71 protein-coding genes and 1 pseudogene (2 of these 72 only partly in view) are annotated in these 115,343 nt (G+C 66.1%); 24 read left to right on the top strand and 48 right to left on the bottom strand.

The annotated features are described in order from the left end of the window. A protein-coding gene (locus tag F9C12_RS34895; protein ID WP_409463271.1) for a hypothetical protein crosses the window boundary here: on the bottom strand, nt 1–813 show its 5' portion. 72 nt of this gene lie to the left of the window's left edge; only the first 813 of its 885 coding nucleotides appear in the window; it begins with the start codon at nt 811–813; the stop codon falls past the left edge of the window. A gap of 448 nt (nt 814–1,261) precedes the next feature. On the opposite strand from F9C12_RS34895, the gene F9C12_RS34890 reads away from it, so the two are divergent. After that, nucleotides 1,262–4,384, top strand: coding sequence for an RICIN domain-containing protein (locus tag F9C12_RS34890; protein WP_409463270.1), 3,123 nt, complete (start codon nt 1,262–1,264; stop codon nt 4,382–4,384). 825 nt (nt 4,385–5,209) lie between these two features. After that, entirely contained in the window at nt 5,210–8,392 is a 3,183-nt protein-coding gene (locus F9C12_RS34885) for an RICIN domain-containing protein (RefSeq protein WP_409463269.1), read from the top strand. Between the two features lie 1,728 nt (nt 8,393–10,120). Here F9C12_RS34885 and F9C12_RS34880 read toward each other — a convergent pair. The 3 genes from F9C12_RS34880 to F9C12_RS34870 all read right to left on the bottom strand — a co-directional run bounded on the left by F9C12_RS34880 (nt 10,121) and on the right by F9C12_RS34870 (nt 17,624). Further along, nucleotides 10,121–10,621 carry an NB-ARC domain-containing protein gene (locus tag F9C12_RS34880; RefSeq protein WP_409463268.1) on the bottom strand — a complete coding sequence of 167 codons (501 nt, stop codon included), beginning with the start codon at nt 10,619–10,621 and terminating at the stop codon, nt 10,121–10,123. A gap of 461 nt (nt 10,622–11,082) precedes the next feature. Further along, the gene (locus F9C12_RS34875) at nt 11,083–11,358 is read right to left on the bottom strand and encodes a hypothetical protein (RefSeq protein ID WP_409463267.1); all 276 of its coding nucleotides are present in this window, start codon (nt 11,356–11,358) and stop codon (nt 11,083–11,085) included. Next, a complete protein-coding gene (locus F9C12_RS34870) occupies nt 11,355–17,624 on the bottom strand; it encodes a PA14 domain-containing protein (protein WP_409463266.1) in 6,270 nt (2,089 codons plus the stop codon). Before F9C12_RS34870 ends, F9C12_RS34875 begins: the two co-directional genes overlap by 4 nt. 358 nt (nt 17,625–17,982) lie before the next feature. Between F9C12_RS34870 and F9C12_RS34865 the strand changes: the two genes are divergently transcribed. Both F9C12_RS34865 and F9C12_RS34860 read left to right on the top strand, forming a co-directional pair. Continuing rightward, a complete protein-coding gene (locus tag F9C12_RS34865) occupies nt 17,983–19,596 on the top strand; it encodes a DUF2079 domain-containing protein (protein WP_409463265.1) in 1,614 nt (537 codons plus the stop codon). A gap of 372 nt (nt 19,597–19,968) precedes the next feature. Then, nucleotides 19,969–21,429 (top strand): GH25 family lysozyme, encoded by a 1,461-nt coding sequence (locus tag F9C12_RS34860; protein WP_409463264.1) that lies wholly within the window; start codon nt 19,969–19,971, stop codon nt 21,427–21,429. A gap of 683 nt (nt 21,430–22,112) precedes the next feature. Here F9C12_RS34860 and F9C12_RS34855 read toward each other — a convergent pair. The 4 genes from F9C12_RS34855 to F9C12_RS34840 all read right to left on the bottom strand — a co-directional run bounded on the left by F9C12_RS34855 (nt 22,113) and on the right by F9C12_RS34840 (nt 30,899). After that, on the bottom strand, nt 22,113–22,391 hold the full coding sequence (locus tag F9C12_RS34855) for a hypothetical protein (protein WP_409463263.1): 279 nt from the start codon (nt 22,389–22,391) through the stop codon (nt 22,113–22,115). A 37-nt stretch (nt 22,392–22,428) separates the two neighbouring features. Further along, nucleotides 22,429–28,581 (bottom strand): PA14 domain-containing protein, encoded by a 6,153-nt coding sequence (locus F9C12_RS34850; RefSeq protein ID WP_409467124.1) that lies wholly within the window; start codon nt 28,579–28,581, stop codon nt 22,429–22,431. Nucleotides 28,582–29,288: 707 nt separating this feature from the next. After that, on the bottom strand, nt 29,289–30,485 hold the full coding sequence (locus F9C12_RS34845) for a tyrosine-type recombinase/integrase (protein WP_409463262.1): 1,197 nt from the start codon (nt 30,483–30,485) through the stop codon (nt 29,289–29,291). A 159-nt stretch (nt 30,486–30,644) separates the two neighbouring features. Beyond that, nucleotides 30,645–30,899, bottom strand: a complete 255-nt coding sequence (locus tag F9C12_RS34840) for a helix-turn-helix domain-containing protein (protein ID WP_409463261.1) — start codon at nt 30,897–30,899, stop codon at nt 30,645–30,647. 461 nt (nt 30,900–31,360) lie between these two features. Here F9C12_RS34840 and F9C12_RS34835 point away from each other — a divergent pair, with 461 nt between their 5' ends. Further along, nucleotides 31,361–31,894 carry an SAVMC3_10250 family protein gene (locus tag F9C12_RS34835; protein ID WP_409467123.1) on the top strand — a complete coding sequence of 178 codons (534 nt, stop codon included), beginning with the start codon at nt 31,361–31,363 and terminating at the stop codon, nt 31,892–31,894. 324 nt (nt 31,895–32,218) lie between these two features. On the opposite strand, the gene F9C12_RS34830 is transcribed toward F9C12_RS34835, so the two are convergent. From F9C12_RS34830 to F9C12_RS34785, 10 genes are all read right to left on the bottom strand, one after another. Then, a complete protein-coding gene (locus F9C12_RS34830) occupies nt 32,219–32,797 on the bottom strand; it encodes a hypothetical protein (protein ID WP_409463260.1) in 579 nt (192 codons plus the stop codon). Between the two features lie 60 nt (nt 32,798–32,857). Next, on the bottom strand, nt 32,858–33,487 hold the full coding sequence (locus F9C12_RS34825; RefSeq protein WP_409463259.1) for a hypothetical protein: 630 nt from the start codon (nt 33,485–33,487) through the stop codon (nt 32,858–32,860). 170 nt (nt 33,488–33,657) lie between these two features. After that, nucleotides 33,658–34,830 carry a tyrosine-type recombinase/integrase gene (locus tag F9C12_RS34820; protein ID WP_409463258.1) on the bottom strand — a complete coding sequence of 391 codons (1,173 nt, stop codon included), beginning with the start codon at nt 34,828–34,830 and terminating at the stop codon, nt 33,658–33,660. Beyond that, complete coding sequence (locus F9C12_RS34815) at nt 34,830–35,027, bottom strand: helix-turn-helix transcriptional regulator (protein ID WP_409463257.1); 198 nt, start codon at nt 35,025–35,027, stop codon at nt 34,830–34,832. The genes F9C12_RS34820 and F9C12_RS34815 overlap by 1 nt, the downstream gene beginning before the upstream one ends. Nucleotides 35,028–35,045: 18 nt before the next feature. Beyond that, complete coding sequence (locus F9C12_RS34810; RefSeq protein ID WP_409463256.1) at nt 35,046–36,638, bottom strand: replication initiator; 1,593 nt, start codon at nt 36,636–36,638, stop codon at nt 35,046–35,048. Then, nucleotides 36,638–37,024 (bottom strand): hypothetical protein, encoded by a 387-nt coding sequence (locus F9C12_RS34805; protein ID WP_409463255.1) that lies wholly within the window; start codon nt 37,022–37,024, stop codon nt 36,638–36,640. The genes F9C12_RS34810 and F9C12_RS34805 overlap by 1 nt, the downstream gene beginning before the upstream one ends. Next, entirely contained in the window at nt 37,021–38,583 is a 1,563-nt protein-coding gene (locus F9C12_RS34800; RefSeq protein WP_409463254.1) for an FtsK/SpoIIIE domain-containing protein, read from the bottom strand. The genes F9C12_RS34805 and F9C12_RS34800 overlap by 4 nt, the downstream gene beginning before the upstream one ends. 321 nt (nt 38,584–38,904) lie before the next feature. After that, the gene (locus F9C12_RS34795) at nt 38,905–39,813 is read right to left on the bottom strand and encodes a helix-turn-helix domain-containing protein (RefSeq protein ID WP_409463253.1); all 909 of its coding nucleotides are present in this window, start codon (nt 39,811–39,813) and stop codon (nt 38,905–38,907) included. 53 nt (nt 39,814–39,866) lie between these two features. Then, nucleotides 39,867–40,325 carry a hypothetical protein gene (locus tag F9C12_RS34790; RefSeq protein WP_409463252.1) on the bottom strand — a complete coding sequence of 153 codons (459 nt, stop codon included), beginning with the start codon at nt 40,323–40,325 and terminating at the stop codon, nt 39,867–39,869. A gap of 36 nt (nt 40,326–40,361) precedes the next feature. Further along, nucleotides 40,362–40,634, bottom strand: coding sequence for a hypothetical protein (locus F9C12_RS34785; protein WP_240690748.1), 273 nt, complete (start codon nt 40,632–40,634; stop codon nt 40,362–40,364). Between the two features lie 156 nt (nt 40,635–40,790). On the opposite strand from F9C12_RS34785, the gene F9C12_RS34780 reads away from it, so the two are divergent. Next, complete coding sequence (locus tag F9C12_RS34780; RefSeq protein WP_409463251.1) at nt 40,791–41,090, top strand: MafI family immunity protein; 300 nt, start codon at nt 40,791–40,793, stop codon at nt 41,088–41,090. Nucleotides 41,091–41,096: 6 nt separating this feature from the next. Here the strand turns inward: F9C12_RS34780 and F9C12_RS34775 are convergent, their stop codons facing one another. From F9C12_RS34775 to F9C12_RS34765, 3 genes are read right to left on the bottom strand one after another with little or no spacing between them, the layout of a single operon-like run. Continuing rightward, nucleotides 41,097–41,657: a flavoprotein gene (locus F9C12_RS34775; protein WP_409463250.1), complete on the bottom strand. Its 561-nt coding sequence runs from the start codon at nt 41,655–41,657 to the stop codon at nt 41,097–41,099. Nucleotides 41,658–41,661: 4 nt separating this feature from the next. Continuing rightward, nucleotides 41,662–42,900 (bottom strand): helix-turn-helix domain-containing protein, encoded by a 1,239-nt coding sequence (locus tag F9C12_RS34770; protein WP_409463249.1) that lies wholly within the window; start codon nt 42,898–42,900, stop codon nt 41,662–41,664. A 15-nt stretch (nt 42,901–42,915) separates the two neighbouring features. Continuing rightward, entirely contained in the window at nt 42,916–44,514 is a 1,599-nt protein-coding gene (locus F9C12_RS34765; protein ID WP_409463248.1) for a hypothetical protein, read from the bottom strand. A gap of 1,676 nt (nt 44,515–46,190) precedes the next feature. Here F9C12_RS34765 and F9C12_RS34760 point away from each other — a divergent pair. The 5 genes from F9C12_RS34760 (at nt 46,191) to F9C12_RS34740 (ending at nt 54,738) form a co-directional block, all read left to right on the top strand. Beyond that, on the top strand, nt 46,191–46,574 hold the full coding sequence (locus F9C12_RS34760; protein ID WP_409463247.1) for a hypothetical protein: 384 nt from the start codon (nt 46,191–46,193) through the stop codon (nt 46,572–46,574). Nucleotides 46,575–47,393: 819 nt separating this feature from the next. Further along, the gene (locus F9C12_RS34755) at nt 47,394–48,428 is read left to right on the top strand and encodes a helix-turn-helix transcriptional regulator (protein WP_409463246.1); all 1,035 of its coding nucleotides are present in this window, start codon (nt 47,394–47,396) and stop codon (nt 48,426–48,428) included. 411 nt (nt 48,429–48,839) lie between these two features. Continuing rightward, a complete protein-coding gene (locus F9C12_RS34750) occupies nt 48,840–49,400 on the top strand; it encodes an RICIN domain-containing protein (RefSeq protein ID WP_409463245.1) in 561 nt (186 codons plus the stop codon). A gap of 699 nt (nt 49,401–50,099) precedes the next feature. Next, the gene (locus F9C12_RS34745) at nt 50,100–53,558 is read left to right on the top strand and encodes a hypothetical protein (protein WP_409463244.1); all 3,459 of its coding nucleotides are present in this window, start codon (nt 50,100–50,102) and stop codon (nt 53,556–53,558) included. A gap of 193 nt (nt 53,559–53,751) precedes the next feature. Continuing rightward, complete coding sequence (locus tag F9C12_RS34740) at nt 53,752–54,738, top strand: hypothetical protein (protein WP_409463243.1); 987 nt, start codon at nt 53,752–53,754, stop codon at nt 54,736–54,738. A 503-nt stretch (nt 54,739–55,241) separates the two neighbouring features. Here the strand turns inward: F9C12_RS34740 and F9C12_RS34735 are convergent. Continuing rightward, nucleotides 55,242–59,111: a hypothetical protein gene (locus F9C12_RS34735; protein ID WP_409463242.1), complete on the bottom strand. Its 3,870-nt coding sequence runs from the start codon at nt 59,109–59,111 to the stop codon at nt 55,242–55,244. Between the two features lie 188 nt (nt 59,112–59,299). On the opposite strand from F9C12_RS34735, the gene F9C12_RS34730 reads away from it, so the two are divergent. Both F9C12_RS34730 and F9C12_RS34725 read left to right on the top strand, forming a co-directional pair. After that, nucleotides 59,300–59,629 carry a hypothetical protein gene (locus tag F9C12_RS34730; RefSeq protein ID WP_409463241.1) on the top strand — a complete coding sequence of 110 codons (330 nt, stop codon included), beginning with the start codon at nt 59,300–59,302 and terminating at the stop codon, nt 59,627–59,629. 235 nt (nt 59,630–59,864) lie between these two features. Beyond that, on the top strand, nt 59,865–61,196 hold the full coding sequence (locus tag F9C12_RS34725) for a NucA/NucB deoxyribonuclease domain-containing protein (protein ID WP_409463240.1): 1,332 nt from the start codon (nt 59,865–59,867) through the stop codon (nt 61,194–61,196). 659 nt (nt 61,197–61,855) lie between these two features. Here the strand turns inward: F9C12_RS34725 and F9C12_RS34720 are convergent. The 3 genes from F9C12_RS34720 to F9C12_RS34710 form a co-directional block, all read right to left on the bottom strand. After that, complete coding sequence (locus tag F9C12_RS34720; protein ID WP_409463239.1) at nt 61,856–62,551, bottom strand: hypothetical protein; 696 nt, start codon at nt 62,549–62,551, stop codon at nt 61,856–61,858. 166 nt (nt 62,552–62,717) lie between these two features. Beyond that, nucleotides 62,718–63,458 carry a tyrosine recombinase XerC gene (gene xerC, locus F9C12_RS34715; RefSeq protein ID WP_409463238.1) on the bottom strand — a complete coding sequence of 247 codons (741 nt, stop codon included), beginning with the start codon at nt 63,456–63,458 and terminating at the stop codon, nt 62,718–62,720. Nucleotides 63,459–63,532: 74 nt separating this feature from the next. Next, nucleotides 63,533–63,898: a hypothetical protein gene (locus F9C12_RS34710; protein WP_409463237.1), complete on the bottom strand. Its 366-nt coding sequence runs from the start codon at nt 63,896–63,898 to the stop codon at nt 63,533–63,535. Between the two features lie 68 nt (nt 63,899–63,966). On the opposite strand from F9C12_RS34710, the gene F9C12_RS34705 reads away from it, so the two are divergent. After that, entirely contained in the window at nt 63,967–64,542 is a 576-nt protein-coding gene (locus F9C12_RS34705; protein WP_409463236.1) for an ESX secretion-associated protein EspG, read from the top strand. An 813-nt stretch (nt 64,543–65,355) separates the two neighbouring features. Here the strand turns inward: F9C12_RS34705 and F9C12_RS34700 are convergent. The 5 genes from F9C12_RS34700 to F9C12_RS34680 all read right to left on the bottom strand — a co-directional run bounded on the left by F9C12_RS34700 (nt 65,356) and on the right by F9C12_RS34680 (nt 71,971). Then, a complete protein-coding gene (locus tag F9C12_RS34700; protein ID WP_409463235.1) occupies nt 65,356–65,664 on the bottom strand; it encodes a hypothetical protein in 309 nt (102 codons plus the stop codon). Nucleotides 65,665–65,666: 2 nt separating this feature from the next. Further along, on the bottom strand, nt 65,667–67,634 hold the full coding sequence (locus F9C12_RS34695) for a polymorphic toxin-type HINT domain-containing protein (RefSeq protein ID WP_409463234.1): 1,968 nt from the start codon (nt 67,632–67,634) through the stop codon (nt 65,667–65,669). Nucleotides 67,635–68,339: 705 nt separating this feature from the next. Next, complete coding sequence (locus tag F9C12_RS34690) at nt 68,340–68,834, bottom strand: aldehyde dehydrogenase family protein (RefSeq protein ID WP_409463233.1); 495 nt, start codon at nt 68,832–68,834, stop codon at nt 68,340–68,342. Nucleotides 68,835–69,208: 374 nt separating this feature from the next. Then, on the bottom strand, nt 69,209–70,054 hold the full coding sequence (locus tag F9C12_RS34685; RefSeq protein WP_409463232.1) for an enoyl-CoA hydratase/isomerase family protein: 846 nt from the start codon (nt 70,052–70,054) through the stop codon (nt 69,209–69,211). Nucleotides 70,055–70,282: 228 nt separating this feature from the next. Further along, on the bottom strand, nt 70,283–71,971 hold the full coding sequence (locus F9C12_RS34680; RefSeq protein WP_409463231.1) for a hypothetical protein: 1,689 nt from the start codon (nt 71,969–71,971) through the stop codon (nt 70,283–70,285). A gap of 471 nt (nt 71,972–72,442) precedes the next feature. Between F9C12_RS34680 and F9C12_RS34675 the strand changes: the two genes are divergently transcribed. Continuing rightward, complete coding sequence (locus F9C12_RS34675; RefSeq protein WP_409463230.1) at nt 72,443–73,348, top strand: hypothetical protein; 906 nt, start codon at nt 72,443–72,445, stop codon at nt 73,346–73,348. A 581-nt stretch (nt 73,349–73,929) separates the two neighbouring features. After that, nucleotides 73,930–74,334: pseudogene (locus F9C12_RS34670) on the top strand (LysR substrate-binding domain-containing protein); the annotation flags it as partial. A 140-nt stretch (nt 74,335–74,474) separates the two neighbouring features. On the opposite strand, the gene F9C12_RS34665 reads toward F9C12_RS34670, so the two are convergent. From F9C12_RS34665 to F9C12_RS34655, 3 genes are all read right to left on the bottom strand, one after another. After that, on the bottom strand, nt 74,475–74,597 hold the full coding sequence (locus F9C12_RS34665) for a hypothetical protein (protein ID WP_409467171.1): 123 nt from the start codon (nt 74,595–74,597) through the stop codon (nt 74,475–74,477). A gap of 79 nt (nt 74,598–74,676) precedes the next feature. Beyond that, the gene (locus F9C12_RS34660) at nt 74,677–74,970 is read right to left on the bottom strand and encodes a hypothetical protein (protein WP_409463229.1); all 294 of its coding nucleotides are present in this window, start codon (nt 74,968–74,970) and stop codon (nt 74,677–74,679) included. A gap of 527 nt (nt 74,971–75,497) precedes the next feature. Continuing rightward, nucleotides 75,498–76,097, bottom strand: coding sequence for a restriction endonuclease (locus tag F9C12_RS34655; RefSeq protein WP_409463228.1), 600 nt, complete (start codon nt 76,095–76,097; stop codon nt 75,498–75,500). 269 nt (nt 76,098–76,366) lie between these two features. On the opposite strand from F9C12_RS34655, the gene F9C12_RS34650 reads away from it, so the two are divergent. Continuing rightward, nucleotides 76,367–76,756, top strand: coding sequence for a hypothetical protein (locus F9C12_RS34650; protein WP_409463227.1), 390 nt, complete (start codon nt 76,367–76,369; stop codon nt 76,754–76,756). A 268-nt stretch (nt 76,757–77,024) separates the two neighbouring features. Here F9C12_RS34650 and F9C12_RS34645 read toward each other — a convergent pair whose 3' ends face one another. The 9 genes from F9C12_RS34645 to F9C12_RS34605 all read right to left on the bottom strand — a co-directional run bounded on the left by F9C12_RS34645 (nt 77,025) and on the right by F9C12_RS34605 (nt 95,406). Beyond that, a complete protein-coding gene (locus F9C12_RS34645) occupies nt 77,025–78,062 on the bottom strand; it encodes an exonuclease domain-containing protein (protein ID WP_409463226.1) in 1,038 nt (345 codons plus the stop codon). A gap of 282 nt (nt 78,063–78,344) precedes the next feature. Continuing rightward, on the bottom strand, nt 78,345–80,279 hold the full coding sequence (locus F9C12_RS34640) for a hypothetical protein (protein ID WP_409463225.1): 1,935 nt from the start codon (nt 80,277–80,279) through the stop codon (nt 78,345–78,347). Beyond that, nucleotides 80,279–80,941, bottom strand: a complete 663-nt coding sequence (locus tag F9C12_RS34635; RefSeq protein WP_409463224.1) for an SAVMC3_10250 family protein — start codon at nt 80,939–80,941, stop codon at nt 80,279–80,281. Before F9C12_RS34635 ends, F9C12_RS34640 begins: the two co-directional genes overlap by 1 nt. A 169-nt stretch (nt 80,942–81,110) precedes the next feature. Further along, nucleotides 81,111–81,458 carry a hypothetical protein gene (locus F9C12_RS34630; protein WP_409463223.1) on the bottom strand — a complete coding sequence of 116 codons (348 nt, stop codon included), beginning with the start codon at nt 81,456–81,458 and terminating at the stop codon, nt 81,111–81,113. Nucleotides 81,459–81,801: 343 nt separating this feature from the next. Further along, complete coding sequence (locus F9C12_RS34625) at nt 81,802–82,383, bottom strand: hypothetical protein (protein WP_409463222.1); 582 nt, start codon at nt 82,381–82,383, stop codon at nt 81,802–81,804. Further along, on the bottom strand, nt 82,332–82,769 hold the full coding sequence (locus F9C12_RS34620) for a helix-turn-helix domain-containing protein (RefSeq protein ID WP_409463221.1): 438 nt from the start codon (nt 82,767–82,769) through the stop codon (nt 82,332–82,334). The genes F9C12_RS34625 and F9C12_RS34620 overlap by 52 nt, the downstream gene beginning before the upstream one ends. 976 nt (nt 82,770–83,745) lie before the next feature. Then, nucleotides 83,746–84,228 carry a hypothetical protein gene (locus tag F9C12_RS34615; protein WP_409463220.1) on the bottom strand — a complete coding sequence of 161 codons (483 nt, stop codon included), beginning with the start codon at nt 84,226–84,228 and terminating at the stop codon, nt 83,746–83,748. 9 nt (nt 84,229–84,237) lie between these two features. Continuing rightward, a complete protein-coding gene (locus tag F9C12_RS34610) occupies nt 84,238–90,636 on the bottom strand; it encodes an RHS repeat-associated core domain-containing protein (RefSeq protein ID WP_409463219.1) in 6,399 nt (2,132 codons plus the stop codon). Between the two features lie 474 nt (nt 90,637–91,110). Then, nucleotides 91,111–95,406: a LamG-like jellyroll fold domain-containing protein gene (locus tag F9C12_RS34605; RefSeq protein WP_409463218.1), complete on the bottom strand. Its 4,296-nt coding sequence runs from the start codon at nt 95,404–95,406 to the stop codon at nt 91,111–91,113. 973 nt (nt 95,407–96,379) lie between these two features. Here F9C12_RS34605 and F9C12_RS34600 point away from each other — a divergent pair. Further along, a complete protein-coding gene (locus tag F9C12_RS34600) occupies nt 96,380–98,635 on the top strand; it encodes a hypothetical protein (RefSeq protein ID WP_409463217.1) in 2,256 nt (751 codons plus the stop codon). Nucleotides 98,636–99,016: 381 nt separating this feature from the next. Here the strand turns inward: F9C12_RS34600 and F9C12_RS34595 are convergent, their stop codons facing one another. The 4 genes from F9C12_RS34595 to F9C12_RS34580 all read right to left on the bottom strand — a co-directional run bounded on the left by F9C12_RS34595 (nt 99,017) and on the right by F9C12_RS34580 (nt 103,387). Beyond that, on the bottom strand, nt 99,017–101,437 hold the full coding sequence (locus F9C12_RS34595; protein WP_409463216.1) for a hypothetical protein: 2,421 nt from the start codon (nt 101,435–101,437) through the stop codon (nt 99,017–99,019). 404 nt (nt 101,438–101,841) lie between these two features. Beyond that, nucleotides 101,842–102,531: a hypothetical protein gene (locus tag F9C12_RS34590; RefSeq protein ID WP_409463215.1), complete on the bottom strand. Its 690-nt coding sequence runs from the start codon at nt 102,529–102,531 to the stop codon at nt 101,842–101,844. 266 nt (nt 102,532–102,797) lie between these two features. Then, nucleotides 102,798–103,100, bottom strand: coding sequence for a hypothetical protein (locus F9C12_RS34585; protein WP_409467170.1), 303 nt, complete (start codon nt 103,098–103,100; stop codon nt 102,798–102,800). Continuing rightward, entirely contained in the window at nt 103,013–103,387 is a 375-nt protein-coding gene (locus tag F9C12_RS34580) for a hypothetical protein (protein WP_409467122.1), read from the bottom strand. Before F9C12_RS34580 ends, F9C12_RS34585 begins: the two co-directional genes overlap by 88 nt. Here F9C12_RS34580 and F9C12_RS34575 point away from each other — a divergent pair. Together F9C12_RS34575 and F9C12_RS34570 are read left to right on the top strand one after the other, a co-directional pair. Beyond that, nucleotides 103,314–104,687, top strand: a complete 1,374-nt coding sequence (locus F9C12_RS34575) for a hypothetical protein (protein ID WP_409463214.1) — start codon at nt 103,314–103,316, stop codon at nt 104,685–104,687. The genes F9C12_RS34580 and F9C12_RS34575 overlap by 74 nt on opposite strands. Beyond that, nucleotides 104,684–106,234: an acyl--CoA ligase family protein gene (locus F9C12_RS34570; protein ID WP_409463213.1), complete on the top strand. Its 1,551-nt coding sequence runs from the start codon at nt 104,684–104,686 to the stop codon at nt 106,232–106,234. Before F9C12_RS34575 ends, F9C12_RS34570 begins: the two co-directional genes overlap by 4 nt. A gap of 140 nt (nt 106,235–106,374) precedes the next feature. On the opposite strand, the gene F9C12_RS34565 is transcribed toward F9C12_RS34570, so the two are convergent. Together F9C12_RS34565 and F9C12_RS34560 are read right to left on the bottom strand one after the other, a co-directional pair. Then, on the bottom strand, nt 106,375–107,739 hold the full coding sequence (locus tag F9C12_RS34565) for an NAD(P)/FAD-dependent oxidoreductase (protein WP_409463212.1): 1,365 nt from the start codon (nt 107,737–107,739) through the stop codon (nt 106,375–106,377). Between the two features lie 273 nt (nt 107,740–108,012). Next, a complete protein-coding gene (locus F9C12_RS34560) occupies nt 108,013–109,113 on the bottom strand; it encodes a helix-turn-helix domain-containing protein (protein ID WP_409463211.1) in 1,101 nt (366 codons plus the stop codon). 291 nt (nt 109,114–109,404) lie between these two features. On the opposite strand from F9C12_RS34560, the gene F9C12_RS34555 reads away from it, so the two are divergent. The 4 genes from F9C12_RS34555 to F9C12_RS34540 all read left to right on the top strand — a co-directional run. Beyond that, nucleotides 109,405–111,285 (top strand): ATP-binding protein, encoded by a 1,881-nt coding sequence (locus F9C12_RS34555; protein ID WP_409463210.1) that lies wholly within the window; start codon nt 109,405–109,407, stop codon nt 111,283–111,285. Next, nucleotides 111,282–111,920, top strand: a complete 639-nt coding sequence (locus F9C12_RS34550; protein WP_409185950.1) for a response regulator — start codon at nt 111,282–111,284, stop codon at nt 111,918–111,920. The genes F9C12_RS34555 and F9C12_RS34550 overlap by 4 nt, the downstream gene beginning before the upstream one ends. A gap of 272 nt (nt 111,921–112,192) precedes the next feature. After that, entirely contained in the window at nt 112,193–113,800 is a 1,608-nt protein-coding gene (locus tag F9C12_RS34545) for a purine-cytosine permease family protein (protein ID WP_409463209.1), read from the top strand. A 37-nt stretch (nt 113,801–113,837) separates the two neighbouring features. Then, nucleotides 113,838–115,343, top strand: the 5' portion of a protein-coding gene (locus F9C12_RS34540; protein ID WP_409463208.1) for a hydantoinase/oxoprolinase family protein. 570 nt of this gene lie beyond the right edge of the window; the window shows 1,506 of its 2,076 coding nt (coding positions 1–1,506); its start codon is at nt 113,838–113,840; its stop codon lies beyond the right edge, outside the window.

The raw sequence follows: 115,343 nt of genomic DNA, 5'->3' as shown, positions 1-115,343 counted from the left end.
GCCGGTCGCGAACGAGTCCTCGCCGGTCCAGGCAGAGTGGTTCTTCTTCGCCGATGCGGCGACCGCTACCCAGATCGGGTCGGTCTCTCCCGAGTATCGGTCCACAATGGACTGCCAGTAGCGGGCCTGCTCGGCGCACTGCCGCTGCTCGGCGTCCCAGACCGAGCGCGCGGCGTCGGCCTTCTCCTTGGTCGTCGCCCACGACCGGGCGGCGACCGCGCGCGCCTGCTCAGCGGCCGCACCGCTGGCGGCGAGCGCTTCCTTCTCGGCTTCCTGGGCGTCGGCCAGCAGCCCCGGGATGAGCGCGTAGTAGCGCGCTCCTGCTTCCTGGCTGCGCTGCCGGAAGAACTCGATATCCAGTTCCGCCGCAGCCGCCCAGTCGGTCGCGTAGAACTCCCGGATATCGGCGTCCGTGCTGCCCTCGCGCAGCGCGTGCTGCGCCGCGAGCCGCACCTGCTCGCCCGGATCGTGCTGCGCCAACGACGCTACGAAATCCCGCTCGGCCTGCGCGATGACCTGCCGATGCGCCTCGTCTGCCTCGCGGTCCTGCGTGTCCCGGGCCCTGGCCGCGGCGAATCCCGTGCGTGCGAACGCTTCCCGGTCCGCGTCCGTGCCGCGCAGCGCCCGGTCAGCGGCCTCGTGCACCCGCGGCGAGTACGCCGCACTGTAGGAGACCAGCACCCGCTGCGCGAAATCCCGGTTGCGGGCCGCGTTCTGCTGAGACCGCTGCCGGGCCTCCGCGAAACCGGTCAGCACGAACGCCTTCAGCGCGGCCTCCCCGTCGGGCGACCGAATCGCATTCCATGCCGCCACTCGGACTAATATCTCCGAATTGTACAGAGCAATCTGCCGGACCATCGGATACCAAGCCGAATCCTCGATTGCGGAAAGCCGTAAAACCGGAATTCCTCTGCCCGCGAGCGGATCCGCCGCGGAATCCGCGACACCAGCGGTTGTCAGCAATGCCGCGACCGCGACACCGGCAGCAAGAGCGCGTGAAAACACCGAGTCCCCCCCTGCTTCCCCTCCACTCGGGATCACCCGAACGTGGAAACAATGGCAGGAAAAACGCACCTCGAACGGGTGTATGTGACGATCATCACATGCCGTAACACCAGCATGGTCTAGACCGATCACACTCTCAGTAAAGGTGTGATTACACGCCTCGATGCTCGTTAATTCACGCGCATCGAATCATTTCTTGTCGCGCGTTCATGCGCGTATTCCTGGTGTGCGATTTCATTTCGGCAGGGGGAGTCTCGTGACACGATCCGACCCGTTATCCGCTCCGCGCCCAAGACCGCGGCACCGGCGCCTTGCCCGCGCGGCTGCCATCGCTATCGCGGTTGGCGTCGTCGCCGCGGCGGCTCCGAGCATCGCGGCCGCCGACACGCACCGTCCCGGCACCTCCGCTGAAATCCCGGCGGCTGCGGCGAACCCGCCCGGGTCCAAGCCCGGGAACGGCAACCGGGACACTCGGCTCGCCGTCGGTGGCGACCTGACCCCGGCACCGGCCAAAGGCCCGGCACCGGCCGGACAATCCTCAGAGTCGGAGAAAGGCACCGCGGCCGCGTTGCTGGGCATCGTCGCCGGACCCGAACTGCTGATCCTGTCCGACCGAGACTTCGTCGCGGCGATGTACCGGGCCGCAGACGACCTGGACAAGCCGCGCCCGCTCGAACCCTTGCACCAGACCGTGCGCGAACGCGCCATCGACGCGCTCACCTCCGGCGGCGACGCGGCCACCGCCTACATCAAGACCGGCATGGCCGCCGCCAACGCCGCCGACCAGAAACTCGTCGCAGAACGCCTCCAACAGCAAAACAAGGAACGCGAAGCGAAAGCCAGAGCCGCCAAGGTGATCAGCGTCGCCGTCACCGACACCGACCTGGACAAGACCGTCTACGACTTCATCGTCCTGCTCGACCTCAAAGCCGACGACCACAAGGACACGGCCGTCAAAGCCGCCGCCCGAGCCGCGCTGAAAGGCAACGCCCAGGACCAATGGCGATTCCTCACCGACGGCATCATCGCCGAGCACGACAAAGACACCAAGCGCCTGACCGACGAGGACACCACCCGCGACGAAGCGCAGAAGGCCGAAGCCAAAGCCCGCCAAGCACGGGTCACCGCAGCCTACTATGCACTGCAGTTGAGCATCACCGTCGACGATGACCTGGCGAAGCTGCCCGATCAGAACTTCCTGCGCGAAGTCCTCAAACGCGCGCCCAAGGACACCCAGGTCTACGTCGCCGCCTACGAAGCCTTCCTCAGCACCAACCCGGCCGACTGGAAAGCCTACGTCGACACCGGTGCGCAAGCCGCCTGGCAACGCGACACCGACAAAGAAATGAAGAAGACGGACGACGCGAACATCACCGCCATCACCGTGATCCGCACTCGCGCGTACAAGAGCCTGGTCCACCAGGACCTCGTCGCCGCAGCCGACGCCGCACTGCAGGGAAACCCGGTCGATCGGGTCCGGTTCGTCGCCACCGGCCAGCATCAACACGACTACCAGTCTTTCCGGACCTACGAGTCGCCTGACTACGACTCCTACATCACAGACTCGGGCGGCACCGCCGCGCTGAACTCGTGGACGCCGGGCGAGCATCCTGAGATGAAGTGGAAAGTGGTCGGCGGTCTCAGCGACCCGAGCTGCTTCTCGTTCGAATCCGCCGTCCGGCCGAACTCCTACCTCCACTGGCGCCAGCCGCTAGACGGCAACAACGCGAACGTCCAGGTCGACCCGACCGACGACACCGACAAGTTCCGCCAAGAATCCACCTGGTGCGTCAGAAACCCCCCGGTCAGCAGCCGGCGAGTCGTCATCAGCCCGGTCAGCGCTCCCGGCGGCTGGCTCTACCTCCCCGGCGCCACACCCGGCTGGGGCACCGACGACGCTGTAGCCTGGTACCCGGAGCAGCCTCAGGTGCCCAATCCGTTCGACCGGCTCTACAACCAGATCCCTGAACTGCACGTCGGCATCGGCAAACCAGTCGGCGACCCCGTCATCAACGACGACGTCACCGGCTACCGGGACTACGAGACAGGCCGTATCTACCTGACCCACGAAAAGGGACATCTGGTGGCCTCCGCCATCAGCAAGGGGCCCGCGCTCGACAAGCTCGTCAAGCTCTTCGGATCGTCGTTGCTCCAGCAGACCATCTATGCCAATTACAACCCCGACTTGCCCGGTTCCACCTTGGGCCAGCTCATTCCGGTATTGCGGCAAGGAGACGACCTCCTCATGTACGTCGTCTGGAGCCCGCCCAGCGGTGCGCATGAAGTCCACGGCCAAATCGGCAAGACGTGGAATGACAACCACGGCACCTTGGGCTACCCCACCACGGATGAAACGCCATCGCCTACCGGCGGAGCTCGCTACAACCGGTTCACCGGCGGATCCGTCTACTGGAAAGCCACGACCGGCACGCGCATCGTGTCCGGGGAGATCCACAAGAAATACGCCGCGCTGAACTACGAAAGCGGACCACTGGGCAACCCGGTCACCGAAGCCACCCCGTTCGGCTCCAACGGCGGACTCGTCCAGCGCTTCGACGGCGGATCCATCTACTACACCCCCGCAGGCGGTGCCATGGCCGTCTACGGTGCCATCGGAGCCAAATACGCCGAATTCGGCAAGGAAACCGGAATCCTCGGCTACCCCGTCGCCGACACCGCCAAGACCGCCGACGGCAAGGGCGAATTCCTCACCCTCAGCAACGGAGCCTCGATCTACTGGTCCCCCGCCACCGGAGCACACGCCGTCTACGGCGCGATTCGGGACAAGTGGCTCTCCCTCGGCGCGGAGAAGTCCTTCCTCGGCTTCCCGACCAGCGACGAACTGCCCCTGCCCAAGGGCCGCCGCAGCACCTTCGCCGACGGGCGGATCGACTACAGCAGCGAAAGCGGCCTCACGATCGCCTACTCCCTCGTCCCCGTCACCGCCAAAGCCGTCGAATTCAAGGGCGTCCAGTCCGGACGCTGCATCCAGATCGCCGGAGTCGGCAACGACGCCAAAGCCGACTTCGCCGGAGCCGAACTCTGGGACTGCTCCCCCACCGCACCCAAACAGATCTGGGACGTCGTCGACCTCGGCGGCAACAAATACGCCCTGAAAAACCGCAACTCCGGCAAGTGCCTCGACCTCTACGCCGCAGGCGCGGACAACGGCGCGAACATCGCCCAGTACACCTGCCACAACGGCGCACCCCAGCAATGGGAAATCACCACCGCCCCCGGCAGCGCCATCGCACTCCGCAACGTCGCCTCCGGCAAAGTCATCGAAGCCGCCGGGAACCAAACCGGCAACGCCACGCTCATCCAGCAATGGATGGACCTCGTCCACCCCAACCAGCAATGGACCATCATCCCCGTCTGACCGCGCAACACCTTGACGAGCCGGTCGCCGACACTCTGCTCGGCGGCCGGCCCTCGTCGCTTCGTGGCGCGGGAGATGACGCCGCGCTTCATGTCGTTCGAGTGCGTTCGGGTCGCCGCTCGCGATCCCCGGCAGGTCCCGCTCGTCAGCTTCGCGACCGCAGTGTCGCGACCTTTCGTCTCGGCGAACCCGACTATCGCGAACCACGCGTGGTCCGCGACGCTGCCCAACAGCACGCGTGCGCTGCCACGTCATCTCGGCTGAATACGTCGCGTTGTAGGTGCTGAAGGTCCACTGGACTAAGGTCCTATTACGCGCGGCGCTCGCTTGAGCGTTCCCGCGCCCCACAGAGCCCGGTCAGCACAAATTGCCACAGAACGGCTTCCGCACCCGAACGAAGTACATTCCACGCGGCGACACGCACCAGAATTTCCGCGTAATCCGGCGCTACATAGCACGCCATCGAATACCACAGCGATTCCCCAATGCCGCAACGCGTGCCACTGAAACCGCACTCGTCAGTTCTTGCGAAGCAGCTTCGACAGCCGTGGACACAGCGACGTTCAGCGGAGTTGCCACACCGAGGCCAGCGATCATCAATTACGACGGCACGACTCGCTCAGTCACCGGGTGCACACGACTACGCGACATCAGAAATTTGTCAGACTTTACCCACCTTGATCCAAGATGCGATTTATATCACATATAATCCCGATGCTTGTAACACTCGGACCGCTGACAGGTATTTAAAGCCTTGCTTGCTTACGTGATCCTAGCTCCTTGTGAAAACCATCGCGCTCATGCATCTCGTGCGCGTGTGCGCATTTGCTTCTTTCGTTCGAATTTAGCCAGGCTGGAGCATCCGTGACCAGACAAAACCTCCATCCCATGCCGCATCCGCAGCGTTCACGACCATTGCTCACGAATCTCGTGGCCATCAGCCTCGCCGCCGCCGTGATCGGATGTCCCGCGCCGTCCGCTGTCGCGGCCACGCAGCCAGCGCCGAGTTCGGCCGGGACGCCGCACGGAAGACCCGCGCCCCCTGCTGGAACCGACGCCAGCCCGCCGCCGAAACCCGCCTCGGCGCTGCCCACCGGGCAGCTGCCGCCGCTCCCCCGCGCCCCGGTGCCGTCCGCGCGTCCGCTGGCGCCGGCAGCGGAACACGCTTCCGATGTGGAAAAGGCCGACGCGGCGGCGATCCTGGGGATCGTCGCCGGGCCCGAACTGCTGGTCCTGTCCGACCGCGACTTCGTCTCCGCGATGTACCGGGTCGCCGACGACCTCGACAAGCCCCGTCCCCTCGATCCCCTGCACCAGCGAGTGCGCGAAGAGGCAGTCGCCTCGGTCATCAGCGGGGACACGGCCTGCACCGCCTTCATCAAGACCGGGATGGCCGCGGCGAACAACGAGGACCAGAAGATCGACCGCGACCGCCGCGAACAGCGGCGCCTCGAGCGCGAGACCAAAGTCAAAGCTGCCGCGATGCTCGGAATCCCCGTCGGCGAACTCGAACTGGCGAAGCCGGTGTACGACTTCATCGTGTACCTGGACCTCAAGGCCGACGACCACAACGACACCGCCGTCAAAGCCGCCGCGCGCGCCGCCCTGGCCGGCACCGCCGAGCAGCAGTGGGCCTTCCTGGCCTCCACCCTGGCCACCGAGCACCAGAAAGACCTCGACCGCCTCACCGACGAAGACAAGTCGAAGACCGAGGCGCAGAAGACCGAAGCCAAGGCGCGTCAAGCACGGGTCACCGCGGCCTACTACGCCCTCGGCATCAACATCACCACCGACGACCCCATCGCCGCGCTGCCCGACCAGAACTTCCTGCGCGAGGTCCTCAAACGCGCCCCCCGGGATACCGACGTCTACACCGCCGCCTATCAGGCGCTGCTCAGCACTGACCCCGCGGACTGGAAACGCTACGTCGACACCGGAACCAAGGCCGCCTGGCAAAGCGACCACGACCGCGAGATGAAAAAGCGCGACGACGAGAACATCACCGCGATCACCGAGATACGCACCCGCGCGTTCAAGGCCAGAGTCCACCCCGCACTCGTCACCGCCGCCGACACCGCGCTCGCCGGCACCCCGGTGGACCGGGCGATCTTCCTCAGCACGGGGCAGCACCAGCACCTCGCCCAGACGCTGCGCACCCCGATCCTGCCCGACCCCGACCACTACATCGCCGACTCCGGCGGCTCCGCCGCCTTGACCACCTGGTCGCCCGGCCCCCATCCGGAACTCACCTGGAAGATCGAGCCCGGGCTCGGCGACCCGGGCTGCTATTCCTTCGAGTCAAACACCCGCCCCAACAACTACCTCGTGTGGACCGGCAACGGCGAGGGCGTCACCGCCCTGACCGGCATCGCCACCCGCGACGGCAGCGCCGCGTACAAGTCCAAGGCCACCTGGTGCGTCCAGGAATGGGGCGACTACGAAGGCGCACTAGTCCTGCTCGCCCCCGCGGGGGACCGCACCCGCTACCTCTGGCTTCCCGGCGCCACCAACGGCGTGAACAACTACCCGCCCCTGTGGCGCATCGAAGACCCGCAGGCCCCGCATCCCATCGACCGCTTCTACAATGAAAGCCCCGTGCTGCGCAAAGCCATCGGGAAACCCATGCACGACGCCGTTCTCGACCCGGACAACACCGGCTACCGCGAATACGAGAAGGGCCGGATCTACCTGTCCTACCGGGGCGCGAACACCTGGGTCGGCTTCGTCTACAACGGACCGCTACTGGACAAACTCCTCTCGTTGGGCGGCCCGAAAGCCTTGCAGGGCTCCCTGGAGAACCAGTGGGCGGCACCGGACAACATCGGACAGGGACTGTTCCTGCGTCGCCCGGACAACACCTACCTCTACATCATGTGGAGCCCCGACTCCGGCGCGCACCTGCTCTTCGGCGGCATCGGCGGCTACTGGGCCAACCACGGCAACATCGACACCTTCGGCTATCCCACCACCGACGAAATGATCCACAGTCCCGACAACATCTCCTATTTCCACTTCACGCGAGGCGCGATCTACTGGCTGGCCAACTCCACGCCCGTAGCGGTCACCGGCGAAATCCACAAGAAGTTCGCCGCGCTCGGCTACGAAGCCGGCGCGCTCGGGCACCCGCTGTCCGGCGAGCAGAACCTCGGCGCCGACGGACGCCGCGTCCAGCGGTTCTCCGGCGGCGCCATCTACTACACCCCCGGCACCGGAGCCGTCGCCGTCCACGGCCAGGTATACGACGCGTACGCCCGCCTCGGCTACGAAACCGGGATCCTCGGCTACCCCGCCACCGACACCACCGCCACAACCGACGGGGCCGGCCGCTTCAGCAACTTCACCAGCTCCGGCGGAGCGATCTACTTCCACCCCACCACCGGCGCCCACGCCGTCTACGGCGACATCCGCGCCAAATGGACCGGGCTCGGCGCCGAGAAGTCGTTCCTGGGCTACCCCACCAGCGACGAGTTCGCCCTCCCGAACGGACGGCGCAACACCTTCCGCAACGGACGGATCGACTGGAGCAGCGAAGGCGGCGGCACCGTCGCCTACAGCACCACCACCGTCACCGCGAAAACCATCCAGCTCAAAGGCGTCCAATCAGGACGATGCCTCCAAGTCTCCGGCGTAGGCAGCGACGCCCGCGCCGACTCCCGCGCAACCGAACTCTGGGACTGCTCAACCACCGCACCCAAACAACTCTGGGACCTCAGCAGCCTCGGAGACAACAAATACACGCTCACGAACCGCAACTCCGGCAAATGCCTCAACCTCAGCCGCGGCGACATCGCCAACGGCACACCCATCACCCAGTTCTCCTGCCACAACGGCATCGAGCAGCAATGGGAATTCACCACCGCACCCAACGGATCCCTCGCACTGCGCAACGTCAAGACAGGCAAGGTCATCGACGCCTACAACAGCGGAACCGCCAACGGCACTCTCGTCAACCAATGGATGGACCTCGTCGGCCTCAACCAACGCTGGACCCTCACCGTCGTCCAATAGAGACACCAGACAGAGCGGTGGAGGCCATCGCCCACGAATCGGCGACGGCCTCCATCGCGACGACCTTGCCTCAACCAGGGGACAGTGCGCAAAACACGGTCAGAGCCTCGTCAGACTCCCGATTGCGGACACGGGTTCGGAAGTCCCCGGTTCGGCCCGGACCCGTCCGAGTCTCGCCAACGTCACGCGATAACCCTTGTCACCCGGTCTGCAACAACCGCCCCTCTCAACCAGACGCGAACAACAGGAGCGCCGACGCAAAGCCCTGCACCGCACGACATCAGCTAACGGACCAGACCTCGCCAACGAGCACGGCCAATGCCAGCGACCAACTACTTGACCCCAGCAGTCCACGCTTCTCGACACAAGTGAATGAAAACCAGCGACTCCAGGTAAAATCTCAGGTCAAGAAGTGGTCCCCGCGCGAGCGGGGGTGGTGGTCCCCCGGATCCGCATGCCACCGCCTGTCCGCCATCGTTCTCCCCGCGCGAGCGGGGGTGGTCCGGGTCGCCGTCCGTTCCACTCCCGGTTGCTGTGGTTCTCCCCGTGCCAGCGGGGGTGGTCCGGAGGGCTGGCCCAACCGCGACACCGGCAACGCGTTCTCCCCGCGCCAGCGGGGATGGTCCGCTAGCGGCGATCTCGCATTCGAACGGCCGCGGATTCTCCCTGCGCCAGCGAGGGGCGATCCCCGGGATGAGTCCGAGGTCAGGACCTCGTCGGCGTTCTCCCCAGCAGGCAGGGATCCGTCGAGGACCTCGGTGATCTCCGTCAGCCTGCAGTTCTCCCCGTGCAAGCAGGAGCGGTCCCAGCAAACCCGGTCAGCCGGGCAGGCTGAGGCCGTTCTCCCCCAGCGAGCGGGGGTGTCCGCATAAACCCGGCCAGCCCCCGGCAGCGCGGGTCTTCCCCGCGCGTGCGGGTGTCCCAACACGACGAACACGACGGCCGAACCTCGGGTCTTCACCGCGTTGCGAGGGTTCCGGCTCGGTCACGATGACGATGCCGCCCGACGCGTCTGCCCCGCGTGCGGGCGATACCATCGGCTGGACCACGCGGCAGAGCTCGTCATCGACGTGCTCCGAGCTCGAACTTGGGCTGACATCCTCGATCTCTTCGACCGACGACCGAACACCAATCTTCCTCGTCGCCCAGGCTCTGGACAACACGTCCGCACCGCGAGACAACGCGGGTGGCCATGAACGCGCAATGCGCATTCATGCAAATTTTCGTGGAGCAGATCTGGAGCAGGACCGTGGCTCCAACACCGCCGAACAACGTTGAACCGCGCTCAGACGCGGTCAACTGCGGCGTCCGTCCAGCAGTTTCTCGATAACCGCAGGTCAGGGACGTGCCCGGCCCACTCTGGCAGTGAGGGGGTCAGGGGTTCGAGTCCCCTTAGCTCCACCGTGACGAAACGCCGCCCACCGGATATAAAGGTCCAGGTAGGGCGGCTTTTTCGCCATACCTCATCATGAGTTTTGTGTCCCCTGACTCCAGCTACCTTCCAGTAGCTGGAGCAAGCCCTGACCCCATTTCACATCGGTGCACAACAGCGCTCCAGAACTTGTCCCCGGCCCGGGTGATCTGCTGAAGGTTCTTCAGCGTGCTGCGAGCCGTGTTCGCTGCGTTATTGCGCACAGGCAACCGAGATAGTCACAAGCCGACATTTCCTGCATCACCGACTTCGGCTCCGGTCATTCGTCACCGCCTACGGCAGCCACGACATCGCCGTCAGCGCGAGCAGCAGAAACCCCGGGTCCCGGGACAGGTCGTCGCATTCTGGTCGAGCCTGCGGCTGGTCGTCGAGGACCGCCTCCAAGTAGGTGTGGGCTCGGCTTCACCGGAAACTCCGACCTCCACCCGATGCCTGCCGCGGCCCCGCAACGCGTCGTCCTTCCGCCGAGTGGTCACCAGCAACTGCCCAGCCGCAACTGCCGGAGGCCACAGGCCCTGCAAGTCGGACGGGCGTTGCACGTCGTCAAGGACTACCGGCCATCTGCGGTCATTGGCGGCCAGCCACTGCAGCAACCGCGCCACGCCCTGTTCCGGTGCCGAGTCTTCCATTCCGGTCACATCGGCAACCAGCCGCGCGTACGCGGACACGATCGCATCACCGGAACTGGCGGCAACCCGCACCAGCAGGTCCACTTCGCCGGAAGCCCAGGCTCGCTTGGAGAACTCCGCGGCCAGCTGGGTTTTGCCCACGCCGCCGAGCCCGGTCAGCACGCACACGGCTGGCCTGTCAGACGTCGAGAGCCGCGCAGCGCCCCGATTCGGATGCCGGTCGATCGCCCGGGACTGCTGCCGCCGCTGAAATGAGACCGCCAGCGGCGGCACTCCGAACCGGTACGACCCCGACGAAGTCACGCACGCTGCGGGTTATCGGGCCGACATGCCAAGTAGCACTGCGGAACCTCCGGCCTGTGACCGATAGCCGGGATGCAGCCCCGGTTCAGGGCCTGCCTCACGGAGTTGCCGAAACGTGCCTGCCCAGGACTTCTTTCCGCAGCCCTGCCGCGAGAGATGCCTGACGTGTCGAATGTGGCCAAGAGCCTGGATCAAAAGTCGTACTCGACGGTAGCCGCGTCCCCTGCGGCCATCGCACGACTGCCAAACTTGTTCAGGAGCTTCGAGTCCACAACACTGAAGGCAAGCAAGTCCAGAACCCTTCACCTCATTTCGTCCGCAACGACTCAAGAGCAGTCGAGGTCATTAACAAGGCCGTCTACATCGAAATCCTCAAGGGATTTCTCACCCAATCCGTCTTCAGCAATTTTCATCGCAAGAAATCTACGAACTGCATCGCGATTCGGTTGAATGATCAGCACCTTGACCAATTCCTCAGCCCAATCGTCGTATTCAGTAGGAGCGAGTTCCCGATGATCACCGACTCCGTATATATCCCATCTCCACAAGTATTCTAGCGCCAAAGATCGAAGTTTTTTCCATTGTTCCATCCGCCCTGTCATCGCTTCTTCGGAATCCTTCTTCCCTTCGACCCCTTCGGGATAGCCGACACGACCTGACCCCATTCGTTCACTACCACGATGGCATGCTTACCGTGGTAGGCCGACGTTCTCTTTTTAACATTGGTGACAGCTTTTCTCGGGTGTTTGACAGCGTCGATCATTGCCCGATGATTCACCCCACCGTCGCCGCGGCTGCCCATCACACGTTCAAGCCCATGCCTTCTGTAGCCAGTGATAACTCCGCCGATGCGCACTTTACGTGCCTGTGCGACATGACTCGCTCCCCGGATCGAGCGAGTGATTTTCACTGCGGCCCGTATGTACCGGGACGCACCTCCGGTGATCGCACCGACAACGGACTGTGCGGCCGCCGCCCAGTTTCCCTGCGCGGCGTATCCGGCAGCGGCTACACCACTCGCGATGGCTCCGATAGGCCCGGGGATCCACGAAGCAGCCTCGGCAACACGTGTCACCACGTTGATAGCTGCGCTGAGCCAACCCCACATATTTCCGTCAAGGTCGACGGCGTTGATCGGGTCGCCTGCGACGTAGTCGTAGTCGTTGGCGGACCCGCCCTCTACGGGATCGACCGACAGGAACCGGCCGAGCAGGGGGCTGTACGGGCGGGCACCCATCTGCACCAGCGACAGTGCTCCGGCATGCTCGTAGGGTCGCTGATGCTGGCCGAGCCAGCCGTAGTCCATCGAGCCGGGCAAGTTGTCCGGCACGTTCTGGGTGTCCACCGCGCCTGACGAAGCCAGAGGCTGACCGTAGGGATCGTAGGAGCGCAGTTCGCCGACCTGGTGTCCGGCGGTGTCGGTGGAGAGGACGAGGTCGCCGCGGACGGAAGGGTGGTCGTAGCTGGGCGTGAAGGTTCCGTCGTTGCCGAGTTTGCTGGTGTAGAGCACCCCGCCGGGCAGCGTGAGCGACAGCGAGGTGAGGCGGTTGTCGGTGTTCAGGGTGAGGTCGGGGGTGTCGCCGTCGCCGGTGAAGCCATAGCGGGTGACGGTGTTGTTGTCGCAGTCGCGGGGGTCGCGGCGGACGATGCGGTTAGTGGCGTCTCGGGTGTAGGCGATGTCGGCGTTGAGCGCTGGGGTCGGGCCGGTGGTGCGGGCTCCGGTGTTGCGGTCGGAGCCGTCCCAGGTGAGCGTGGTGGTGCTGCCGTCGGCGGCTTTCCAGCTGGTGGTGTTGCCGTCGGCGTCGTAGGTGAATCCGGTCAGAGCGGTGGAGCCTTCGGTGGCGAGGAGCCGGTCGGCGGCGTCGTAGCAGTAGCGGGTTTCCGCGGTGCCCGAGGCGGTTTGGTCGAGCAGGCGCATCCGGTTGGTGTTGAGGCCGGCGTTGGCCTGGGTGCCGACCGGGCAGGTCGTGGACGCGGTAGCGGTGTAGTCGTAGGTGTAGTGGTGACCAGTGACGTAGGCCTCGATCAGGCGTCCCGCACCGTCGTACACGTAGTTGGGCGCGTTGGGCCGGGCATCGGTGCCGCCGAGGGACTCGTCGACGATCGTGCCCGCCGCGGTGCGTCTGACTTGGGAGACTACGTGCTTGTTGTCACTGGTTTTCCAGTCCAATGACAGCAGTCGGGCGGCGTTGTCTTTGCCTAACGCGCTGAGACCCGTACCGTTGGCGTAGGTGACTGAGGCAAGTTCGCCGGCGTTGTCGTACGCCACGCTGGCCAGCACGGTGCCGTCCAGCTTCTGAATTTGGAGGCGCCCGGCATCGTCGTAAGTCGAGGTCAGCGTGCGCGGTGCGTCGGCGTTGCTGGGCGGCGTGATGGTGCTCGACGTGGCCCTGCCGACCTGGTCGTAGCTGGTAGTGGTACGGACCCCGTTGGCATCGGTATAGGCAACGACACGGCCGAGCAAATCAGACCCGGTCGTTATCGTGCCCTGTTCGTCGGAAACCGCGCTGATGAGCGGGTCGCCGCCGACGGCGTAGTCGTGCTTGACGGTGCGTGCAGGTGAGGTCGCCGACGCGGGAACCCGTTCCTCGACGGGCCGGTCGCGGTTGTCGTAAGCGGTGCACGTCCACTCGCCGCCAGTTGCTTCGGCGACGACTCGGCCGGTGGCGTCGTAGACCTGTTCGTCCACGCGGGCCGGTCCAGCTGCGGGGGCGGCCGAGGTGACCAGTTTCGCCAGGCCGCCCTGATTCACGGGTGCACTGTCTGCGACGCAAGGGTTTGCGCGGGTTTCGGCGTCGCCGTAATAGGCGTAGGCGGTCTTGGCGCCAGTCGCCATGGTCTTGCCTGTCTTGCGCAGGTAACCGGTGCCAGGAGTTTCGTAGGAAACCGAGCCGTTGATCTTCAGCCCCGACGGGTTCCCCTGGCCGGAGGTGGCCAGGCCGTAGACGGGGTCGAGGCCGTTTTCGTCGAACCGGGTGGTGGCGGTCTTGTCCGGCACGCCATCCGACTCCGACGCTGTCGTGGAGGTCTTCAGACCGTAGCGCGGGCGCAACGCGCTGCCTGGAACGATTTCCTCGGCTTTGCCGGGGGCGATCCAGTTGAGGTCGAGCTTGGCGTAGCCGCCGTTGTCGTAGTAGTCGATGCGGATCTTCTTCGCCTGGCCCGCGGTGTCGCTGTGTACGGTCGCTTCGCGCCAAGCCGGGTTGCTGACCTGCCAGTAGTCCATGACCAGCTGGTCGTCGATCCACATGCGGATGCCGTCGTCGACGTTGGCCCGCAGCTTGTAATCGCCCGCGGCGGGAAACACGATATCGCCCGTCATGCGGAGGGAGAACGAATCCGCGCTCATCCCGGGAACGACGTCGTTGCTGTACTCCCACGGGCTCTTGATGCTGCCGTCGACCGGGCCGATCCCCGTGCGCTGCACCTTCGGCGCTCCCGACAGGGTCGAGTTGTCGTAGTAGGCGGCGGCCAGGCCGTTGATGCCTTCGTCGTAGCCGTTGTGACCGTGCGGCATCCCGCAGGTGCCATTGGGCTGCTGCCCGGCGAAGCACGAAGTCGGTGCCGGACCGTAAGAGTCGGTAGGCCGGTCTGCGTAGTCGTAGACCGTGGTCGACTTCCGCCCGGCGGCGTCAGTGGTCGACAGCGGCAGGTCTTTCGGATTCCACTCCTGCGCCGAGGTTTTGCCTGCCGCGTCTGTGACGGACAGGGTCCGGTCGGCGTCGTCGTAGGTAACCTTGCTCGCGAACCCAGTGGCCGGGCTCAATCCTGCGGTGTCGGTGTAGCTGGTGCGGTTGGCAGGGTCGTAGCGGTAGGTGGTCTTCGGCCGCGGCTGCCCTGGGCCGGGCGCGGATTCGGTGACGTTGGTGACCTGGGTTTTGCCGTTCTGGTCGGCATATCCGATGGTCGTGTAGTAGTCGATCAGGTTGCGGCTCGCGGGGTCGGCGGCGACCCAGTCCGCGGCGAGCGGGCTGCGGACGGCGGTGACGCGGCCGCCTTCGTCGTAGAGGTAGTCGTTGTTCTCCGCACCCGGGTCTTCGATCCGGGCGAGGCGGCCCTGGACGTACCAGAGTGCGGTGTCGGTGCCGTCCCAGTAGCTGACCCGGCACAGCATCTGCGACGGCGGCAGCGCGTCCGCACCGGCTGGAACCTTGATGCTGCCGTAGCAGTCGTCGCCGGCGCGGTTGTAGTGCAGCGTGTGCGCACGGCCGGAGACAGGGTCCTTGATCTGGGTCAGCCGTGCCGGGGTACCGGTGTAGATGTTCTGCAGCGCGGCGGGTTTGCGCGAGTCGACGGCCGAGGATTGAGTGTCGAGCTTGCCGTCTGCACGGAAGGTGAACACGTCCCCGCCGTCGTGCAGGGTGACGCGGCCGCCGGTGTCCAGCGCGAGGACGCCGTCTTCGCTCTCGGGCGCTGTGTAGCCGCCGGTGCTCTTCTTGGTCCAGGTGTGCTTGGCACCGGTGGCGTCGGTGAGCACGATGTTCTGGTCGGTGACTTTGGCTTCGGTATAGCTGGTGCCGTCGCCGTCCAAATCGGCCGACAGCGTCCAGCCCTGCGGTAGCGCGGGCAGGTCGTTGGTGAACAGCCAGTCCGCCGGGACGATCTGCGGCGCGACGGTGGTGTTGTCGGTGGTGCGGACGAACAGGCGCATCTTCGCCGCGCCGGTGGCTTCGGCGTTCTCGACCTTGATCGGCACCCGCTGGCCCGCGGTCAGGGTGACGTTGGTCGACTGGGTCCAGTTGACGTCGCTGGGGACGCCGACGTCGTAGACCTTCGCGCCGTTGATCCACACGACCGCGCCGTCGTCGTGCACCCCGGCGAACTGGTAGGTCCCGGCGACCGGGGCTTGGAAGAAGCCTTCCCAGCGGGTGACGAACCAGTCCGCGGGCAGCGCGGGCGGGAACGGCGAGTCGGTGCCCCAGTCGACGTTGACCTGCGGTTCCGTGCGCACTAGCACCGGTTGCTGGGCGTCGCTGATCAGGCCGTTGTGCGAGAGGTCGACGAAGTAGGAAGCCTTGAGGCCCTTGGTTTCCCGCTGCTGGGAGTTGAACGTGAAGCTCAGCCCGGCGTTGCCGCCGACGGTGGTGAACGTCGGGGTCTGCTGCGACAGCGACGCGTTGCCGTTGGCCAGGTTCACCGTCACCGGGCCGGCGTCGTCGGTCGGGGACGGGCCGTGGTCGCCGATTCGCTGGTCGGCTTTCAGGTGTCCGACCCAGGTCGGGGTGATCGTGGTGGAGCCGCTGAAGGTCATCGCCTGCCAGGTGTAGGCGACGCCGTCCTGCAGCACTCCGGGCGGGATCGTCCAGGTCGGAGTCGGCAAGCAGCCGGACTCGACGACCACGCCGGACTTCGCGTCCGAACCGGTCGCGACGCGGAAGCAGTACTTGACCGCGTCCCCGTCCGGGTCGGTGACCGGCTTGACCGACAGCGTCGGCGTCAGCGTGGTGACCACCGAGTTGTCCGCCGGAGCGACCAACGTCGTCGCGGGAGCGGGGCTGCCGGTGTCGACGGTGAGAGTGGCGTTGAGGTTCTTGTACGTCCAAACGCCCGGATTCTCCGCGCCGAGCATCATGAAGAACACCGAGCCGTCGCGGGCGTTGACGCGGTCGCGGATGAAGCTCGTGAGGCCTTCGCCGACGAAGCTGCCGACGTCGCCGACGAGCGCGCTGGTCATGTAGCCGCCGACGCCGTTGAAGTTGAATCCCGACGCGTGGTAGAGGTTCGCGTTCCAGGTCTTGAGCGAGCCGACCACGCTGGTGTTGCGGGTCAGGTCCATCCGCGCGCCGACGACGGTCTTGCCGAACAGCGGCGCGTAGTCCATGTGGAACACGCTGCGGTTATAGGTGTCGCCGTTGGCCTGGCTGTTGCCGATCCGCAGCCCGCACGCGTCGCAGTTCGTCCCGTCGGAACGGTAGGAGTGCGATTCGGTCACGCCGTAGGTGAACGTCGGGTCGATCGACACCGGGTAGACGCGCTTGGGATCCTTCAGCCAGTTCGCGTCGACCGAGACAGTCAGCCACCACTCGTTGCCGGTCTGCTCAAGGCCGTAGGCACCGCCGGTCATCGCGGGTGCGGTGTCGCCGTTGCCCGCCGAGTCCCAGGTTTCCACCGGCGGCAGCACGATCTTCGCCTTGCCGTCCTTGTCCAGCAGCGAGACCGAGCCGGCCTTGGCGTCGAGTTTCGGCGTCAGGCCGCCGGTGTTGAGCTTGAACCGCCAGCTCGACCGGCCGTCCGCGGGCGGGCGCTTGAGCTTGATGGTCTCCTTCACCGCGCCCGGCGTGACCTCGTACTCCAGGTCCGTGCCCGCGGCGACCTCGGGATAGGTCACCGAGTCGCCCTTCACCGCGGCCTGCGCGGGAGCGGCCTGATCCAGCGCGAGACTCGCCGTGTGCCCGGCCGACTCGACCTGCAGCACCGCCGGGTCGTTCGCCTTCCCGGCCAGCGACGGGCTCAGCGGATGCTGGTCCGCGTCGGACCGCTTCGTCGCCGGGTCGGCCTTCAGGGTCGTGTCGACCGGCTGCCAGGTGCCCTTGGCGTCCTGGAAGTTCTGCGGCTGGTTGGACTGCCGCACCGAACGGGTGCCGTCCGGGTTCTCGTACTCGGTCGCGAACATCGTCCGCGACACCGGCTTCGACTTCTGCGGGTCGAAATGCGTGCCAGCGCCGCCGTCCAGCCGCGACAGCCCGGAAAAGTCCGCGTTCGACGGTTTCGCAAGCTGGGGCGTGCTCGGCGGCGGCGAGGACAGGAACGGGACGTCGTGCGGATCGACCCTCGCCGGAGCTTCCGCCGGTCGCGCCGGAGCGGCGACTGCTTCCGTGGTGCCGGCCAGCAGCACCGCGATCAGCAGCACCAGCACGGCTCTGAGCACCTGGCTCTTTTCGGCAGCATGCGACAACCGGCGCACGACGAATGTCCCTCCCCGCGGCACAAGCTCCAGCTCGCGCCAACCCGAAAGCACGGCGCCGACAGCGCCGCACAACACCGGCCGGAAGCGCTCATACCCGCTGGCCGGGACACCCGGAAGATCTCGTTCCTCCGGTCTGCGAATCAGTCATCGCTTCATCCGTATCCTGTCGTTACATCCCGGGCAGAGAGCAACAACACTCTTGTCCAAACCTCCCTGGACGCGGTAGAAGCAGCAGGTCACGCCGCAAAACTCCGCCGCATACGGCGGACATCTCCGGCAAGCCGCCGACCGGGTGACAATCACTTCTCCAGGAGAGACCTTGACCGCGCTCGCTTCCCCCGCCGCCGCGCTGCCCGCTGTCCGAAGACTCCGCGCCGGGGTCGTCGCGCTGGCCGCGTTCGCCGCCGTCCCCGCCGCGCTGGCGTTGTGGACCGCCCTGCGCGCCCCCCGCGCGCACGTCCTGCTCGACTACTGGCACGTCCTGGCGAAAATCACCGACGACCGCGGGCACCTCGTGCTGGACCAAGTGTTCACCTACCACCTCGACCAGCCCTTCGTCATCCCCTCGCTGCTGTTCTACGCCGACGCCGCATGGTTCGGCGGCGACAACCGCGTCCTCACCGTCCTCACCGTCGCCCTCGTCGCCGGGATCCTCGCCTGCCTGTACTCGATGCTGCCGAGTTCTCTTTCCCCGCAACGGAAAGCAGCTCTGGCCGCCGGGATGTCGTGGCTGCTGTTCACCTCGCACCTGGCCGAGATCTGGCTGCAAGGCACCAACGGCATCAGCTGGATCCCCGCAGTCTTCTTCACCGTCCTCGCCGCCTCCCAAGCCCACCGCGGTCACCTGTGGACCGCCGCGGCAGCCGCGCTGCTCGCCAGCCTCAGCTTCGGCGCCGGACTCCCCGCGTTCTTCGTCGTCGCCGCGATCTTCCTGCTCCGCCACGAAAGCCGCGCCAAAACCATCGCCATGGCCGCCGCCGGAGCCATCGTCCTGGCAGGCTGGCTGCTCACCAAACCCAGCGGCGCCCAATCGCTGGCCACCACCGCGCTCGACCCCGACGGCCGCCTCTCCGTCGCCGCAGCCGCGCTCGGCAGCCTCTGGTCCGGCGACCACGCCGTCACCGCCGTCCTCGCCGGAGCCCTCACCGTCGCGCTCCTCACCGCCTGCACTGTGACTGTGAAACACGACCCGCGCGCCGCCGGGTGGATCGGCATCGCCGGATACTCCGCCGCTCTCGCCGTGCTCGTCGCCCTCGGCCGCACCAGCAGCCTCGCCCCCGGCGGGAACATTGGCCTGATCAGCCGCTACGCCATCGTCAGCACCCTCGCGCTCACCGCACTCCTGGTCCTGGCGACACTGGTCCGTCCACAGTGGTCTCTCACCGCCGTCGTCGTCGGGATCTGCGCGATCTCCCTGACCACCCACGCCATCGGCGGCGCCAAGGCCGGCCTCACCCGCCGCGGCTACGCCCCGCTCGCCCTCGCCCCCATCGCCCTGCGCACCGAAGCCACCAGCGTCCTCGACCAACTCCACATCCAACCCCACGTCATCCCCGCCGCGAAAGCCCTCGGCACCTACCCCTTCAACCCCCGCTTCACCCTCGGCTGCCACGGCCCCGAACTCGGCACCACCATCAACCCCGCCACCGCCACCGACCTCCCCGCCGCCCGCGGGGTCATCACCTCCCGGAAGCCCGTCGGCGGTGCGCTCATCACCGGATGGACCGACCTGCACCCCGACTGCGTCCTCGTCACCGACTCCGCCAGCATCGTCACCGGCGGAGGCATCACCGGCCTGCCCTCCCCCGCCCCCGGCATCCCCGACGGCAACGCCTGGCAAGCCGCCGCGCGCCCCGGTTCCGGACCGGTCACCGTCTACGCGGTACTCGGCGGCCGCTTCTACCGTCTGCACGAATCCGCCGCTCCCCAGTGACCGCCGCTGAGGCTCCTGGACCGCCGCAGACCGAGCCGACGAAGCGAAAGATGACCGCTTGTCGGTTTTCCCCGTGGCGCGGGTGATTTCCGGGTTCTCTCCGGTAACGCTTCCGGGATTCCGGCGATAGCGGTGTGAACGAAATACCGGGTGGAGGTTGCGGTGGGATGGATTCGTGGTGCGGTGAGCGCAGGTGCGGTCGCTGTCTTGCTCACCTGTGCACTGGCCGGGACACCAGCCGCGGCGTCCGGCAACTCGACGGCTCCGAGCCCCAGCACCGCGAGCGCACCGGCGCATCCGGGCTCTGACTACCTGGGGTCCACGATCGGCAGGGAGGCTGCCGCAACGCCGAAAGCAACCCCGCGCACTGCCATGGCCGCGGGCGTGACGACGCCGGGCATGGACGTGTCCCACTACCAGGGCACAGTGGACTGGGGCACGGCGGCGGCCAAGGGCGCGAAGTTCGCGTACATGAAAGCCACCGAGAGCACCACCTACACCGACCCGCAGTTCGCCGCCAACTACGCCGGCTCCGCGAACGCCGGGATCCTGCGCGGCGCCTACCACTTCGGCCTGCCTGACACCTCGACCGGCGCGGCGCAGGCGCAGTTCTTCCTCAGCCATGGCGGCGGCTGGGTCGCCGACGGCAAAACCCTCCCGCCCGTGCTGGACATCGAGTACAACCCCTACAGCACCGCGGACTGGGCAGGCTGGTGCTACCACATGACCCCAGCCCAGATCTCCGCCTGGATCACCGACTTCACCACCACCGTCCACGACCGCACCAACCGGTGGCCGGGCATCTACACCACCAACGGCTGGTGGAACCACTGCACCGGCAACAACCCGAGCTTCGCCCACGATCCACTGTGGATCGCCAGCACCATCACCATGCCCGCCAGCTGGACCGACTACACCTTCGCCCAGACCGCGACCTCCGGCACCTTCCCCGGCGACCAAGACGTCTTCAACGGCAGCCTCACCGACCTGCAGACGCTCGCCTCCGGCACCGAACCGGACAAGATCACCGAGCACTACAACGCCCTCGGCGGCCCCGCCTCCTACCTCGGCACGCCGACCGGCAACCGATACCCGGCCGCCGGCGGCTGGGCGCAGAACTACCAGTACGGCGTCATCGGCTACAACCCGCCGACCGGCGCCTACGCAGTCCACGGCGCGATCGCCCAGCACTACCAGGAACTCGGCGGCCCCACCGGATTCCTCGGCCTGCCCACCACCGACGAAACCCTCACCCCCGACAACAGCGGAAGCTACAACCACTTCACCAACACGGCCTCGATCTACTGGACCTCGACCACCGGCGCACGATCGCTCCACGGAGCCATCCGGGACAAATGGGCCGCACTGGGCTGGGAACGCGGACTGGGCTACCCCACCACCGACGAAACCGTCACACCCGACGGAACCGGCCGCTACAACCACTTCACCAACACGGCTTCGGTCTACTGGACCGCCGCCACCGGCGCACAGTCCATCCGCGGACCAATCCGGCAGAAATGGGCCGACCTCGGCTGGGAACGCGGGCTCGGCTACCCCGCCACCGACCAGTCCGCCACGCCCGACGGAGTCGGTCTCTACAACCACTTCAACGGCGCGCAAGGCGCCTCCATCTACTGGACCCCCGCCACCGGCGCACAATCCATCCACGGAGCCATCCGGCAGAAATGGGCCGACCTCGGCTGGGAGAAGGGCCGACTCGGCTACCCCACCAGCGACGAGTACGCCGTCACCGGCGGCCGCCGCAACAACTTCCAACACGGAACCATCACCTGGTACAGCGCCAACGGAACCACCCAAGTCGCCTACAACTGAAATCCGGTGCAGCACAGCAGCCACGCCTGCGAAGCCCATCCGTCAAGCCGTTTCCGCCTACCACAACCACGAACGACTGCACTCCACACTCGGCGACCACGCACCGCAGGAAAAGAAAACTCGCACCAACCTACAGTCCACGTGATTACCCACGCAGCATGAACCCTGCGACCGATCCCCGGGGAAACCTCACCTCAGATGTTCTGCCTACCAGTGTCAGGTGGGGTCGAGCTGCGAGTTTGATGCGAACGTAGTCGCTGCGTCTGCCGGACTATCAATCGGGCGACACCGCACGGCATTTGTTTTCGCAGAGAAAGGGAGTGTCGTCGAGTAGCGACCTGGACTCCGATATCGGTATGAGGAGGAATGCTCGACACGAGGCGTGGGTAGCGGATGATCGGCGCGCTAGTAGCGCGAACGACGTGCGAGGCGAGCCAGCCCGGTAGGGACCGTGACGCGGCCGGTGCCCTCGCGCCGGGAGTCGGGCTGGTCTGCGGACTGTGAGTGTGCCCTTTCACCCCGGCTTCGCAGTGGCCGCAATCGCACCGGCGGCGAAGGCCTTCACTCAAAATCGTCCGAGCCTTTGCCTTCCCGGTAGCAACGTTTCGGGATGGTGCACCGACCGCAGCAGCCGACCCCTGCCATTTCGTGAAATCCAGCCGCGACGGTCTTCCGGGAGGTCGCTACCGCGGCTCTGTCCGCCGCTTTCTGCGCCGGACGTGTGCCAGGACTGCCGCGCTCGTCACACTGGCGACGAGCGCGGCCACGAGGCCCCACGGGTAGACGTGCGGCGCATCGGCTGTGGAGTCTGCCGCCTGAACAATCAGTTCAGCGATGGGGCGAAACATCGATACTACGACGATGAACACCACGCACCCGATCCACCCGGGGGTACGCACCAGCTTGTACATCCACCCGCCCGGCAGAACGGGGTTCTTTCCGCTGCCCTCACGCATGGTCACGCTTCTCTCTCTTGCCACTAAGACCCGCTTGCTCGATTCATCTGTCAAAGAAGAACCCAAAGAATCCGCCGAGCCCTCCGCCTAGGGCACCGCCGAACCCGCCTCCGCTCGCACCGCCGGCGACGCATCCTAACGGACCACCGACAAGTCCAGCGATACATCCGCCGACTCCGCCTATGAATGCGCCGATCGCCGCACCGATTCCAGCATCTCGACCGACGTGGTCCCAGTTGACGGACCGGGGCGTGCATCCTGGACCGTACTGAGTCCACCCGTTGCAGCCGCCGCCCCCTGCGGCTCCACCGCCACCTCCGCGGAAATGGCTGCTGTGGCGCACGACGACGAAATGCGCGCGGGCTCGGCTCGCGTGCCGGTGGTAGCTCCGGTGAGACGCTGCTCGACGGTAGGTCCGGCGATGGGACCGGTGGTAGGTCCGGCGGTGGTAGCGCCGATGTGCCCTCGTGCCGTCGAGGTCGGTGGCGTTGACAGGGTCGCCGGAGGTGTAGTCGTAATCGTTGGCGCTGCCGCCTTCCACCGGATCCATTTGAAGGAATCGTCCGAGGAGCGGGCTGTAGACCCGGGCTCCCATCTGAACGAGGGCAAGAGCGCCAGCGTGTTCGTAGGAGCGTTCGTGTTGTCCCAGCCAGCCGTAGTCCATCTTTCCAGGCGAGTTGTCTGGGACGTTCTGCGGGTCGGCTGCGCCAGCGGGCGTGAGCGGCTCGCCGAACGGATCGTAGGTCCGCAAGTCGCCTTGCTGCACGCCTGCGTTGGTCGCGGTGAAGACAAGGTCTCCCCGAACTGACGGATAGTCCCAGGCAGGTGTGGCATTCTGCGTGGTCTGCAGTACTCCACCCGGCAGCGGGACAGTGACCGAGTTGAGCCGTTTGTTCCCGTCGTAGGTGACAGTTGAGGAGTCGCCGCTTCCGGTGTAGCCGTACAGGACGGTGCCGACGGTGTCGCCGGTGCGGGCGTCGCGGCGGGCGATGCGATCGGTAGCGTCTCGGGTGTAGGAGATGTCGGCATTCTTGGCTGGATCTGTGCCGCTGGTACTGGTGGCGAGAATGTTGCGGTCGGCGGTGTCGAAGCCGAGCCTGGTGGTGGTGTCGCCGCTGGTGTAAGAGGTCGTGTTGCCGTGGGAGTCGTAGTCGACAGCGGTGACTGCGGTCGCGCCTTGAACAGCGAGAAGGCGGTCGGCTGCGTCGTAGCAGTAGTTGGTGACGGCGGTGCCGCCGCTGGTTTGGTCCAGGAGCCGCATGCGGTTGGTGTTGAGCCCTGCGTTGGCTTGGGTTCCCGTCGGGCAGCTGCTGGCCGCGGCGGATGTGAAGTCGTAGGTGTAGTGGTGGCCGGTCACGTACGCCTCTGCGAGGCGGCCGGCCGCGTCGTAGGAGTAGTTGTTGCCGGCCGGGTTGGGGTCGGTGCCTCCGAGCGATTCGTCGATGATGGTGCCTGCCCGGGTGCGGCTGACGGTCGAGTTGATCTGGTGATGGTCGCTGGTGTTCCAGGCGAGGTTAGTCGTTTCGCCTGCGGCGTTTTTGCCGATCGCGCTCAGCGTGGTGCCGTTGGCGTAGGCGACGCTGGCGAGTTCGCCAGCGTTGTCGTAGCTGCTGGTCGCGAGCGTTTGGTTGTCCTTCTTCACGGTGAGCGGCCTGCTGGCGTCGTCGTAGGCGTAGCTGAAGGTCGTGGTGCCGTCGACTGCGTAGGCGAATGCGACTGTCTTGGTGACGGTTCTTCCTGCCTGGTCGTAGGCGGTGGTGGTTTTGGTGCCGTGGGTGTCGGTGTAGGCGACTACCCGGCCGAGAAGGTCGACGGTGGTCGTGATTGTGCCGGTGGTGTCGGTGACCGAGGTGGTCAAGGGATCGCCGTTGACGGCGTAGTTGGTGGTCACGGTGCGTGCCCCGGTCGAGGCGTTGTTCGGGTAGGTGACCTGGGTGACGCGGTCTCGTGCGTCATAGGTCGTGCATGTCCAGTCGCCTGAGGTTGCTTTGGCGACTATCCGGCCGGACGGGTCGTAAACCTGTTCGTCGGTGCGGGCGGTTCCTGTCGCGGGTGCGGTGGTAGTGGTCAGTTTCGGCAGGCCGCCTTGGTTGACGGCGGGGCTGCCGGTGGCGCACGGGTTGGCTCGGGTTTCAGTGTCTCCGTAGTAGGAGTAGTTGTTCTGGGCGCCGGTGGGCTTTGTTTTGCTGGTCCGTCGCAGGTATCCGGTGCCGACCGTTTCGTAGCCGTTGTGGCTGGTCAGGTTCAGGCCGGCCGGATCTGCGGATTGACCGGTCGCGAGTCCGTATGTCGTGTCGAGGCCTGGGCCGCCGAAGCTGGTGGCGGTGGCCTTGTCTGGAACCCCGTTCGATTCGCTGTCGAGGGTCGACGTGGCCAGGCCATAACGGGGGCGCAGCTGGGTCCCGGGTACGACTTGTTGGGTGCCGCCAGGCGGGATCCAGTCGAGTTCGAGCTGGGCTGCGAGCGTCGCTTCGTAGTATTCGAGACGGATGCGGTGGATTTCTCCGGGCGCGTTCGAGTGAACTGTGGCGGAGGTCCAGGTGGCGGCTTGGACGTGCCAATCGTCGATGACGAGCTGATCGTCGATCCAAAGCCGCACCCCGTCGTCGGTGAGCGTCTTCAGGACGTAGTCGCCGGCTGCGGGGAACATGATCTCGCCGGTGGCGCGCAGCGAGAAGTGGTCTGAGGGAATCCCTGCTGTGGGTGCGGCGTCGTTCCATGAGTGGTTGATCGAGCCGTCGGCATTGCCGGTGCCGGTGGTGTAGGAAGCGGGGGCGCCGGTCAGGGTTTCGTTGCTCCACCATTGGGTGGCCAGTCCGGTCAGGTTCTGGTCGTAGGTGGTGTGGCTGTGCGGCAGTGTGTTCGCGCAGGCCGAGGTGGGCTGTTGCCCGGTGAAGCAGGATGTCGGCGCGGGCCCGTACCCGTCGACTTTTCGGTCGGCGTAGTCGTAGACGGTCGTGGACTCTCGTCCTGCCGTATCCGTCGACGTCAGCAGCTGGTCTTTGACGCTCCAGGTTTGAGAGGAGACTTTGCCGGTGGCGTCCGTCGTGGAGAGCAGTCGGTCGGCATCGTCGTAGGTCACCTTCGAGAAGTACCCGGTCGCCGGATTCAATCCCGCGACGTCGACGAAAGTCTGCCGGTTGGGCGGGTCATAGCGGTAGGCGCGTGCTGGCTTGGCCGCACCTGGCGCAGGTGCCGGGGCGGTCACACCGGTGGCCTGGACGCGCCCGTTCTGTCCTGCATACGAAGCTGTCGTGTAGGCGTCGATCGTGTTGCGGTTGGAGGGATCTGCGGCGATCCAGTCCATGGCCTGCGGGCTGAGCACTCCCGTGACTCGCCCACCGCTGTCGTAAAGATAGGCGGTGACGGCAGAGCCGGGTTCCTCGACTTCCGACAGCCGTCCCTGCCCGTACCACAAGCGGGTCTCGGTGCCGTCCCAGTACGTGATGCGGCAGAGCATCTGAGAGGGGGCCACGGGGTCCGCTCCGGGAGGAGGTTGCGTGCCGCCGTAGCAGTCGTCCCCGGCCCGGTTGTAATGCAGGACGTGGGAACGCCCCGACACCGGATCTTTGATCTGAGAGAGGCGCAGCGGAGAACCGCTGTAAACGTTTTGCAACGCCGCGGGTTTGCGCGAATCGACCGTAGCGGACTGAGTGGCCAAGCTGCCGTCGGCGTTGAAGACAAACACGTCAGCGCCGTCCGTCAATGTGACCCGGCCGGTCGTGTCCAGCCCGAGAACGCCGTCCTCGCCTGGTGGGGGCGTGTAGCCGCCAGCGGACTTCTTCACCCAGGTGTGCTTGGCTCCGGTCGCATCGGTCAGCACCACCGCTTGATCGATGACTTGTGCCTTCGCGTAACTGCCGCCTGAGCCGTCCAGATCCGCGGACAGCGTCCAGCCCTGAGGCAGCGCCGGAACGTCGCTCGTGTACAGCCACGATGAGGGCACGATTTGGCTCGGCACCGTGCTGCCGTCGGACGTCCGCACGAACAGCTTCATGTGCGCCTGTGAGGTTTTCTCGTAGAGTTCGACCTTGATCGGCACCCGTTGCCCGGCAGTCAGCGCGACGCCGGCCGACTGCGTCCAGTTGACGTCGCTGAGTGAATCGGCGGTGTAGACTTGGTTCCCGTTGATCCAGATGGTGGCACCGTCGTCGTGCATGCCGGCGAACTGGTAGGTGCCGTTGGCCGGTGCCTGGAAATAGCCTTCCCACCGCACTACGAACCAGTCAGTTCCCAATGCGGGTGGGAACGGCGATGCGGTGCCCCAGTCGACGTTCACCTGAGGCTCGGTGCGCACCAGTACCGGCTGCTGTGCGGGATTGATCAGTCCGTTGTGCGACAGGTCGTCGAAGTACGATGCCCGCAAGCCGGTCGGGTCTTGTTGCTGGGAGTTGTAGGTCAGCGTCACCCCGGCGTTGCCGCCGACCGTGGTGAACGACGGCGATGCGTGCGCAGTCGTGAGATTTCCGTTCGCGAGGTTGACCGACACCGGGCCGAGCGCGTCCTCGGGAGACGGGCCGTGATCGCCGATCCTCAGATCGACCTTGAAGTGCCCGATCCACGACGGAGCAGTTGTCGTGATGCCGGAATAGGCGGAAGCTTGCCAGGTGTAGGTGACGCCGTCCTGCAGCACGCCTGCCGGTACTGTCCACTGCGGCGATTTCAGGCACCCGGAATCCACGACAACCCCGGACTTGGCGTCCGCCCCGGTGGCGACCTTGAAGCAGTAGCTCACCGCATCGCCGTCCGAGTCCGAGGACGGCCCGACTTGCAGCGTCGGGGTCAACGTCGTGATGACACTGTTGTCCGTCGGCGCGACGAGCGGAGCGGCGGACGGCGCGGTCCCGGTGTCGACGGTCAGTGTCGCGCCGAGGTGTTTGTAAGTCCACGTGCCAGGATTTTCCGCACCGACCAGCATAAAGAAACCCGAGCCGTCGCGGGCAGCGACGCGCTGTTGCAGAAATCCGGTCAGTCCGCCGCCTTGCATGCTTCCGACATCGCCTACGAGTCCGCTGGCCATGTAGCCGCCGACCCCGCCGAAGTTGAACCCCGAGGCTTGGTACAGGTCGGTGTTCCATGTTTTCACCGAGCCGGTCAGGTCGGTGTTGCGGTTGAGGTCGAGGCGGGCGTTGACGACGTTCTTGCCGAACAACGAGCTGTAGTTGACGTTGAAAGCGCTTCGCCAGTATGTGTCCGCATTGTTGTCTCGGCTGTTGCCTACCCGCAGTCCGCAGTAGTCGCAGGCATAACCGTCGGATTTGTAGGCGTGTTCCTCTACTTCGCCGAACGTCACCGTCGGGTCGACTCGGACTGGGAATACCCGCTTGGCGTCATGCAGCCACGCCGGGTCCACGCTGACGGTGAGAGCCCAGCCGTTGCCGTCCTGAGCCACACCGTAGGTTCCGCCGGTCGATGCCGGTCCGGTCGTGCTGTTGCCTGCGGAGTCCCACGCTTCGACAGGGGGCAGGTACATGCGTACCGCACCGGCCGCGTCCTTCAGCACGACGGCGCCGGACTTGTCGGCGACGGGAGTGAGACCCTTGGTGCTCAATCGAAACTTCCAAAACGATGCGCCACTGGGCCTGTTCAGGAGAATCGTCTCCTTCACTGAGCCCGCTGTCACCTCGTAGGCCAGGTCGGTGTCGGGGGCCACCGCGGCGAAAGACGCGCGATTGCGGTCTGCCTTTTCGGCGCTCGCCGCGGCTCCGACCATTCCCAAAGATGCAGTCGTATCGCCGGCAGACACAGACAGGAGAGCGGGATCGCCCGCGTTGGCCGCGAAGGACGGGTGCAGCGGGTGCGCCTTCGCCTGCGTGCGGCCAGAGCCGGGAGCCTGCCCGAGGTTCGTGTCGACCGGGAGCCACTTACCCTCGGCGTCCTGCACATTCAGCGGATCCGACGACTGCCGGAGAGTTTGCGTCCCGTCCGGGTTCGCGTACGTATCGGTGAACATCGAGCGCGAGACGAGCCGCGAACGCTGTGGATCGAAGTGTGCCCGCGTACCGCCCGCTGCCGAGGCGAACGGCGCGAAGTCGCCGTCCGGCTTGGCCGGGGCCACGGACTGGGGGACTGGCGATGAACTGGGCAGCAACGGGACCTGACGAGGATCCACCGGATGCGCCCGTTGCGCTGCCGCAGCTTGAGTCGGTGAAGCAAGCGTTTCCAGCGTTGCCACCCCAAGCAGCACTACCAGCATCACGATGCCAGTCCGCAGTAACTGTCTCAGCCGAATGCGCATGCGCCCGCGGCGCAACCGAACGTCCATCGCGAACTTGCCCTCCCCAAACAGCCCACCCGGCCGCACTCAATTATCTTCCAAAGGCTTCACGAAAGTCCTGCTATTGCCAATACGCCATTAGCCTCAATCCGCGCCGTCCGTTAATTCCCAACCGCTTCGATTGTCTCAACAACGGCAAATAGCACCAATGAAGTACATATGATAATTTTGGGCGTTTTGCCTTTTTGGCATCTGTGTCGCTCGCGGATGCAGCGGGTGCGCGGACAGAGCCTTCCGGAGCCCGAGTTGCAGGTCAGCCAGCTCCAGACGGTCCAGTCAGCAAGTGGCCGCCAGCCAAGCAGGAGCAGAGTTTGAGAACCCGGAGGAGCGAGCCGGGCGACATCACACTTTGTGTCGTGCTGGCGCAGCCAATACCACCCAGCGTTCAGCGCCCATCGCAGATGGTGCCCGCGCAGAAGGACTGCCAGCCTCGTCGAGTCCCCCTGAACGTGGATGATCCAGGGCATCGAAACTGCCTGCCGGAGCTCAGACCGGATATCCAGCCACCCATCTACTGCATTCATCCGTGTTCTACGGGAAGCTTCCGGGACTCATCGGCAGGTGTACAAAAGTACGGCGGGGCGAGCCACGGAACAGCCTGATTCTTGTTCCGGGAATGGAGAATCCTAGGCAGCCGCAGCTCGCCATGTGCAGTCGTCGGACGGCGTCGTGCTCCCGGCGACGGCCTTTTCCCATCGGACCTGGAGGGCTTCGAGGAGTCGGCATTCGACGGCCGCAGCGACGTGGGAGTAGGTCTCTTGGACTTTGTCCTCTAGGACGTGGCCGAGGCGCAGCGCTTGCGCGATTTCGGGGATGCCGTCGTCGATGAGCCAGGTCTTGTGGCTGTGGCGCAGCCCGTGGAACTTCAAAGCCGTCTTGATCGCCCGCAGCCGCATCTTGGGGTTGGCGACGCGGGCGTTGCCGTCGGCGGCGGGCCGGAACGCGCGGCGGGCGAAGTTGCTGCGCCGGTGCAGTTCTCCCTGCGGCGTGACGAACACATGCGGGTGCTCGTGGGTGGTCAGGAACCACCGCAGCAGCGCGACGAGGAACGGCGGGAGCGTGACCTCGCGCACGGACGCGTCGGTCTTGGGCGGGCCCAGGTACATCGGGCCGGAGCCGGGTTCGTGGAGCGCGCCGAAGTCGGGATCGACGATGATTTTCCCGGTCGTGTCGCCGAGAATGAGATTGTGGCGTTGCAGCCCGACGAGTTCTCCCCAGCGCATGCCGGTCCACGCGGCGGTGACGACCAGGACCGCTCCGGCGATCCCGTAGAGGAGCGCGATCTGGTCGGCGATCGCGAGCACGTCCGCGGGTTCGGCCCAGACCTGCTGCCGCCGGGGTTCGGTACGGCGTCGTCGCCCGCGCCGCCGTGCGCGAATGGGGTTGGCGTCGATCAGGGTCTCGTCGACGGCGTCGGACAGCAGCAGGGAGAAGCACTTCATGATGCTGGTGACCGTGCTGCGGGCCAAGCCTTTGATGCGCAACGTTTTCTCCCATGCCCGTGCTTTGGAATTCGTGATCTCGTCCAGCGGGGTGGCACCCCACCGGGGAAGGATGTGGACGCGCAGGAAGCTGCGGTAGTTCTCCTCGGTGCGCTGGTCGACGTCGAGGGAGTCGATCCAGGTCGGCATCGCCCACTCGCCGAGCAGCGTCTGCCCGCTCGTCGGGTCGGTCCACGTGCCGCGGCGGCGGTCGGTGTCCATGTCGGAGATGTAGTTCTTCGCCGCGGTCTCGTCGGGGAAGCCGGGGATGGACCGGACTCCGTCCCCGTCGCGGTAACGGACCCGGAAACTCCCGTCTCCGGTCTGCTCGTACCAGGCCATCGTGAACTCTTTCGCAGTAGTGTGGGGGTAACGACGATCCGCAGAATCTGCGGATGCTCATCAACGCTCCGTTGTGGACAGAGAGCCAGCATCTGCGCGCAGAAACCTCGTGCAGGAAAGAGAAACTTCACAACCTGTCGAGTCCGGGCGCCGTCGGCGTCACCGACGGGCTTTCCGGTGCGTCACCGGAGCGGTGGCGTGCTGAACCACGATCGCGTGGAGGTCTGCTTCCGAGAACCGCAGGTGCTTCCCCAGGAAAGTGCACGGGATCTTGCGTTCCCCGGCTTCGCGACGCAGCCACGACTCGGGGACGGTCAACCTCCGCGCCGATTGCTTCGGCGTGTACACCAACTGGTCCGGCCAGACCTCCTCATCCCGAGCGTCGCCCGCTGCCTCGCCCTCTCGCCAGAGCATCCCCCGCTCGTCGCCAGACCGAACCGAGCAACAAGCACCGGCGGTCTCCGGAGACGGGGGACGCGGACACCGCCGCGACGAGTCCGCAACAGGCACGTCCGTCCGACGGCCGGGACCGCTGTCCGGGGACTGCGCGCGCTGAATCATGAGTAGCCCTCCTCCGCAGGAGCCGCCGGCGGGTGCCCGGCGGTAGATCCGGTCACCGGCTAACTCCGGGGGAAAGGGCGTTTGGAGACACTCGCTTCCGAAAAAGTTCCGAACATTCCGGGCTTCAGGGCAAGCACCGCGACCGCGGTGGGCGAAGCCCGAGGAAGACCTCTCCGCCGTCGCGGCCCTGCTCAGGTGTTTGCCTGCCTTCCACGGCCCGGGCAGAATGAACAGATGCGCGAGCTGATCTACGTCTCGCAGGCGAAGCTTCGGCAGCTGGCCCCCGGTTTCCGAAGCAGTCCCTCTTGCGAGACGTGGAGGCGGAGGTGAACACGCCGTTCGCGGGAATCAAAATCGGCAAGTCCGCTCGCGAGACCGAGCCGGGAGTCCGCGCCGGACAGTGGGTGCAGTTCGAGGCTCCGATGAGCTTCGGGACCGCGCTCGGCGCGGTGGTCTTCCTCGACACTGATCAACCGGACGACTCGTACCCGAGCGGCGGCGGGCTGCGCCTGCTCCTGCACGGCTCGATCCGGCACCTCGTCGGGCACGTCGCGCCAGCCGCAGTGCCACAGGAAGTGGTGAGCGAGCCTTACTCCTGGTGGCCGGGTCTCGTCCGTTCAACGCTCAGACGAGCAGATGACAAAGACAGCGAACTCCAGGACCCTGGCAAAATGTTCGTCACAAAGGTCGCGCGGTTCCTGAACGAGCTGACCGACGAGCTGCAGCCTCACTACACCGCCGGCTGGGTAGCGGGGTACGCACGGGTGACTGCCGTGATCCCCACCGACACGACCACGCTGATGGCCGCGACGCCGCTCTACGTGGAGCACATTTCTCCACCGGCCTGACCGCTCGACCCAACGAAGCATGCACGAGAACTCGATATCTGCGGACTTTTAATCCGTAGGTTCTGGGTTCGAGCCCCAGGCGGCCCACCAAAATCCCAGGTCAGCGGCTATCCGGGCGAGACCGAGCAAGATCAGCTCCCCGGTTTATCCCCGGTTTACGGCCTCGACCGGTTATCCGGCGAGGGATGCCCGCCCACCAGCACCGCATCCCTCGCTGCAGCTACAGCCCGTCACCCTCAGTAATTACTACGTGACCGCCACGGGATTCGCGGCCAAGACCGGCGATGTTGCATTCGCAACCTCGTGCGGCCGCAGTCCGTGCGACTACGCCTTGAACTTACTGATCATGTCGACCAACTTGTCAGCTGGCACCGTGAAGTTGAATCCGTTATCAGAAGCCTTCTCAGCATCCCTCTTGCTTGCAGGCTCCCACGCTCGCCCGAATGTCCTGTCCACGAAGTCCAACTTCGCCTTCTCAACCTTGTCTTCATCCCCCACATCAGACAAGAAAGTTCCAATCGTGCCGAGTTCCAGCTGAACTCTCTTATTCGTACCAGCACGCGACAAAGCATTAGACCCGAACTGAAATGCGACCCCAGCGGCCACCGCAGCGGTCACGGTTAACCCTAACTTAAGTGCTACATATTGCCACGTCGGCGAGAAATTTGAAGAGATAGCAGCGATTGTATTTACCAAATATACAGCCAGCCACAGAAGCGCACCGAAGCCAGCAACGTAGGCGACTACACCCGATACCCACTCACGCGTCGAATAAGACCCGTAGTCTTTCGCCAAAATTGCAGCAGCAGCCTTGCTTGACGTCTTCTCAACAGATGCATGGAGCTGCCTTATATTAAGCAATAGAACTTCAGCATCCGCTTTATTGCTAGAAAGAATGTTCATATACGGCTCAGTTTTCTCGCCAAGCGATTCAGCTTGCTGCTCCAGCCACGATTCAATCGACTATTGGTGTCTCTGCTGCGATGCGAGGAATGTCTCATTGTTGCTTACAAGCGCCGCATTTAACCTGCCCTCGTCCCCTGCGATCCGATCCTCTAGTTGCGCGGTCAAGCTCTTCAGTCCTTCGAGCTTGCCAACTAGATCAGCCCGCGTACTTTCCAGCTCAGAATTGACTGTGCGAATCTGACCAGCTCGTTCTTCCAACTGTCGCTCAAGCTCGGCTATCGCCGAAGCGGCTGACTCGCGATATTCCCTGAAAGCTTGATGCGCCAGCGTGGCGGCTCCACCCCTGACAATCGAGACCGGCCAGGAAGCAAGTGCGTTTAAAGCGTTGTCAACATGCGTTGCTGCATTATCCAGGTGCCCCGGATTTCTAGAACTTGAGAAATTCCTCAACTCCATCATCATCTGAGACGTGTAGCTCTGAAGGTTGGACATTGCCGCAATTGAATACGGTGCAGGATCCGAGACACCCTGGTGAGCTAATGCGGCAGTCGTCAGGTATCGAATTTGATCAACTACCGGATGCGTCCCTGCCTGCTGGAGCACCGCATCGTCCCGCTCAATAACGTCACGAACCTCACCAAGGACTGCCCACACAGCATGGTTATCGAATTGTTGTTGAGTTGCCACTCATCCTCCTTGGCTAGCTGGCGGAGAGTGGTTAAGTCCGTGCATCGACCGATGCGTTCGTTGAACTTGCCGCCTCGTCGCTCCCAGTTCAGTACTACTGCTTCTAGGTCGCTCGTGCGCCCGAATCAGTTACATCGGGGTACACGTAGCTTTTCCAGCAGATTCCATGCCTAGGCATCGTGCACTTCGTTATCCAGCAGCCCTTCCAGTGCCAACGCCGTGACCGGGTCGACGGCCTTCCGCTCCAGGTAGTTGTCCTGCGTCATCGACACCCGGGAGTGGCCGAGATGGTCCGCGATCAGCCTGGTCGGGATGCCCGCGTCGTCCAGCGCGGTCGCCGTCGTCTTCCGGAAGTTGTGCGACGTCAGCCAGATGAACTCATCGCCACCGCGGATCTCCCGGATGACCCGCAGGACGTTGTTCGGGTCCCGCAGTCCGCCGACCGTGCTGGCGAACACCGGGCTTGCCAGCGGCCGACCGTCCTTCCGCGCCTCAGCCCACCGCCGCTTCAACAGCGCCAACGCCCAGGACGGCAGCGGAAGCGCACGCAGGCTGGACTCCGTCTTCGGCCGAGGCTTCCGGAGAAGCCCTTCGCCCTTGACCCGGACGACCGTGTGCGTGACGTCGACCGTTCCAGCTACGAAGTCGATGTCTTCCCAGTAGGTGGCCAGCGCCTCACCGACCCGGACGCCCGCCGCCATCATGAAGCGCGACAGGTCCGGCAGGTCCCAGCGCCGTGCCTTCTCGTTGGCCTCGACCCGGGCCAGCCACTTCGTGCGCTCTTCCGCGTCCAGGGCGCGCGGCTTCTTCTTGCTCTTCGGGATGCGCCGGGTGTCCCGCGTCGGATTGCTGTCGACCGCGTCGTATCGGGCAGCGAGGCCGAGCATCCCCGACAGCGCAGTCCTCGCGGTCTTCGCCGTCGAAGGCCCGACCGTCGTCTGGAGGGTGCCGAGGAACCGATCCAGGCGCATCACCGTCGCCTCGCGCACCCGCAACTCCCCCACACCCGGCGTCACGTGACGCGTCAGGATGGACTCGTACGTGGTGGCCGTCGTCGGCGACTTGGTGCCCTCTCTGACGTCCTTGCGGATCTGTTCCATCCACACGTCAGCGAGATCCTTCAACTTGGTCTCCCGGGTGATCTCGCCCGTGGTCGACCCGGTCCAGTCGCGGAATGTGTCCCGAAGCCGTTGCGCTGCTTTGCCTTTCGTCTTCCCCGACCGCTCGACCTCGCGCGTCTTGCCGTCGAAGTCACGGAACAGAGCACGAGCGCGATAGCCGGTCGGAATTGCCGAATAACGGATCTCGCCGTACGTCCCGATCTCCAGCTGCGGGCGAGGCATCACGCCACCTCGTCCGACAGCTGGTCGACCCACGAACTGACGTCCTCCGGCCGGTAACGGATGTACTTGCCGACCCTCCGACCGGCAGGGCCGTAACCCTTGGTGCGCCACTGGTACAGCGTCGAGACCGGGACGCCGAGGAACTCCGAGACATCCTCAACCGTCCACAAGCGACTGAATCCCACGTAGTTGTCCATCAGTTTCCCCCTTCCCGATCAAGCCGCGAGCTGAGTTGCCGAAGTTTCCGGCGGGCTGGCGGCGAGTAGCGCTCGGTCGTATTCGGCCTTCCAGGCGATGCGTTCGGCGATCGCGTGCATCACCAGGTGCGGTCTCGGCGGCACGTGCGGGTCTGCGGCGTCGACCTTGCGCCAGACGAGCCGCGCCGGATCGGGTTGCGATTTCTCGATCCCGACAGCGGCCAACGCGTCCAGGACGAACGCCTTACGGTCGGCCTTGTGGTCCACCAGCGTCTTGCCCGACCACTTCCGCGACACCAGCACCCGACGACCGGGCAGGCCGAGGGTGGTCCGCCGATGTGCCCGGCCTTTGCAGTGGCCCGGGGTGGTCTTTCCGTTGGCTCCCTTGGGCTGAATCCCGTAGAGCAGCCACACCGCGCACCGGGGCGAACAAGGTGTGATGGCCAGTTCGGCGTGGAGCCGGTCGTGGTGGTCGGCCAGCGCCGGGGTGTCGGCCTCGACCACTTCGCCGGTGGACTTGGTCAGGTACTTGGTCAGGTAGCCGATGTGGCGGCCGGCGTCTTCGGTGCCGCCGAGGATTCCCTTGGAGTGGACCTGGCGGCCGAAGGTCACCACGTGCGCGGGTTCCTCGACCTGGTCCAACGCGTCGTCCCAGGTGAGCAGCGGTTGGCGGGTGTCGGGGTCGACAAATCCCCGCTCCGGCCCGTCCCAGCTCGGGAGCCGGTCGGTGTAGACGATCTGGTCGTGATTGGGCCACCAGACCTGGTGGTAGGTGGCTTCGGTGACCTGCCGGATGACCTCGTGCGGAATCGTTCCCCGGATGGCTGTGTGCAGGTGCGGGGCGGTCCGCTTCTGCGGCTCGACCGTGGCGAAGTACTGCACGTCCCACCCGACGACCCGGCGCAGGTTCTGCCACCACCGGTCCACCAGCGCGGAGAAGTGCACCGCGTCCCGCGCCGCCCGCCGGTAGTCGTAGGCAGCGGGGTTGACCGGGGAGCCGTCACCGCGGACCGGGCCGTAGGTGTCGCAGGTCAGCGTGACGAACATCGACGGCCGGAACCGCCCCGCATACTCCCTGCCCACGGTGGTCTTGGCGACCTTCCGCCGAGGGAGGTTCGGCGCGTCCTGCCGCCGCCTGGTCGACCGCTTCACCGGCTTCTTCGTCGGCGGGTCGACCGACGGGAGACGGCCCCGGACGCCGAGTTGCCGAAGTTCTTCGTCCACGCCACGGATCTCGTCCCGCAACTCTTCCGCTTCGGCTGGATCGGTGTCGGCGACCTCGCGGTAGGAAGCGACGAGATCAGCCCGGTAGGCCAACAGTTCCGTCTGGTCCTCGGTCGGCTCGGCGGGCGTGAGGTCGGGTTCTTCGGTCATGTGCCAGCCTTCGCGGCACTGGACTTGCCGCAGCGCCTTGGCTTTCCGCGCGCACGGCAGGCACACCGATTCCACTGTGGACCCGCACGGCACCGGCACGTATCGAATCGCGCCGGTGTCCTGGTCGCCGACTTCCATCGTGAACGGCCGCACGCACACGCCATGTTTCTCCGCCGTCGCTTTGATGACGTCGTCGGCCAGCGGCGCGCGCATCCGTTCGGCTCGTGTCTCGCCCATCAGGCCGCCGCCTCCCCTCGCGACGCCCATCCGCGCAGCATCTGCACCGGCATCGGCTGCTTGTCTCCGGCCGGGAGATCCGGGAACACGCTCGGGGCGAACACCACCGCTCCGTAGACGCGCACCGGGATTCCGCACGGCGTCCGGCCGACGATCCCGATGTGCACCCAGCCGCCCGCAGCGATCCGCCACAACGTCGCGGTGACGTCATCGAGGGTGTTCGCCCACGTCAGCAGCGCCCGCGCGACCTCGGCCAGGCCGTCGACGTCCAGCTGCACCGTAATCGGCCTCGACCACGCGGAGACGTCCAGTGAGGCGACCGGCGGAAGCTCATGCAGGTCGAGGCGGTCTCGGATGGTGTCGAGGAAGATCATGAGCCGGTTCACGCCGCCCTCCTTTCCTCGGCCTGCGCGGGGTCGAGGTGGTGGGTGCCGCCGTTGGTGACGTACTGCTCCAGCGCCTTCACGGTGTCGTCGGAGACCCAGCCCGCACGGACCCGCAGGGGTTCGCGGATGCCTTCGCCCCACACGTAGCCCGTGCCGGGCATGGTCTCGGGAATCCGGTTGGCCCACGCCCCTCGCTCGTACGCGCCGTCGCCGAGCACCATCCCGACATGCGTCTTGGAGGTGACGCGCAGGCACACGCGGCGGGTGAACAGCTCCCGCACCGGCACCGTGTCCTTGGTCGGCTCCTGCACGTAGCCGCGGACCGACACCCCCAACGCCCGCCCCTGCGTGTTGAGCACCGCGACGTGTTCCACGATCGCCTCACGGGACTTGCGGTCGGTGTAGCGGGTCAACGCGCCGATCTCGTCGAACTCCAGCAACTCCAACGGAAACTCTTGCGACAACGGCACATCCCGGGTGTTCCCCGCGAACTCCCGCTTGCGGCGTTCCAGCTCGTCCCGCAGGCCTTCCAAGAGTTCGAGGGTGTCCTTGCCGGACACGGCGTAGCGGGCGAAGATCCCGCGCCCGTAGGCCAGTTCCATCCCCTTCGGGTCCACCCCCGACACCCGCACCAGCCCGGAACGGATCGCCGACGCGGCCGACACCAGCGGACACCACATCACCGAGTTCTTCCCCGCACCGCTGGCACCCGCGACGAGGATGTGCGCGCCTGCCCCGGTCAACGGGAGCCGCCACGGCGTCCCGTACTCCGTCGTCCCCGCATACACCGCGCGCAGGTTCACCCCGGCCGGTTCCAGCCCAGGCAGCGGCCGGCATTGCACCGGGGTGGCGAGCAGGTCACGGCGCATGAAGTCCAGCGACACCACATCCGGCGCGATCTCGCGCACCTGCACCCGCGACACCTTCCGCGCCGTCGCCAACGCCCGCGCCGCCTCGTCGAAATCCTCCGGCTTCTGCTCCGGCACCAGCCGCACCCGGACCTCGTCCCACGAGGCCCCCGACCGCACCCGCACCAGCGCGGGCACCGCGACACCGGACGTCTGCCGCGCCTTGGTGATGGTTTGCCGTTTCCGCCGCCGCGACACCAGGTTGACCGTCACGTCCACCGGAATGGCTTCGTCGCGGACGGTCAGGCCGCAGGCGTGCAGCCAATCCGGCAGCTTCCGCCCGTAGACCGCCCAGCGCAGCCACCACGCTCGCAGCCAGCGTCCGCACCACCGGTCGAACCCCACCACGTCGAGCTGGTGCCAGACCACCGCGATCAGCGCCAGCGTGACGAGCACGACCGTCAGCGACAGCCAGCCCCACCACCGCAACCACGCCACGATCACGATCAACGCGAGACACGAGCGCCAGCGGGTCACGATCTGCCGCACCAGCCAGCCGACCGCCCGCGCCACCGTCCAGAACGCGAAACCCAGGAACGCCACCGCCGCAAGTGTTTCCACAACGGACGCCAACGCGCGACCCAGCTTCGCCAGCACCCACAACACCACCGCGACACCCGCGCCGACAGCGATCACCACCGCCGCGTTCATCGGCGCTCACCACCCTCAGCCGCGGTGAGGTCAAGCGGCAGCATCCCTTGACATGCCGCGCACTTCGTCTCGCCCCGAACGAGGCGAGTGAACTTTTTGCATGCGGCGCAACGCATCCGGGTGACCCCCGTTGACGCACGCCGTCCAGAACCGGTTATGTTCGTCATTGTTCACTTCCCAGTGGACAGCGCAGAACCGGTGAAGGTTGGCAGCCAGAGGCCGGTTCTGCGTTTATACGGAACAATTCCAAGCGCAAATGAGCGCGTTGAACACAGCACACGACGCCGTGCGCTTTTTTCAGTACTCGCTGAGGTTTTGCGGCTAGTCTTCGGGTTCCTCGCCGGTCAGGAGCCGGTTCAGCCCGGCGTCAGTCGCCCGCCGCTGCGCCTTCACCTCTTTCAGGAGCTGGTCGACCACGACCGACAGCCGCGCCTGCGATTCCGCCGGGGACAACGCGGTCGCCGAAAGCCGCTCGATCGTCACCGTGTACGAGGCCGCTTCATTGCCGACCAGGAACACGCCCATGGCGCGATGCGGGCAGTACACGACCTCCGAGGTGTCCTTCAGCGCATACCGGCTGAACGCCTCCTCCGTCACCGCCTGACTCGGAGCCAGCCGAATCGTCATCGTCCGCGACAACCCGATCAAGTCCTTGAGGAACCTGGTCTGCCGCAGCATCACCTCCGCGTCGCCGAAATGGTTCCGCAGCGCCTCCGACGCGATGAACATCTGCGCCTTCACCGCGCCCGCGCCGAACAAGATCCGGTTGCGGTCCATGCGGCTCTCCACGACCTGGTCCAGCTTCTCCTTGTCCCGCAAATCCGGGCCGAAGACGAGCCGCGCGTAGTCCGGGACCTGCAACAGATCCGGGATCAGCAGCGGAGCCCACACCGTCACCGACCTCGCGACCCGCTCGTGCGCGGTCAACATCGTGTAGTGCGCCGGGTCCGCCTGCGACCCCACCGAGGACCAGCTCGGGCCCGTCACGCCGTGAGCCAGCAGCATGATCCAGGCTTTTCGCTCCCCGGTCACGCCGAGCGCGCCGAGCACGTTCGACACCTCCTCCGGGGTCGGGACCCGCTGCCCGAGTTCCCAGTTCGACAACAACGCCGGGTTCACCCCGATCCGCCGCGCCAGCTCCCGCAGTCCGAACCGGGCCTCGATCCGGGCATCCCGCAACGCCGCACCCAGGCCACGTGCTCGCGGGCTCGCCATCTCTGTGCCACGCATCAACCACACCTCCGGCCCGGGATCGTGCCTGTCTGCAAACCGAGAACACCCATCTACGCCGCCTTGCCCTCACCGGACGCAGGCGACGCACCGGTCGACCGCGACGACGACTTGCCCGCAGCAGCTTTGAACCCCGTCGCCCGGAAGACGTACGTCTGATACTTGAACTCGCCCTGCCCGCCGACACGCGGCTCAGCCGTAAGCCCGTCCAGCTCCACCGGACGCATCCCCGGCAACGCCTCCGCCGTCGTCGGCACCGGCTGCACATCCGCCAAGAACGTCACCTCGAACGACGCCCGCTTCGCCTTCGTCTCACCCGGATCCGTCACCGCAGCCCGCCACTGCCGCTTCCCGGTCACCTCGTCAATGCGCTGACGCACCGGACGACCCGCAGCACGATTCTCACGAGACTGAAACTCGTTGTCCGGAATCACCTCCCCCACCATCACAAGCCCCTGAGGGAACGCCTCGTCGAAGTCGATCGCAAACCGGTGTCCTTTTTCGATAGCCATGCTGAATTCCCTTTGCTGCTCTAGTTTTTTGTGCGCTCAGTCGCGCTCTTCCGGCCACTGGTCGCCGAGAGGAGAGGAGTAGGTGCGGGTACGGTTCTGCGTCTCGCACCACTCGCCGAACTCGCCAGCGGCCACAGCGAGGCTCCGCGCAAACCGCGCGGTGTCCATCAGGCCGCCGATCCGAGCCGGTACCTGGATCACGATCGCGGTCTCATCGCCCCCGGCCACCAGCTGGCGAACCCCAGGGGAAGGCGACACGACGGCAGCGCCGTATCCGACGAGGGGCTGAATCACCACGTGAATGCCCATGTGCTCTCCCGATGTCTCGGCTACCGCACGCCCGATCTGGCGCGCTGAGATCAGGAGACACCCGGGTAAGGCAGATCACCCGGACAAACTGTCCGGGTAGGTTCGCGCAGGTCAAAAGAGAGTGCTCGGCACAGCCGGAGCAAGCAGAATGACCCCGTGACCGAAGACCGCTCGACCCTCTACGCCAGCTGGAACCGCACTCACCGCCACCTGGCTGCGGCACGGGCCGACATCAACGACCAGCCGGACGTGGACCTCTCCATCGCAGACGACTTCATCGAGCACAACGAACTCGGCTTGGCGTTCGAGTGCCTGGTCGAGATCGGCGACGAGGTGAACGCGCGTTTGGCGTTCTGGCGCGCGCTGGACGAGGCAGCGCGTGGAATGGGGATGTATGAGGAGCCGCGATCAGGTTCGGCCAGGTTGTGTCTAGAACGGTTGGCCGCAGCGAAGTGACCTGCCTCAGCTCTCGACCGGCACGGCCTTATCGATCGCGTCAAGCATCGCCGACCAGGGCAGATCCCGGCCGGGAGCGCTGCGCGGCTCGTGCAGCGGCCACACGTCGTCGCCGTAAAGCAGGTCGACGCCGACGCGCCGAAGGTTCTCGATGTGCATCTCCCAGAACGGCTGACGCGCATGCGCCGCGTTCACGCGCGGGAACACCACGACCGGCAGGTTGCGTGTGCCAATGGCCTCGTTAACCTGCGTCAACGCCTGATTGTCCGCGATGCCGAGCGACATCTTCGCGACCACGTTCGCCGAGGCCGGCGCGACCATGTAGCAGTCCGGCGCAGGATGCGGACTGCGCTCCGAAGGCGACCGCGGCTCGACCCGCACCGGGTAGCCCGTGGCCTCCTCGATCTCCGCCAGCGCACCCGACTCGGTCAGCCAGCGCCCAGCCGTCGGAGTCAGCGTCACCGCGACCGTCCACCCCGCAGCCTGAGCAGGACGGATCAGCTTCGGAAGAAGATCTTCAACCCCACCAGCACCGGAACCGACCATGCCGAGAACACGCGACGTCATCCGCCTACCTCACCGCGCCGCAGCGCTCAGCCAGCGCCAGCAGTGCCGAGGACTTCTTGCCCGCCGACGCCGGAGCACGCCGATACATCGACCGCACCACCTCACGCACCATCGTGTTGTGCCGAACGACGGTCGGCGCTTTCGTCTCGGCCTCCAGCAACGCGTCAAGCGCTTCGTCGTCCTTCGCAACGAGGCTCAACGCCCGCGCGAAGTCGATTAGGTGCGTGACCTGTCGCTCCACCGGCAAGTGGTCGACGTTGATCTGGGGCGCGGATTCGATCTCCTGCCCGACGTCGCCGAGATCCAGCGCCGCCGACAACTGGTGCAGCTCGACGTTGACCGGTCCGAACCCGGTTTGCCAGTAGTTCGCGTCCACGCCGAGCTGATCCGCCGCCCGGCCCGCGTGGCCGAGAAGGTCATTCGCCGTCGACCGGTCCTGATGCCGAGCCGCAGCCACCGCCGTGCGGAGGTAGAGCATCCCGTAGAGGCTCAACGCCGCCGGATCACCTTCGGCCATGCGCGGCAACAGCCACTTCGCCGCGACATCGCCCAGCTCCAGCGCGTCATCGAACCGGCCCACCGCCAGCAGCGCATGCGTCCCCGACCGCGCGGCCGACGCCAACACCAACGGATCATCCGCATCATCAGCAGCCTGCATCGCGCGCTCCGCCGCGATCCACGCGAGGTCAGCTTCTCCGATCTTGCTCAACGTGGTTGCCGCCAGGTGGTGAACCCGGGCCGACACCGCCGCGCACGCCCGCTTGTACGTCGCGTCATCCGAGGACGCGGCCTCCATCGCCTGGCTGGTCTTGATCAGACCGGGCAGCCCCGCGACGACCCGGCCGAGTTCGCCGTTCTGATAGCTGGACCAGGCACCCTCTACCAGCTGCGCCACCGGCGCGGGGTCGATGTACTCGGGCGACATCGCCGAGGAAAACAAGGTCCGGGAGAGCCGACGCGGAGCCATCAGCGCATCCCGGATTGCCGGGACGTCGTCGTTCTTCTCCTGGTCCTCCAGCAGGACCGGTTCGCCGAGCAAGTCGCCCAACGTGACCCGCAGCGCCTGCGCGACCTCCGCCAGCACGTCCAACCGGCGGATGTCCCGCTCGCCGCGCTCGATCTTGCTCAACCAGTCCTCGGTGCGGCCCACCAGGTCAGCAAGCACCGCCTGCGACAGCCCACGCCGCCGCCGGTAGAAGGCAATACGCTCCCCGATGCTGAGCTGGTCACCCGCACCACGCATGATCGCAGGTTAACACTATTCGCCAGCCGAGTCCTGATGAGGAACTGCCCAAAGCAACAGCATCTCACTTCGCTCAGCCGACTTCTTCACCGAGAAACCTTCCATTTCGTACACTCTACGCGCTGCAGAAAGTGCAATTTCAATTGCGCGGTTGCGAGCCTTAAAAGTATCGTCAAGCGACGGTTCGTCACTTGCCCCATGAACGAGCTTACTTCTCATGTTGTATATCTTTTTAAGCTCCCGAAATAGGGATACCCTTGCGGGGTAGTCAGTCGACTCCAGGAGGTTTGCGAGCGATCCGCACACGCGCACAGTGGTCTCAGGTGTTCCACTAAACATATTTTCCCATGCCATCACCGCGTCAATCAAGCCATCAACCGCATCGAAGCGCTCGCTAACCGCAGAAAGGATTCTTCGTATCGCAATATCTATATTTCCCCCGTCTCTTGAAATGCGGGCGTACCATTCTGATGCCAACCGGGCCTGGTCACCCGAAAGCTCACTGCTAGGTCCGGCGAAATTCCGAGACATCTCGTGCACTCGATGTCCATTACCCAGAGGACTTAAAGATGCCAACCCTTCTTGGCGGGCAGTGATGTAGTTAGCGCCATCCGAGCTACACAAAAGAGCGAATCGCACATCGTTAACCAAATCTCGGATCTCCTTATGCCAGCTTTCGTATGCTTTCTGATGCTGGCCAGGGTCACTCACCGCAAGTTCTTGACCCATTCTCCACTTAGATACCTCTAGCAGCTCAAATGCTACCTCGGCCACCAAAACTGCCGTTATTCCAGAGTTTGCTGGAAGAAGGACGAAGTCATCTGACTTAACTCGACGGAGAATGCATTCGCCAAAAGCGACTTCCTCCGTCAACGGGACTACTCCGCTCAAGCCCACTATAACTGGAGTTGAAATCTTTTCCCTGCGTGCCAGGGAACGCGCATCAAAAAGGGCGCAGGTCACCGCATCAACAAAATTAGCATAACCGTACTTACCAAGCATAACCTGACGATGGTATCCAGCAGACAGGAGTTGCATCGCAAGCATTACCAACTGGTAAGTAAATCCGGCCCCGGAAGAAAACCTAATAAATGAGCCCAACTGAGCCGCTTCATCAATGTTGTCCATACCAGAATTTTCGCGACCCGGAAACAGCTTGCACAAGTCACTATCTTCCAAGACAGCCTGCGCGAAAATCATATGAAGCGGATGCTGGTACAACTCAGCACCAGGCCCGAAAAAGTGAGCAAAACCATCTTCTCTGATCGGCATCAAGTAGAAGGGGTAGAGATCACGGGCAAGTGCTTGCAAAAGCCCCGCACAGGCGTCCGCGGAATTGGAAACCTCGTACACCTCTCCCCCACAGCGCATCCGCCACAGATTAGCCAATGAGGTATTGCAATCACTTTGATGGCGAAGGATAACACTCGACACTGCCATTGATTGCTGAATTGCCTCTTGCCCCGACACTCCTACCTGGATTATCTCAAGTTGGCCCAATACACTCTGTCGGGCCTCTGACCAACTCGCTGTTGGCGTTTCCAGATCACCCGCTTCACACGCGAGAATGTAACAAAGAAGGTCTACCCCGAACAGCTTCTTAAGTTCGTCCATTTCGACACCTCGGAGGGTAAAGAGATTCCTAAGCGGCCAACTGCCGAATTTGGCTCTATGGGATCAAGGGCGCGCCGCCGGGCGGCGCGCCTGCTGCGGTCCGTAGCCCCTCGCCTGGGCGGCCGCCGCGATCCCGGCACGGCGGGCTCCCGCTCCGCTCCGCCCACCGGCCGGGCCGCGCGGCCGCCAGCGGTGCCGGACCCCAGCGCCGCCCGCCAGCAGCACACAGGACCCTCGCGCCAGAACCGGACATCCCACCCATGCGGAAACAGTCGCCGATGATCCTCGACCTGTTACGCAGAAGCATCGCCTAGAGCCACCCCGAAGCCTGATCGTGACAACGGTCGGTAGCACCGCGTCAAGGCGGGAAAGCGTGCCTTGACCCGGCTCTACCGACCGCGTGGGAGCTTCGTATCGGGGTTGGGGGAAGTGTGGGCGGGTAAGATACGGGCTGAGCGGGCGAGCGTCAGGCACCGCCAGAGAGCATGATCATCTCCCCGGTTTTCCCCCGGAAAACGATCGCAAAAGACGAGAATCAGCGACCGAGCATGATCATCCGCGAAGCACGCCCGCGCAGGTGAAGACCAAGATCCGCAGATGACGAGAACCAGCCACTGACCTGGTCTTTGACTCCGTAGGTTCTGGGTTCGAGCCCCAGGCGGCCCACCACATTCGTAACACGTTGACCAGCGCAAACACTTCCAGGAAGATCCACTTCGGGACTGTGTGTCCAGGCCAATGTGCTCCGTTTCGCCTCCGTTTGCTCTGCTGTGCCGATTTTGCCGCCGGATCCGAAAGCCTGCGGCGCAGGTCCGACCGAGGTGGGACCGGACGCCCAGTGCGGCGGGACCCTTGCTCTAGCCCGAGTTGCCGCACACACGACTGCGAGACCTGTCGACTCCGATCCGGTGGGCGCCCGCAGCAACCCTAAGCGGCGGGACCGTCGCAACGAGTACCTCCTCGCGCGGTGGGCAGCTATCGCCGGGCGTCCTCGCGCGGCCACCAGCGCACAGTGCCGTCGACGAGGTCGGCAGTGTGTTCGGGCGCGTCGTCCGGGTAGTTCTCCCAATGGGATTCGCCCGGCCCGTCGTGGATGCGGACGCCCTCGGCGTAAACGGCGAATGGAAGGGCCCGGCGGTGCCGTGGGGACGCTGCTCGATCCAGTGGCGGGCCTCGTCCTCGGTCTCAGCGTCGTGTTCGGCGACGCTGTCGTCATCGCCGATGCCCAGCATGATCGCCGCGCCGAATCCGGTACGGACCTCGGCGGTGGTCTCGGGGCTCAATGCGGTTCCCCCCCTTTTGCCGTGCTCCGACAGCAACCTTCAGCATGCGCTCGTTCCGACGAACCTGCCAGTCACCTCATAGAGCTTTGTTCTCGGCATCATCGCCGATCGTGCCCTCTTGTCGAGAAGATGGGGTATGCGTGCGCCGAGGCCGGGGAATTGGCTGGCGTTGTTGCCGGTTTCGGCGCGGTATTTAGGTTCGTTTAGTTCGAGCAGCAGAGCCGGATGGCCGCTTCGACGATGGGGCGGCAAGCGGAGCGCTGGCAGCGTATTCGCCGATCCACCACAGCTGCAAGGCTCGCGTGTCAGTATTGAACTGGCACGCTGCAGCACGCCCTCGCCTTTCGAGAGGGCTGCTGGTTCAACCTGCAGGTAGTCGTCCGGCGGGGCTCGGTGGACGAGGCGACCTGGACAGGGTTGACCGACAGGCATGCCACAAGAGGCTTTCCTCCGGAACCGACCGACGCCGACCTGAAGTTCGGAGTCCGTTTTCCTGATGGCTCGAAGGCCGCCACTGTTGGCGACGCCTTCCGCAACTGCGCGAACCCCGCCGATCGACCGGAAGCTCCCAGGCTCGTCGACGCGGGCGGCGGATTCAGCAGCGATGACCAGCATTACCAGAGCGATCAACGCCTATGGCTCTGGCCCCTTCCCCCACCCGCCCCGTTCGAGTTCGTCATCGAGTGGCAGACAATGGGCATCAATACCACCCCTTCGACAATTGACGGAAGTGTCATCTTCCATGCGGCGGAGCGAGCTCAGCCGTACTGGCCATGACCGGGCGAATCTCGCATCCAAGCATATCGCGCGCAAGTTGCGCACCGTCAACCTACGACAAATCAATGCGCCACGAACATTCAGCCCGCGACGGTTACCATAAATCCACGTTGCACAGCCAAGGAGTCGACCGTGAGAATCCTGGGTACAATTTCCGCCCTGGCCACGGCGGGAACGTTGCTGACGCTGACTACTGCATCCACGGCGGAGGCAGATCCACGCACAAGTTCGCGTCAAACACTGCTGCCGTTTAGCAACGGGTGCCAATCCTCCGTTCCGCCGGATTGCAGATGCGGTCAATACAACGTCTTTTGGGGTTGGTCAACCTGCAGGGAGCGAGCACACAGGGTCTTTGTTTACTGCTGGAACATTCCCGAACCGCTGGTTGGAGAATGGGCAAATAAGGGTGAATACTCCAGTGCTGAATGCCCCAGAAGTCACGGGATAGTGGCCATGGACCTAGACATTCCAGACTAGGAAAGCCAAGTAGCAAGGATTGCGCAACGAGCCACTACACCCGAACGTGCCGAAGGCGCCCCCCGCCCAGCGACCTGGACGGGGGGCACGCTGTTTACGCAACTCTGCGGCACATCCTCGCTTTCCGGGAGGCCCGCTGGCCAACCTGCAGTCTCGACGGCGGCCCGGGCCGGCATTCCGCAGCAGACGGCAGGCCCTGATCCGTCCGGCGTATTCGGCGAGAGCGGCGCATCCGTCGGCCCGAGCGGGCGCGCGGCATAGCATCCGTGGTGGTCTGGTTAGTGTGTTGTCGGGCTGGGCGGGGCGGAGGATCCTGGAGGGGTGGCTCGGTCAACGGAGCAAGTGGCGCGGGAGCTCGCGGCTCTGCCCGGACGGGGACTCGGCGCGAGGGACCTGGGAGAAGCGCTGTCCCGGGCTATCGCGCCGTTGGTGGCGCACGACGCGCTCCGGCTACTGGGATACTCCCCGAACACGCAGGGCGGCCTCGGTGCCTTCGCGTTCATCCACGGATACGAGGCCGATTTCGGCCGGGCGCTTTACCGCGGTCTCTGGAGCGGCGACGATCCCTGCCCCTTGAGCGTTCTCCAGCAGCAGCCGGTTCCCGGCGGCGTGGCAGGCAGCGGCGGCGGACCGCGGCAACGGTCGACGCGGCGGATGTTCGGCCGCTACGGCGTCAGGTGCGAATTGCGGGTGGCGTTGTGCTCCGCACGCGGCCTGTGGGGAACGGTCGGCCTGCTGCGCGCGGAGCACGCGCAACCGTTCACCGAGCACGACACCGTTTCCGTCGCGCAGCTCACGACCGCGCTGATCGGCGTGCTCCGGCGGCATGTCGCCACCGGCCCGCTGACCCCGGCCGGGCCCGCGCTGCCCGCCGGCGTGCTCGTCCTCGACGCCGACGACCGGATCCGAGCAGCCACTCCGGACGGTCGAAACTGGCGCGACCAGCTCCACCGCCCCGACGCGGGCCCGGACTGGGCACTCGACGCCGGGCTCGCCATCCTGGCGGCGCAGGCACGCGCCCGCGGCGACGACCGGCACACCGCGGCCCCGCTGTTCGTGGGGCCGGCCGCGAGCTACGGACACTGGGTGGCGGTCCAGGCACAAGCACTTGGCGGCGAGAGCGACAGCGCCGGGGACGTCGCCGTCGTCATCCAGCAGGCCACCGGCGAAACGCTGCTGCCGTACTTCGGCGACTGGCACGGACTCACCGCCCGCGAACTGCAGATCGTGTCCCAGCTCTACCGGGGAACAGCGCCGAAACAAATCGCCCGGCACCTCGCCGTGTCCGTGCACACCGTCAACGAACACCTCAAATCCGTCTACCGCAAGACGGGGGCCGACGGGCGAGACCACCTGGCCGCCGCCCTCAACGGCTGAACCGCACAGAACACAGCGACGCGGCGGCGCACCGTCCCGCATCCGTCGTGCCTCCCCGGCCTGTCGACGATTTGCGCCCGTTTCAGGGCTGGCCTCCGCCTCCGTCATCAGCACATGTCGGCGGCCGCTGGCCTGCCTGCGCCCGGCGGCGAACACGGCCGCCGTCAACCCTCAAGGTTCGGTATTCCCGGCACGTCCGGGGCCGGGCCACAGTGGTGATCGCAGCCGGGCCGGTCGAGGCCCGGGGGCGGCCGCTCGGGAAGGGGTTCCGCAGGAACGCCGAACCGCTCACGACGCTCTACGCGAGACCACGACAAGGCGAGGAACCCGACAGTACCCCGGCCATCGCTTCCCCATACCAGAAACCGCTCCCCCGTCCCAGGTGCGCGGACGATCCGAAAAGAGGAAAAGATGAAGAAGAACCAAGGATTCAGCCGCGCCACGATAGCGTGCCTGGCCACAGCGACGACAGGCATCGGCCTGCTGGTCGCCGGCCCGGCGACCGCGACTGTGCCGAAGCCTGGGCCCCTGCCCGCGGACGCAGCACACCCACGCTCCGCACCGGCAGCCCAACGCCCGGGCGAAAAGCTGTCGGGAGTCATGATCGTCTGGACCGGGAACAACCTGTGCCTGACAGTCCGGGGAGCCAACCCCGGACCGGGCGCGGCGGTCAGCACCGAGGGATGCACCGGAAGCCCCGAGCAACGATGGTCCTTCGAAGGGAACGGCACGATCAAAAGCGAACTCGGCACCTGCCTGGACATCGACTGGAACAACGCCGGCCGAGGCGCAGGCGTGAACACCTGGACGTGCTACGGCGGAGACGCCCAGCAATTCCACACAGAAGGAGCCTCGCTGCGCAACCTCGACAAGAACTGCCTGGACGTCTCGTTCGGCAACACCTGGTTGGGGGCTTCGGTGCAGATGTGGCAATGCGATGGCGGCGGCACCCAGGCATGGCGCGTCGGCTGACCAGTCCGCAGCCCCCGTCAAGGACGGCGGCGAGACTCTCGCGAGGCCACTTCACTGAAAATGCCGTCGGCCGACTCAGCCGCACGGGGCAGGTGTCGTTCGCGGGACCAGCGGTCGCGTCCCAGCCAGGCCCGACGGTGACGGCTCGGTGACGACGGCGCGGTACGACAGAACACGTCAACGGCAAACGGCAGCAAACCGCAACGGCGTCCGGCAGTACGCGAGGTCGGTGGGGATCGACACCGCGCGGGAAGCGCATGGGCATTCAATTCTATTGCGTTGGCAGGGGTTTCACGACATTGACTGGCCAGCAGTCCTGACGGCACAGGCGGGGCGTCAGGCAGGCGGGCAGCCGCAAGGACTGCCGGGGCGTCGACGAACACGTCGGTGACAGCGAGTCGCCAGTTGCGCGAGAGACAGCCGCCGTACTCCGCTCCGGCGGGACGTCGATTCCCGCCGGAGAAATTTCCGCTCACGGGCAGCGCACCACCCGGAGATCAACCGGTCGCCGCGAGAACTGTCGACAGGGACGGTATGCACCGATGAAACGAGGATTGTTCGGAAACCGCTGGATGCGGCAGGCGATCGCCGGCGGCGTGGTCGCCACCATGCTGGCCGGGTTCGCGCAACCCGCGCGAGCTGCGCCCGCGCTCCCCCCGGCCCCCGGTCCGCGCCGCGGGCGCCGTCACGCCGCAGGCCATGGATGCCGCTCTGTTCAGCGCTTATCTGAGGGTCAACGACAAAGCCGACGCCGACCGGCTGTTCGTGCTGTCGGCGGACCTGTTGAGCTGGCGGGCGCACAACACCGGCGCGAACGCGGACGAGGTCAAGAACCATCTCGCCGGCCAGCAGCAGAAGATCGCCTCGGCGCTCACCGCCGCCGACGCCAAACGCGGTCCCCAGAAACGGATCGGACGCATGCTGGAGGCGATCCTCAGCCCGGACGTGGCCGACCTGGTCAACATCGTCGCGGGCCGCGACCGGCCGCCGTCGATCGACAAGGTGGTCAACCGGATCAACGGCTCACAGGAGCAGTTCAACAGTCCGCAGTTCCTCTACAAGCTGCAGACCGACACCTTCGCCAAAGTCTCCGAGCGCGCCAAGAACGACGCCGCGTTCCGCGAGGCCTGGGACGAGGTCATCGGCAAACCCGCCGGCGTGCGCGCAGGCGCCACCGCGCAGGAGATGGCCAGTTCGCCCGAACTGGCCGCAGTCCTCGACGTGCCCAAGCTGCTGGCCGCCGCCGGCAGCGCCGAAAGCGTGCGCGACGAGGTCGCGCGACAGGTCGCCGGGCAGCGGTCCGCCATCGAGGCGGTCCGGACCGAAAGCGCGAATTTGCTGCACATCGTGGTGCACATCCACCTGCCCGGCAGCTCGGAGACCCCGGACGAGAAGGCCGCCAAAGCCGCCGAGGCGGCCGGAAAGGCCCGCCAGGACAAGATCGACAGCGCCAAGGCCGGACTGACGGGGGCGACCGAGTTCGCCGGGCTGTGGTTGCCCGAGATCCCCGCCAAGATCGGCACCGTCGGCAAGGCCGCCGCCGACATCGCCTCTGCTGTCAGCAAGTTCGCCGAGGTCGCGCAGATCGTCGGGATCGTCAGTGCGATCGGCTCGCTGGCCAGCGTCGCGCTCACCGGCAACATCCTCGGCGCGGCCACCTCGATCATCGGGCTGTTCATGGGCGGACCCGACTCCAACGCGCTGATCATGGAGGAGCTAGGGAAGATCCACAAGGACATCGCCGAGCTGCGCAAGGACATGACCGAGCGTTTCGACCGGATCGACAAGGCGCTGCGCGAGACCTACGACAAGATCGACGCGCAACTCGCCGAGATCAAGCAGAGCACGCGCGACATCCGGGAGACCGCACGGGCGGTGTCCGCCCAGCTCTCTCAGCTCCAGGCGCAGATGCAGACCTTCGGGGCCCTGACCCTCAAAGCGATCGGCGACAACGAGCGCGCCCCCTGGCTCACCGCCGCTAACGGGTTCGTCGACTACCAGGCGACCACGGGCATTCCCATCTCTCCCTATGAGAAGTACTACGAGCAGGCGGAAAACGCGTTGCACACCGCCGCCACCCAGCTGGCGACCGACGCCGCCTACGTCGTGCCCGCCTCGCAGTACCCGTCGGCGGACCTGAACACGGTGCTGAACACGCACGGCCCGGTCGGAACCATCGGCTACCTGTCCTGGTACGCCAAGGCCCGATTCGACCACGACTTCCCGGCGCCGGACGCCGACACCGTGGGCAACGTCGCGCTGTGGCAACTGGCCGCCAACGCCTACAGCAAACTGTCCGCGCAGAACCCGGACTTCGCGGGCAGGCTCAAACGCTACCGCGGCGAGGGCGTCGCGCTGATGGGCCAACGCATCCTGAACGCCAGCACCGCGTTCAGCAAACCGGACCCGGCCAAGCCGCTGAACCCGCTGTTTACTGGCCTGACCGCCGACTACGACAACTCAGTCGACGAACTGGCCGGGACTGTCGCCCGCCAAGCCCGCGACCGCGTCGTCGCCGACACCAGGCACAGCTTCCGGCTGTTCGGCCCGCCGACCCAGCCCGCTCCGCAAGGACCGGAGAGCCCCGAGGAGATGAACCCGTGCTACCAGGCCAAACGGCCGTTGAAGAAGCCGCTCAGCATCACCGTTTCCCGGCTCGGCCCAGCCACCACCTTCGCCCGATACATCAACGACGGCCCGGAGGCGCACGGACTGGACTACCGCCAGTGCTGGCTTCCGAACCTGACGAACACGAGGACCGCGGAGGACAGCCAGACGATCTACAAGCTCGGCGACCTCAGCATGGTGGTGTACAGCCAAGTGACCGCGCCGGACATCGGGCCGGTGAACCTCAACCGCAGCGAAGCGACGATGTTCCGCAGCTTCGTTTACGAATCGATCGACAAACGGACCGGCACCGTCGTCTACCACAAGGACTTACAGGACGCCCTCTACGAAGCATGGTCACCAGACGACCTCCTCCGCAACGAGTTCGACCGCACCGCGACCTGGTTCCCGATCGCCGACAGCGACGCGGCACTGGCCCGCACGATGACGAAATACCTCGACGGCAAGCGGATCGAATACTACACGCGCGCCATCGACCAGATCACCACGCAGCAGGCCGCACGACGCACCAACGACGATCTGCGCCTGCTGCAGGCCTACACCGAACTGGGATTCCCCCGCGCGCTGCAGTCCGACGAGCAACTGCGCGCGCTGTTGTTCGGGAGCAAGCCGCTCCACGGCGGCGACCACCTGGTCGAGGCGTTCCAGCAGGCGGCCGCGAACGTGCAGAACAAAAAACCCGTGCTGGAAGCCCAGCAGCAGACCGAGAACTGCCCCGCAACCGACGAGGCGGTCGACCCGGTGGCAACCTGCCTGCAACAGACCGCGCACGCCCGCATGGCCCGGCTGCGCGACCAATACGCCCAGCACTTCGCCGAGCTGAAGGCGGGAACATCAGTGCAGACGCACCCGGTGCTGGAGACCACGCTGCGCAACGTAGCTCTGGTCAACAACCTGGTGCACTGGGGCCAGGCCACGGACAAACAGTCCGCGCAGAACCTCATCGCCGAAGCACGGAAACTATGGGACGACGGCAAACGCAGAGAAGCAGCGGAAAAGACCCTGGAAGGCATCGATCTGGCAGGCGAGATCGCCAAAATCGACCCGTCGTACCGGAGACAGTTCGCGGAGTGGGCCGCCTACCCGGCACCGAACTTCCTCGCCTCCGCCGACCGATACGACGACGCACAAAAAACCGGCGACGAGGCCATCGCACTGTACAAACAATTATCAACGGAAAACCCCGCCGACGACGAACTCACCTACCGCACAGCCAACGCGACCATGAACCTCGCCCAAGCACTCAGCAGCAAACGAGAACTATCCCCACAAGTCGCCGACTACGCCGTCAACGCGGTGGACACCATTCGCGCATTAGCGGCGAAGAACGCCAAGTACAAGCTCCAACTGGGCGACTGGATCCTGTACCCGACTATCGACTTCCTGGTCAACGTCGCCAGCAAACCTCTGGCAACCCAGCTCGCGCAGGAAGCAGTCGACATCTTCACCACGCTCAACCAGCAAGACCCGGCCAAGTACGGGCCGAAACTCGCCGCCGCGAAAAAGCGACTGGACGACCTCCAGCGCTGACTCCGCCGCTCGTCGCCGGAGCACGGCTGTCAACCCGGCTTCCCGGCGGCGGCAATGCCTCGGCTGAGCTCCTCCGAAAGGGTCAGCTCAGCCGAGGCCGCACACGACCGCAGCGACCGACGGGAAGCCTGCGCGAGCGACACTCGCCGCTCTGCCGCCTGCGACGCCGGCTTCACCAGGGGAAGGAACCTCAATGAAATTCCGCTCACGACGGGTCAGGCTGCTGACCTTGGGCATCGTCGGCCCGATGATGCTCGCGTTCGCGCCAGCGCCCGCGTCCGCCAAGGAAACCTGCCCGCCGGTCGTCGGGGAAACCAGCGACCGCCCGGCGCTCGCCTGGCTCAAGCGTCTTCCCAACGAGCAACTGGTCGTGTACAGGGGAAAACCGGGCGACAACTCGCTCTACTTCACGAAATTCGGGTACTGCGGCGCCCCGGGGCAGCTTCCGGGAGCGAGCACCAGCCACGGCCCGGCCCTCGCCTGGTTCGCGGGCAGACTGTACCTGGCGTGGAAAGACGCAGGCGGCGGCGCGATCATGCTCTCCTCCACCTCGGACGGGATTTCCTGGGCACCGCCGCGGCACATCGTCCAGGACGGCGGCACGAGCAGCGCCCCCACGATGGCCGCCTACCGCGACACGCTGTACATCGCGTGGAAGGGCATCAACGACGACCAGCGCATGTTCATGTCCTGGAGCCTCGACGGCTTCAACTTCGGCCCGCAGCAACAGGCCGTTCCCGACGCGGGCACCAGCGACGGCCCCTCCATGGTCTCGACCAAGAGCGGGATCGCCATGGCATGGAAGGGTGTCCACGACGACCAGCGGATGTTCTACTCGCGCTACAACGGATGGTCCTGGGCCCCGCAACTGCAGGCCGCGCCCGACGCAGGCACCAGCCACGGGCCGTCGCTGACCACCACGCTGCCGGACAGCGACTACAGCGACGACCTCCGGCTGGTGTACAAGGGCGTCTTCGACGACGTCCGCGTGTTCACCGCCTACCTGAACCCGCACGGGCAATGGATTGCACAGGAAGAACTGCCGCGGGACTACTTCGAGTCGAATACCGGGCCGGCGGCACTGGGATACGGGGACAGCACCAACGTCATGATCGGCTGGAAAGGCAGCCGGGACAACACGCTCTACGGACGTTTCTGGAACGTGAGAGATCGCTGGTAGCCATCACGGCACCGGTGCCGGTCTCGGCCACCGCCGTGCCCGGTATCGCCAGGCGAGGCGGTGCCGGGCACGGCGGCGCGAGAGGCACCGGCGTCCGGCACCGCGCTGTGCCGGGCCAGAGCGAAGACGGACGTGGAGTGCCGGATTCACGAGTTCCGGCCGAAGATACAGCTCGCCGGAGGACTCCGCGTCGTCGCCTGTTCTGCCGCGAACGGCCGTGAAAGCGGCCGAGCCGTCGGCGTTCGGAATGACTGAGCGCGAACGAAACCCTCGGCAGCGGACTGGCCGGTTCATCCTTGGCGATCTCCACCAGAACCCGGCCGAGGCACGCTTCAGCCGCCTAGCACACCTCCCTCGTGCGCACCGGCCAACGGCAATTTCGCATCTGCCAGCCGCTGGCTTCGGGAGGCTGTGTCGCGTCCGTCCGCGCGCAACAACGACCAGGCCATAGGGTGAAGCGTTGCGTTGGTGCAGAAGAGTCTGGGCTGCAGTGGATGCGGCGGTCAGGCTGCGCAGGGGGGTCGGTACTCGACGTTCGGCAGGTACTGCGACCACTCCGCTTCAGTGATGGGTGGCGTCGCGTGGGCGCAGATTGTCGCCGCGACGTGTTCGGGGCTGGTGTCCCAGAGCCTGGCGGTTCCGTCGCCGCCCGCGGTCGCCAAGGCCAGGCCGTCGGGGTTGAAGGCGACAGCGTGGACGCCTTTGGCGTGGCCGGTCAAAACCGCCGACAGGGTGGGGTGTGCGGGGTCTTTGACGTTCCAGATGCGGGCGGTGCTGTCGTTGCTGCCGGTGGCCAGCGTTGCGCCGTCCGGGCTGAACGCGACGGAGGTGACGACGTCGGTGTGCCCGCTCAGCGTGGCGATCTCGCGGGGCGAGTGCGGGTCGCGGACGTCCCAGAGGCGGGCGGTGTCGTCGCCGCTGCCGGTCGCCAGGGTACGGCCGTCGGGGCTGAACGCGACGGAGTAGACGTAGTCGCGGTGGCTGGTCAGGGTCGCCGAGGCGGTGGGCTGTGCGGGGTCGGAGACGTCCCATAGCCGGGCGGTGTTGTCTCCGGCGGCGGTGGCCGCGGTTCTGCCGTCGGGGCTGAACGCGATGCCGAGCACTGCTTTCGTGTGCCCGGTGAGGCTGGCGAGGGCGCGCGGGCGACGGGGGTCGCTGATGTCGCGCAGGAGGATCAGCCGGTCGTTGTCGGTGGTGGCCAGGATCGGTGTGCGGGGGTTCAGCGCGACGGCGAACACGGTGTCCACCCACCAGGCGATGTTCGTGCCGCCGGGCAGCGTCGCGAGTTCGAGTTTTCCTTCGGGGGCGGTGACGTCCCACAGCCGGGCGGCGTTGTCGTTGCCGACACTGGCCAGCAGTCCGCCCGCGGAATTGAACGCGACTTGGCGAACCGGCTTGCCGCGGCCGGGAAGCGTGGCGACAGGGTCGGCGATCAACCGGTCGGCGAGGCGCCAGAGCCGGATGACGCCGTCGGTTCCGGCGGTGGCGAGGGTGTGGCCGTCCGGGGTGAAGCTAACGGTGTTGACCGCGTCGTGGTCGCTGGCGAGCGGCAGGGCGGGCAGGTCCCACAGCCGTACCGTGTGGTCGTAACTCGCGCTGAGGAGCGTTCGGCCGTCAGGGCTGAAGGCGACGGCGAAAACGGCGTTGGTGTGGCCGGTCAGGGTCGTCAATGCCCGCGGCTGCCGGGGGTCGGCGACGCTCCAGAGCCGGACGGTGTTGTCGACGTCGCCGGTGGCCAGCACTCGGCCGTCGGTGCTGAATGCTGCTGCAGTTACCTGGTTGTCGTGCGCAAGGGTCGCGAGCGGACGCGGACGCGCGGGGTCGTCGACGTTCCACAGCCGGGTCGCGTTGTCGTTGCCGGACGTGGCGAGGATGCGTTCGCGCGGGCGGAAGGCCACTTTCCGGACGGCGTCGCCGTGCTGGATCGAAGCCTCGTAAGGCCGCGGCTGCGCGGGTGCCGAAATGTCCCAGAGCCGCACGGTGTGGTCGGCGCTGCCGGTGGCGAGAACCCTGCCGTCCCCGCTGAAGCCTACGGAGTGCACGGGTCCGCGATGTCCGGTCAGGATCGCGACGCTGCGCGGCGCGGCGGGGTCGCCCATGTCCCACAGCCGTGCGGTGTTGTCGTCGGCTCCGGTGGCCAGGAAACGGCCGTCGGGACTGTAGGCGACGCTGTTGATCCCGCCGGTGTGGCCGGACGCGACGGAGACCTCCTGCGGGTGAACGGGATTGGCGATGTCCCACAGCCGTGCGGTGTTGTCGTGGCTGCCGGTGGCCAGGAAACGGCCGTTGGGACTGAAGGCCACGCCTTTGACGTTGTGCCCGTACCCGGTGAGCACGGCGACCTGGCGGGGACGGGGCGCGGCCACGTCCCAGAGCCGCACGGTCAGGTCTTCCCCGCTGCTGGCGACGAGGCGGCCGTCCGGGCTGTAGGCCGCGGATTCGACGTCGCCGGTGTGCCCGAGCAGTCGCGTGGCGTAGGGGGTCGCGCGGGCGGACAGCAGGCTCGAGCGCGCCTCCACGGTGGGCGCCAGCCGATACGCGGCCAGACTCAGCTGCGCGGCGAGCGCCGGGTTCGCGGCGCGCAGCGCGGCGGCTTCGCCGGCGACTTTCTGGGAGAGCGCGGTGTCGCGTTCGGACTTCGCCGTGTGCTCGGCGGTGACGGCGTAGCCGGTGGCCGTCGCGGCGGCGAGCAGCAGGACGGTCAGTGCCGCGACCAGCTGGCGCAGCCGCCGGGTCCGGCGGCGGGCGGCTGCCTGCTCTCGTGCGTCGGCGGCGGCGCTCTCGTCGAGGAAGCGCTGTTCCCGCGGCGTGAGGGCGGCGTCACCGGCGGCAGCCCACTCTCGGGCGAGAGCCAGGCGGGTGCCGCGGTAGAGGGCGCCGGGGTCGCGATGCAGGGATTCCCAGGCGTCGGTGGCATCGGTGAGCTGGCGGTGGATCCGCAGGCCGTCGCGATCGCGGGCGAGCCAGTTCCGCAGCCGCGGCCAGGACCGGATCAGCGCCTCGTGCGCGATCTCCACGATGTCGGCGTCCGCGGTGAGCAGCCGCGCTTGCGTGAGCCGGTCCAGCAGTCGTACGAGGTCGGGGTCGGCGGTGTCCAGTTCGTCGCGGGTGACCCGGCGTTTAGTGTCCTCGGTGCCCTCGCCGAGCGCGGTCAGCCGCAGGAACAGGTCCCTGGCAAGCCGTTGCTGGCGCTCGGTCAACGTCTCCCAGACGGTTTCGGCGGTGCGGGCCAGCGCGTGCGCGATCCCGCCGCTGGCCTCGTAGCCGTCGAGCGCGAGGGTGGTGCCGCGGCGCCGGCGCCAGGTCTCGACCATCGCGTGCGACACCAGCGGCAACGCCCCGGGCTGGCCGGCGGCGTCGGCGATGACCGCTGTCAGCAGCGCGGCCTCCACCGTCATTCCCGCTCGTTCGGCGGGCCGGACCAGCGCCTCCCGCATCTGCTGGGCGTTCATCGGGCCGATGAGCATCTGCGCGTCCGCGAGGGCCTCGACCAGGCCCGGGTGCTGCGCGCAGTGGGTGTAGAAGTCGGTCCGGACCCCGATCACCACCCGGGCCCGGCTGCCGGTCGCGGTGGCGGCGTGCAGCAGCGCTGCGATGAACCGGTCCCGCTCGTCCGGGTCGCGGCAGGTGGTGAACACTTCCTCGAACTGGTCGACCACCACCAGCAGTTCCGCACCGGGACCGGCCAGTACCGCGCCGATGCGCCGGTGCAGGTTCGCCGGGTCGGCGTTCAGCTCGGCGTGCACCTCCGCCGCGGATTCGCCCGTGAGCGACGCGAATTGCGCGGCACACCCTGCGAACGGGTGCCGCCCGGGCACGAACAGCACCACCTGCCGGGCGGCATCCGCGCCGGCGCCCGCCGCCTGCGCCCGGGCGACCAGACCCGCGCGCAGCAGCGACGATTTCCCTGCTCCAGAGGGGCCGAACACCGCCAGGAACCGCTGCGTCGCCACGCGACGCGACAATTCCTCCACCGCGGAATCCCGGCCGAAAAACCGCGCCGCGTCCTCCGGCTGAAACGCGGCGAGCCCGACATACGGACATTCCTGATCATCACGAGCGCCGCTTCCGGCCTCCTCGCCCGACGCATCCGTCCCGCTTTCCGCGGAAAGCGCAGAAACCAGCACACGCCACCGATTTTCCCACTCCGCGAGGTCGCCTCCGCACCCTTTCACGTAAGCCAGCGTGACCGACAGGCTCGGCAGCTTCCTGCCGGCCGCGGCTTCGGACAGGCTGGCCGCCGAATAGTGCGTCCGGGCACCCAGATCCCGGTACGTCGGGGTCCCCGCCTCCGCCCGCAGCCGCCGCAGACCCGCCGCGAACCGCAGCAACGGCGTCTCTTCCCCGCCCAGCGGGCGTTGCGGACGCGGCATGACCATCCCCTTCCCCGCAGGTCATTGTTCAGAGGTTGTTGTTCAACGTCCAGCACGCCGCATTGAACAACCCGGATGCACTACACCCGAAGGTCCGACCGCATTTCCACACCGCGACGAAAGCCGACGCCGGACTGTCACACCAGAGTCTGTGACTGGGGGAGGAAACGTGCACGCCGCTGCGAGCAATGCGATACAAGATCGACGGGCAAGAATCCAGGGCCGCGGGCCAGCCCCTCATCTGGACTGCCTGCCGGTCCGCGTACCAGGCCGTCGGACCAGGCCTCGCCGATCTCGCGGTCTCCCCGGACGATGGGACGGTGTTCACCGCGTCCGGTTCCCGTGATCATGTCGAGGCGTCCACCACCAAGGATTTTTCCCGCGCGGGTGCGTATCGCGCCGGGCAGTATCCGAACGCGGTTGCGGTCGGCGCGGTCGGCACCCATGTCGCGGCCGGGCTACGCGACACCGACATCTACTTCTATCGGCCGGGGGCGCTGATCCCGATCGGCGGGTGAATATCGGGCAGGAAGAGGTGCTCGCCCCGCGCGGCGTCGGTAGTTCGAGAGAAATCCGTCATGCCCCGCGAGACCGGACCGCACGCGGCATGCAAAGAAGGGAGAGCGAATGAAAAGAGAACGAATATCAGCCGTGGCCTTGGCAGCAGGTCTTGTCTCACACGGCGCGTTCCTCGCGTGTGACGAAAATCAGACACGTAAGAGGTTTGGGTTTAGTTTCTAACGAAAGGAAATCATGCCTTCCAAATACAATCATTGGGGCGCTTTGACGATTGCAATAGCTATAGTCGTCGGCACCGTCGCCTGGTCCGGTTTCGCGCGCGCCGAAAACCGGCATTTGCTCGACGACACGTCGTGGGACGGCGGCGGGCTTGCCTCCGCGTCCGTGGACCCGGCCGGACGGATCAGGCCGGCCCCTCACTCTCCACCGAGCCAGGGAACCTTGGAGGAGTCCATCACGAAGGCCATCAAGAGGAATGAGATATCAGACACGCGAAGCAGCGATCTGGACAGCACCGAGGAGACGCAGCGAATGATCGCGGCGGCGACCGCCGCTGTGGATCCTCCCCAAGCGATCCTCGACGCCTGCCTCGCCAACGACAACGCGGGCAAGCCCGGAGGCCACGTATTCAACCGCTACGTCTGGTGTGCGCGGAACAAGATCGCCGGCCAGACGATCAAGTATCCCCCCGGCGAGATCTCGGGTCAGTTCGTCGCCCCGTATCGGGTGATCGCGCTGGCTAACCCCTTCTACCGCAACGTCCACTACTACCTCCATGTGGACGACCTCGAGGACAGGGGCAACTTCTCGGCCTCAAGCCCGCTCACTATTCAAGTCGGCTGTCGAGATCTGAACGTGGGCTGCTCCGCCGACAAGGACCAGATCACACACGAACTCGGGGACTGGAAGAACGAGGGATGGGTCGACTGGAACCTGACATCGGACGAGACAGCGTCACCCCAGCGGCCAGAGAAGATGCTCCGGAACAATTTCTCAATGTTAGGCCACGCCACCGACAACATCGGAATCGACGTAGACCTTGACACCTGGACGAAGCCCAATTTCCGTTGCGACTCCGCGCCCTACTTCCTCACGAAAGCCTGCGTGTTCACTGATGTCATTCCCCGACTCAACTACGTGTACGGGGACGGCTACGACGAAGTCATAGACCATATCCGGCGCGCCCAGTACCATCCTGACCAGACGTATCCACAAAAAACGGGCAAAGTGATCCCGGGACGATATCCGCCTCCATCCTGGGACGACGGCCTGTTCCGCGTGAAATACAAGGGTGCTACCTGGAAACTGAATAAAGCGGCGAAAGACGCCACCTGTCCCGGGCTGCCGCCGCCGACGCAAGGACAAGATTGTGACGAATACCCGTTCGCCTCGACAAAACAAGGCGCTGGCCTGGGCGACGGAAACTTCTCGGTTCAGTACCTGAATGCGAGCCAGAACCGCAGCGCAGGCGGCAAACTGCCCGGATATTACACCTGGGACCGAATCTTCTACTGGGACTCGGTGCAAAAGCCGGCACTGGACGAGTTCTGGGTGAAAGCCGGGTAGGCCATCCCGGCACCACCCACACACTCCGCAATACCTGATCACAGATCACGGGGGCCTCGGTGGCTCTCACCGAGGCTAACCCCCGACATGGCCAGTGGCGTGATAAGGATCAAACGCGGGCACCTCATCAGTCCGCTGGAGTCCGGTCGAGGGCGGCCCAGATGGCGGTGATCTGCCGATCCAGCGCGGACAGCTCGGCAATGCGGTGGTCGATCAGCGCAGCGCCCTCGTCTTCACCCGTCGCCTGCGGACAGCGCTTCAGCGCGAAGGTGTTCCGTCAGGGCGGCATCACCTCATGCCCGCCTGTCCGAACAGCCTGTCCTGTGCCAGCGAACCGATACCACTCTGACCATCCAACTCAAGCCGCTCGGGGACGACACCAAAGAACGCACCGATCCCCGAGTCTGCGCAGCCATGATCGACGAAGCATGGGCAAAGCTCCGCTAGCCCCGGTGCCGATCTCTCAGCACGGTCCTGCTCAGGACCGCACCCAACGTTGCTTGTCGATTTCCCAGCTTCCGATGGAGTTCGAAGACTCGTCGCTGCAGTTCAGGATGCGTATCGGTCAAGAGGCGTTCTCCACGCGAGCGGGGTGGCCCCGACAGAAGCCGCGCCGACCAGAACCGGCTGGCATGACCGCGCACGACAGCGGACACCGGCTAGGCTCGGGCGATCACCGCCGGTGCCGACCGAGGCTCGTCGTGCCACTCCGCGCGAACCACCCGCGTCAACATGCGGGAGCGTTTCGCCCCGACCCCCAATGCTTTTCGCAGCACCTCCGCCGAGACCGGACGCTGATGCCGCGCACGATGCTCCGCGTCAACCTGCCGTGCCCGCTCCACCAGTTCAGGATCCAGCCCAACTGTTCTCTCACCAGCGCCCTCCGGCAAGGACTCATGTTGGACAGCGACTGACACACCAGGAGGCTGACCGACCGCCCCGTGCACGTCGACAAGCGCTTGCAGAAGTCCCGGGCCGACCTCAGACCAGCCAATCAGCAACAACGGCCCCACCGCATCGAACAACGCCCTGCCGACCTCACCAGCCACCAGTGGCTCAGCCACATTCAACGCCAACGTCACCACACTCGCCCCCACCAGCAACCGCCGTGCAGACCGCATGGTCGCTGGAGAAGCCCCGCACGCTGATAATCGACACACTGCGACCAGCAGCGCCACCACCGTCACATCAACCGCCGGCGCGACCAGCGGTGCCACCCAGACCGGCACACCCAGCCGAAGAGCGAGCATCAGCACATTCCCGAAACCGAACAGGAACGTCAGCCCAACCACCACCCCCACCATCACGCTCACCGCAGACACGACCGGATCACGCCGAACCACCGCCCCCGTCACGACAGCCACCTCAAAACGCGGTGCCAGACCAGGACTGGACTACGCGACACGAGCCGGCATTTACGAGCCCGAGGCGAGCCCGAGACCTCCACCACACGACAACACCGGCCGACACACCACAACACCGCAAGCACCCCGCGACCAGACGAAAAGGTCTTGTCCGGCATCACTCGACACCATCCGACAGGTCGAGCAGCGAACTCTTAACCAGCGGGTTCGGGGTTCGAGTCCCTGATGGCGCACCCTCACTCCCCAGGTCTTGAGATTCATTGACCTGGGGATTTTGGTTTTCCGGAAGCTTTTCTTCCGGTTCCGGACTGTCCACAATGGTCGGTGGCGAGCCCGAGTCGCGCCCGAGCTGTCGCGGTGCTGACCGCAGGCTGATCTTGGCGGTGGCCTCGGCCGCCGCGAGCGCGACTTCAGGCAGCACGGTGGTGTAGGTGTCCATCGTGACGGTGATCGAGGAATGCCGGAGCATGTGCTGCACCACCTTCATGTCCGCCCCGGCCGCGAGCGCGAGAGTGGCCGCTCCGTGCCGCAGGTCGTGCAGCCGGATCGGCGGCAACCCGGCCTGACGTGCCAGCTCCTGAAACCGCGCAGTGACATCGGCCGGGTGCAGCGCGCTGCCATCGGGCTGGGTGAACAACAGCCCGCTGTCGACCCAGTCGGCACCGAGCCGCGCGATCGCCTCATCCTGGTCTGCCAGGTGCTGACGCAGTACGAGCACCGTGCCGCCGTCCAATGCGACCAGGCTCTCCGACGACGTCGTCTTCGGAGCGGACTCGCCGGTTTCCCAGCCGTACTGCACGATCTGGTTCGTCACGTCCAGCGCGGCGGAGTCTAGGTAGGTGTCGACGCGCCGTTGACCGCATGCTTCCCCGCGCCGCAGCCCGACGTGAGCGATCACGTGGAACAAGGGATACAGCGGGTCGTGGACCGCGTGGTCGAGGAACCGGCCGGTCTGCTGCGGGGTCCACACCATCACCCGCGACGGAATCTCTCCCGTCTCCCGCCACCGCGCCACCCGCTCGTCGGTCCACACCTTCGCGGTCGGGCGTTTGGCCGGGGGGGCAACTCCACCAACGACGCGACATTGACCGTGAGCAGGCCTTCCTTCACCGCCGGGCTCAGCGCCGCCCGCAGCGTTTCCCGGATCCGCCGGATCGAGGTCGGACCGACCGGCCGCTGCCACTTCACCGCCGCGACCTTGCGGGGATCCTTGCTGGCCCGGTACTCGGCGATCACGTCGTTGTGCTCCACGATCGCGTCGAACATGCCCTCCAGATGCGCCACCCGCAGTTTGTCCCGCCGCATATGTCCCAGATGCGGCCGCAGATACAGCCGCACATGCGACTCGTAGGAACGGTAGGTGTTGCGGGAGCGGGTTTTCTTTTTCGTCGCGAGAAACGCGGTGGTTGACCCCGCAGTTCCGGGCCACCGTGGAACTGCTCGCCGCACCCGCCCGCGAGTGCTACTCCTGGACCGCGTTCACCCACCGCCCGCACGACGACGGCGCGTTCTTCGTCGCCGCGGCCGGACGCGACGCCGTCCGCCTGATCACCGACCACCAGTCGATCCAGCTCGACCCCATCCAGCCCCACAACCTCGCCACCGCACTCGTCGAGGCCCTGCCGGAACACCCACCAGCCCGGATGACAACCCTGCGGATCCCCACGACCTACCTCGAGGACACCGACGCCGACCCCCTCTCGGAAATGTCCGGACACGCCGACGACCTGCGCCACCTCCTGCGAAGCGAACGCACGGCTGTGCACAAACTCCACGCCGCGGTCGGACACGGTGCCGATCGTGTCCACAGCACTGCCCTGACCGTTTACGACCTCACCCACAGAGGCCGCATGCTCGCGTTCACCAGCGACGCCCCAGACGGCGGACTGGAAGCCACCGTCTGCAGCGGCAACCGCACCAACCTCGTCGACGCACTCAACCTCACCCTCAACGGACTCATCGGACCGCAGCCGCGGCGGTAGACGCAGATCGCGTGCGTCTACCGCCACGAACCTTGGCCTGCCCCGAGCTTCCGCACTCACGAACGGCATGACGAACGAAAGCGTGCGCAGGCAGCGAAATCCGCATGAACCCGCGCTCAGTCGACCATCCGCCGACGTTCACCGTCACCTCGTTCTGCACTCAGCACTGGCTCCATGGATACAGAACGCTGAACTGGTCGAACGGATCGTTCAAATCCTCGTCCCGAGCCAGATCGTCGACAGCGATCGACGCCTCAGAGAGCACGTCCGCGGCCGCAAGCAAGCCAGCGACCGCCTGCACTATCGCCGCATACCGACCAGGCCGCACATCGGGGTGGCAACTGCACCCGAAACTCACGAGGTCCCACCCGCGAAAGACTGCCTGTCATCAGTTGGCAACACCAACCCATGCCAAGGCACCGCCGCGAACGGTGTTAGGTGGTCCACCATGTCCAGCACGGCGAGGGCCGGCTCATCGACGCCACACCATCGGCCTCAACGAAGTCGTTCGTAAAGGCTGGCAGCCGGGCCTGCGTCCGCGAAGCGCGCCGCCTGGCCACCGTCACAACTGGACGAGCTGATGCGCACCGAGAGGTGGTCCGTCGTCTGACCTCCCGAGCCCGACGGGAGCGCGCGGCCTTCGGCAGACCCGCTCGCGCGGCCTCGGGCCACCCGCGCAATCGAGCGTCTCGGCATCGGCCCCTGCCTGCCGACCAGGCGGTACGCCCGCGGGTAGACCGCGGCATTCTGCTCCCGAGGAGGCACAGGCGGAAGAAGGCGTGAGAGCGTGACGCAATGACAGGAATACATCAGTCAGTCGGCGACAGGAGGCTTCTCCATGTAAACCTTACGGTAGTCGCGTCCAATCCAGCTTGAATCTGGATCGCCAACATGAATCAGCGCTTCGGACTTTATCCGACCCGGCAAGAGTGCGTCAAGTTCGGACATGATGTCGTCTATGTCCTCCTGAATTTCGCTCGTGAGTTGCCGAACCGCGAAGTGGACGATTACGTTTTCGTCGTCCATCTGAACGGAAATCGCTTGCATTTTAGCCGAGATCAAGCCGATCGCGGCTTGGACGACTTGCAGGACAAGAACATTCTCGCGATCCAGGCTCTGCATTCTCACGGCTTCCAGTTCGGATCAATCGGAACGACGCTCACGCTATTCACTCCCTTAATCATGAACACGTTTGTCGGTTGATCGACATGTCCGGCTCCAGGGTTGTTATTGTAGCCGGTAATCGCGGGGTATCGAACCACGACTTGCCCCTTGCTTGGAATGCTGCCAAGTACCGTTGCCCGGTTCGCGTGGTAGGCGTCGAGAACCTGTTGTGCGTCGGCCGCATTTTTGAAATATCCGCCGCCAGCGTACAGAGGAGCTCCTTGCACGTGCCTCGACTGCTTCTGCGCGCTGATCCTGGTGTTGATCGGGCACGGCTGTGCGTTGTGCACCAGCACCGCCGTGTCCCCCGCGAGGACGTAAAAAGTGTGGCTGTGGGCGACGGTGAGGTTGTGGACAGTCAGAGGCGCTCGATAGGCACGGTTGGCAGCGACGCGGACGGGCCCTTCGCCAGGGCTGCCGGCCAGGGCCTCGCCGGGGAGCAGGCTGGCCGCGTTGGCCCAGACGTGCCGGTCGGGCTCCCAGAACGGATGGTTGGAGGTCGCGGTGAGGGTGCCGCTGCGGCGGCCGCCGGAGATGGCGATCTCGTCGAGGTCCTTCGGGCCTGTACCGGTGATCAGGGCGATGACGGGCTCGGCAGTGATGCGCCCGGTGTCGGGATCGGCAGTGCGCACCTGGTCGCCGGGGGCGATCCGCTCGATCGGGCGGGTGCCGCCGTCGGCGAGCAGGACGCGGGTGCCGGCCGCGAAGCTGTTGGGCGTCGGGCAGGCGTCGCGCTCTCGCTGTTGCTGGTCGAGGAGTTGGTCGACCTCGACCTGTGCGACGGCGAGTGCGTCGATCTCGGCGTCGGCGGTGTCGGTCCATCGCAGGGTGACGCGCCCTCCGCTGGCGTTGGCCTGTTGCTGGGCGCGTTGGGCGTACTCGGCGTCCACGGCGGCGAAGACGGGGCCGGCCTCGGGGTCGGTGCAGGACAGCTGCCCGGCGGTGCTGTCGCCGGTGATCGGGATCGTGGTGGGCGGACTGGTGCAGCCGCCGGCGGGGCGCCCGTCGATCCTCACGTTGGTGACGGTCAGTTTCGCGGTGACCTTGCCGCCGGTGACGCGGCTCTTGGCCTGGGCGCTCACGTCCGCCCGGTAGGACTCGGTGATGGCGCAGCCCGCTGCGCTGCAGTTGAACGTGCCCGCGGCAGTGAGGTTGAAATGGATGCCGTTGTCGACCGCGTCGGCGAGCCCTTTGGTGTCCTCGGCGAGGGTGTCGTACATCTGGTCGGCCTGGTCGCCCTCGATCGGAGCCAGGTCCATGCCCTGCGACTCCTCGCCCGTCGAGTCGGTCGCGGGGCGGGCGGAGGGCAGGTCGGGCAGGGACGATCGTTCGGTCAGCTCGGGAAGGCGGGACGGGGACAGCACGCCCTGCGGTTCGAGCCGCAGCACGCGGTGCGGCGCGTCCTTGGCCACGTACAGCGTGCCGTCGGCCGTTTCCGCGCGCAGGGCGGGCACCCCGCCGACCGACAGCGCGGGCAGGTCGGGGTCGGCGGGCGAGGGGAGGTCGGGGACGTCGGCCAGCGCGGCGGTGAGCCTGGCGGCCAGGTCCTGCGGGGGCGGGAACTCCTTGATGAGGTTGCCGTACATGTATTCGTCGTTGGGGTCGCCGCTTTTCCACTTGCCCAGGCGTCCGGGGTGGTCTCGCTGGAATTTGGTGTAGACCTTGCCTCCGACCCGCAGCACTCCTTGGTCGAGCCTCTCCAGGCCCGGGGTGCCTGTGACGCCGAACTGCTCCCCGAACCGGGTCGTGGTGATGTCCCGTTTCTCGCCGTAGATCGCGGTGTCGGTGTAGCGCACGCCCTCCGCCGCGGCGAGCCGGTCGAGCGCCTGCTCGAACGCCGCCCGGTCCTTCGGCGACGACGGCCACGCCAGCCAGGTCACCAGCGCCGCGACCAGAACCACGACCACCCCGAGGACCCCGAACACCACGGGCTTCCGGCGCCACCGACGCGAACCCCGGCCCGGCGGGTGCTGCTCGGCAGGCGGCTGCTGAGAAAACTCCGGTACAGTCACGACTCCCCCAAACTACGACAAGGCGGATCCAAACGACGACCCAACGTAAGCAGCTCCGGATGAGCTTTCGATGACACCGGGAACTCGAATATTCCAGCCATGCCCGGCATGCCGCGGGCCGGGAATGTAACGCAGGGCTTGCCATATCCGACCCAAAGCCGCGACTGTGCCGAGGATCGGGGAGGGACCGATGTGCCGAGCGAAACGAGGGCTGTTCTCGCGCGGGCTGATGTCGGAAAGGGGTTTTCCGGTAGGCGCTGCCGGAGCGTGGTCGGGCTGGCCGGGGCCGGCGGAATCGGCGAGCGGGATGACGGGGGCAGTACTGCCGCCGAACTGAGGACCGCATCGCCGCGGTGCGCGAGAGCGCCCGGCACGCATCGTCGACCGGATAATCGACGAGCCCGGCACTGCTCCCGGCGATCGCCCAGCTACCCGCCCTGCCGGCGAGGGGTGGCACCGGGTTGGAACGCGACGGTGGACAGGGATTTGGCGGCCGGGGTGAGGGTGGGTGTGGTGCCGGGCACCACACCCACCGGATGCTCGGCTACAGCGCGATGCACTTCGTCGTGGTCAGTTCCCAGAAGCCTGCGACGCCGCCCTCTCGGCCGAAGCCGGACAGCTTCATGCCGCCGAACGGGCCGGTGAGTCGGGGGAACGTGGCGTTGATGGCGAACACCCGGTGCGCACCCGGCGGGCGACGGCGTGGGCTGCGTCCGTGTCGCGGGTGAACACCGAGCCCGCGAGGCCGTAGCGCGAGTCGTTCGCGAGGGCGACGGCTTCGTCGAGGCTGTCGAATGGAATCACGCAGAAGACCGGGCCGAAGAGCTCGTTCTGCGCGACTTCCATGTCGTTCGTGACTCCGGTGAGGAGGGTCGGTTCTAGGTACCACCCGCAGTCGAACCCGGCGGGGCGGGATCCGCCGTAGGCCACGGTCGCGCCTGCGGCGACGGCCCGGGCGACGTAGCCTTCGGCGCGGTCGCGGAACGTCTGTCCGGCCAGCGGGCCCCACTGGGTGGCCGGATCCGGCGAGTCGCCGATCTTCAGCGCGGCGAACCCGGCCGCCAGCCGTTCCACCAGTTCGTCGCGGATCTTGCGGTCCACCAGGATCCGGGTCATCGCCACGCAGATCTGTCCGCTTCAAGACATCGGCGACGAAATCAACTGGTAGGCCTGCAGCAGATGTCGGCCCGGCCGCGCATTAGCAGTTTCCGCGCAGGGAACGAGTAAGAGATAGCGCGGGATCGTCCCCGCTCAACTGCCCGATCTGCCCAGGCCAGCTGATTTCGTCGGCAGCCCGCAAATTTGCTCACCGGCCTGGCCGATATAGTCCCGGATCACGTCATCGCCCATCGCCTCTCACCGGGCGCGGAAACACTCGGCGCGAGGTTGGCCAGCCGCGCCGAGAGAATGCCGCCTTAGAGCGTGTCAGTGGTGGTGTCTCGGAAGGCGCGTCACCTCACCCAGTGGGCTCATCCTCAGGAACTCCTTGATTAGCGCCAAGACACGGCCCTGCACGCAACCGGCCCATCACGGCTGGATGCGAGATCTCGTCGAAGCAGGCCGTCTCTGCCCCCCTCCCGGATGGCGTCGACCAGTCCCCACTGCAGCACGGTTTCCGCAGCCAGAACGCAACCGGACAACGCGAGGTAGAACGTGCGCCACCGGCCGATGCGGTGCGGGATCGAGACCGTCCCGCCGGCACCGGGGATCAAACCCATGCTCACTTCGGGCAGCCGGAACGTGGTGCCCGGCTCGGCGAACACCCGGCCGGCGAACGCAGGCAACTCGATCCCCGCTCCGATGCAGCTGCCCTGGAGCCGGACCTCGATCCGATCCGCGAGCCGGTGCAGCAGCCGACCAGCACCGGCACTGGTGCGGACAAAGTGTGCGGTCGCGAGATCGGGCGTGGTGCCGAACTCGTCGAGGTCGCCGCCCGAACAGAATGAAGGCCCTTGTCCGTCGAGCACGATCCGCGTAATGCCGTTGTCCAGCAGGGCGAGCCGCAGTGACTCGACGAGGGCATCACGCAGTTCCCTGCCGTAGGCATTGCGCCGTTCCGGCCGGTTCAGCGTGATCTGGAGGGTGCCCTCGGCGCGATCGACCAGCACGGGCGCGCAGTTCGCGCTGGAAGGCAATGGCCGCGCACCGCGCTCATCCAGCCAGCGAGCGAACTCTCGGCCGCCAAGCAACGTCGAGTAGGCGAAGGACTCCAGCGTGAGGCCGACGGTCACGTCGCGCGGCGAGGATCGCAGGACCTCGGCGAGCGCGAGCGTGGCCTGCGGATTCGCCTCAGCGAGGACGCGCAACCGATCGGCCTCGACAGGAGGCTCGCTCACGGCGACCAGCTCCCGTGCCGCTGCTGTGTCCGGCGGTACGAGGCGTCGGTGTCATCGCGATGGCCACGATCGCCGTCCGGTGCATCCGCACGACCACGACTGGCAGGTCGCAACAGCCGACGACGGCGAGCGCCGCGGCGCACAGCTCTAGAAACTGTTCGTAGTCCGGCGCGGCAGGAAGAATCCCAAGCCGTGCCGGCGATCTTCCGCCCTTCGTCGTGCTTGGCCTTAGTCGACTGCGGTAAGCACGAACGACACATCGCGCCAGTGCAAGGCTGTCCGGTATGCCTTCTCGACTACTCGAACGATCTCAGGTATCGGAGCTCCGTCGTCTTCGCGGCAGCGATCGATCTTCTGCTTGAGCACGGGCCATAGCTGCTCCGCCAACGCTACTTTGCTCGGCTCGTAATTCCAGTCCCACCACACGTTCTTGATATCTACGTTGCGGTGCCCGGTCCGCGCCCGCGCCCTCAACGCCGCCAGCGCACCGACGAGATCAACACGGCTCAGGCCGTTCACGGTGTCGTGGATCGCCATGATCGCATCGGCGAGCTCTTCGTCCGTGAAATGCGCAAACTCGTAACATGAGGCGGACCAGCGGTGAATGTCGACAAGCATGCTCAGCTCTTCGTCAGTGGTCTTGGCACCTTGCGCAAGCAGTACTTGTCGAATCTCCTCAAGGATGCCGTCGCGAGTCCGCTCCCACTTGTCCGCAGCGAACTTGCCCTCTGGGTCTACCGCAACCATCAAGCAGGTCGGCGGCTTGAGGAGGTCCCAATGGTGGTCGGTCTTGCGCCCAGCGATCAGCGGTGCCGCCGCGAGAGCCGCGACCTTCTGGAGATCCTTGGTCGTCCCGCCGAGATGCAGGACCCGGACCAACTCTGGAGCAACCCGGTATCCCAGCTCGGCGGCGATTCTCGGGACGTGCCGCTGCTCGCTTTCGCCTTCAACGGCTAACACGACACGAGGATGCGGCGAGAGCCCGAGACTCATCAGGTCTTCGTCCAAGCTGCTATCGCGGCGACTCAACCGCTCGTGCAACGGATGTGCTGACGTCGGCGACGGCTCCGGCAACTGCTTCGCCAAACCACGATCGGCGAGGTCTTCATGGAAAAGGAGAAGGATCTCAGCTGTCTGCCGCATGTCCATTGCCGCGAGCGCGGGGCCTTTGAGTTGCTCCCATGCCTTCCGCGGCGCGCGGCGGGCGAGCTCGCCCCAGGAACCGCCTAAAGGATCGATCCGGGCGGCCGAGCTGAGCAACGACTCGGCGTCCTCGGCAGCTTGCTCGGCGGAGTAGCCCAGAGTGTCGCTCACGGCCACGGGGTCGAACGATGCGCGGTACGGGGACCATTGCTTGAATGTCGTGTTCGACAGGTGTACGAAATCGGGATCGAGTGTGGGCCCGTACCGCGCCTCGAGTGCAGTTGCAGCGATGGCGATACGCCTAAAGTCGGCTGCCTCCTCGATCAGGTATGGACCCGGATCAGGCAGTTGCACTCGACGCTTGCTGCCGCGCCAGGTCTCCCGGCGTCCCTCCAGCAACCACGCGATCGTCGACAATAGGTGCAGCTGATGCCAGGAGTAGATCAAACCGTCCCACCATCGGCGGCCGAAGCGAGTCTGCCGGGCGAACGACAGGTGCGGCCGAAACGGCATCGCGGCAAGGTCGCGCAGCCTGCCGGCCTCACGTGCCAGCCGCAACTCGGTGAGCAAGGTGCCGTTCGGGCGCGGTCCGTCGCCGTTGGGTACCGCCAACGAAGGATCTGGTTCGTTCTGCACCCAGACGAAGGGGATCAGCAGGCGACGCCGATAGAGCTCGCGGACAGTTTGGATGTTGAGATCAAAGCCACGACGCCTAGCCTCGGAGATGAATTTCTCCGGGCTCAACGGCGGTCGCTGCGTGAAGACCCACGGCATGGATGCAACTACCAACGGTGACGGTGAGTTAGCTCCCACGACGTTGTCGGGACGAAAATGTGCCATGATTCCAGCCCTAGTCGTACGCAGTGAACGTTCCGTTGACCACGGATATCGTGACCGCCGACGGTTTCGCTACCCACGTCCGAACACCTTCGACCACAGGGCCGGAGAACTCGGCAGTTGAATCCCGTCGTCACCGGCGAGCCTCTGTCGAGACCTGGCGAGCAACGCGCGCGACTACTCAGGCCCGGTGGCGTCGAGGCGATCCGACGCTCTTCGACGAGTGGTCTACCGCGCAATGGCCCGGGAGCGCTGAGCCAACGCCGACAGCGGACGAAGCAACGAAGCCGTCAGGAAGACCCGGGGAACGGTCTTCGACGCCGTCCGCCTCCTCGATCGGGTGAACTCGCGCTTCGCCGCCGTCTCGATGGCAAGGTTTGTCGGTGGTGCCTGCTCGGATCTTCGCTTATGAAGATCATGGCGTTTTCCGACGTGCTTGCTGCGTTCCACTCTGCCAGCACCGATTCCCTGGCCACACAGGCCGATCAGATCATCCAGGCTGCTCAGAAGCAGGGGCTGCGGGTGCTTCCTGGCCGGGTCGACGCCAGCAGCCTCGTTGAACTCGATTCGGCGGCACTGGCAGCCGACGAGGTCGTGACCGCTGCGGCGACTGCGGGTACGCAACTGCTCTACCTCCGCCGGGTCGTACTGGACCAGGCGACAGTGGACGCGGTGTTGGAGGGCGTGGAAGCCAGCGCGGAACGGACCACAGCGCGAAAGGCGTTGGCCCGGATCGTCGGCTGGACCGGCTGCATCGAGGTCGGCTTCGCCCATCACGGCGTCCTGCATCTCTGGGAGGCGAGCATGCCCTGGCATGACAGTCTCGAGGAACTTTCCATGTCTGAGCCGTCGGAAATGGGTCACGACTCCTTCGAGGACGTCAGGCTCGACGAGGGACAAATCGCCGAGCTCGCCGGGCAGCTCGCCGCCTCGCAGGAGTTCCGCCGAGCTCGATGGAGCGAGCGCGAAGCCGTCGCCGAACAACTCCCAGTCCTCGCCGCGCTGAAGTCGAACCCGAAGATTCCGCGCTGGACAGTTTCGTCCGTGATCGGAAAAGCCAGCGACGTAGTCCGGTTGCAAGCTGATGACTGCGCCACCGCGTTGGAAGCCCGCAAGGAGGAACTGGCGGCCGCACTGGCCGCGGACTCGAAGTTCAGTGCGATCCGCACCGCCGAAGCGCGCCTGCGATTCACCGAGACATGGATCCGCAACCATTCCGACGGCCTGCCGATCGGCCACTGGCTGCTCAAGGAACTGGTCAAGCTCGCCGTCGATACCCGAAAGAAAGGCAACCCGACTCAGCTGACGCTGTAGCCAACTTGCCGGAGCACCGTAGGCGAAGCCCGAGGGCACGGACGACTTCCCTGGCTTTGGGGGCTATCCGCAACTCGCCAGCACCATCTCGCCACAAATTCGGTGACAACCCCCCGCTCCTCACCTGCACCACAGGAAACGAGCCTGTCTGGAGCGTCCTGCTAGGCGCTGTGATCTGCGGGCCTTCACCTGGGTCGGCGGACAACTCCCAGAACATCAACGAGACTCGGCACCACGGACTTGCCAGATTACGGGCAGCGCACCGTTCGCGGAGCCCGCTCAGCACCGGCTCGCAGAGCTGCTGCGAGCACGAAATCCCTTTCTTGCGTCTACCGCGGGCAGCGCGACCGCCGTTGCCGAGACAGGACGACACCAAGAAGGCAGGCCGCCCGACGACGCATTTTGCGACGCAGTCGGGTTTAGTGCGCGACCACGTACGAGTTCGTTCAGTATTTCGCCAGCTATTGCGGCCTTCAGCAATTGACCTGCGCTGACTGGACATCGACGGCGAGCGGATCTGCTGGTAAGCGATAGGCCAGCATAATCTGCTCGTGCACCCGCTGTGCGAGTGATCAACTCTTGTGGCGTTTACGCATCAACCGATCCGGATACCGGCCGACCAGGGATGCGCCGTAGTTGTTGGAGGCGCGCAACGCCTCGGTTGTGTCAGGCAGATAGCTCAGCGGCCGCATCGCTGTCCCGGTCCCGGTACGATCCATCTCGGCCAAGGCGAGCTCGGGAGTCCCTGTATATCGCTCCGGCGCAAGGAAATCGCTCTCCCGCGCGGAACCGGACTCAGATCCAGTGTCGACCACGCATCCTCGGACGCCGGCTTGACCCCGCGCATCGCCATCGAGGCCAACGACCCCCGCGTCCTGGTCGAGTTTGCCGCGCGCGGCCTCGGCGTCGCACTCGTCTCGCAGTCCATGGCCCGCACGTACGCGACCACCGCCCACACCATCACACTCCAGCCCGCGCCCCGCGCCCAAGTACTGCTCGCCTGGCGCCAAGACGGCCCGATCAGCCCCGCAGCACGCGCCCTCGTCCCGTTACGCCCGCTCCACACTGCCTACTCCGGGTGCCTAGGAGCCACCGTCAAGAGACCAGCCCGACGCCACGCCCTGCGTCAGCCAGGTGCGTCGATGCCGAGCCACGTACGGTATTCCGCGACCAGCGGGGCCACCTGATCCACATGCTCCTCTAGGAAGGTCTCCAAGGCGTAGAGGCCGTTCCAATTCTCTTTGGCCATGACGCTGTCCGGGTCGGTCATCCATTGTGGCCCGTCGCTGCAGACGGCCGAGAAGGTTGCTTCCCGCAACTCCCCTGCCTCATCGGGCCCCCTCGATTACTGTGTCGAGCAGGAGATAACGCAAGCCAAGCAACTCGAGGAGCTCTCGGTCGCGCTGCCAGGCGACGCCACCGTGGTGGGCAGTTCGCCGTTGCACCAGGCCCGGATAGACCGTCCGCACCAGCTTGCGGAGGTTCGGCACGTGGTGACCGTCCCAATACAGCGTGCCCGCCACGGTGCGGACTGTGTCTTCGTGGATGCTGCTGGATCCGAGCACCTGTGGCGTGTGATCGATCAACCGGTCACTCCAGCCGAACGCCAGGGCTTGCATCACGTCGCACGGGTTGAAGATGCGCAGGTTTCCACGTCAAGGACCGCATCGACGCCACGCAGACTGCCATCAGCGACGGGAAAGAGGACGCGTCGGATCGGTTGGCACCCGGTGCGCTGTGCGGAGTGGCTCAGGACTGCCTGCGTGACTGCCCGGCGAGCATTCGGCCTCAACCGCGGAGTTCGTTTCAGTAGTACTCCTCGATACGCTTGTAGTATCTGTAGTGATCGGGTTCGTAGGAGTCGCTCGCACGCCAGACCTTCTGCGGCGTAATCTTGAAGGTGCTGGGTTGGAAGTCGCTGAAGTTCATAAAGTCAAGCTCGTGTGCCAGCACTTCCAGGTCTTCCGGCAGCTTGACTTGGCGAGGATCAGCCCAACCCTGCGAATCACCGCGCTCCAGCGGCTGGGACCTCTCGTAGAGATAATCAAAGTGCAGCTTAAAATGCGAGTACTTGTCGTCGTAGTAGACCGCACGCGGCCGTAACTCATGGCCGACCGGAAGCGTTAGGTTGGCTACGGCGTCGAGACGTTCATCGATCCAGCTGAGCTGGTAGGAGTTTGTGCTTCCCTGACGATTGATGAGGTGGGTAAAAAAATCCCCGGGTCACGCCGACGAACTGATTCGGCGACGCGGTGGCAAACACCCGCCATCCTGCCGTCTCGGCGCTCTGGGGCATGAAACGCTGCGCCAGCGACCACCCACGCGGGGTGTCGAGCATCCGCTCCAGATCGGCACCGTCCCATATGTGGATCGGCACACCCTTGTCACGTTCGATTGCCTCGAAGCGCGTGACAAGCGCGCTGGACGGCTGGGTGGAGCATACGAGCAGAAACCCTGAAGCGCCGTGCTGTGTCACCGCGTCGACCACCCCACCGAGTTCGCCGACATCGTTGGAACTGACTGACCGACCGGCACCGCCGTTCGCGCGCGCGGTGTGCTTGCATGACACCAGCCAGCGCCGGATCTTCCGTCCAAACAACGGGTCTCCACGCTCCTCCAGCAGAAGATCACGTCCGGCGTCCTGCCCCCTGCCGGACCACCGAACCACATATCCCAAGGACCGACATAGCTCCCGCACCAGGAGTTCAAGATCCTCACCGTCAGCCGACAGTTCAGCGAAGTCAAGCACCCGTGCAGTATCCCATGCCATGACAGGACCGCAGTTCCGACGCGAAATCCCGCTTCCTAGCCCTCCGTCCCGCCGTCTATCTGGCTGGGGATCGGCTGGGTCAGGTTTCTTCGACCCATGCGCGTCGTGCGGGCCCAGGTGGCTTCGATGCAGAGGCGGACGAGGTCGGGAAGGCCGGGGCCGATCATCCAGCCGAGTCGTTCGCAGTCGGCGTCTTCCCTATTGAAATAGCCGGCATCCGGCGGGAAGATCACGAGCGGGGATTTCGGATGCGTTTTTCAGCACCTGCTGCGGAACGCGCGCGCACCGACTGGGCCGAGCACATCGTCTCGCAGAAACTGCACAACAACGGGTACAACTGCGCCGCCTCGCAAGTCCTGGTGCTCAGCAACGTCTGGGACCAGAAGGACGCTTTCCTCGCCGCGCTCCGGAAAGCGTACGCCGCAGCGCGAACGCGAACTCCCTACTACCCCGGCAGCGAAGCACGCGTCGCCGCCGCGCTCGCCGACCACCCGGACGCGGAACGCCTGGGAGACAACCGGATCCGACTGGACACCATTCCCACGGTCCAGACGATCTATCACGTGGCCGTTCTGGCGTTGCTCGACGCCGAACCGCCCGCGCCAAGCACGACGACCGAGCCGGGACCCAGTTGCTGATCGAGGTTCTGTCACTGAGCCTGCGGGCGAGGTATGCGTACGTGATCGCCGGGATTCGCTCCACATTCGAGGCCAGGTCCGTCTTGCCGGACGAGGTGGCAATTGAGGCGCAAAGAAAGCACGCCGCCGCCGCAGCCAGCGACACCGCGACAGCCGAGCCGCCGCGACCGCAGCAGGTTTCGCCGCGGCCGGGCTAATCGGTACGCCGACTTCGAGGAGATGCTCGACCACCAGGACGCCGCCGGTCTTGGTCCGTTGCGAGGCCGAGCTATCGGCGGGCCCTGGCACCGGGGGTCCACTGGGCGCGCAGCCGGTATCCGATGCGGGCGGCTTCGCTTTCGGTGACAGTGGTGCCGGGGATCTCGGGGTGGCAGACGAGTTTCAGCAGGCGGGAGCGGAGCGCGTTCTCGCTGCGGCCGAACTGCGCGATGAGCGCAGCCATCAGGTCAGCCGGGTCGTGCCCGCTGGCGCCGATCCATGTAGCACGCAGCGCCTCTTCGTCGGCGGAGGTCCAAGGGCCGCCGGCGTTGGCCGGACCGCAGCGTGGCGGAGCACCTGTGTCTGCCGGCGACGTTGCGGCTGTCGGCCACGGCGGCAGAAGGAGCGGCCCGAGCCTGGTGAGGTCGACTAATGTCCAGGCGTCCAGCTGCCCGTCAGTGCCAGTGATCCCCGGAAGCGTCCGTGGCCGCGCGGCCACGGATGGAGCTGGCGTCTGCGGCGGGTTGTGCAGGGCGGCCTGCCTGAGTTCGTGGTCGGCGTCGGGTTGCAGGCGGCGCAGGAGACCCGCGCAGGCGAGGGCGTCGGACAGCGCGGTGTGCGCGAACTGGTCGAGCATCCGCACACCCAGGTCCGCCGCGCAGCGTGCGAGTTTCGTCCTGGACTGTCGGCGCAGTCCGGCCTGCGCCGCGCGCAGCGTACACACGCTGGCGTTGCCCCAGCCGAAGCGTGGGTCCGGGTGAGGCAGCTCCGCGTCGAGAAACTGGATGTCGAACTCGGCTTTGTGGGCGACTAGCGCGCGACCGGCGAGCAGGTGAAGCAGCGTGCTCGCAACCTGTTGGATTGTCGGTGCATCTCGTACATCGTGGTCGGCGATGCCGTGCACGGCCGTGGCCTCGGCCGGGATCGGCCGCTGCGGGTTGATCAGGCTGTGCCAGGCGCGTATCGATTCCCGATACAGGTCTGCAGTAATGACCGCGATCTCCACGATCCGGTCGTCACCGGGGCGGAACCCCGTCGTCTCGACGTCAACGACGGCATAGCCGACGCGTGGCATGCAGTTCGAGGAAGCGGTGCGCATCCAAGTCATGACTGGCAGTGTGCAGGCAAGCACCGACACAAACGGCGGAGCGGCTTTACCTTCCAGCTCAAACGGACCGGTTTGGCCTCATCGCCCCTCGCCCTCACCGATTGAGCGAACTCGCAGGTGCACCGCTACGGGGGCAAGGACACACCCAGAAGGGGATCGACGTCCTCGTCAGCCACCCCGACGGCACGTCGACCGGAATCAAGTGCAAACGCGAGCAAAGGTTCGGTCCCGCGAAGACGCGGAAGGCGGTTGGCGAGCTGACAACAAGTGTCGGTCGCTGCATTATCTTCCTGATCCGGATCGCGAGCCCGCAGGCGCGCCAGGAGATCGCCAACCATCAGCCAGTGTGGACGCTCTGGGACATCGACGACCTGTCCCGTGAAGTGCGAACGCTTCCGGACCGTGACGCTGCAGTCCGCCTGGTGGACACCTACTTTTCTGACTGGCGGGAGTCGTTGCTCGGGTATTCGGGCCGTGGCCGACACACCGACGAGCTAGAAGAACGGGATCTCGATCGGCGGTTCCTCGATCACCCGGGGGGCGGACCTCGCCTCCGCCGCCTTCGTACTCCGGTGCCGTGTACGGGTGGACGTCGGGATGGGGGTATTCGTACTGGTAGGGGAACCGGGAGGAGTTGGGGTAGCCGTAGTCGTAGAACGTGGGCGGGTGCAGGTTCAGCGGGATCGGGTCGATCATCTTCAGCTTCGGAGGCGGGTTCTTCGCCGCCTCGGCCGCCGCAGCGGTCTCCTTCGCGGCCACGGCACGATCGAGTTTCGTGCTGCCGTCGCCGAGTTGCGTGATGAGGTCCGCCTGGGCCTGAACCTGCCGCGTGGCCGACTCCGTCTGGTCCCGGACCGCCGCAGTGACGTCGGTCTCCGCGACCAGCGCCGTCGCCTCCCGGCCGATCAGGGCATCCAGCTGTGCGGGATCGCGCACGGCCACGGAACTCGCGCGGTCGTAGAGCAGTTCGAGCTTCTCCTGCAGCTTCTTGTCGATCGCTTTGGAGAACGCCTCGACGATCGGGCCGGTGATCGGGATGTCCGTGGTCAGCGGCTTGAGCACTTCGAGGACCTTCGCCGAGACCAGGCTTTCCACGTGCAGAACGATCTTCTTCGGCCCTTCGGAGACCACGTCGATCGCCTTCTGCTGCCGTGCGTGGATCTTGTCCTGTGCCGTCCTGACCTGGTCCACCGTAAGATCGCCGTCCGGTGTGGACAGTGGGGTTGGGAGTTCGACCTGCGGCTTGTCGTCCAGTCCGGCCACGGCGTTCTCCCGGGTGCGCTCCTTGAGCAGCAGCGCGTCGACGTCCGGGTCGCTTACCTGGTGGTCGAGCTTGGCAATCTCGGCGTGCTGCGTCGCGCTCGACCACGCCGCGTGGACGTCCTGCACGTGCGCGACGGCGTCCCGGTACGAGGACGAGAACGCGTCGTAGACCTTCTGGTAAAGGTTGGCGGCAACGTGCTCGGAGACTTCCTGGCGGGCCTGGGCGGCCACGTCCGCGTAGCCGCTCTGGACGATTTTGATGCGCAATTGCAAGTCGTGCGAGATGTTGCCGAGCTGGAGTCCGAAAAAGGTGAACGCGGCGAGCGTGGCCAGCCCGGCGCCGATCGGCCCGGCGTGCTTGCGGTAGCCGGAAAACGTCTTGTCCAGAACGGTGACCGTGCCGGCGCGGAAGCGCATGAAACCGGTCAGGTCTTCGTCGTCGGGCGGCTTGCGCAGCCGTGCCCCCAGCAGTAGGCAGCCGAGCAGGTACAGCACGACCATCGTGACGAGCACGCCGAACGGGCTCAGCTTCAGGTCGTCCGAGAAGAACGTCGACACGTTCTCGACGGTGTGCTGCAGGGTGAGCAGCCAGCCGTAGGTCAGCCCGTCGCCGAAGATCGCGACGTACGCGGAAAGCAGCAAGTAGAAAGCGGTCCCGAGGGTGACCGGGACGATGTAGCGGACGCCCGCGTCGGCCAGGTGGTAGCGGAATCCGGACTGCTCCTCGGCCCGGGCACGATAATTCGCGCAGAACACCAGCAACAGCCACAGGAACACGAGCGCGGCGGCGAGGTGCACGACCCTCCCGGCGATGGCCGCCATACAGGTCAGCAGGACGACGCCGCTGCCGGCGATCAGGTTTCTCTTGCCCACGATCCCTTGTATCGGCGAATCGAGTGAACTTCTTAATGGTTTGAGCATCGGCGCGATCCTGCTGGCGATCTGCTCCCGCATCAGGCGGGCGCGGCGATGTGCTCGACGTAGAGAGGTGTCGCGGCCAGCAGTGTGCTCGTGTTGATCGGGATCACCGCGGTCACCCGTGCGTAGCCCGCGACCCAGGCAGAGGTGTAATGGGGCTGCAGGTGGTCGGTCAGCCGGTCCATGGCCCGCGCGACCCGTGCGAGGAACGGATGGAAAGCGGGTAGGAGTTCGACGCCATCCTCTCGGTCCCGGCTCAGTACCTCGAGGAACCGCCCCCAGCGGGACGCGAACGACCCTACGTCGAGCGGTGCGGCGGGCCCGATCAGGTGCGCACTCGAGCTGTGCAGCAGCAGACGCAACTCGCCGCCGCTGGGATACAACTCGTCCGCCTGCTCGGTGTCTAGGAAGAAGACCGCGCCGTCTGCGTCGCCGTAGCTCATCGGTGCCTCGAACTGTACCCACTGGCCCGGCCGGATCCCCGGCTCGGCGAACCATATCGGTGCCCGATCCGACGCCTCGAGCCGCGTGACGGCCGCCGCCAGCCCACGCTCGGCCTCACGGGCGGCCTTGCCGAGCTTGAGTCCGCCGACCGGCGTCGTCACCTCCGCCTCTACGTCCCGCAGGCCGAACCGCCCCGGCAAATCCGGCACCAGTTGCCGCAGCTTCGCCTGCGAGACGTAGATCAGCTCACACACCCGTCAATACTGCCCGAACCAAGGCGGAACCCGCGAGAGCGCCTTCGGTCCTGGCAGGGCTGAGCCGCTGCTGCGGTAGCTATTCGTCACCCGGGGACCGGGGATGCCCACCCACCCCAGGACTGGTGCCCGTCACCGCCGAAAACCGGTGGTTGAGGTCGGCATGCCGCTACGCCACCTCAAGCTCTGGGTTATTCCCGCTCACCGGAGCGTTCTTCGGGCGAACGACCGCTACTAGGGCCCGAGAAGTCTGTGCGGCGCCCCGAAGCTCTTTCCGGAGCGTCTCAGCTGATATTGGGCGTCCGCATCGTCGCCAGTGGTCGGCGTCGGCCTTCCGAGCCAGCTCGACTAACTTCTCGTCAAGATCACCGGTCCGGCGGGACGGCACCCTCGCCTGCTGATCATCTCCCTGCAACGCCGTCGCCGCTGTCGCCTGTTCCACGGCGTTCTCCTTCGGCTCCGCGGACGAGTGGTTGGACAGCTCCACCGATCCGGTGTCGGTTTTTTCAGCGCTCAACGCACGAAGAGCCCGGGGCCAGCCTCAGCCCACCCGATCAGCAGGAGCGGGCCAACCGTATCGAACGCTGCTTTCCCCACTGGCCAGCCCACACCGGGTCGGCAACGTTAAGCAACAAGGTCACCAAACTCGCCGCGAGCAGCAGGTGTCGGGCCGGCCGCAGCACGTCATCGCTGGCGCCGGCCAGCGCCAGGTGCCGTGTACCGACGAGTAATCCCAGGACCGTCAGGTCGAAAGCCGGTGCTACCAGAGGTGCTACGAACACCGGCCCTGTCAGTGCAGGTCGAAGCCACCGACGCCACTTTCGCACTCGTCGAACGGCCCTGACCAGATGAACCATTTCTTAACCGTCGGACTGATCTGACTCGAACCCATTCACTGGTCCTCTCCTGCGGCGAGCGACATTGCCCGCGAGGCTGCCGCCACAATGCCAAAGGCGCTTGCACCGGCAGCCTCGCTGGCCGCAGCGGAATGTTAAATACGACACCCTCGGCAGGTCGATCCAGTACGCGCAGGATTCATACACTTCGCGCAGCGATTCCATCCACACTGGACTGGCCCAAGAGGCGGCGGCACAATGCGACACCGAACTCAGGCTCTGGATGAAATCGTCGACTCGATCGCCGAGCTCCATCACGAGGTTGCGGATCTGCTGCGTGGTCCGTCTACCGTCCGGGTTCGTGGTCGTGCCGAGGACGTGGACATGGCGGCTGCCGACCTCCAGCACGAAGAACACGCAGATCCGCTTGAGAGTGAGCGCCCAGTCGACGTGGAAGAAGTCGCAGGCCAGCATCGTCGATGCCTGCGTGCGCAGGAACTGCCGCCAGGTCGCGTCGGTACGTCGGTCCGGCGCTGGAGGTATGCGCGCACGCTTCAGAATCCGCCGGATCGTCGAGGACCCGACCCGGTAGCCAAGCTTGAGCAACTCACCCTGGATCCTCTTATAGCCCAGCTGTGGTTTTCTGTAGCCATCCGTTCGATCAGCCCGGCGATCGCCTCATCAACGGGCGGACGCCCTTGCCGGCGTGGACAGGTCCACGCCGCGGCTACCAGCCGACGGTGCCAGCGCAGGATCGTGCCCGGGGTAACCAGCCGGTGTGATCGCAGCGCCTTGGGCAGCAGCCGAGCCAGCCCGGCGAACAGAGCCCGGTCAGCCCAATCCAGACGAGGTTTCGGGTTGCCTCTGCGAAGTACGGCGACCTCGTGGCGCAGCACCAGCAACTCGATGTTCTTGGACGCTGACGAACGACCGAGCAACACCAGCAGGCCCACCAGCCGGAGGAAGATCAGGTAGAGCAGACGCAGCGACATGCCCGGCGATCATGCCCTACCCGCCGAAAGAGCCATTGCCGCTGGTCAGAATGCATGATTAGACTGCTGGAACCCCCCACGGCTGCAAATTACCAAAAGCAACCGATCATATCCACGGCGTGCGGACAGCAGTACAACAAATGGGGGCCCGGGCGGGCCGGGAGCCCAAACCGGGACTGTGATGCTTGGTCTGCCTTCAATAGCTCGCCTGATAGTTCGGCCTGCACCACAGCCGCTCCGAGCCGCCGCAGCGGCCTGGTCACCTCCTGCAGATCGTTCTCGCGTCCGACAGGGACCGGCAGTTGCGCAACATATGCGACCCAGGCCGTGAAATAAGCGGCGGTCGCTGCTGTTCTCCCCGCGCGAGCGGGAGTGGTCCGCCCTACTGCCAGTTCGCGGTTTCGCCCTCCAGGTTCTTCCCCGCGCGGGCGGGCGTGATCCTTGCTGCGCATGGCGCACGGGCGTCGAGTCGGTCTTCCCCGCGCGTGCGGGGTGGTCCTGGAAGAACGGAGAAGCTTGATTTGTTCAAGACGGACCTTCCGGGGCCGCTGGGCACGGTGTTTGATCCGCGGGCAAGATCGACGGAGGTGCGGGCAGCTGGCACCCGGGCGTCCTTGCCGATCAGCGACAACCCGCCGAAACTGCCTGTCTTCGGCCATGGACACAATGCGCGCCCACGTTCCAGACGCCGTCTGCACAATCATCGAACTACTCGGCGAAAACCACGACGAAAACAGCTGCGGAATTCAGCGGTACTGTTGCCGTCGCCCGCGACGCCGACGGCACCACTTATCGCTTCAGCCTTGGAAACCCGCACGCCAACGACGCGGCACCAGAACCCGACCGCACAGAATGAGGCTGGGCAGACCATAGGCATCACAAATTGCCAGCCGCAACTGTCGTGCGTCACAGAAGCGGTCGCGAGGAAAGCCACACCGACGGTGACACATCAAGCCAACCCACTCCGCCGCCTATGCTAGTTATCCGGAACCTCTAGACCTACATCCCGCGCGAGCGCGTGCACCTCCCGATTTCTGGTCAGCGAGGGATACTCCCGCATCACTCGTTGCAGTTCCCCAGCTATGAATAAAGTGCCAGCATCCACAAATTCGTCCACGGAGCAGCGCAACGTGGCCTCCAGATAGGTTGGAGTCATACGAAGGAAATCTCGATCGAGCTCAAAGCTAATGAATTCGGGGTTTTCGGTGAAGTCGATCTTCCCGAGCGCGTTTCCCCCTCGAGCGAAAACCATCACCTCCTGGACGGCATACATCGCATCAAACAACGGAACCCATCCCCACGGAGGCCCGATCTCCACGCCACCATGGGAAATCGAAAGCCTCCCGAGAAAGTAATACCAGATCAGATCAGCCTTCGAAACGTCGGCGAGATCGCCTGACTGCGTGCACTCTCTGCCACGAGAGCCGTAGTCAAGACTTGACGAGAAAGAGATCTTCACGGGACCTCATCAGACAGGAAATGCATTACGCACATGATTGGTTTCGGGGTCGTAATAGACTCGCATCGTATGGAGCGGCGTCCTCCTTGCATCTCGCGCGTAGCCAATTGGCTCCTCGTACGTGAATTCCTTGACAATTCCGTCGCGGTTCCGCGTGTCGGTCACGACCCGGCCGCGCTGCAGTACATCCTCGATGATAGCCGCACGTGACGCCTGCGAGGTCTCAGGCAACCATTCCGTCTTCGAACGGTCTGTTGAGTACATCCCCTCCGGCGTGTGGTTGTTCACGATGTGACTGTCATCGATGGTTGGGCACAGGCCGCTGTTGTGGACAAGCAGCGGGGCATCCCCAGCCAGCACATAGTACGCGTGCAAGCTTTCGACAGTGAGGTCGTAGGTCAACCCGAAGCCTCGATATCGCGCGACACGCCGGATCGTTATAGGCCCGCTAGGAGTAGACACCTGATCACCCGGCTGCAACTGCCCGGCTTCGACCCAGTGTTTCGTCCGGAGCTCCCAGATTTGATGGTGCTCGGTCGTTCGCAGCGGATGCCCGTCGGCGTCGGCGAGGTCGAGTTCGACCCGGTCACTGTCGTCGCTGGTCACATGGACCGCTGTCACCGGATGCTGCTCCGCGCGACCTGTCGTCGGGTCGCTGTCGGCCACTATGTCGCCGACCTTGATCTCGGAGATCGGTTTGGTCAAGCCGTCAGCTAGCAGTACCAGGGTGTCGCCGGTGAAACTGTGCGCGATCGGACAGGAGATCCCGGGGGTGATCGCCCCTTCAGCGGCCTTGCTCTCGTCCTTGGCGACGTCGTCCACGACGTGGATGGCTCGTGCCGCTTCGGCGAAGCGGGCGGACTCTGCGAGCGCCTCGATCGCCTTGGCTCCCTTGCCTATCGGTATAAGGGAGGCGAGGGTGGCCACGCACGAGCCCGCCGCACCCTCGGTGAAGCAGTCGATGGCGTCGGGGATTCCGGTCATCTGCCAACCGACCTGCAGGATCTCCTTGATCGTCATTCCCTCGTAATGGAAGTCGCGGTAGATCTTCAGGGCTCGTTCCCGGGTCGGCGGTTTGCTGCCTCGTTCGGTGACGCCACGGTTCTCCGTCAGGCAGTGGCGGCTCCAGTTGCACATCTGGATCGAAGAGCGCCGGTATTTGCCGTAGAACGCGTCGCTCGACGCACTCCCAGTGCTCGCGGTGTAGCCCCAGTTCCTGCAAGCGAGCGAGGCAGCACCGTCCATGTTTTTGTCCGCGCACTCGCCAAGCATCGGTTCGAGGCCGGTCGGGTCGGTGTTGGCGAGCGGGTTGTCGAAGCCGTAGGTGTAGGCGTTGAGGTGCAGCGGGTTCGTCGGGTCCAGGACCGGGTCCGGCGTCACGAACGTCCCGGTGGCCGGGTCGTAGTCGCGTGCGCCGAGGTGGGTGAGGCCGGTGGTGTTCTGGTAGCCGCCGAGGAAGCCGTGGTTGTCGGACCAGGGGCCGTCCGGCGTTCCGCGGGGAACGCCGTAGGGATCCTGGTACCGCTTGTGCACGGTCAGGTTCGCCGCGTCCACTGTGGCGTACGCAGTGCCTTGGTTGTCTGTGATTAGCCACGACACCCCGGTGAGGGCGCTGCGTTCGGCGACGGGCTGGCCGTTATAGGTGTAATAGCGGGTTCCGACCGGAGTGGTGCTGCCTGCGGCGACGTGGAGTTCGGTGTCGCCGACGGTCAATGTCACGCCGGACGGGTCGCGGGTGATGAGGCGGTTGCCGTCGGCGTCGTAGACGTAGGTGCTGGTTTTGCCGTCCGCCTCGGCGATCGAGGCGATGCGTCCTTCCGCGTCGTAGGTGAGGGTCTGGCCTGCTCCCGCCGGGCCGCGGGTCTTGGTGCGGCCGGTGTTGTCGTAGCCGGCGGCGCTGGCACTGGTGGTGTTGCCGCTGACCCGGGTCACTGTCTGCGGTGCGTGGGGCGAGGCCGCGCCGGGGTTCGGGTAGGTCGTTGTGGTGGTCGCGTCGCCGCCGGTCGAGTGCTGGACCTGCTGGACGCGGTTGTCGGCGACGTCGAATGCCCACGACGTCCAGTACGGTGCCGCGCCGCCCAGTGCGTTGGCAGCCGGGTCAGGTGCGCAGTCCGCGGAAGCCGGGGTCCAGGCGGTGGTGAGGCGCCGGCGGCTGTCGTAGCGGAAGCACTGGACGTCGGCGGTGCCGTCTTGCGGAGTGTCGGCCAGCTTGGCGAGATTTCCGGCCGGCAGGTAGTTGTAGGTGCGGTTGCCGATGTCGTGAGCGGTCGCGGTGGCGCGCTGCACGAGAGTTCCGGTGAGCCGGCTGGTGCCGTCGTCGTAGTCGTTGTGGATCGAGACCTGGTAAGGGCTGGCGGGATCCTGGAAGTCCAGGCGCATGACCTGGGCTTGAGTGTTGTACTGGGTATTGGACACCAGGTACAGCGAGGTGCCCGAAGTCGACGAGGAGCGCAGGCCGGTGGGCTGACCGAGGGGCCCGTAGTCGTGGAAGATCGTTTCCTGCGGCAGGCCGCCCTTGCCGGGGCTGGTGGTGTTCGCGACGGCGCCGCTGAGCGGGTCGTACGCGGTGGCGAAGCTGTACGTCCCGCCGAGACCGGTTTCGAAGTTGGGAATGGTGTAGCGAGTCCCGGTCGCCCGGCCGGCAGTGTCGTAGCCCGTCACGGCCGTCGAGTAGGCGCGGCCGTCGGTGTAGCGAGTGGAGCCGGTCGGTTTGCCGGGCAGGACCGTGTCGTAGGTCCAGCCGGCCAGCTTCGTACCGCTGGGCGAGTCCTGGTATTCGGCGGTCTTGCGTCCGAGGTTGTCGTAGGTGAAGGCGAGCGTGCGGTGCTCGGCGTCGGTGGTTGTCGCCAACTGGTCGGCGTCGTCGTAGGTGTAGGTCGTGGTCCCAGTGTCGGGATCGGTGGAGCTGGCCTGATGACCGTGCAGGTCGTAGGTAGTCGTCCAGGTGTTCTTGCCGGTGGCGTCGGTGATGGTCGCCAACTGGCCGTTCGGCGCGTAGGTGTAGCTGGTGACGTCCGCTGGGTCGTTCGCGCCGGTGTGGTCGCGATCGTGGTACTGCAGGGTGCGGACGTTTTGCCCGAGGCCGTTGGTCACCGTGCCGACAGCGGTGCCTCCGACAGGCGGGATGGTGACGGTCCGCTGACCGTCGTAAACGGTGGTCGTGCGCCATTGTTCGGTGCCGTCGTGAACGTACGCGGCCGCGACGGCGCGGCCGGCGCTGTCGTAGGTGGTGACGGTGCCGTTCGGGACAGCGTTGTCCTGTACGACGTGCAACGTCTTGTCCGGGCCGGAGTCGCCGTTCCAATAGTTGTTGTGAGAGATGTAGACCCGGCCCTGGGAGTCATAGAGTTTGTCCGTCAGGAGCCGTCCGCCTTGCGCATACGGCGTCGGACCTTGCGTCTGCACGGTGCGACCGAGCCCGTCGACGAGCGAGTAGCTCGTGGAGTAGTGCGCGTTGGAGAGCAACGCGGCCGTAGCGACGTAGCTGATTTTCCCGGCATCCGCGGTGACGAAGTACTGGTAGGTCGTGGTCGCCGGAGCGTTGCGGGTTTTGTCCTGCCCGGGTGCCCAGACTGCGGTGATGCGGCCGAGCGGGTCGTACGTGGCGTCGGTGCGCAGACCGCTGTTGTCGGTCTCGGACAGAATCGACCCGGATACCGGGTCGATCACTTTGGTCGAGGTGAACGTTCTGGAGTCGGTCGCGCTGACCGGCGGAGTGGTCGTGGCCATCTGCGTGACGGGCCCGCCGGTGCGGGGTGTGTAGGACGTGGTGGTCGCGCGGCCGCGGTGGTCGGTCACCTTCAGGCTGCGGCCGTACTCGTCGAACGTCGTGGTGCTGTCCGGGCTGCGGAAGGTCTCCGCTCCCCCGGCCGGCCACGTGTCCAGCTCGTCGGATTGGGTGACGTCTCCGATGGTCGGAGGTGTTCCGTAGGGCTGGGAGTCGTAGGAGTGCTTGGTGTCCGAGACGATGGTCGCCGCACTGGGTGCGGCGGCGCACGTAGCGGCGAATTTGGTTTCGCGCTGCACGGAGTTGAGCAGCCAGGCGCCGGTGTTGGCCAGATAGGTCGTCTTGGTGCAGGTGCTTTGTGCCGGATCCGGCGTGGTTCCGTTGAAGGCGCCGACTGTTTCGGTCGCGGTGGCCAGGCCGTAGTCGCCGTAGGTCGTGGTCGTACGGCTGGCCTGCCATTGCTGTGCGGAGTCGCTCCAGACCCGGGACCGGTCGACCGCGGTGCCGGTGTAGAAGGACTGGAACCCGTCGGTGTCGGTCGCGGTGGCGGCCGGGCTGCGCCAGGGGTCGCTCAGGTGGTCCACGATCACGCGACCGTCGAGGTAGGTGAGGCTTTCCCGGGTGAATCCGGCGTACTGGTCCAGATCGGTGACGTTTTCGCCCCAGTAGCTGGGCACCGAGACACTTCGGCGTCCCCCTCCGGGCAGTGTGTCGCCGTCCATTCCGCGCAGATACCGGGTGTCGCTGATCGTCTGCGGACCGGACGGGTCACCAGCAGCGGCGCCTTTGGTCGTCTTGACGTCGCCGTATCCGCGGAATTGCGACCAGGTCCGGTACTTCGGGTTGATGAGCGGGTTGTCCTCATGGTGCCAGGCAGCACCGCCGAGATAGTCGTAGTGCGTGACGATCTGCTGGGACAACGCGGTCCGGCCGTCCTCTTTGACTTCGGTGACCGGGTATTTGTTGAACCAGTCGAGAATCGGGTCGTCCAGCCCTCCGGGAGTCCAGTAGACGGGGTAGCAGGCGAACGTGTTGCTTTCCGGGGACTCGGGCATTTTCGTGCCCGTGACGCATTCGGGTTCGGCGTACTTCACGCTGGTGACGCCGCCGGTCGAGCTGGTGATCGCATCGATCCGCTGGCGGGTAAGCGCGGTGTAGCCGTGGGTGGCGTCGACGCGGTTGGCTTTGGGAACGCCGTGGAACAGCGTCGGCGGCAGCGAGATCGCCGGCTGCGTGCTGGACGTGTTGGCCAGGCCGGTCTGGGTGATCGAGTCGAGCCACAGCGCCGGACTGCCCCCGTCGCCCGTGGCCGGGTAGGACTGCCCGAGTGCCCAGGAGACGACCGGTCTCCAGCCGCCGTTGCCGTCAGTGACCTGCCCGGTCACTGCGGTGTAGCGCTTGCGGCTGAAGAACGTGGGCGAGGCGTTGAGGCACGTGGTTCCTACGGTGCAGATTCGGTCGAACGGCACGTCTGGCCAGTGGGTTGCGTTGGCTTTGGTCAGCTGTGCCGGGTCGCAGGTGAAGGACGAGTTCGGCAGGCACCGTTCGGCGGTGTCGAAGAGAACTCGTGCCGGCGCTGTCGAGTAGACACCGGCGACACGGGTGTTGAAACCGTATTCGATCCGGGAAAGATAGCCGCCGCGCACGTACGCGGTCGGGGCTGCGGTGTTGTTGTTGACGGCGTAGGCGTTGTTTTCGCTGTCGTAGTAGTAGACGGTGGCGTTGCCGTGGGTGTCGACAGAATAGTCGAGGTTCCAGCGCCACGCTTGGTTGCCGCACAGCGAATCAGCGAATGCCGAGTGGTAGCACGGTTCGCCCGGGTTGTTGCCGTAGACGGGTTCGGTCCAGGCCGAGTGCGTCTCGGCATTGCCGTTTTGCCAGCCGGGCAGGTGGTTGAGCCCGAAGTAGTACTGGGTGCCGTCGATCGTGGTCAATTTCCACGCCTCGCCGCCCTGCGTGCCGTTGGCGGCACCGGTGATCTTCTCGATCTTCGAGCCCTTGTCGATTTTCGTGTGCCAACTGTTCGCCGAGTCCTTGTCCTTGACCAGCATGTCGTTGGCGCCGCCGAAGGACAGGGTGGCGTTGTCGGAGAACCAGCACAGGTCGCCGTTCTGCTTGTTCTGGCCGTTGTTTCCGCCCAGGTCATCGGCGCAGGACCGGTAGGACCGTTCGATGTATCCGCCGCCCGAAAGCGTCCAGCCGTCGCCGACCGGAGAGGCTTGGTTGTTGGTGGCGGAGGTCAGGCCGTCAACGGTGTCGGACGAGTAGTCCAGGCTCAGACCTGGTCCCTTGCCCTGGGGTCCGGCGGGAAGGGTGAGCGGGTAGGAGTAGGTGAACGCCCCGGTCGAGCCGCCGGAACTCCATGAACCCGCTGGTTTGAGGTCAGTGGCCTTGAAGTCCCCGCCGTCGCCCTTGTCGTCGGCTTCCGCGGCCACCACCATTGCCGTGTTCTGCTGTGCGAAAGCGGCCTGGCCGGAGACTCGGCCCGTCTTGGTGTCGTTGGCCGATGGCAACGGCGTTTTCACCTGGCACCGCGGCTGATCTGGCGTGGCGAGAATGCATGTGGGGTACTGCACGAGCCGCAGCCGCGAGCCGTAATCGGCTCCGTAGGCCCCGGAGAAGGAGCGGTAGTCGAGCGAGACGTCGAGCGGACCGGCCGTGTCGCCTTCGACCGGCGACAACTTCAGCAGCGTACCGCTAATGCCTGCGCGCTCCGTCGCGGCACGGTCGAGCATTTCAATCCGGAGTTTGCCCGAACCGTGGCCACTGCGGGCCGCACGGCTTACCGTTGCCGGGGGTGTGCTCCCCGAAACCGGCTTTGCGGCACCGGTTTCCGGCAGATTGATATCCACTGTGGACGCATGGGGCCAGGACACTGCCGGCAGTGGCGCGGACGGGGATGGGGCCGGGTGAGCCGCGAGACCGCCGTCCTTGCCGGGAACTGATTTTGCTTGCTGTGCGGCGGGAAGGTCCCAACCGAGGCCGTGCCACCCGCTGGCGGCATTCGCGGCCCCGGTGGACACCGCCTGCTGCGCCGCGGCCGTCAGCACCACCACGACCGCACCGGCCGTGACCTTGGTCCACCGTCTCATCCGAATGTGTCCACGCATGGTCAACCTGTCCCCAAGCCTCGAAAGTTGCGTCACGGAAGGAAGTCAGCCTCGGAACAGCAGGCGCGGGTCGTCTTTGGTGAAGTCGTTGCCGACGACGGCGGCACCGCGGACGCCGGAGTACACGCGGACGCCCGCCAGCCGTCCGTACCACTCGTCCGAGCGGTTGCCGCCCCAGATTCCGCGGCCGAGGAACAGGCCGCCGCTGCCGTCGCGGCCGGAAACTCCGCTGCCGTCCTGGGTGTTGAGGAAAAAGTTCTGCTTCACGTCGTTGACGTACAGCGTGACCATGTGGGTCGTGGCGTCGTAGGAGACCGCCAGGTGTGTCCAGGTGTTGTCGGCGACGTCCGCGTCGCTGAGCGCGTACCAGGCACCGTCGCTGGTCGCCGACGTGGAAAGCAGGAAACTCCACTTCCCGTGCAGTTTCCCCGCGCTGTCGGCCACGGCGCGATAGCCGAGCAGGAACGGCGAGTACTGCGCGTCGTTCCCTCCTGCCACAGCCCGGGCGTATGGGTCGACCGCGCCGACGGCGGACACGTCGGCGGCGGTCCAGGTGTGGCTGACCCACGCTTCCACGGTGAAGGACTTGTCCGTGCGGAAGTTCGCCGGCTTCGGCACGTCGACCTGACCGCTCCAAGAGTTGTCGAACTGCGCGGCACAGGCGGTGGGATTGCCACCGGCGTCGGGAGTTGCGGTGAGCTGGACGCCGCCGGATGCGCTGCTTGCCCGTTGCCCGACCGACTCGTAGTAGCTGTAGCCCGCCATCGCCGCGATCTGGTCGTCGTTGAGCCCGGTCGCCCAGACCCCGACCCGGTCGACGGCTCCCTTGAACAGGTTCACAGCGCCTGATTCAGCCCCGAGGACCGCGTTGCCGGTCGCTCCCCAGGCCACAGGTGCGCTGACAGTTGCTTCGCGTTTGCCGTCGACGTAGAGCCGTGCTTGCTTGGTATCGGTGTCGAACACGACGGAGAGCATCGTCCACGTCGAGGCCGACGGTGTGCTCGTCCCGACTGCCCACTGCATGGTCGCGACAGCGTTGTCCGCGGAGTTGACGCCGAAGACCCAGTGCCCGACGTCCTTCGCGTAGCGCAGCACGAAGTTTTCGGCGTGACTGCCCGGTTGCGTCAGCACCGTCTGAGTGCTGTTGAGGTCGTCAGGTTTGACCCACGCTGACACGGTGTACGAACCGGCGGTGTTCACGACCGGTCCGGACGACGTGCCAGTTCCGGTCGCACCGTCGAAGTGCACCGCGCCGCCAGTGTGGCCCGGCACCCAGCTATAGCCGCCGGACATGCTCACGTCGTTGCCGAACGAGCTGGTGTCGTGTCCCACCGCGCCCGCGGTTTCGTCGAGCTGCCAGTTCACCTGCTGGGAGGGCACGCGTGAGGTCGTGCTCGTCAGCTCGGGCCCGCATCCCTCAGCGAGGCCATACGCGGCGACCAGCACGCCGACATTGGCGAAGTCGTGCACATCCGCGGCCGACAGCACTCGCTGCCACACCTGGGCGTCGTCGATCTGGCCGTGGAAGTAGTCGATCCTGCTGCCGTTCCACTTGCTGGCGCCGATCAGCATCGGCCCGGTCGCGGCCCACGGGTGCGCTGCGACTGTCCCTTGCTTGACACCGTTGACGTACAGCGTGGCGATGTTCGTCTTCGCGTCGTAGGTCGCGGCCAAGTGAGTCCAGACGCCCAGCTGCGGTACACCGCTCGCGATCGCCCTGGCGTCGTTGAGATCGGTGTTGTCGCCGGTGGTCATTCGCATGACCCACGCGTTGCTTTCCTTGTTGTACTGCAACAGGAACGGGTCCGTGAGCGTGCCGTCCTGTGCGAGCACGGTCTGGGAGTGGGTGGTGTCGGTCAGTTTCACCCACGCGCCGACCGAGAACGACTTCGTCGTGTCCAGCACTGCACCCGAGGTCTGGGCGAAGCCTGACGTGCCGTCGAGGCTCAAGGCTCCCTTCGCGCCCTCGCCGTATCCGTTCGCATCGGGGTGGGACCAGCTGTTGCCCTGGTTGTAGCCAGAAGACCAGGTCGCTCCGCCGTTGCGCGTGGCATTGTGCACGGCGATACCGCTGTTGCCCGGTGTGGCCGATGCGGTGTCCGCCGCGGTGGTGCCGCCGGTCTCGTCCAGCGACCACGCGGCGGCCAGGTTCGTGCCTGGCGTCACCGGCTGCACGTGGTACGAGCACGACGGGCCGTCCAGATGACCGTCGGCCACGCATGTCGCCACCGGGCCGGGCGTGCCTGCCTTGTTGACGGCCTTGACGCGGATCAGGTTCTGGTTGCCGTTCACCGCGGTGGTGCTGAGGTTCGTCGTCGCGATCAGCGCGCCACCGGGGTCGGTGCCCTGTGTCGCGGGTGCGGTCAGTGAACCCTGCACCTGCGGCTCGGAACCGTCGGTCGTGAAGATGAAGTGGTCGATGTCGTAGAGACCGGCGGTCGCCATGTCGACACGCACCGAAAAAGCCGCTGTGTCGCCCTGATTGACCGGCGGAGTGCCGGTCATTGCCACGCTTGGTGCGTGCGGTGCTTTGGAGTCCACAGTGAACTCGCAGTTGCCGACCCAGTTGGTCCACAACTCGCCGTCAGTCGCCTGCATCGACCAGTTGTAGACACCGTCGTCGTTGATCCAGCCCGCCGGAACGGCCGCCAGTTGCGCGGTCGCGCGCTGATTCGGTCCCGCGGTGCCAACGGCGACGAGATTCGCGCCGTTGTCGTGGCTGTAGACGTTGTGCCCCACCGAGCCGAACGCGACTCCGAACTTCGCCAGCACGGTCCCACCGTCCGGGTCCGACACCTGGCCAGCCAGCTGCGGCGTCTTCGTGAATACCCAGGGCCGGTTCGGGCCGGTGACACACGGCAGGAGGCCGCGCTGCATCGACAGATTCGCCGGCGGATTCGGGTACGAGTTGTAGTTCACCTGGAAATACGGGTTCAGCGCGAACCGGCGCCACGCCGCGGTGCCGTCGCCCTCGTTGGCGGCCGCGAGCACGAACCAGGTGCTCTGCCAGTAGTTCGCCGCCGCGTCCCGAGCTGCTCCGGTCGCGTCGAACTGGCCCGCTACGTTGCCTGCGTCATGGCAGTTCGCGACATTCATGTCCGCCACGTGGTAGGACCAGCCAGGTTGCAGGTTCCACGTCGTCCCGGGGTCGGCCGGGTTCGAGATCCACAGCCCGGTCGGCCGTGGGCTGCAACTGTAACTGTGCAGCACCGTCGTGTTCAGCGTCGCGCTGTGGATGACCGTGCCGCCCAGCCGGGAGGTGTTCATCTGGATGTAGGACCGTGACGTCCCGGCCCGGTCGTAATCCTCGTACCCTGCTTTGAGATCGGAGAGGTCGCCGGTGGAGGCGTTCCAGTTGTGCGCGTCCGGGTAACCGGATTGGACGACCACGTGGGACTGGATGCCGCAAGACGTGCACCAGTTGTCCGGATCGAGCGAGACGGGGTAGCGCGTCGCCGGATCGTCCAGGAACGACTGGTCGGGAGCGATCGTGACTTTGTCCGCCGCGAGCTGGAAGCCCATCACCGCTTCACGACGGCCGCCGCCTTCGCCGAGCTGTTGCTCCGCAGGCGATCCAGCACCTGACGAGTCCCACATTCGAGATGCGTCACCGGCGAACAGCACCTTGCCCGAGCCGTCCGTCACCTGCAGTCCGTCGGTCGGCTTCGGTTGCGCAGGCGTGCCGCGGCCCTCGCCTTCCGCGACGGAAACGGAGGTGTTCTTCGTGTACAGACCGAACGCGATCTCGCGCAACTTCGGATTCTTCGCCGCGTCCGCCGTCTTGATGACCAGGTTCTCGGTGTAGCCCTCGACCGCCGCCTTCACCGTCAGGTCCACGCCCGGGAGCACCTCGGGGTAAGTCGCGGTGTCGCCCTCCAGACGCGGCTTCGGCAAGTCGGCCGTCCACTTCAGCCCGACTGCCTTGTCCTGCGCGCCAGCCTTCACAATCGGTGTCGCCGCGGAACCAACCCCGCCTGGATTGAGCGCGAGATCGATCGCGGCGGCCTTCGGCCCGATCGTGCCATCAGACCGCTGAACCAGCGTGGGATCGACCGGAACCCAAGCGGTCTCCTGCTTCACCCGCACGGGATGCACGTACTGCGTCATCGTCCACGAACCATCGGGATTCGCGAGCACCTGAGTGGTCTCGGTCGTCTCAGACGCGACCTCGACCTGCTTGTCGCCCTGGCGGGCATAAGCAGCCGCGGTCACCTCGTCCGCCGCGGTGTCCGGGACAGCCGCAGCAGCTATCGAGCCACCGGCCTGGACCACTGTCGCGGTGCCCAGCACCACCGTCGCCGCAACGAAAAAAGCGCGCCAGCGCACAACCCGACCACGCACGACATCCCCCTCGCCCAGAGCAACCAGCCGCAAACGCTGGGCCCCCGACGAACCCGGGATTACTTTGCCTAATCAACCAATTTAAGGAAATACGCCAAACGGAGCATTCGACGTCAGATTACAAATCGGCCAAAGATTCCAGGCAGCGATGCCCGGCCGACTTCCTAATAAGACAAATCGGCACTATTAGGACAATCCGAGAAGGCAGGTCTAAGTTAGCCACTAACACACCATAAGCAGTCCAATCGAGACAGCCATAGACTAACCACGCATGCGACCTATCCGCAGACCAGCAACGACCTCCTCCCTCGGCTTGCGACGCACCTTCGGCGTGAAACGTTGTCACCCGGCCGCCGAGGTGGTCGTGATGTCGTCGCCTGAATTCGTGGCGACAGACTGTGCGAGCGTGAAAGCCACCTTTCCGAGCCTGACGAGGCAGTGGCAGGCAGCGAGGCCATAATGGCTTTCAGCGCGTCGCTGTTCGACGGCGGGTTCGGACTTCAGACGCTGCGCCCACGCCAACCGGGAACGGATGCCCACCTTCCCCAAGGACGCGCTGGATGCCCACCAGCGCCAAGGCCACATCTGGTGCAAGTCTGCACCACGGAATCCGGGGGAAGCGGAACGCATCAGCCAGCAGCTGGAAAGGGCAACCAGCCGCCGACCGCGGCCGAGGCCGAGCATCAGCGGATGCCGCGACGAGTCTCGGCGCCCAGAAGGTGTGCTCTATTCGGGTGAGTGTCAGTGACTGTCCGCTTCGCTGTGAGCGATCAGATGTGCCCTTTACCTGACTCGTCCGTTGTACTGGACGGACGTCCGGTTGCAGGAGTTGCGTAACGTGTTCGGCGACTGCGAAGTGATCGAGATCGAGCGGCCCCGAAACCGTCCGAACGCGTCGGATCGGGGCGTTCACTGTTCGCGGCTCCGCTGAAGCGGTGCCCGCGTCGGCGAGGTCCTCGTCAGCGTCGAGCAAGTGCGACCTGCCGGAGTACATTCGTCGCCGGAGATCAACTTCCCGTCAAGCGTTGCCGCGCTGACGGGCATCAAGGGGCATAACCACATGGGGAGAACGGTGCTGGAAAAGGAATTACAGGGCTTCGTAGACAAGCTGGTCGGCGACGGTCGACTAGTCGGCAGCATCGCCGGCTGGGACGAGGTGGAATCCGTTGCACTGGATCAGGTGCAGGGAAGCGAGAGGCTGTTGCTCCTGGACGACATCGTCCTTCATCGGGTGGCCGATGCCGCGTTAATGGTGCGCGACCGGCTGGTCAAGCTTACGCCGGTGTCCAACTACACGCGGTCGATCTCCCTCGACCGGTCTGAAAAGCTGTACGCCGACCTGCTCTACGTGTCACCGGAAACAGGGTCGGTGGTGGTGTTCGAGATCAAGCGAGCCAGAGCCACCGCGCGAGAGACGATCACCGAACTGCTCGCCTACGAACAAGAGCTGCGCAACCACTTGCCGTTCTCGGCTCGGACGGACATTTGTTTCGTCGTGGTCTCCACGGATTACGCGCCGCTGCTGGACCACTCGCTGTCGTCGTTGATCACCTGGCACGGGCTGAAAATTCTCTGCCTCGAGGCTGATGAATCCCTGCAACTCACTGTCCGGCTTCCGTTGGGATGGACGAGCCTGGGGCAGGACGTCATCCCCGCACGCCATATCGACACCATGACGTTGAGGTTCACTCCGCACGACCCCCACGCCGATCCGGTCTCGACGGAATGTCTGCTAGGCAGCGCGCTAGACCTGATCGGGCGTGAGGCAGACCGCGGCGGCGTCACTGGTTTCGGCTTCGCCTGGGAGAACAGCGACTACCCCATCGGGTCAATCGAGCCTGCCGGACTCACCGTCGCGCGGGTCAATCCGGCAGGCTTCCTCGGCGCCGCGAAAGCGGACTACTTCCTCGGCGCGATGACGCGCTCGCCCCTGCACAAGCGCGTCGCGGAACTTGGCTGCGGCGACCGCTGGCATCCTTCCTCGCCTGAACTCGATGCCGCGACACGGTTCCTGTCATCGCACGGAACCGTGAGCTGGCACCGGACCGGCAGTTGGCGCGACATGCGCAGCGACCAGCGTCACCGCAGCACGGGCCCGATCATGGACCGATACGCCGTCCCGGTCGTGTTCAACTCCTGGGGCCTCATCGGCGACTACACCCGTGACCTGCTCACCAACCCGGCACGACTCGCCGACACTTGTGGCGAGCTCGCAGGAAACGTGATCGGCACTCACACACCCGATTTCGCGTTGAAGGTCATCGACACCATCGCGCCAGACGAGAAGATTCCGACCTTTGGCGCGCAGTGGTTCACCCGCCTCGGGTTTCGGCTCGCGCGACTGTGGACATACGCCAAGGCGTACCAGTTGAAGACAGACCCGCTTGTCCGCAACCGGATCCGTTCGCTTTTGGCCTGGGCGCGCGCCGATCTGGCCGTTCCCATGACCGAACTGCAGCTCGCCGCATCGCTCGCCGACACTGCGACACGCCCACCACAGCTTGTCATCGGGCCGAGCAACGGTGGCGAACCTACCGAGGATCCGGACGTGATCCGGCGGCTCGTCAAGTGGATCGGCGATGACCTCATCGGCAATACCAGCCCGCTGCACAAGGCCCTGGTTGAAGCCGCATTCCAGAACGCACAGGCACTCGACGAAGGACTGCTGACGATCGCACCTGAGATCGACCTACGGGAGATCGTCGCCCAAACGATCTACAACGCGCGCGGAGGACTGGAGATCGCAGCGCACGTTGCACACCGGCGGCGAGGTGCTCTCGCGGGACTGACTGCCCTGCTCCACGCTACCTTCGATCTGCCTTGCGAACCCGACGCCGATCCCGCCGCACTGTCAGCCATGATCGAAACCATTCCTGCGAATCGCTTGCTGGACGGCTACACCCAAGCCGTCCCCGCGGCACTGGACATCGCCTATCCGCCTCTCCACTTCGGCGGAAGGAGAGAACGAGTCATCCTGTCCAGCGGGGCCGTCGCAGTTCTGCGACGGAGGATACGCGCGCTCTGGATGGCCGGGCGACCGGCCGGTGTCTACGTCGACGGTAGCGGCGAATACGGGATCTGCCTTCTGGAGGACGAGGTCCTCGCCATGTTCCGTTCACCTGGCGACGACCAGGTCATCGTGCGAAGCGCTCACCCAGGTGGTATGGAAAGCCACTTCCTGCGCACGTGGACCGAGTTGCGACTAAGCCGTCGCGGTGACCGAGTGTGACCATCTCCTGTGGGCAACTCCGCCTTTACAGCCTCGGGATCTCGATCCCGGCCAACGCCGCCATCCACAACACACAAGAGAGTTCACTTCCCCGATAATGTCCGCTACCGGGCGACCAGCCACATATCGAGTAGCCGCTCATCGACAGAAGAGGGCATTCGCGGCTAGACGAGACTGACGCATGGGCACTGTCATCGAGAACGTGTTCTTGAACCGACACCGAACTGCAAGGTGGTCCTAGAGCTGGTAACACGGTGGTCCCACGAGTTCGTCAACTGACGGATCCCTTTGCCACCGCGCTGCGCCGCGCGGTGGCCGGGGTGCTAGCAAAGTCGCGGCATAACTAGCACGTCCGCGGGGCGAGAATCAAAAAAGGTGCTGTCAGGAACCAGATCTGATGACTTCGTCGTGGGAAGAATTTGTTCCCAGACCGGTGATAAGCCGTATGACCGGACGGTTACAGGCTGACCAGCCCTCGAAGCCGCGCACAGCTGCGCTAATCGCCCCGACTGCGCTCGGTTTCCAGGATGAGGCAGTGGTCGCGAACACCAACTGATCGGCCTGGACCCACGCAGCGGCCCGGCACTTCTTGTCGATCTCGGCGCGCCGCTTGGCTTTCACACCGCCACCCAGGTCATCGCAGTGCTTGCATTCGGCGACAATGAGTGCGTCCTCGCGGTAGGCGATCAAGTCAACTTCGACCTGCGGCTCGTTGTCTTTCATGAACTCTAATTCCATAAGGTCCTGGTACCGCACAGGACGGCCCTGCGACGGCGCAGACAGACGAGCTGACAGCAGCGCGACCACGTCGCCGTGGTCCCGGAGCAGATGCTGCGCCACGGGGTGCAACCCGTAGAACCATGCGGGTTCGTACGTGGAGTGGTGCCAGGTGCTGTGGTCCAACTCGTTCCCGCTGTCGCAGCGCTCACAGCGCCAAGTCTGGGCAAGCCTGTCGATGATCAGAAACTGCTTGCTCTGGCAGACGGCACAGCGCAGCACCAGTCCGCGGCGCAGGACTCGCGCACGCAACGCGCGGTCGAGCTCGCCGCGAAGCTCCTGATCGGACAGTCTGTCAGTGCGGTCGACGAAGCCGTCGAAGCTCAGCACGCCTTCTCCGGCCCGCAATAGGACACCACGTCCATCTGGGTAGGCCTCTTCGATAGAGGAAGTCGTCGGCAGGAGGTCGCGGAGCGCGGGAAGAAGTGGGCCGCCGAACAGCGCGGCAAATTCACGGCGGCCGCCAAGCATCCGGGTCAGCTGAGCGGTGCGCTGCCCGGCGTCGCTGATGCGCGTGGTCATGTCGTGTTCGGCGGCCTTTGCATTGAGGTAGCCGGCCAGGCTGAGGTTCCGCAGTGTGGGCCGGGCCAGCTGATTCACGGTTTGAGTACCAGCCGGCACGAAGTCGAAGCGCTCAGCACGGTGGGATATCCCGCTACGGCTGGCACGCGCCATCGTGAGCCACTCGTGGGTCTTGACGCCGAACAGTTCGCTGGCTACGACGCGGCGACCGCGAATCGAATGACTGCCTGCCCAGGTGACATCGACCTGCCAGGACAGACCGCTGTGGGCTGCGAGTGCCGCATCGTTCAACGATGGTGCGGGCAGGGGCGCCACCATTTCGGTGGTGCCGGTCTCATCGGTGAATGTCGGAACGGGCAGCACGTCGTCGAACTGCTCTTGCACCGCGACTTGGGTGAAGCCGCTTCCTGGCCAATCCGCCTCGACGGCCGGGATCACGTGAACCCCGTCAGCGGCGACAGACTCAGCACGGAATGTGCCCGCTGTACTAGCTACCAACCGTTCGCGAAAGTCAGTCAATTCTTCGTGCGGTCGGGAGACCGAAGTGATGGTCAGCGCCTCATGTTTCCACCCGCGCGATCTGCCGACCGAACCGTACAGCTTTGCGACGATGGGATAGGCGAGCGTGACGTCCTCGGTGCCGACGATGCTCGGCAGCCAGACCGTGCGGCCATAGGTCAGGTCACGAAGTCGCGCGAGCGCGAAATCCTCGGCGGTGTCACCTAGCACCGCCGTGTCGATCCTGCCCCGGCGGGCTGGGGAAGTGACCCAGGTAAGGCCGGCCATCGTCCGGTCGAACGCATGTCGAGACTGCTCAGTCAACACTCCGGTTGCGATGTCATTCGGGAACCAGAGCAACTCGCGCGGAAGGGGGCCGACCGGCTGGCCAAGCAACCAACGAATCAGCTCCGACGACGCCTCCGGGCTTTCCAGCGACGTGGTGGCGTTGAGGTCTGGCGGCTCGACCATCCCGACTTTGGACGCGATCGCCACTCCAAGCAGGCCGCCCCATGAGGGCGGGCACTGAAGAACATGACCCTGGTGAGCTCCGGGGACATCGATCGCCGCGGGAAACGAAGGCGATGGGCAGTCCAGCAGAAAAACGTCGTCGAGCAGTGGTTCTGCACTGTTGAGCTGGTACGGCGAGCAAACGCTCGACACCACATCACGGGCCTGCGTATCTGCTTCAGAAGGCGGGGAGCCGGACTCCCCGGCGGCACTAGCCAATGCCTCCACGCGATCTGCGCCGGTCAACGGGGCGCCGTCGGCACCACGGATCTGAAGCTTCCCGGACTCGAAATGGTCGATCTCGGAAAGTGTGCGCCCGAACGCAACCACGTAGTCCGGGTCGTAGGCGCGACAGGCGGGCAGTAGGGCCGGATCGACCACACCGTCTCGGTGCGGGACCAGCGCGAACCCGACACCTCCCCAGACCTGATTAGCCAGAAACAGCGCTCGGCGTGCCCAGTAGGTCCATGCACTGCCCCCGTCGAAAACGATCACCACCCGCGACGGTCGGAGCCCACGGTTGATCACCGAGTACGTCAAGGCATTGGAATCCGTCACAGCAGCAGCCAACCACATTCGCCGAAGCGCTCCCGAACCTCATCGAAGAGGGGGCCATCGCGCGATCCGAGCAAAGCCTCCCGTCGAGGAAGCCACGCTAGCTGCCAGCTGGCCTCGCATCACGCTCCGCGATCGCGCACGCTTCGCTCACGACCCGCCCGACAACCTCCTCGACGGAGAACAAAGCCGCCACCTGCTCTACGGCTCGCACTCTGACGACGGGACGAAGGCGACGACGTGGACAGGGATATCACCGAAGCCGAGATCGATGCACTCACCAGGCGACTCGACGCCCAATTCGCAGACGCGGGACCGGGCAAGACAGCGGACGCCGTCTAGGCTCACGCAATCACCGTCGGCGCCGGACTACGCCCGTCGCACCACTCTGCGCGGACCACCCGCGTCAACATGCGGGAGCGTTTCGCCCCGACCCCCAATGCCTTCCGCAGCACCTCGGCCGAGACTGGACGCTGATGCCGCGCACGATGCTCCGCATCGACCTGTCGTGCCTGCTCCACCAGGTCGGGATCCAGCCCAGCTGTTCTCCCACCAGGGTCCTTCGATAGGGACTCACGGTGGACGGCCACTGACGCACTGAGACGCGGATCGACTGCCCCGTGCACGTCGACAAGCGCTTGCAGAAGCCCCGGGCCGACCTCAGACCAGCCAATCAGCAACAACGGCCCCACCGCGTCAAACAACGCCTTGCCGACCTCGCCAGCAACCAGCGGCTCAGCCACGTTCAACGCCAACGTCGCCACACTCGCCCCTACAAGCAACCGCCGCGCAGACCGCACAGTCGCAGGCGAAGCCCCGCACGCCGATAACCGACGAACCGCGACCAGCAACGCCACCACAGTCACATCCACCGCCGGTGCAACCAGAGGTGCCACCCAGACCGGCACACGCAGCCGGAGAGCAAGCGCCAGCACATTCCCGAAGCCAAAGAGAAATGTCAGGCCAACCACGACACCAATCATGATGCTCACCGCCGAGACGACCGGATCACGCCGAGCACCCGGCCCGGTCACGACAACCACCCCAGCCCACGTTGCAAGACCCAGGCTGGACCATTCGACACCATCCGGCATTCGCGAGCCCGAGGCGAGCCCGAGACCTCCAACACACGACAACACAGGCCGACACACCACGACACCACCGAAGCCCCGCGACCATACGAAAAGGTCTGGTCCGACATCACTCGACACCATCCGACACGTCAGGCAGCGAACTCTTAACCAGCGGGTTCGGGGTTCGAGTCCCTGATGGCGCACCCTCACTCCCCAGGTCTTGAGATTCATCGACCTGGGGATTTTGGTTTTCTGGAAGGTTTTCTTCCGGTTCTGGACTGTCCATTGTGGTCGTTGGCGAGCCCGAGGCTTCTCGCCGGCTGCCGCGGGATGATCGCCGCCGTCGCTTCCGCCGCCGCGGACGACACCTGAGGCAGAACCGGCGTGTAGGTATCGGAAGCGATGGTGATCGAGGAGAGTCGCAGCATCCGCTGCACCACCTTCATCTCCACCCCGCCGCCAACGCCAGCGTCGGCCAAATCGTGCAGCCGGATCGGCGGCACCCCCTGACGCGACAGCTCGTAGAACACGTCCGTGACATGCGCCGGGTAACCCTTGTCGTACCGGTAATACCCGGTCGCCGCGAAGACCCATCCCGCGCGAACCGTCTTCGTCGCGGTCTATCCCGTGACGGAATCGGCTGCCTCGACCGTGAGCGTCCACAGAGGACCAATCCGCCGAAGGTGTGCAGGTCCGCGTCCGAGCGGATGCCCGGGTAGCGGGAAAGATCCCACGTGCCGCCGATGTTGTCGCGGCCCTCCAACACGACGAGCGATTTTCCGGGCAGCTCCCGGCTGAAATACGCCGCCGCGCCGATCCCGGAGATGCCCGCGCCGATGACGACGACGTCGAACTCCTCGACCGCGTCCGACACCTCAGCTGTTATGTCTGCCTCCTCGCTGAGGAGGCTTCACTGTCGCCAGCCACGACTCCGGTCACAACGACAGCAGATACCCCCTGCGTCCGGATCGCACCGGATCGGCGACCGAACTGCCGCAGCGGGGCTCTCGAACCCTTGTGCAGTCGACACCGGGGTGATAGATGTTCCCCAGGGTTTACTGATACTAAACATCCCGGAGACGATCCTGCCGATTCCAGGCGGACAGGGAGTGCAGTTGAACAGTCGGACCGTCCTTGTGGGACTCGGCTCCGCCGGCCGGGCGATCGCCTCGTCCTTGCCGCAACGCGCCGAGGTCGAAGTCGTCGGAGCGGCGGACGCCGATCCCCGCCTCGCCGGTCAGGACCTCGGAATCCTGACCGGCCGCGCGGCGAACGGCATCTCCGTCGTGAGCGATCCCGCCGACCTGCCGAGCGCCGACCTCGCTGTCGTCGCGACCGCCTCGGAGCTGAACAAGGTCGCCGACACGCTGGTGCCGCTGCTCGAGCGTTCGTTCAACGTCCTGAGCATCTGCGAAGAGCTCGCCTGTCCATGGCGCAGTCATCCCGGCCTTGCCCGCATGCTCGACGACGCCGCCAAAGCCCATGGCGTGACCGTCGTGGGCGGCGGAGCGAACCCAGGCGTTCTGACTGCGTTGACCCAGCGGGCGAAGAGCGTGCGGATCCGCAGGCGGGCGAACATGCCGCGCTACGGCGCGATTCTCTCGAAGTTCTGTCTCGGCTTGACCGAGCAGGAGTTCGAGGCGGCTCGCGGCGAGGGCGTCGGCCACTACGGCTTCGAGCAAGCCGGCGCGTCGCTCGCGGACGGGCTCGGCTGGGATCTCGATTCCGTGGACGTGGGAGAGGTCAGCCCCGCGGTGGTCGCCGGCTCGCCGCGAGCGGGCGACCGTCGGCGCATCGAGCCGGGGCAGATCTCGGCCGTCGCTCATGCCGCCCGCGGAGTGCTGGGCGGCGAAACGGTGATCGATCTGGAGATCACGTTCGGCTTCTTCGCAGCGGGCGACGAGGTCTCGGCAGGCGACGATTACCGGATCGTCGGCGAGGAGCGGGTGAGCGATCTTCGTTCCTCCGCGGACTCCTTCCCTTCCACGGTCGCCGCGGCGGTCAACGCCGCCTCCGCGGTCGTGGAGGCGGAACGCGGCCTCCTGTCGATGGGCGACCTGCGGCCGCGCGCCGTCGCGGCCAAGGGAGAGCGACGAGAAGCCCGGATCGCGTTATGAGGCACGACTTTTCCGAGCTGAGCCCGGTTCGGTTCCTCGACCGGGCCGCCGCCGTGCACGCCAACCGGGTGGCCTGCGTCAACGGCGACGACGCGTACACCTACGCCGAACTGCACGCTCGGGCCCGCCAGCTGGCCGGCGCCCTCGCTGAACTCGGCCTCGCCGCTGGAGGACGCGTGGCGGTGCTCGCCCCGAACACGCTGGAGATGCTCGAGGCGCACTACGGCGTCCCGTACAGCGGCGGCGTCCTCGTCCCGCTGAACGCACGCCTGAGCGCCGCGGAACTCGCGTACATCCTCGCGCATTCCGGCGCCCAGATCCTGATCGTCGACGCAGCACTCGAAGGTTTGGGCCGCGAAGCGATCGAGCTGGCCGGCACCCCCGTCGTGGCGCTGGTGTCGGGCGTCGAGTACGAGGCGGCACTCGCCTCGGCAAAGCCCGGCCGCACGGAGCTTCCCGCCGAGAACAGCCCGATCGCGATCAACTACACCAGCGGAACGACCGGCAAGCCCAAGGGCGTCGTCTACACCCATCGCGGAGCCTACGTGCAAGCGCTCGCCATGGCGTTCCACTCGAGGATGTCGCAGGACTCGGTGTACCTGTGGACATTGCCGATGTTCCATTGCAACGGCTGGTGCTTCACCTGGGCAGTGACCGCGGTCGGCGCCGCTCACGTATGCCTGGAAAGAGTCGACGCCGACACCGTCTGGACCGCTGTCGCCCGGCACCGGGTGACGCACCTGTGCGCGGCCCCGACAGTGCTGTCGACGATCACCGCCGAACCTGATGACGCCGCCCGTCTCGACCGCCGCGTTTGGGTGGCCACCGGCGGAGCACCGCCGGCTCCGGCGCTGCTCTCACGCGCGCGCACTTGCGGCCTCGACGTCACGCACCTCTACGGGATGACGGAAACCTACGGTCCGGTCGTCGTCAACGAATGGCGCGCCGAATGGAACGAGCTGCCCGACGCCGAGCGCGATCGGCTCGCCGCCCGGCAAGGCATCGCCAACATCGTTTCCGAGCCGGTCCGCGTCGTGGACGCCGACGGCAACGACGTTCCCGCCGACGCCGCCTCGATGGGAGAAATCGCCGTCCGCGGCAACAATGTGTTCTCGCACTACTACCGCGATCCCGAGGCGTCGGCCGCGGCGTTCGCCGACGGCTGGTTCCGGACCGGCGACCTCGCGGTCCGGCATCCCGACGGCTACCTCGAGATCCGCGATCGCGCGAAAGACGTCATCATCTCCGGCGGAGAGAACATCAGCTCGATCGAAGTCGAGAAGGCGCTGCTGGAGCACGACGCGGTCTTCGAAGCCGCAGTGGTCGCCATGCCGCACGAGCACTGGGGCGAACGTCCGGTGGCGTTCGTGACGCTGCGCCCAGGCCATTCGGCCGGAGAATCCGACCTTCGCGCGCACCTGCGCGAAAGACTCGCCAAATTCAAGATTCCCGATCGATTCGAATTCGCCGACCTGCCGAAAACCGCCACGGGAAAGATCCGGAAAGGGGAGCTGAAGAAACAGCTGCGGGACATCCGGCCGCGATGACCCGCGAGCGCTGAGTTCTGTCCGCACAGGGCAGCCGCCGCACCAGGAGGGCGGCGGCTGCTTCGCACGACTCGGCGGTCTTGCCGTAGCGGGCGGCGATCTCACGCCGCCCGCTACAGATCAGGCACCGCCCGAAAGCTTCAGGAGTTCCCGCGCCCGCGACGACGGAGCACCCGTCGCGCCAGCGTCTTGCTGCCGTTGAAGAAGTCGTTGAACCGGTCGAGCCGCCACACGGCTCGGAGAACGAACGGCTGCAGCAGCAGCGACATCGACGGCGAGTACTTCGCGGTGTCCGACCAGATGCCGGCGAGGTCGTCCGGCATCTCGCCGTCGACGATGTAGTCGGCGAGCTGATGCGCCACGTACGGCACCTGACAGAGGCCGTGGCCGTTGCAGGCCATCGAGTAGAAGACGTTGCCGCCCACCTGCCCGGCGATCGACAGCCAGTCCGGGCTGATGCCGATCCACCCGCCCCAGGCCCGCTCGATGGCCACGTCGGACAGCGACGGGAACCGATTCGCCAGGTCCTTCCCCATGTCCTGCACGACAATGGGGTCCGGGACCCGGTCCGGGAGCGGAAAAGTCTGGCCACGCTGCGCTTGGCGCACCCCGCAGACGATGGTGTTGCGCTCGGTGAGCCGGTAGTGGGTCATCAGCTGGTGCTGGGTGATGATGCCGGACCGGCTGGTCCAGCCCAGCTCGGCGAGCCGCTCCGGCGCGATGGGTTCCGACTCGGCCTCGATGACGTACAGCGGTGTCGCGAGGTTCTTGGGCGTGATGTCCCACTCACCGCCGTAGACGTTGGTCGCGAGCACCACCTTGTTGGCCCGCACGGTGCCGTGCGGTGTCGTGATCTCGACGATGCGGCCGGTCCGCCGGACATCGCTCACCCGCGACTGCTCGAAGACCCTGGCCGAGGAGGCGAGCAGCGCGCGGCGCACTCCGCGAGCGAGCTTGCCCGGGTTCAGCATCCCGCCGATGGATTCCCGCATCCCGCCCACGAAGCCGGCGGGGAGGCCGAGTTCCTCCCGGCTGCCGACAGTCCCCTGCCCGCCGAAGGAGCGCAGGATCGCCGCCTGAGTGCGCACCCTGAGCATCATGAGGGGCGAGACCGCACCCCACACCAGGCCATTCGGCACATAGTCGCAGTCGATGTCGTGCCTTTTGATGAGGTCTTCCACGTAATGACCCGCGTGTTCGGCCAGCTTGACCATGACCGGCATCTTCTTCGGGGACTGGACGCTGAGCATCCGCAGGTCGCCACCCGGCGCCCCGGCGATCTGGCCGCCGTTGCGCGAGGCGGAGCCGTAGCCGCAGAACTCGGCCTCCAGCAGGACCACGTCCTGGTCACGCTCCGCGAGGCGCAGCGCAGCCGCCATGCCGCCCATGCCGCCGCCGATGACAGCGACGTCACAGGTGAGTTCACCGTCCAGCGCGGGCCGCACGTCGTCCGGCCGGTCGATCCAGCCGCTGAAGTTGCTGTATTTCGTGCCGTCGGTCCTCATGCTGTCCCGATTTCCTTCTAGGGGGTGTCTGCCCTGCTTCACGCTCAGCGCCAAGGCATGACGGTTGCCTCGTACCTCATTCTCGTCAGCCACGACCGCGGCGAAAACGACACTGAGCACCTGCTTCCGCGGGGGACGGTGCACGGTGCACCCGGCTCCGGCCGCGAGGAAACGCCATGACGGCTGAGGCGCCAGACACCGACGGCATCAGCAGTTCATGGCGACCTGTCACGCCACCGCGATCCGCCAAGCAAGTTCAGGTGAAGAGATCGCCTAGGACAGTTCGCGGGCGGCCCGAAGAAGCGGAGGCGACAGGACCCAGAGGATCTCGCTCACCGTCGTGCCGGGATTGTCGAATTGGTGAAATGTGTCGCCGGAAAACGACGTGGACACGCCAGCGGACAGCATCCGGGTCTCGCCCCCGACGATCAGGCGGGTGGAGCCGCGCAGCCCCAGCGCGAAAATCGTCGTGCCCTCGAGCCGATAGGGACCGCCGGTCCCCCCGCCGGGTTCGACCACCGAGCGGAAGACTTGAAAGGCGGTGCTGCCGGCGGGCGTGAGGACGTATTCGGCCACGCCTTCGCCGCCCATGTCGATCCGGCTTCCCCCGGTCGGAACCTCCTCCTCCGGGTAGGAGAACAGTTCGCCCACGCCGATCTGCAGCACGTCGCAGATGCGCAGCAAGGTCGGGACCGAGACGCTGGTGAGCCCGCGCTCCAACTGGCTCAGGAATCCCTTCGTGAGCTCTGCCCGCGTCGCGACGTCCGACAAGGACATCCGGCGGCCGAGCCTGATCTCCCGCAACCGTGCTCCGGTGGACGCCTCGAGCCCGGCCGCTCCGGTGCCGCCCTTCGGCATCTTGCTCACCCCCCGTCGAGGTCGCACGGTCGTCAGGCGACGTGCCGGATCGGCACGCCCCTCGTGTGCCCCGAGGCTAAGGCACGGATGGCCGAAGGCGGCTCGCGACCTCTCCGAAGAGACTGACCTCGGGAGACGCCCATGCGCGCAGTTCTTTTTCCGCGACCCGGATACGCCCGTCGAGCTCGTGGACGTCGGCCTGGCCGGTCCCCGGACGGGCGAAGTCCGGGTCCGCATCGCCGCCGCCGGGATGGCGAGAACTGCGTAAATCAACGGGAAAACCTGTGACAGCCAACCGATCCCGCTGACGGAAACACCGAAGTGCCGCGCGGCGTCCCCGGTCACCGACGCGTAGTTCACGAACAGCGACTGGCTCGCGGCCGCCAGAAGCCCATAGGCGGGGAAAACCGCCCAGCGACTCTTTTCGCGCTGATCAAGATGTGGCACCACCGTGGTGACGGCTTTGCGCCGAACCCGTTCCCGGCGCGGCGGGGCGTGCACCTGCGGCGACAGCACGACGCGCTCGCCGCGGAGAGGTCGGCACCTTCGGATTGCTTCCGTGCTGACACAACAGTGGAACCGCCACTGCGACGGAGTTGGCTTCGCGTAGATATCCGCCGCCTAACTCTTCGTCATCCGCACGAAAAACGCCCCTGCTCCTGCCTCGGGTGCGACGGCTCCACAACCTCCCGCGCGGCTACGCCGTCGAACGGTCCGCCGACGAACACGCCGACCTCATGGCAATCATCCGGCGACGTCATGGGCCGACGCGCCGCCGAAGTGCGCCTAGGATCTCCGGCTGTGGACGTGTCGCGCCGATCCAACGGGGTATCGCCGGCGGCCGCTGAGCTGGCTGAGCTCGCGGTCGCGCCGTCGTTGATCGTGCGCCACGGCCCGGACGGCGCCGAGGTTGTTGCCGCCAGCACGGCGTTCAGCGAGCTGCTCGGCCGTCCCGTTCCCACGGGTGCGTGCCTGAGCGAGCTGTTCCCAGAGCTGCCCGTCGACGCGCTCGCGTCCGGCAGCGGACCGCACAAGGTGTCTCTCGCCGGTGCTGGCGGCGATGTCGTCCAAGCGGTCCTGCGCGTCGATCGGTTGCGATCCGAAGAGTTCGCCGGGCTGGTGCTCGTCCAGCTCGACGTCGCCGCGTCGCGCTCCCGTGCGGATCGTGCGCTCTGGGAAAGCGAGCAGATGATGCAGGCGATCGCGGACGCGGTCGACGCGCTCATCTACCTCAAGGGGGCCGACGGGCGTTACCTGCTGATCAACAGCTCGTTCGAGAAAGCCACCGGGGTCCGCCGGGAGGACGTCGTCGGGATGACCGACGACGACATCTTCGGCGCCCGGCTCGGCCGTACCTATCACGCCAACGACCAGCGCGTTCTCGACGCGGCCAGAAGCATGATGTTCGAGGAGCCGGTCCCGGGAGACACGATCTACCTGTCGACGAAGTTCCCGCTGATCGGCGAGGACGGCCGGCCGTACGCGGTCGGCGGCATCTCGACCGACATCACCGACCGCAGCCACGCCGAGCAGGCCGTTCGCCTCGCTCGCGACGAGGCGGAGCGCGCCAACGCGGCGAAGACGGAGTTCCTGTCCCGGATGAGCCACGAGCTGCGCACGCCGCTCAACTCGATCCTGGGTTTCGGGCAGCTGCTGGAACTGGACCTGCGGGGCGAGCAGGCCGACCGGGCGCACCGCATCGTGCAGGCGGGCCATCACCTGCTGAACCTCATCAACGAGGTCCTCGACATCACCACCACCGAGCACGTCGGGCTCGACGTCGAGGTCGAGCCGGTCGGCGCGGTCGAGGCCTTCCAGGAGGCGCTGGTCCTCGTGCGGCCGCTGGCGGAGGCCCGCGGGATCACCCTCGCCCGGGACTTCCACGGGGGCCTCGACACCGCCGTCGTGGCCAACCGGCGCCGGCTCGCGCAAGTGCTGCTGAACCTGCTCAGCAACGCGGTGAAATACAACCGCCCGGACGGCATGGTGACCGCGTCCTTCCGCGCCGGCGAAGGACGGATCCGGTTCCTCGTCACCGACACCGGCCGAGGGCTGACCGCCGAAGAGACCGAACGGGTCTTCGCCCCCTTCGAGCGCCTCGACGCCGGCGGGACCGAGGTGGAAGGGACCGGCTTGGGCCTGACCCTTTCCCGCGCCCTGGCCGAGGCAATGGGCGGAAGGCTGGGGGTCGAGCGAGCGAAACCGGGCCGCGGAAGCGTGTTCTTCCTCGAACTGCCGATCGCCCCCGGCGTGCGGCCGCAGCACGACGCCGCGGACGCCGGGCCTGACGAGCCGCTCGCCGACCTGTCCTCGGTGCGCGTGCTCTACATCGAGGACGCCGACGCGAACGTCGAACTCGTGAGAGGGGTGCTCGAGCGGCAGCGCGTCGCCGAGCTGGCCTGTGCGAGGACCGCGGCCGACGGCGTCGCGCTCGCACGCGTGGCCCGGCCCGACATCGTCCTGCTGGACCTGCACCTCCCGGATGCCGACGGAGAGACGGTCCTCGCCCGGCTCCGTGCCCAGCCGGAGACGGCGGCGATCCCGGTTGTCGTAGTGTCGGCCGATGCGCTCGGGCCGCGCATCACCCGGCTCGCCGAGGCCGGGGCGGCCGCGTATCTGACCAAGCCCGTCGACCTGCGTGCGCTCGTCCGCACGATCAGCGAACTGACCCAGGAGAGCCGCGGATGAACCTGGTGCGGGTGTTGCTCGCGGACGACCACCCCGTCTATCGCGACGGGCTGGCCGCCCAGCTGGGAAGCCGTCCCGAAATCGAGGTCGTCGGCGTGTCGGGGGACGGCGTGGGCGCGCTCGAACTGCTTCGCCGGACCGAACCTGACGTCGCAGTGCTCGACCTCATGCTCCCCGGGGCCGACGGAATCGAAATCATCGAGCAGTGCGTCCGCGAGGGACTGCCGTCGCGATGCGTGATCGTCTCCGCCTACGAGGACAGCGCGACGGTCTACCGAGCCCTGGCCGCCGGCGCTCGCGCCTACCTGATGAAGGTCGTCTCCGGGGAAACTGTCGCCGAGACCGTTCTCGCGGTCGCCGGCGGGGCTACCGTCATCCCGCCCGAGCTGCAGACGGGCCTGGCCGAGGAACTCCGGCGACAGGCGCGGCGGCAAGAGCAGCCGCCGCTGACCGAACGCGAGCGCGACGTACTGCGGCTCGCCGCCGAGGGAACAGCGATCAAGGACATCGCCGCCGAACTCTTCGTCGGCGTGACGACGGTCAAGACTCACCTTCAGCACGCCTACGAGAAGCTCGGCGTGAACGATCGGGCGTCAGCGGTGGCCGCGGCGATCCGGCGCGGCCTGCTCGACTGATCCCCTGGCACCGGCTGCCTGGAGGATGCCTTCCTCCTCCGGACAGCCGGAGCGATCTCCTCCCGAAGACCGTCCGCCGGGATGACCCAGGTCACAACGGCCGCTCGTAGCGTTGTCCGCGGTGATCGACGGCACGCCCACCCCCAGCGGCCCGGTCGCCGGAACCGCATGCGCCGGTTCGCAGCGTCGCCGCCTAGTCGACGGCGGCCCGTCCGGTCGTGTCCGCCGCGGCCCGCCCGCAACGGACGACCATGGCCATCCGAGGACTGCTCATGTCTGCCGATTCCTTCCCGGAGACCGAACACTCCGTCAGACCTCCGCTCCAGATCACCCGCACCGACGACCCCGCAGTGGTCAAGCAGGCCGCGACCCAGGACTACGCGACCCATGTCGTGCCGCTGACCGGCCGGGCAGGCCGCACGTCGCTGTCGATGGCCTGGCTGGCGACCTTCAGCGCGATGTTTTGGCTCTACGTAGCGGTTTCGGTGGCCCAAGCCGTCGGCCGCGCGAACGCCGTCATCGGCATGGTCCTCGCCTCAGTGGTCTTCGGACTCGTTCAGGCCGTACTGGTCCGCTACGCCATCCGTTCCGGGCTCACCGTCGCTCTGCTGTCGCGGCGCCTGTTCGGTTACCTCGGCGGCGGCCTCGCCCCGCTCCTGCTCGGCGCCACCGCGATCTACTACGCGGTCTTCGAGGGCTCGGTGATCGCGGTCGCCCTGCAGCGGTGGTTCGCACCGGCCAGCGACATCCGCGTCTGGTACGCGATCGTGGTCCTCTACGCCGTCCCGCTCGTGATCGGCGGAGTCCAGCGCTGGCTCGACCGGCTCAACGGAGTGCTGCTCCCCCTCTATCTCGCCGGGCTGGTCGCACTGGTGCTCGCCGCCGGCGTCCAGCACGGATTCGCGTCCGGCCTGGCCGCCACGCCGACGCCGGCCGGGCTCGCGCTTCCCGGCTGGGTCACCGCCTTCATGGTCTACATGGGGACCTGGGTCGTGATGATGTTCGCCGTCGACTACGCCCGCCTGGGACGCCCGGCGGACGCGCGGTTCCACTCGCGGGTCACCTTCGGAATCCCTTACTACTTGGGCACCTTCGTGCTCAACGGCGTCATCGGCATCTTCGTGACCACCGCCGTCCTGCCCGGGCGGGCGGCCTCGGAGACCGGTGTCATCGACGCGGTGCTCGGCACCCTCGGCGTCGCCGGGCTGGTGTTGATCCTCGTCAGCCAGACCAGGATCAACACGGCGAACTACTACGTCGCCTCGACGAACCTGGAGGCCTTCGGCGAACGAGCCCTGCGGCTGCGCTGGCCCCGGATCGCCTGGTCGGTGATCGCCGGCGTGATCGTCTTCGCCTTCATGCTCACCGACGTGCTGTCCTCTCTGCTGACCGCACTGGCGTGGCAGGGCGTGTTCGTCGTCGCCTGGGTCGCCATCGCCCTCGCCCACATCGCGCTGGCCCGAGGGGACCGCGACGGCGTCCCCGAGTTCCGCCCCGGACGGCTCCGCAACGTGCTGCCCGGCCTCGCGGCCTGGCTTCTCGCATCGCTGACCGGGATCGTGCTGACCGAATTCGGCCGTCCCGGCGCCTGGTACACGACTCTCGCGCCGGCGATCACCTGCATCCTCGCCGCGCTCCTGTACGCCGTCGGGTTGCGGGTCGGACGGTCGCCGTTGCTGCGTCGCGGCGACGACCCGCGCGACGAGGTCGACGACGCCTGGGGCGCCCGGATCCGGTGCCACGTCTGCCGGCTCTCCTACACCGCCATCGAGATGGACCGCGACCCGTCCGCCGGCCTGGCCGCGATCTGTGCGGGCTGCGCCGCGGAATCCGCCGACTTCGTCCGCGCCGCCCGTCGCGCCGGCGAACGCACTGCCTGACCGGCCGCTCCGAACACCTGCTGAAAGGACTGGACCAGTGCCCTACAAGATCACCGTCGACACCGGCGGCACCTTCACCGACGTGGTCGTGACCGACGACGACGGCCGCCTCACGATCGGCAAGGCGCCGACCCGCGAGCGAGCCTTCGACGGCGTGCGCGGAGGCGTCGAGGTCGCGGCTGCCGAATTGGGCATCACCGCCGAGCAGCTGCTCGCGGACACGGCCGTGTTCGTCTACTCGACGACCCGCTCGACCAACGCCATCCTCGAGGGCCGCACCGCCCGCACGGCGCTGCTGGTCACCGAGGGATTCCCGGACATCCTGGTGCTGCGCGAGGGCGGCAAGCACGACGGATTCGACCTCAGCGTGCGCTATCCCGAGCCCTACGTGCCCCGCGCGCTCACCCGCGAAATCCCGGAACGCATCGATTCCGAGGGCGACGTCGTGCGGCGCCTGGACGAGGACGCGGTCCGGGACATCCTCCGCCGGCTGCGCGCGCAGAACGTGGAAGCCGTCGCGGTCTGCCTGCTCTGGTCGATCGTCAACGGCGCGCACGAACGCCGGGTCGGCGAGCTGGTCTCCGAGGAGCTGCCCGGGGTCCCCTACACGCTCTCGCACGAGGTCAACCCGATCGTCCGGGAGTACCGGCGAGCCTCGACCGCCGCGATCGACGCCTCTCTCAAACCGATGATGAGCGCGCACCTGTCCGCCATTGCCGAGGATCTCGCCGCCGCCGGGTTCCGCGGGGAACTCATGGTCGCGACCTCGTTCGGCGGCGTGCTGCACCTGCCCGACGCCGCGGCCCGGCCCGTAGACACCGTCCGCTCCGGGCCCTCGATGGCCCCGGTGGCGGGGCTGACGTTCGCCCGCGCCGAGAACGACCGCCGCGACGTGATCGTCTGCGACACCGGCGGGACGAGCTTCGACGTCTCGCTCGTCCGGGCCGGGGCGGTCGCCTTCACCAACGAGACCTGGCTGGGCCCGAAGTATCTCGGGCACCTGACCGGAACGGCCTCGGTCGACATCCGCTCGATCGGATCCGGCGGCGGCTCGATCGCGTGGGTCGACGACGGCGGGCTCCTGCGCGTCGGCCCGCGCAGCGCGGGCGCCGATCCCGGCCCGGCCTGCTACGGCCGCGGCGGAACCGAGCCGACCGTCAGCGACGCCGCGTGCGTCCTGGGCTACCTCGACCCGGACACGTTCCTCGGCGGCCGCATGCCGCTCGACCGCGCCGCCGCCGACGCCGCGGTCGACGGACTCGCCGCGACGCTCGGGCTCAGCCGGGAGAAGACCGCGGAGTCCGTCCTGACCGTCGCGAACGAGCACATGGTCGGCGCGATCCAGGACATCACCATCAACGAGGGCGTCGATCCCGCGCGGGCGCTGGTCGTCGCAGGCGGTGGAGCCGCCGGTCTGGGAATCGCGGCGATCGTGCGCGCGCTCGGCTGTTCCTCGGTGCTGATGCCGCGATCGGCCGGCGCGCTCAGCGCGACCGGCGGGCAGTTCTCCGACATCGTCGCGGAGTTCACCGCCAGCCAGTTC

Origin of the sequence: Amycolatopsis sp. GA6-003, from assembly GCF_046267895.1 — a bacterium.
Taxonomy (GTDB): Bacteria; Actinomycetota; Actinomycetes; order Mycobacteriales; family Pseudonocardiaceae; genus Amycolatopsis.
Note: the sequence above shows the minus strand (reverse complement) of the source record. Positions and strands in the feature narration are given on the sequence as shown.

Coding starts and splice junctions, on each gene's coding strand:
- F9C12_RS34875 (WP_409463267.1), bottom strand. CDS start 11,358: ATGACAGGGCGGATGGAACAATGGAAAAAACTTCGATCTTTGGCGCTA.
- F9C12_RS34860 (WP_409463264.1), top strand. CDS start 19,969: ATGGCCGCGGGCGTGACGACGCCGGGCATGGACGTGTCCCACTACCAG.
- F9C12_RS34850 (WP_409467124.1), bottom strand. CDS start 28,581: ATGCTGGTAGTGCTGCTTGGGGTGGCAACGCTGGAAACGCTTGCTTCA.
- F9C12_RS34845 (WP_409463262.1), bottom strand. CDS start 30,485: ATGGCCTGGTACGAGCAGACCGGAGACGGGAGTTTCCGGGTCCGTTAC.
- F9C12_RS34840 (WP_409463261.1), bottom strand. CDS start 30,899: ATGCTCTGGCGAGAGGGCGAGGCAGCGGGCGACGCTCGGGATGAGGAG.
- F9C12_RS34830 (WP_409463260.1), bottom strand. CDS start 32,797: ATGAACATTCTTTCTAGCAATAAAGCGGATGCTGAAGTTCTATTGCTT.
- F9C12_RS34820 (WP_409463258.1), bottom strand. CDS start 34,830: ATGCCTCGCCCGCAGCTGGAGATCGGGACGTACGGCGAGATCCGTTAT.
- F9C12_RS34815 (WP_409463257.1), bottom strand. CDS start 35,027: ATGGACAACTACGTGGGATTCAGTCGCTTGTGGACGGTTGAGGATGTC.
- F9C12_RS34810 (WP_409463256.1), bottom strand. CDS start 36,638: ATGGGCGAGACACGAGCCGAACGGATGCGCGCGCCGCTGGCCGACGAC.
- F9C12_RS34800 (WP_409463254.1), bottom strand. CDS start 38,583: ATGAACGCGGCGGTGGTGATCGCTGTCGGCGCGGGTGTCGCGGTGGTG.
- F9C12_RS34795 (WP_409463253.1), bottom strand. CDS start 39,813: ATGCGTGGCACAGAGATGGCGAGCCCGCGAGCACGTGGCCTGGGTGCG.
- F9C12_RS34790 (WP_409463252.1), bottom strand. CDS start 40,325: ATGGCTATCGAAAAAGGACACCGGTTTGCGATCGACTTCGACGAGGCG.
- F9C12_RS34785 (WP_240690748.1), bottom strand. CDS start 40,634: ATGGGCATTCACGTGGTGATTCAGCCCCTCGTCGGATACGGCGCTGCC.
- F9C12_RS34775 (WP_409463250.1), bottom strand. CDS start 41,657: ATGACGTCGCGTGTTCTCGGCATGGTCGGTTCCGGTGCTGGTGGGGTT.
- F9C12_RS34770 (WP_409463249.1), bottom strand. CDS start 42,900: ATGCGTGGTGCGGGTGACCAGCTCAGCATCGGGGAGCGTATTGCCTTC.
- F9C12_RS34765 (WP_409463248.1), bottom strand. CDS start 44,514: ATGGACGAACTTAAGAAGCTGTTCGGGGTAGACCTTCTTTGTTACATT.
- F9C12_RS34750 (WP_409463245.1), top strand. CDS start 48,840: ATGAAGAAGAACCAAGGATTCAGCCGCGCCACGATAGCGTGCCTGGCC.
- F9C12_RS34745 (WP_409463244.1), top strand. CDS start 50,100: ATGGATGCCGCTCTGTTCAGCGCTTATCTGAGGGTCAACGACAAAGCC.
- F9C12_RS34740 (WP_409463243.1), top strand. CDS start 53,752: ATGAAATTCCGCTCACGACGGGTCAGGCTGCTGACCTTGGGCATCGTC.
- F9C12_RS34735 (WP_409463242.1), bottom strand. CDS start 59,111: ATGCCGCGTCCGCAACGCCCGCTGGGCGGGGAAGAGACGCCGTTGCTG.
- F9C12_RS34730 (WP_409463241.1), top strand. CDS start 59,300: ATGCGATACAAGATCGACGGGCAAGAATCCAGGGCCGCGGGCCAGCCC.
- F9C12_RS34725 (WP_409463240.1), top strand. CDS start 59,865: ATGCCTTCCAAATACAATCATTGGGGCGCTTTGACGATTGCAATAGCT.
- F9C12_RS34700 (WP_409463235.1), bottom strand. CDS start 65,664: ATGCAGAGCCTGGATCGCGAGAATGTTCTTGTCCTGCAAGTCGTCCAA.
- F9C12_RS34690 (WP_409463233.1), bottom strand. CDS start 68,834: ATGACCCGGATCCTGGTGGACCGCAAGATCCGCGACGAACTGGTGGAA.
- F9C12_RS34680 (WP_409463231.1), bottom strand. CDS start 71,971: ATGCCGTGGGTCTTCACGCAGCGACCGCCGTTGAGCCCGGAGAAATTC.
- F9C12_RS34675 (WP_409463230.1), top strand. CDS start 72,443: ATGAAGATCATGGCGTTTTCCGACGTGCTTGCTGCGTTCCACTCTGCC.
- F9C12_RS34665 (WP_409467171.1), bottom strand. CDS start 74,597: ATGGCCAAAGAGAATTGGAACGGCCTCTACGCCTTGGAGACCTTCCTA.
- F9C12_RS34650 (WP_409463227.1), top strand. CDS start 76,367: ATGCGTTTTTCAGCACCTGCTGCGGAACGCGCGCGCACCGACTGGGCC.
- F9C12_RS34645 (WP_409463226.1), bottom strand. CDS start 78,062: ATGACTTGGATGCGCACCGCTTCCTCGAACTGCATGCCACGCGTCGGC.
- F9C12_RS34640 (WP_409463225.1), bottom strand. CDS start 80,279: ATGCGGGAGCAGATCGCCAGCAGGATCGCGCCGATGCTCAAACCATTA.
- F9C12_RS34620 (WP_409463221.1), bottom strand. CDS start 82,769: ATGTCGCTGCGTCTGCTCTACCTGATCTTCCTCCGGCTGGTGGGCCTG.
- F9C12_RS34575 (WP_409463214.1), top strand. CDS start 103,314: ATGTTGTCGCGGCCCTCCAACACGACGAGCGATTTTCCGGGCAGCTCC.
- F9C12_RS34570 (WP_409463213.1), top strand. CDS start 104,684: ATGAGGCACGACTTTTCCGAGCTGAGCCCGGTTCGGTTCCTCGACCGG.
- F9C12_RS34565 (WP_409463212.1), bottom strand. CDS start 107,739: ATGAGGACCGACGGCACGAAATACAGCAACTTCAGCGGCTGGATCGAC.
- F9C12_RS34550 (WP_409185950.1), top strand. CDS start 111,282: ATGAACCTGGTGCGGGTGTTGCTCGCGGACGACCACCCCGTCTATCGC.
- F9C12_RS34545 (WP_409463209.1), top strand. CDS start 112,193: ATGTCTGCCGATTCCTTCCCGGAGACCGAACACTCCGTCAGACCTCCG.